The 115,343-nt window shown below is 62.7% G+C and carries 103 protein-coding genes and 1 tRNA gene (1 of these 104 only partly in view); 40 read left to right on the top strand and 64 right to left on the bottom strand.

Annotated features, from left to right (window positions below):
• The 14 genes from nuoG to P3T25_RS18075 all read right to left on the bottom strand — a co-directional run.
• On the bottom strand, nt 1-1,197 hold the 5' portion of the coding sequence (gene nuoG, locus P3T25_RS18140; RefSeq protein WP_429358551.1) for an NADH-quinone oxidoreductase subunit NuoG. Its footprint begins 1,137 nt before the window's first position; 1,197 of the gene's 2,334 nt are visible here — the first part of the coding sequence; it begins with the start codon at nt 1,195-1,197; the stop codon falls past the left edge of the window.
• Between the two features lie 110 nt (nt 1,198-1,307).
• Entirely contained in the window at nt 1,308-2,636 is a 1,329-nt protein-coding gene (gene nuoF / locus P3T25_RS18135; RefSeq protein WP_154567201.1) for an NADH-quinone oxidoreductase subunit NuoF, read from the bottom strand.
• A complete protein-coding gene (gene nuoE, locus P3T25_RS18130; RefSeq protein ID WP_054034960.1) occupies nt 2,633-3,118 on the bottom strand; it encodes an NADH-quinone oxidoreductase subunit NuoE in 486 nt (161 codons plus the stop codon). Before nuoE ends, nuoF begins: the two co-directional genes overlap by 4 nt.
• A gap of 131 nt (nt 3,119-3,249) precedes the next feature.
• A complete protein-coding gene (locus tag P3T25_RS18125; protein ID WP_093639630.1) occupies nt 3,250-4,503 on the bottom strand; it encodes an NADH-quinone oxidoreductase subunit D in 1,254 nt (417 codons plus the stop codon).
• Between the two features lie 9 nt (nt 4,504-4,512).
• On the bottom strand, nt 4,513-5,115 hold the full coding sequence (locus tag P3T25_RS18120; protein WP_154567534.1) for an NADH-quinone oxidoreductase subunit C: 603 nt from the start codon (nt 5,113-5,115) through the stop codon (nt 4,513-4,515).
• Between the two features lie 21 nt (nt 5,116-5,136).
• A complete protein-coding gene (locus P3T25_RS18115; RefSeq protein WP_006052903.1) occupies nt 5,137-5,616 on the bottom strand; it encodes a NuoB/complex I 20 kDa subunit family protein in 480 nt (159 codons plus the stop codon).
• 63 nt (nt 5,617-5,679) lie between these two features.
• Nucleotides 5,680-6,039: an NADH-quinone oxidoreductase subunit A gene (locus tag P3T25_RS18110; protein ID WP_007175615.1), complete on the bottom strand. Its 360-nt coding sequence runs from the start codon at nt 6,037-6,039 to the stop codon at nt 5,680-5,682.
• Between the two features lie 161 nt (nt 6,040-6,200).
• Nucleotides 6,201-6,285: transfer RNA gene (locus P3T25_RS18105), tRNA-Leu, on the bottom strand.
• A 113-nt stretch (nt 6,286-6,398) separates the two neighbouring features.
• The gene (gene secG / locus P3T25_RS18100; RefSeq protein ID WP_054034962.1) at nt 6,399-6,776 is read right to left on the bottom strand and encodes a preprotein translocase subunit SecG; all 378 of its coding nucleotides are present in this window, start codon (nt 6,774-6,776) and stop codon (nt 6,399-6,401) included.
• An 82-nt stretch (nt 6,777-6,858) separates the two neighbouring features.
• Nucleotides 6,859-7,638 carry a triose-phosphate isomerase gene (gene tpiA / locus P3T25_RS18095; RefSeq protein WP_154567533.1) on the bottom strand — a complete coding sequence of 260 codons (780 nt, stop codon included), beginning with the start codon at nt 7,636-7,638 and terminating at the stop codon, nt 6,859-6,861.
• A gap of 126 nt (nt 7,639-7,764) precedes the next feature.
• Nucleotides 7,765-8,781, bottom strand: a complete 1,017-nt coding sequence (locus P3T25_RS18090; protein WP_429358550.1) for an NAD(P)H-quinone oxidoreductase — start codon at nt 8,779-8,781, stop codon at nt 7,765-7,767.
• Between the two features lie 240 nt (nt 8,782-9,021).
• Entirely contained in the window at nt 9,022-11,169 is a 2,148-nt protein-coding gene (gene pnp, locus P3T25_RS18085; protein ID WP_171925034.1) for a polyribonucleotide nucleotidyltransferase, read from the bottom strand.
• 338 nt (nt 11,170-11,507) lie between these two features.
• Nucleotides 11,508-11,780, bottom strand: coding sequence for a 30S ribosomal protein S15 (rpsO, locus tag P3T25_RS18080; protein WP_011487489.1), 273 nt, complete (start codon nt 11,778-11,780; stop codon nt 11,508-11,510).
• A gap of 183 nt (nt 11,781-11,963) precedes the next feature.
• On the bottom strand, nt 11,964-13,283 hold the full coding sequence (locus tag P3T25_RS18075) for a branched-chain amino acid ABC transporter substrate-binding protein (protein WP_429358561.1): 1,320 nt from the start codon (nt 13,281-13,283) through the stop codon (nt 11,964-11,966).
• Between the two features lie 187 nt (nt 13,284-13,470).
• On the opposite strand from P3T25_RS18075, the gene P3T25_RS18070 reads away from it, so the two are divergent.
• The 3 genes from P3T25_RS18070 to P3T25_RS18060 all read left to right on the top strand — a co-directional run bounded on the left by P3T25_RS18070 (nt 13,471) and on the right by P3T25_RS18060 (nt 16,569).
• Nucleotides 13,471-14,034 carry a hypothetical protein gene (locus P3T25_RS18070; RefSeq protein ID WP_266257538.1) on the top strand — a complete coding sequence of 188 codons (564 nt, stop codon included), beginning with the start codon at nt 13,471-13,473 and terminating at the stop codon, nt 14,032-14,034.
• A gap of 230 nt (nt 14,035-14,264) precedes the next feature.
• Nucleotides 14,265-14,900, top strand: coding sequence for a carbonic anhydrase (locus P3T25_RS18065; RefSeq protein ID WP_266257537.1), 636 nt, complete (start codon nt 14,265-14,267; stop codon nt 14,898-14,900).
• A gap of 88 nt (nt 14,901-14,988) precedes the next feature.
• Nucleotides 14,989-16,569 (top strand): SulP family inorganic anion transporter, encoded by a 1,581-nt coding sequence (locus P3T25_RS18060; RefSeq protein WP_266257535.1) that lies wholly within the window; start codon nt 14,989-14,991, stop codon nt 16,567-16,569.
• Between the two features lie 135 nt (nt 16,570-16,704).
• Here the strand turns inward: P3T25_RS18060 and P3T25_RS18055 are convergent, their stop codons facing one another.
• The 7 genes from P3T25_RS18055 to P3T25_RS18025 all read right to left on the bottom strand — a co-directional run bounded on the left by P3T25_RS18055 (nt 16,705) and on the right by P3T25_RS18025 (nt 26,689).
• Nucleotides 16,705-18,252 (bottom strand): 2-isopropylmalate synthase, encoded by a 1,548-nt coding sequence (locus P3T25_RS18055; RefSeq protein ID WP_429358549.1) that lies wholly within the window; start codon nt 18,250-18,252, stop codon nt 16,705-16,707.
• A gap of 367 nt (nt 18,253-18,619) precedes the next feature.
• The gene (gene pssA, locus P3T25_RS18050) at nt 18,620-19,489 is read right to left on the bottom strand and encodes a CDP-diacylglycerol--serine O-phosphatidyltransferase (RefSeq protein ID WP_154567705.1); all 870 of its coding nucleotides are present in this window, start codon (nt 19,487-19,489) and stop codon (nt 18,620-18,622) included.
• Between the two features lie 24 nt (nt 19,490-19,513).
• Nucleotides 19,514-20,152: a phosphatidylserine decarboxylase gene (locus tag P3T25_RS18045; protein ID WP_054034968.1), complete on the bottom strand. Its 639-nt coding sequence runs from the start codon at nt 20,150-20,152 to the stop codon at nt 19,514-19,516.
• 117 nt (nt 20,153-20,269) lie between these two features.
• Nucleotides 20,270-21,970, bottom strand: a complete 1,701-nt coding sequence (gene ltrA / locus P3T25_RS18040; protein ID WP_171925029.1) for a group II intron reverse transcriptase/maturase — start codon at nt 21,968-21,970, stop codon at nt 20,270-20,272.
• 1,171 nt (nt 21,971-23,141) lie between these two features.
• The gene (ilvC, locus tag P3T25_RS18035; RefSeq protein WP_063495284.1) at nt 23,142-24,158 is read right to left on the bottom strand and encodes a ketol-acid reductoisomerase; all 1,017 of its coding nucleotides are present in this window, start codon (nt 24,156-24,158) and stop codon (nt 23,142-23,144) included.
• A gap of 163 nt (nt 24,159-24,321) precedes the next feature.
• Nucleotides 24,322-24,813: an acetolactate synthase small subunit gene (ilvN, locus tag P3T25_RS18030; protein ID WP_011487482.1), complete on the bottom strand. Its 492-nt coding sequence runs from the start codon at nt 24,811-24,813 to the stop codon at nt 24,322-24,324.
• A 112-nt stretch (nt 24,814-24,925) separates the two neighbouring features.
• Nucleotides 24,926-26,689 (bottom strand): acetolactate synthase 3 catalytic subunit, encoded by a 1,764-nt coding sequence (locus P3T25_RS18025; RefSeq protein WP_154562275.1) that lies wholly within the window; start codon nt 26,687-26,689, stop codon nt 24,926-24,928.
• A 364-nt stretch (nt 26,690-27,053) separates the two neighbouring features.
• Between P3T25_RS18025 and P3T25_RS18020 the strand changes: the two genes are divergently transcribed.
• From P3T25_RS18020 to P3T25_RS17970, 11 genes are all read left to right on the top strand, one after another.
• The gene (locus tag P3T25_RS18020; RefSeq protein WP_054034971.1) at nt 27,054-27,617 is read left to right on the top strand and encodes an RNA polymerase sigma factor; all 564 of its coding nucleotides are present in this window, start codon (nt 27,054-27,056) and stop codon (nt 27,615-27,617) included.
• Nucleotides 27,614-28,042 (top strand): DUF3619 family protein, encoded by a 429-nt coding sequence (locus P3T25_RS18015; protein WP_171925028.1) that lies wholly within the window; start codon nt 27,614-27,616, stop codon nt 28,040-28,042. Before P3T25_RS18020 ends, P3T25_RS18015 begins: the two co-directional genes overlap by 4 nt.
• Before the next feature lie 16 nt (nt 28,043-28,058).
• The gene (locus P3T25_RS18010; RefSeq protein WP_168435777.1) at nt 28,059-28,817 is read left to right on the top strand and encodes a DUF3106 domain-containing protein; all 759 of its coding nucleotides are present in this window, start codon (nt 28,059-28,061) and stop codon (nt 28,815-28,817) included.
• Between the two features lie 13 nt (nt 28,818-28,830).
• Entirely contained in the window at nt 28,831-29,352 is a 522-nt protein-coding gene (locus P3T25_RS18005; RefSeq protein WP_168435776.1) for an RDD family protein, read from the top strand.
• A 190-nt stretch (nt 29,353-29,542) separates the two neighbouring features.
• On the top strand, nt 29,543-30,484 hold the full coding sequence (locus P3T25_RS18000; protein ID WP_154562269.1) for a UDP-2,3-diacylglucosamine diphosphatase: 942 nt from the start codon (nt 29,543-29,545) through the stop codon (nt 30,482-30,484).
• 30 nt (nt 30,485-30,514) lie between these two features.
• Nucleotides 30,515-31,546 (top strand): glycosyltransferase family 4 protein, encoded by a 1,032-nt coding sequence (locus P3T25_RS17995; protein WP_154562267.1) that lies wholly within the window; start codon nt 30,515-30,517, stop codon nt 31,544-31,546.
• Between the two features lie 20 nt (nt 31,547-31,566).
• Nucleotides 31,567-32,202 (top strand): diacylglycerol kinase, encoded by a 636-nt coding sequence (locus P3T25_RS17990; RefSeq protein ID WP_429358548.1) that lies wholly within the window; start codon nt 31,567-31,569, stop codon nt 32,200-32,202.
• A 231-nt stretch (nt 32,203-32,433) separates the two neighbouring features.
• Nucleotides 32,434-33,159 carry a TetR/AcrR family transcriptional regulator gene (locus P3T25_RS17985; protein WP_054034977.1) on the top strand — a complete coding sequence of 242 codons (726 nt, stop codon included), beginning with the start codon at nt 32,434-32,436 and terminating at the stop codon, nt 33,157-33,159.
• Nucleotides 33,160-33,161: 2 nt separating this feature from the next.
• Nucleotides 33,162-33,746: a TIGR00730 family Rossman fold protein gene (locus P3T25_RS17980; protein ID WP_154562263.1), complete on the top strand. Its 585-nt coding sequence runs from the start codon at nt 33,162-33,164 to the stop codon at nt 33,744-33,746.
• A gap of 95 nt (nt 33,747-33,841) precedes the next feature.
• A complete protein-coding gene (locus P3T25_RS17975; protein ID WP_154562261.1) occupies nt 33,842-34,588 on the top strand; it encodes an SDR family oxidoreductase in 747 nt (248 codons plus the stop codon).
• 252 nt (nt 34,589-34,840) lie between these two features.
• Nucleotides 34,841-36,838, top strand: a complete 1,998-nt coding sequence (locus tag P3T25_RS17970; RefSeq protein WP_429358547.1) for an ArnT family glycosyltransferase — start codon at nt 34,841-34,843, stop codon at nt 36,836-36,838.
• A 50-nt stretch (nt 36,839-36,888) separates the two neighbouring features.
• Here P3T25_RS17970 and P3T25_RS17965 read toward each other — a convergent pair whose 3' ends face one another.
• From P3T25_RS17965 to P3T25_RS17895, 15 genes are all read right to left on the bottom strand, one after another.
• Complete coding sequence (locus P3T25_RS17965; protein WP_429358546.1) at nt 36,889-37,494, bottom strand: DUF924 family protein; 606 nt, start codon at nt 37,492-37,494, stop codon at nt 36,889-36,891.
• On the bottom strand, nt 37,487-37,900 hold the full coding sequence (locus P3T25_RS17960) for a group II truncated hemoglobin (RefSeq protein ID WP_171925024.1): 414 nt from the start codon (nt 37,898-37,900) through the stop codon (nt 37,487-37,489). Before P3T25_RS17960 ends, P3T25_RS17965 begins: the two co-directional genes overlap by 8 nt.
• A gap of 28 nt (nt 37,901-37,928) precedes the next feature.
• Nucleotides 37,929-40,445, bottom strand: a complete 2,517-nt coding sequence (locus P3T25_RS17955; protein ID WP_429358560.1) for an ABC transporter permease — start codon at nt 40,443-40,445, stop codon at nt 37,929-37,931.
• Nucleotides 40,446-40,501: 56 nt separating this feature from the next.
• Entirely contained in the window at nt 40,502-41,113 is a 612-nt protein-coding gene (locus P3T25_RS17950; RefSeq protein ID WP_054034982.1) for a DUF4126 domain-containing protein, read from the bottom strand.
• A 259-nt stretch (nt 41,114-41,372) separates the two neighbouring features.
• Nucleotides 41,373-41,693 carry a quaternary ammonium compound efflux SMR transporter SugE gene (gene sugE / locus P3T25_RS17945; protein ID WP_171925022.1) on the bottom strand — a complete coding sequence of 107 codons (321 nt, stop codon included), beginning with the start codon at nt 41,691-41,693 and terminating at the stop codon, nt 41,373-41,375.
• Nucleotides 41,694-41,846: 153 nt separating this feature from the next.
• Nucleotides 41,847-42,545, bottom strand: a complete 699-nt coding sequence (gene kdpE / locus P3T25_RS17940; protein WP_063495267.1) for a two-component system response regulator KdpE — start codon at nt 42,543-42,545, stop codon at nt 41,847-41,849.
• The gene (locus tag P3T25_RS17935; RefSeq protein WP_429358545.1) at nt 42,538-45,372 is read right to left on the bottom strand and encodes a DUF4118 domain-containing protein; all 2,835 of its coding nucleotides are present in this window, start codon (nt 45,370-45,372) and stop codon (nt 42,538-42,540) included. The genes kdpE and P3T25_RS17935 overlap by 8 nt, the downstream gene beginning before the upstream one ends.
• A 137-nt stretch (nt 45,373-45,509) precedes the next feature.
• Nucleotides 45,510-46,088, bottom strand: coding sequence for a potassium-transporting ATPase subunit KdpC (kdpC, locus tag P3T25_RS17930; RefSeq protein ID WP_154562249.1), 579 nt, complete (start codon nt 46,086-46,088; stop codon nt 45,510-45,512).
• 30 nt (nt 46,089-46,118) lie between these two features.
• The gene (gene kdpB / locus P3T25_RS17925; RefSeq protein ID WP_054034985.1) at nt 46,119-48,203 is read right to left on the bottom strand and encodes a potassium-transporting ATPase subunit KdpB; all 2,085 of its coding nucleotides are present in this window, start codon (nt 48,201-48,203) and stop codon (nt 46,119-46,121) included.
• A 68-nt stretch (nt 48,204-48,271) separates the two neighbouring features.
• Nucleotides 48,272-50,077 (bottom strand): potassium-transporting ATPase subunit KdpA, encoded by a 1,806-nt coding sequence (gene kdpA, locus P3T25_RS17920; protein WP_429358544.1) that lies wholly within the window; start codon nt 50,075-50,077, stop codon nt 48,272-48,274.
• Nucleotides 50,074-50,166 carry a K(+)-transporting ATPase subunit F gene (kdpF, locus tag P3T25_RS17915; protein ID WP_154562243.1) on the bottom strand — a complete coding sequence of 31 codons (93 nt, stop codon included), beginning with the start codon at nt 50,164-50,166 and terminating at the stop codon, nt 50,074-50,076. The genes kdpA and kdpF overlap by 4 nt, the downstream gene beginning before the upstream one ends.
• Nucleotides 50,163-50,276 carry a hypothetical protein gene (locus P3T25_RS17910; RefSeq protein ID WP_054035137.1) on the bottom strand — a complete coding sequence of 38 codons (114 nt, stop codon included), beginning with the start codon at nt 50,274-50,276 and terminating at the stop codon, nt 50,163-50,165. Before P3T25_RS17910 ends, kdpF begins: the two co-directional genes overlap by 4 nt.
• A 171-nt stretch (nt 50,277-50,447) precedes the next feature.
• On the bottom strand, nt 50,448-51,422 hold the full coding sequence (locus tag P3T25_RS17905; protein WP_154562281.1) for a quinone oxidoreductase family protein: 975 nt from the start codon (nt 51,420-51,422) through the stop codon (nt 50,448-50,450).
• A 53-nt stretch (nt 51,423-51,475) separates the two neighbouring features.
• Nucleotides 51,476-51,865, bottom strand: coding sequence for a methylglyoxal synthase (locus P3T25_RS17900; protein WP_154562241.1), 390 nt, complete (start codon nt 51,863-51,865; stop codon nt 51,476-51,478).
• A 76-nt stretch (nt 51,866-51,941) separates the two neighbouring features.
• Complete coding sequence (locus P3T25_RS17895; protein ID WP_429358543.1) at nt 51,942-52,724, bottom strand: SDR family oxidoreductase; 783 nt, start codon at nt 52,722-52,724, stop codon at nt 51,942-51,944.
• 236 nt (nt 52,725-52,960) lie between these two features.
• Between P3T25_RS17895 and upp the strand changes: the two genes are divergently transcribed.
• Nucleotides 52,961-53,611 (top strand): uracil phosphoribosyltransferase, encoded by a 651-nt coding sequence (gene upp, locus P3T25_RS17890; protein WP_011487457.1) that lies wholly within the window; start codon nt 52,961-52,963, stop codon nt 53,609-53,611.
• Nucleotides 53,612-53,674: 63 nt separating this feature from the next.
• On the opposite strand, the gene P3T25_RS17885 is transcribed toward upp, so the two are convergent.
• On the bottom strand, nt 53,675-54,097 hold the full coding sequence (locus tag P3T25_RS17885; RefSeq protein ID WP_154562237.1) for a type II toxin-antitoxin system HicB family antitoxin: 423 nt from the start codon (nt 54,095-54,097) through the stop codon (nt 53,675-53,677).
• 69 nt (nt 54,098-54,166) lie between these two features.
• Nucleotides 54,167-54,343 carry a type II toxin-antitoxin system HicA family toxin gene (locus tag P3T25_RS17880; protein ID WP_168435775.1) on the bottom strand — a complete coding sequence of 59 codons (177 nt, stop codon included), beginning with the start codon at nt 54,341-54,343 and terminating at the stop codon, nt 54,167-54,169.
• Nucleotides 54,344-54,845: 502 nt separating this feature from the next.
• Here P3T25_RS17880 and P3T25_RS17875 point away from each other — a divergent pair.
• The 8 genes from P3T25_RS17875 (at nt 54,846) to rng (ending at nt 62,385) form a co-directional block, all read left to right on the top strand.
• Entirely contained in the window at nt 54,846-55,574 is a 729-nt protein-coding gene (locus P3T25_RS17875) for a YebC/PmpR family DNA-binding transcriptional regulator (protein WP_054035139.1), read from the top strand.
• 239 nt (nt 55,575-55,813) lie between these two features.
• Nucleotides 55,814-57,112, top strand: a complete 1,299-nt coding sequence (gene purD / locus P3T25_RS17870) for a phosphoribosylamine--glycine ligase (protein WP_429358542.1) — start codon at nt 55,814-55,816, stop codon at nt 57,110-57,112.
• A 229-nt stretch (nt 57,113-57,341) separates the two neighbouring features.
• Nucleotides 57,342-58,265 (top strand): oxygen-dependent coproporphyrinogen oxidase, encoded by a 924-nt coding sequence (hemF, locus tag P3T25_RS17865; protein ID WP_154562231.1) that lies wholly within the window; start codon nt 57,342-57,344, stop codon nt 58,263-58,265.
• 26 nt (nt 58,266-58,291) lie between these two features.
• Nucleotides 58,292-59,044, top strand: coding sequence for a nicotinate-nucleotide adenylyltransferase (locus tag P3T25_RS17860; protein ID WP_168435774.1), 753 nt, complete (start codon nt 58,292-58,294; stop codon nt 59,042-59,044).
• Nucleotides 59,045-59,048: 4 nt separating this feature from the next.
• Nucleotides 59,049-59,504: a ribosome silencing factor gene (rsfS, locus tag P3T25_RS17855; RefSeq protein ID WP_154562229.1), complete on the top strand. Its 456-nt coding sequence runs from the start codon at nt 59,049-59,051 to the stop codon at nt 59,502-59,504.
• 90 nt (nt 59,505-59,594) lie between these two features.
• Complete coding sequence (gene rlmH, locus P3T25_RS17850) at nt 59,595-60,065, top strand: 23S rRNA (pseudouridine(1915)-N(3))-methyltransferase RlmH (RefSeq protein ID WP_093639533.1); 471 nt, start codon at nt 59,595-59,597, stop codon at nt 60,063-60,065.
• Nucleotides 60,066-60,276: 211 nt separating this feature from the next.
• Nucleotides 60,277-60,906, top strand: coding sequence for a Maf family protein (locus tag P3T25_RS17845; protein WP_154562227.1), 630 nt, complete (start codon nt 60,277-60,279; stop codon nt 60,904-60,906).
• 9 nt (nt 60,907-60,915) lie between these two features.
• Nucleotides 60,916-62,385 carry a ribonuclease G gene (gene rng, locus P3T25_RS17840; RefSeq protein ID WP_154562225.1) on the top strand — a complete coding sequence of 490 codons (1,470 nt, stop codon included), beginning with the start codon at nt 60,916-60,918 and terminating at the stop codon, nt 62,383-62,385.
• A 613-nt stretch (nt 62,386-62,998) separates the two neighbouring features.
• Here the strand turns inward: rng and P3T25_RS17835 are convergent.
• Nucleotides 62,999-63,145, bottom strand: a complete 147-nt coding sequence (locus tag P3T25_RS17835) for a hypothetical protein (RefSeq protein WP_154562223.1) — start codon at nt 63,143-63,145, stop codon at nt 62,999-63,001.
• Nucleotides 63,146-63,534: 389 nt separating this feature from the next.
• Between P3T25_RS17835 and P3T25_RS17830 the strand changes: the two genes are divergently transcribed.
• From P3T25_RS17830 to P3T25_RS17820, 3 genes are all read left to right on the top strand, one after another.
• Nucleotides 63,535-63,960, top strand: coding sequence for a CopG family transcriptional regulator (locus P3T25_RS17830; protein WP_171925013.1), 426 nt, complete (start codon nt 63,535-63,537; stop codon nt 63,958-63,960).
• Between the two features lie 106 nt (nt 63,961-64,066).
• Entirely contained in the window at nt 64,067-65,191 is a 1,125-nt protein-coding gene (locus tag P3T25_RS17825; RefSeq protein ID WP_154562219.1) for an extracellular catalytic domain type 1 short-chain-length polyhydroxyalkanoate depolymerase, read from the top strand.
• A 164-nt stretch (nt 65,192-65,355) separates the two neighbouring features.
• Nucleotides 65,356-65,865, top strand: coding sequence for a phasin family protein (locus P3T25_RS17820; RefSeq protein ID WP_154562217.1), 510 nt, complete (start codon nt 65,356-65,358; stop codon nt 65,863-65,865).
• A gap of 151 nt (nt 65,866-66,016) precedes the next feature.
• Here P3T25_RS17820 and P3T25_RS17815 read toward each other — a convergent pair whose 3' ends face one another.
• Entirely contained in the window at nt 66,017-67,726 is a 1,710-nt protein-coding gene (locus P3T25_RS17815) for a putative bifunctional diguanylate cyclase/phosphodiesterase (RefSeq protein WP_154562215.1), read from the bottom strand.
• A 432-nt stretch (nt 67,727-68,158) separates the two neighbouring features.
• Here P3T25_RS17815 and P3T25_RS17810 point away from each other — a divergent pair, with 432 nt between their 5' ends.
• Nucleotides 68,159-69,079, top strand: a complete 921-nt coding sequence (locus P3T25_RS17810; RefSeq protein ID WP_429358541.1) for a LysR family transcriptional regulator — start codon at nt 68,159-68,161, stop codon at nt 69,077-69,079.
• Nucleotides 69,080-69,239: 160 nt separating this feature from the next.
• Here the strand turns inward: P3T25_RS17810 and P3T25_RS17805 are convergent, their stop codons facing one another.
• The 5 genes from P3T25_RS17805 to P3T25_RS17785 all read right to left on the bottom strand — a co-directional run bounded on the left by P3T25_RS17805 (nt 69,240) and on the right by P3T25_RS17785 (nt 72,993).
• Nucleotides 69,240-70,430, bottom strand: a complete 1,191-nt coding sequence (locus P3T25_RS17805; protein WP_266239405.1) for an NAD(P)/FAD-dependent oxidoreductase — start codon at nt 70,428-70,430, stop codon at nt 69,240-69,242.
• Entirely contained in the window at nt 70,427-70,594 is a 168-nt protein-coding gene (locus tag P3T25_RS17800; protein ID WP_093639504.1) for a rubredoxin, read from the bottom strand. The genes P3T25_RS17805 and P3T25_RS17800 overlap by 4 nt, the downstream gene beginning before the upstream one ends.
• A 49-nt stretch (nt 70,595-70,643) precedes the next feature.
• The gene (locus P3T25_RS17795; protein ID WP_266239404.1) at nt 70,644-71,720 is read right to left on the bottom strand and encodes an aromatic ring-hydroxylating oxygenase subunit alpha; all 1,077 of its coding nucleotides are present in this window, start codon (nt 71,718-71,720) and stop codon (nt 70,644-70,646) included.
• A gap of 172 nt (nt 71,721-71,892) precedes the next feature.
• The gene (locus P3T25_RS17790) at nt 71,893-72,393 is read right to left on the bottom strand and encodes a GAF domain-containing protein (protein WP_266239403.1); all 501 of its coding nucleotides are present in this window, start codon (nt 72,391-72,393) and stop codon (nt 71,893-71,895) included.
• 177 nt (nt 72,394-72,570) lie between these two features.
• Nucleotides 72,571-72,993, bottom strand: coding sequence for a TOBE domain-containing protein (locus P3T25_RS17785; RefSeq protein WP_154562205.1), 423 nt, complete (start codon nt 72,991-72,993; stop codon nt 72,571-72,573).
• Between the two features lie 249 nt (nt 72,994-73,242).
• Between P3T25_RS17785 and P3T25_RS17780 the strand changes: the two genes are divergently transcribed.
• The 3 genes from P3T25_RS17780 to P3T25_RS17770 all read left to right on the top strand — a co-directional run bounded on the left by P3T25_RS17780 (nt 73,243) and on the right by P3T25_RS17770 (nt 76,791).
• Nucleotides 73,243-74,895, top strand: coding sequence for an SH3 domain-containing protein (locus tag P3T25_RS17780; protein ID WP_429358540.1), 1,653 nt, complete (start codon nt 73,243-73,245; stop codon nt 74,893-74,895).
• Between the two features lie 149 nt (nt 74,896-75,044).
• Nucleotides 75,045-75,521 (top strand): VOC family protein, encoded by a 477-nt coding sequence (locus P3T25_RS17775; RefSeq protein WP_429358539.1) that lies wholly within the window; start codon nt 75,045-75,047, stop codon nt 75,519-75,521.
• A 61-nt stretch (nt 75,522-75,582) separates the two neighbouring features.
• A complete protein-coding gene (locus tag P3T25_RS17770) occupies nt 75,583-76,791 on the top strand; it encodes an MFS transporter (protein WP_168435773.1) in 1,209 nt (402 codons plus the stop codon).
• Nucleotides 76,792-76,877: 86 nt separating this feature from the next.
• On the opposite strand, the gene P3T25_RS17765 is transcribed toward P3T25_RS17770, so the two are convergent.
• From P3T25_RS17765 to P3T25_RS17745, 5 genes are all read right to left on the bottom strand, one after another.
• On the bottom strand, nt 76,878-77,681 hold the full coding sequence (locus tag P3T25_RS17765) for a transglutaminase-like domain-containing protein (RefSeq protein WP_154562199.1): 804 nt from the start codon (nt 77,679-77,681) through the stop codon (nt 76,878-76,880).
• Nucleotides 77,682-77,795: 114 nt separating this feature from the next.
• Entirely contained in the window at nt 77,796-78,713 is a 918-nt protein-coding gene (locus tag P3T25_RS17760; protein ID WP_154562197.1) for a transglutaminase family protein, read from the bottom strand.
• Between the two features lie 369 nt (nt 78,714-79,082).
• Nucleotides 79,083-80,504, bottom strand: a complete 1,422-nt coding sequence (locus tag P3T25_RS17755; protein WP_429358538.1) for an HdeD family acid-resistance protein — start codon at nt 80,502-80,504, stop codon at nt 79,083-79,085.
• Nucleotides 80,505-80,673: 169 nt separating this feature from the next.
• Nucleotides 80,674-81,027 (bottom strand): hypothetical protein, encoded by a 354-nt coding sequence (locus P3T25_RS17750; protein ID WP_154562193.1) that lies wholly within the window; start codon nt 81,025-81,027, stop codon nt 80,674-80,676.
• 238 nt (nt 81,028-81,265) lie between these two features.
• On the bottom strand, nt 81,266-82,189 hold the full coding sequence (locus tag P3T25_RS17745; protein WP_154562191.1) for a recombination-associated protein RdgC: 924 nt from the start codon (nt 82,187-82,189) through the stop codon (nt 81,266-81,268).
• 216 nt (nt 82,190-82,405) lie between these two features.
• Between P3T25_RS17745 and P3T25_RS17740 the strand changes: the two genes are divergently transcribed.
• Together P3T25_RS17740 and P3T25_RS17735 are read left to right on the top strand one after the other, a co-directional pair.
• Nucleotides 82,406-82,954: an ester cyclase gene (locus P3T25_RS17740; protein WP_429358537.1), complete on the top strand. Its 549-nt coding sequence runs from the start codon at nt 82,406-82,408 to the stop codon at nt 82,952-82,954.
• Nucleotides 82,955-83,041: 87 nt separating this feature from the next.
• Nucleotides 83,042-83,362 carry a hypothetical protein gene (locus P3T25_RS17735; RefSeq protein WP_154562187.1) on the top strand — a complete coding sequence of 107 codons (321 nt, stop codon included), beginning with the start codon at nt 83,042-83,044 and terminating at the stop codon, nt 83,360-83,362.
• Nucleotides 83,363-83,376: 14 nt separating this feature from the next.
• On the opposite strand, the gene P3T25_RS17730 is transcribed toward P3T25_RS17735, so the two are convergent.
• The 5 genes from P3T25_RS17730 to msbA all read right to left on the bottom strand — a co-directional run bounded on the left by P3T25_RS17730 (nt 83,377) and on the right by msbA (nt 90,444).
• On the bottom strand, nt 83,377-84,627 hold the full coding sequence (locus P3T25_RS17730; protein ID WP_429358536.1) for a glycosyltransferase: 1,251 nt from the start codon (nt 84,625-84,627) through the stop codon (nt 83,377-83,379).
• A 5-nt stretch (nt 84,628-84,632) separates the two neighbouring features.
• On the bottom strand, nt 84,633-85,979 hold the full coding sequence (locus P3T25_RS17725) for an O-antigen ligase family protein (protein ID WP_429358535.1): 1,347 nt from the start codon (nt 85,977-85,979) through the stop codon (nt 84,633-84,635).
• On the bottom strand, nt 85,979-87,106 hold the full coding sequence (locus tag P3T25_RS17720; protein WP_154562181.1) for a glycosyltransferase family 9 protein: 1,128 nt from the start codon (nt 87,104-87,106) through the stop codon (nt 85,979-85,981). The genes P3T25_RS17725 and P3T25_RS17720 overlap by 1 nt, the downstream gene beginning before the upstream one ends.
• Nucleotides 87,107-87,455: 349 nt before the next feature.
• Nucleotides 87,456-88,532, bottom strand: coding sequence for a glycosyltransferase family 4 protein (locus P3T25_RS17715; protein ID WP_154562179.1), 1,077 nt, complete (start codon nt 88,530-88,532; stop codon nt 87,456-87,458).
• A gap of 118 nt (nt 88,533-88,650) precedes the next feature.
• Entirely contained in the window at nt 88,651-90,444 is a 1,794-nt protein-coding gene (msbA, locus tag P3T25_RS17710) for a lipid A export permease/ATP-binding protein MsbA (protein WP_154562177.1), read from the bottom strand.
• Nucleotides 90,445-90,684: 240 nt separating this feature from the next.
• On the opposite strand from msbA, the gene P3T25_RS17705 reads away from it, so the two are divergent.
• Complete coding sequence (locus P3T25_RS17705; RefSeq protein ID WP_154562175.1) at nt 90,685-91,446, top strand: glycosyltransferase family 2 protein; 762 nt, start codon at nt 90,685-90,687, stop codon at nt 91,444-91,446.
• A 59-nt stretch (nt 91,447-91,505) separates the two neighbouring features.
• Here the strand turns inward: P3T25_RS17705 and dnaE are convergent, their stop codons facing one another.
• On the bottom strand, nt 91,506-95,087 hold the full coding sequence (dnaE, locus tag P3T25_RS17700) for a DNA polymerase III subunit alpha (protein ID WP_154562173.1): 3,582 nt from the start codon (nt 95,085-95,087) through the stop codon (nt 91,506-91,508).
• 272 nt (nt 95,088-95,359) lie between these two features.
• Between dnaE and P3T25_RS17695 the strand changes: the two genes are divergently transcribed.
• Nucleotides 95,360-96,223, top strand: a complete 864-nt coding sequence (locus P3T25_RS17695) for a sulfurtransferase (protein ID WP_154562171.1) — start codon at nt 95,360-95,362, stop codon at nt 96,221-96,223.
• Between the two features lie 127 nt (nt 96,224-96,350).
• Nucleotides 96,351-97,235, top strand: a complete 885-nt coding sequence (gene gluQRS, locus P3T25_RS17690; protein WP_154562169.1) for a tRNA glutamyl-Q(34) synthetase GluQRS — start codon at nt 96,351-96,353, stop codon at nt 97,233-97,235.
• 116 nt (nt 97,236-97,351) lie between these two features.
• Here the strand turns inward: gluQRS and P3T25_RS17685 are convergent, their stop codons facing one another.
• The 6 genes from P3T25_RS17685 to purT form a co-directional block, all read right to left on the bottom strand.
• Nucleotides 97,352-98,839: a DEAD/DEAH box helicase gene (locus P3T25_RS17685; RefSeq protein ID WP_097393560.1), complete on the bottom strand. Its 1,488-nt coding sequence runs from the start codon at nt 98,837-98,839 to the stop codon at nt 97,352-97,354.
• 490 nt (nt 98,840-99,329) lie between these two features.
• Entirely contained in the window at nt 99,330-100,766 is a 1,437-nt protein-coding gene (locus P3T25_RS17680; RefSeq protein WP_154562167.1) for an aldehyde dehydrogenase family protein, read from the bottom strand.
• Between the two features lie 84 nt (nt 100,767-100,850).
• Nucleotides 100,851-102,503: an acetolactate synthase large subunit gene (locus P3T25_RS17675; RefSeq protein ID WP_154562165.1), complete on the bottom strand. Its 1,653-nt coding sequence runs from the start codon at nt 102,501-102,503 to the stop codon at nt 100,851-100,853.
• Between the two features lie 283 nt (nt 102,504-102,786).
• Nucleotides 102,787-103,155, bottom strand: a complete 369-nt coding sequence (locus P3T25_RS17670) for an MliC family protein (RefSeq protein WP_154562163.1) — start codon at nt 103,153-103,155, stop codon at nt 102,787-102,789.
• A gap of 111 nt (nt 103,156-103,266) precedes the next feature.
• A complete protein-coding gene (locus tag P3T25_RS17665; protein ID WP_154562161.1) occupies nt 103,267-103,479 on the bottom strand; it encodes a DUF6726 family protein in 213 nt (70 codons plus the stop codon).
• A 131-nt stretch (nt 103,480-103,610) separates the two neighbouring features.
• Nucleotides 103,611-104,825 (bottom strand): formate-dependent phosphoribosylglycinamide formyltransferase, encoded by a 1,215-nt coding sequence (purT, locus tag P3T25_RS17660; RefSeq protein ID WP_154562159.1) that lies wholly within the window; start codon nt 104,823-104,825, stop codon nt 103,611-103,613.
• A 171-nt stretch (nt 104,826-104,996) separates the two neighbouring features.
• Between purT and P3T25_RS17655 the strand changes: the two genes are divergently transcribed.
• Both P3T25_RS17655 and P3T25_RS17650 read left to right on the top strand, forming a co-directional pair.
• Nucleotides 104,997-105,536 (top strand): META domain-containing protein, encoded by a 540-nt coding sequence (locus P3T25_RS17655; RefSeq protein ID WP_429358534.1) that lies wholly within the window; start codon nt 104,997-104,999, stop codon nt 105,534-105,536.
• Between the two features lie 122 nt (nt 105,537-105,658).
• Nucleotides 105,659-109,384: a DNA translocase FtsK gene (locus tag P3T25_RS17650; RefSeq protein ID WP_429358533.1), complete on the top strand. Its 3,726-nt coding sequence runs from the start codon at nt 105,659-105,661 to the stop codon at nt 109,382-109,384.
• A gap of 106 nt (nt 109,385-109,490) precedes the next feature.
• Here P3T25_RS17650 and P3T25_RS17645 read toward each other — a convergent pair whose 3' ends face one another.
• The gene (locus P3T25_RS17645; RefSeq protein ID WP_429358532.1) at nt 109,491-110,786 is read right to left on the bottom strand and encodes a lactonase family protein; all 1,296 of its coding nucleotides are present in this window, start codon (nt 110,784-110,786) and stop codon (nt 109,491-109,493) included.
• Nucleotides 110,787-111,029: 243 nt separating this feature from the next.
• Here P3T25_RS17645 and P3T25_RS17640 point away from each other — a divergent pair, with 243 nt between their 5' ends.
• Nucleotides 111,030-111,182 carry a DUF3096 domain-containing protein gene (locus P3T25_RS17640; protein ID WP_154559008.1) on the top strand — a complete coding sequence of 51 codons (153 nt, stop codon included), beginning with the start codon at nt 111,030-111,032 and terminating at the stop codon, nt 111,180-111,182.
• A gap of 265 nt (nt 111,183-111,447) precedes the next feature.
• Here the strand turns inward: P3T25_RS17640 and P3T25_RS17635 are convergent, their stop codons facing one another.
• The gene (locus tag P3T25_RS17635) at nt 111,448-111,693 is read right to left on the bottom strand and encodes a hypothetical protein (protein ID WP_054035019.1); all 246 of its coding nucleotides are present in this window, start codon (nt 111,691-111,693) and stop codon (nt 111,448-111,450) included.
• Nucleotides 111,694-111,922: 229 nt separating this feature from the next.
• Here P3T25_RS17635 and P3T25_RS17630 point away from each other — a divergent pair, with 229 nt between their 5' ends.
• Complete coding sequence (locus P3T25_RS17630; RefSeq protein WP_429358531.1) at nt 111,923-113,794, top strand: glycoside hydrolase family 15 protein; 1,872 nt, start codon at nt 111,923-111,925, stop codon at nt 113,792-113,794.
• Nucleotides 113,795-113,982: 188 nt separating this feature from the next.
• Entirely contained in the window at nt 113,983-115,260 is a 1,278-nt protein-coding gene (locus P3T25_RS17625; protein ID WP_154559006.1) for a polyhydroxyalkanoate depolymerase, read from the top strand.
• Nucleotides 115,261-115,343: the final 83 nt, after the last annotated feature.

The raw sequence follows: 115,343 nt of genomic DNA, 5'->3' as shown, positions 1-115,343 counted from the left end.
CGTGCCGCTCTTGGCAGCTTGACGCAGACGCGCGGCAAACAGCGGATGATCGCGGCGCAGATCCGAACCGATCACCAATGCGGCGTCGAGGTTCGAAAGGTCGGCGATTGCCGTACCGAGCCACGGCGCACCGTTGGCAGGCGCGGAGAAATCCGACTGACGCAGACGGAAATCGACGTTAGGCGTGCCGACCGCCTGGGCCAGTTGCTTCAACAGGAACAGTTCTTCAACGGTGCTGTGGGCGCTGCCGAGCGCGGCCAGCGCGTTCGCGCCGTGGTCGCCCTTGATGCCCTTCAGACCCTTGACCACGTATTCAAGCGCGGATTGCCAGTCGGTCTCGACCCACTTGCCGCCTTGCTTGAGCATCGGCTGCGTGAGACGTTCCGGGCTGTTCAGACCTTCGTACGCGAAGCGGTCCTTGTCCGAAATCCAGCATTCGTTGATGGATTCGTTTTCGAACGGCAGAACACGCATCACGCGATTGTTCTTCACTTGCACCACGAGGTTTGCGCCGACGGAATCGTGCGGGCTCACCGACTTGCGGCGCGACAGTTCCCACGTGCGGGCGCTGTAGCGGAACGGCTTGCTGGTCAGCGCGCCCACCGGGCACAGATCGATCATGTTGCCCGACAGTTCGGAGTCGACCGTCTTGCCGACGAACGACGTGATTTCCGAATGCTCGCCGCGGCCCAGCATGCCGAGTTCCATCACGCCGGCGACTTCCTGGCCAAAGCGGACGCAACGCGTGCAGTGAATGCAACGCGACATTTCTTCCATCGAGATCAGCGGGCCGACGTTCTTGTGGAACACAACGCGCTTTTCTTCGCTATAGCGCGACGACGACTTGCCGTAGCCCACCGCCAGATCCTGCAACTGACACTCGCCACCCTGATCGCAGATCGGGCAATCCAGCGGGTGGTTGATCAGCAGGAATTCCATCACGGCTTGCTGGCCCTTCACGGCCTTGTCCGACTTGGTGCGCACGATCATGCCTGCCGACACCGGCGTGGCGCATGCGGGCACAGCCTTCGGCATCTTTTCGACATCGACCAGACACATCCGGCAGTTGGCCGCAATCGACAGCTTCTTGTGATAGCAGAAGTGAGGAATGTACGTGTCGACCTTATGCGCAGCCTGGATCACCATGCTGCCTTCAGGTACCTCTACTTTCTTGCCGTCTATTTCAAGTTCAACCATGATGGTCAATCTTCCTTAACCTGTTACCGCTCAATCGTTCGCCCTGTTCATCGCCCGTTTCAGGCGCTGAATCCCGCGGATGACGTGTTCTGGTGCGCTACTTGGCCTACTTAGGCAGCCACTGTTTCTGACGCCGCTGCCGCACCGGCGTGACCGCCGACGAGGCAATGCTTGTGGGCGACGTGGTATTCGAATTCGTCCCAGTAGTGCTTGAGCATGCCGCGAACCGGCATGGCCGCTGCATCGCCGAGCGCGCAAATCGTGCGGCCCATGATGTTCTCAGCGACCGAGTTCAGCAGATCCAGATCTTCCGGACGGCCGAGCCCGTGTTCGATACGATGCACGACGCGATACAGCCAGCCGGTGCCTTCGCGGCACGGCGTGCACTGACCGCACGACTCTTCGTAATAGAAGTACGACAGACGCAGCAGCGAACGGACCATGCAACGCGTCTCGTCCATCACGATGACCGCACCGGAGCCGAGCATCGAGCCAGCTTTGGCGATCGAGTCGTAGTCCATGTCGGTATGCATCATCATTTCGCCCGGGATCACCGGTGCCGACGAGCCGCCAGGAATCACAGCCTTGATCTTCTTGCCGCCGCGCATGCCGCCGGCCAGTTCCATCAGCGTGGCGAACGGCGTGCCGAGCGGAATTTCATAGTTACCCGGACGCTCGACGTCGCCGGCAACCGAGAAGATCTTGGTGCCGCCGTTGTTCGGCTTGCCGATTTCGAGGTAATTCTGCGGACCGATCGCGAGCAGGAACGGCACCGCAGCGAACGTCTCAGTGTTGTTGATCGTGGTCGGCTTGCCGTACACGCCGAAGCTCGCCGGGAAAGGCGGCTTGAAGCGCGGCTGCCCTTTCTTGCCTTCGAGCGATTCGAGCAGCGCGGTCTCTTCGCCGCAAATGTAGGCGCCGTAACCGTGGTGCGCATGCAGTTCGAACGAGAAGCCCGAACCCATGATGTTGTCGCCAAGGAATCCAGCGCGGCGGGCTTCTTCCAACGCTTCTTCGAAGCGCTTGTAGACTTCCCAGATTTCGCCGTGGATATAGTTGTAGCCGACCGTGATGCCCATCGCGTACGCGCCGATGGCCATGCCTTCAATCAGCGAGTGCGGATTGAAACGCAGGATGTCGCGGTCTTTGAATGTACCCGGTTCGCCTTCGTCCGAATTGCAGACGAGGTACTTCTGCCCCGGGAACTGACGCGGCATGAAGCTCCACTTCAGACCGGTCGGGAAGCCCGCACCGCCACGGCCGCGCAGACCCGACGCCTTGACGTCGGCGATCACCTGCTCGGGCGGAATCTTTTCTTCCAGAATGCGGCGCAACTGGGCGTAACCGCCGCGCGCCACATAGTCTTCGAGATGCCAGTTGTCGCCGTTCAGGCCGGCGAGAATCAGCGGTTTGATGTGACGATCGTGTAAAGACGTCATTTCGAAAGTTCCTCGAGCAGCTGGTCGATCTTCGCGCGGCTCATGAAGCTGCACATGCGATGGTTGTTCACCAGCATCACCGGCGCATCGCCGCACGAGCCCATGCACTCACCTTCTTTCAAGGTGAACTTGCCGTCAGCCGTGGTTTCGCCAAAGTCGATGCCGAGCTTCTGCTTCAGATATTCAGCGGCACTGTCTGAGCCGCCGTCCGGGCCGAGCTGGCACGGCAGGTTCGTGCAGAGCGTGATCTTGTATTTGCCGACCGGCGAGGTCTCATACATCGTGTAGAAGGTAGCCACCTCCTGCACGGCGACCGCCGGCATGCCGAGATAGTCCGCGACGAACTGCATGAGTTCGGGCGACAGCCAGCCATGCTCTTCCTGAGCAGTAGCCAGCGCCGACATCACGGCGGACTGTTTCTGATCGGCGGGATACTTCGCGATCGCACGATCGATTTCTTTCAGGCCTTCAGCTGAGATCATTTTCAGACACGACTCTTTCAATTCCTACCGAACGAAAACCCGTCGCGCATTGCATGTTGCGACAGACCCGGCGTTCCTTTGCTTGACACGCGCTTCGGTGCAATCTGAAGACGCGCGCTGATGAATACGTCCTAGCGATCTACTTCGCCGAACACGATGTCCTGCGTACCGATGATCGTCACAGCGTCGGCAATCATGTGACCGCGCGCCATTTCATCGAGCGTGGACAGGTGCGCATAGCCCGGCGCCCGAATCTTCAGGCGATACGGCTTGTTCGCGCCGTCCGAGATCAGGTAGATACCGAACTCGCCCTTCGGATGTTCGACCGCGGCATATGCTTCGCCTTCCGGCACATGGAAGCCTTCCGTGAAGAGCTTGAAGTGGTGAATCAGATCTTCCATGTTCGACTTCATGCCAACCCGCGACGGCGGCGCAACCTTGTGATTGTCGACCATCACCGGACCCGGATTCTTGCGCAACCACTCAATGCACTGTTTCACAATCCGCGTGGATTGGCGCATTTCTTCGACGCGAACCAGATATCGGTCATAGCAGTCGCCATTCACGCCAACCGGAATGTCGAAATCGAGCTTGTCGTAGACTTCGTACGGCTGCTTCTTGCGCAGATCCCACTCGATACCCGAGCCGCGCAACATCGCGCCGGTCATACCGAGGTTCAGTGCGCGTTCCGGGCTGACCACGCCGATACCGACCAGACGTTGCTTCCAGATCCGGTTGTCGGTAAGCAGCGTTTCGTATTCGTCGACGCACTTCGGGAAACGCGTAAAGAAATCGTCGATGAAGTCGAGCAGCGAACCTTGACGGTTCTCGTTCATCCTCGACAATGCCTTCGCATTGCGGATCTTCGACGCTTTGTATTGCGGCATTGCGTCAGGCAGATCGCGGTACACGCCACCCGGACGGTAATAAGCCGCGTGCATCCGTGCACCGGACACCGCTTCGTACACGTCCATCAGGTCTTCGCGTTCGCGGAACGCGTACAGAAATACCGCCATCGCGCCGACGTCGAGCGCGTGTGCGCCAATCCACATCAGGTGGTTCAGCACTCGCGTGACTTCGTCGAACATCACGCGGATGTACTGCGCGCGAATCGGCACTTCGATGCCGAGCAGCTTTTCGATCGCCATCACGTAGCCGTGCTCGTTGACCATCATCGACACGTAGTCGAGGCGATCCATGTACGGCACGGACTGGATGAAGGTTTTAGTTTCCGCGAGCTTTTCAGTCGCGCGATGCAGGAGGCCGATGTGCGGATCGGCGCGCTGGATGACTTCGCCGTCGAGTTCGAGCACGAGGCGCAGCACACCGTGCGCGGCCGGGTGCTGAGGACCGAAGTTGAGCGTGTAGTTCTTGATCTCTGCCATGGCGTTCTCTTAGTGTTTCAGACCGCCATAGCGATCCTCGCGGATCACGCGCGGCGTGATTTCCCGCGGCTCGATCGTCACAGGCTGATAGACGACGCGCTTCTCTTCCGGGTCGTAACGCATTTCGACGTAGCCGGAGACAGGGAAATCTTTACGGAACGGGTGACCAATGAAACCGTAGTCGGTCAGGATGCGGCGCAGGTCCGGGTGACCCTCGAAGACGATGCCGTACAGATCGAATGCTTCGCGTTCGTACCAGTTGGCCGAACTCCAGATATCGACGACTGACGCGACGATCGGCACTTCGTCGTCTGGTGCGAATACACGCAGACGCAGGCGCCAGTTGTTCTGCACCGACAACAAATGCAGAACGGCCGCGAAACGCGGACCGTCGTATGCGCCATCGGCGTAGGTCTGATAGTCGACGCCGCATAGATCCATCAATTGCTCGAAGCCGAGCGAGCGGTCGTCGCGCAGACGCGTTGCAACGTGGATGTAGTCGCTCGCCTTCACGACGATCGTCAACTCACCGACTGCCTCGGTGGTGCTCAACAGGAGGCCGCCGAAGGCCGCCTCGAGGTTCGCTTTCAGGGTCTCGAGTTTGCTTGCCATATTATGGGGGAGGCGTTGGCCTTATTGACGGGCGATTGTGTTGGTGCGACGGATCTTGGCCTGCAGCTGGATCACGCCGTACACCAGCGCTTCCGCCGTAGGCGGACAACCGGGCACGTAGACGTCGACCGGCACGATCCGATCGCAGCCGCGCACCACCGAATAGGAATAGTGGTAGTAGCCGCCGCCGTTCGCGCACGAGCCCATCGAAATCACCCAGCGCGGCTCGGCCATCTGATCGTAGACCTTGCGCAGAGCCGGCGCCATCTTGTTGCACAGCGTGCCGGCGACGATCATCACGTCCGACTGACGCGGACTCGGACGAAACACCACGCCGAAACGATCAAGGTCATAACGGGCGGCGCCCGCATGCATCATCTCGACCGCGCAGCACGCGAGACCGAACGTCATCGGCCACAGCGAGCCGGTGCGCGTCCAGTTGATCAGTTTGTCTGCCGTCGTGGTGACAAACCCTTCCTTCAAGACCCCTTCGATACTCATTTGCTTTCCACTCCAGACGGGGCGGCAAGCCTTGGCCACCCACGCAAACCGGCGATTAATCCATCATTCCCAGTCGAGGCCGCCCTTCTTCCAGATATAGGCAAAGCCCAACAGGAATTCGAGCAGGAAAATCATCATCGCCATGAAGCCAGGCCAGCCGATGTCGCGCAGGGCTACACCCCACGGGAACAGGAACGCGGTTTCAAGGTCGAAAATGATGAAGAGAATGGCGACGAGGTAGTAGCGCACATCGAACTTCATGCGCGCATCTTCGAATGCTTCGAAGCCGCACTCGTATGGTGCGTTTTTCTCGGTATCGGGCTTGTTGGGACCGAGGATCTTGCCAATGCTGACCAGTGCTACGCCTAAACCGGTGCCCACAATGAGGAACAACAAGACGGGGAAATAGGCTGCGAGGTTCAAGACTATCCTCTATCGGTTGGTTCTGAATGCCGCCAAGAGCATAGCACTCCTGACGCGAAATCACTTCGGCAACGCACATGCCGCAAGCCCAACGCAAGCCGCGCGTCAGAAGTGAAAATGCCAGCCGAAGCGAAGCAAGCGGCTGGCATTTAGATAACATTTGGTGCCGACGGCGAGACTCGAACTCGCACAGCTTTCGCCACTACCCCCTCAAGATAGCGTGTCTACCAATTTCACCACGTCGGCACTAACTGCAATCCGGGAAAACAACTTATAAAACCCGCGAATCGCTTCAAGACTTAGATTGTAACTGGTCTAAACAGTTTGTTCAACGCACAAAAGCACTTTGAACGAAAAATTTATTTCGGCACATCCGTGGCCGGGACGGACGCGGCCGACGCCGGCAATACTGCCGAGCCGCCAGCCGGCGCGGCTGCAGCGGAAGCCGCGACCGGTGCGGTCACAGCCGCGCCCAGCAAGCCTGCGGACGGTTTCGCACGATACGCGCCGAGGTACGTAAGCGTCAATGTCGTGACAAAAAACACGGCTGCGAGGACGGCCGTGGTACGCGACAAAAAGTTTGCCGAACCGGTCGCGCCGAACAGGCTGCCCGATGCGCCGCTACCAAAAGCAGCGCCCATATCGGCGCCTTTGCCGTGTTGCAGCAAGACAAGGCCAATGACCCCGAGTGCCGACAACAGCTGAACGACGATAATCAATGTTTTCAAATACAGCATCACACTCACCTGAGTCTTTATTTAACCGCACCACACAAAGTGTGCCGCGCGGGATTGGGTCATCCTCGCCAAGGCGCCCTGCTTAACCGGCGACGCTCGTCGCCGCCGCCGCTTTGCAGATCGCCAGGAAATCCTGGTCTTTCAACGACGCACCGCCGATCAGGCCACCGTCGATATCCGGCTCGCGGAACAATTCTTCCGCGTTCTCCGGCTTCACACTGCCGCCGTACAACACCGGCACATCCGCCACCGCCGCGCCCTTTGCCGCCAGACGCGAACGCAGGAAAGCATGCACTGCCTGCGCCTGATCCGACGTAGCGCTCTTGCCGGTGCCGATCGCCCAGACCGGCTCGTACGCGACGACGATGCGTGCCGCATCCTCCACCGACAGCTTCGCCAGCACTTCGTCCAGTTGCGCGCCGACCACCTGCTCCGTGGAACCAGCCTCACGCTCTTCAAGCGTTTCGCCGACACACACGATCGGGGTCAAACCCGCTTCCAGTGCACGCTGCGTCTTCACCGCAACCAACTCTGCGCTTTCGCGATGGTAAGCACGGCGCTCCGAGTGCCCGACGATCGCAAGCGTGGCGCCGAAATCCACCGCCATCTGCGCCGCCACTTCGCCGGTATAGGCGCCATGCGTGAACGCGGAGACGTCCTGCACGCCCCACTCGACCTTGCTGCCTTCCAGCAACGATTGAGTCTGCGCGAGATAAGGGCACGGCACACAGACACCGACGCGCACATCAGCCGGCAATTCTCCCGCGCCTTGCGCCACGGCCTGTAACAGCGTTGCGTTCTCGGCGAGGCGCCCGTGCATCTTCCAGTTACCGACTACCAGCTTGGCTCGTTGTTTCGACATCGTCTCGTCGTCTCGTGTATTGGCGGCGGACTCGGTTTGCGCTTACAGCCCGCCTTTCGGATTCATGCGGCGTGCGCAAAACGCGCAATTTTACTGCGTGGGGTGGATCGGGTCAAACCGGCCGTGTCAAGCGTCCTGACCCCAAGTCAGCACGATCTTGCCGACGTGCGTGCTGCTTTCCATCAGCGCGTGCGCTTCGGCGGCTTGCGCCGGCGGAAACACACGGTGCACCACCGGCTTGATGCGACCATCTTCGAGGTGCGGCCACACGCGCTCTTTCAACTGCGCGGCGATCTTCGCCTTGAACTCGATTGGCCGCGGGCGCAACGTCGAACCCGTCACCGTCAGACGGCGGCGCAGCACTTCGTTCAGATTCAGCTCGGCCTTCGCGCCGCCCAGCAAGGCGATCAGCACGATGCGGCCGCCGTCGGCCAGCGCGGTGAGCTCGCGCGGCACATAACTGCCCGCCACCATGTCGAGGACGACGTCGACACCACGATCGTTCGTCAGCGACTTGATGACTTCAACGAAATCCTCAGTCTTGTAGTTGATCGCCCGTTCGGCGCCGAGCGCTTCGCAGGCGCGGCACTTTTCGTCCGACCCGGCCGTGGCGAACACGCGAAAACCCAGCGCATGCGCAATCTGGATCGCCGTCACGCCAATGCCGCTCGAGCCGCCCTGCACCAGCAGCGTCTCGTTCGGCGCGCCCTCGCCTTTGCCGAGCTGCGCACGATCGAACACATTGCTCCACACCGTGAAGAACGTTTCCGGCAGCGAAGCCGCCTCGACATCCGACAAGCCAGCGGGCACCGGCAAGCACTGCAACAGCGGTGCGGTCGCATATTCCGCATAGCCACCGCCCGCAAGCAATGCGCACACGCGATCGCCGATTTTCAGACCGAACGGATTATTCTTTTCGTCGATGGTGCCGCCGACGATCTCACCCGCCACTTCCAGCCCCGGCAGGTCCGACGCACCCGGCGGCGGCGCATAGCCACCCTTGCGCTGGAACACGTCCGGACGGTTGATGCCTGATGCCGCCACCTTGATCAGCACCTCGCCCGCTTTCGGCTGCGGCGTGGGCCGCTCCGCCAGCTTGAGGACTTCCGGCGCGCCAAATTCGGTGATTTCGATCGCTTTCATCTGCGTCAACTCCAAGATTGGATTGCGTTGCCTACTGACACGAACTGGCGAAAATCGCCTGAACCGCGACGAAGCGCTTCATGCAAACAGAGTACCCGCTTATGTCGGTTTGCACCTGCCGGCATCTGCGTGTGCCTGCTTGAGCCTGCCTGTGCCTGCTTGCAACGCAATCCACCCTGCACCCTTCATGAAAAACGGCCGGCGCGCATTCGCGCTGCCGGCCGTCGCCCTGCTACCGCATTACTGCGGCGTCGGTTCGCCTTGCGGCGCGCCGTTTGCGGCGTCGTTCAGCAACGCCTTGGCCGACAAACGCACGCGGCCCTTTTCGTCCGTCTGGATGACCTTGACCTTCACTTGCTGGCCATCCTTCAGGTAGTCGTTGATGTCCTTGATACGCTCGTTGGCGATTTCGGAGATGTGCAGCAGACCGTCCTTGCCCGGCAGGATGTTCACGATCGCGCCGAAGTCCAACAGCTTGAGCACAGTGCCTTCGTAGACCTGACCCACTTCGACTTCCAGCGTGATGTTCTCGATACGCTTCTTCGCCTCGGCCATCCCTTCGCTGCTGGTGCTGGCGATGGTGACGACGCCGTCGTCCGAAATATCGATCGTCGTGCCGGTTTCTTCGGTCAGCGCGCGGATCACCGAACCACCCTTGCCGATCACGTCGCGGATCTTTTCCGGATTGATCTTGATGGTGATCATGCGCGGTGCGTAGTCCGACAGCACCGTGTTCGCGCCCGACACAGCCGAAGTCATCTTGCCGAGGATGTGCATACGGCCTTCCTTCGCTTGCGCGAGGGCGACCTGCATGATCTCCTTGGTGATGCCCTGGATCTTGATGTCCATCTGCAGTGCTGTCACACCTTGCTCGGTACCTGCCACCTTGAAGTCCATGTCGCCGAGGTGATCTTCGTCGCCGAGGATGTCGGTCAGCACGGCAAACTTGTTGCCTTCCAGGATCAGGCCCATCGCGATGCCGGCGACGTGCGCCTTCATCGGCACGCCGGCGTCCATCAGTGCGAGGCAGCCGCCGCACACCGAAGCCATCGACGACGAACCGTTCGATTCGGTGATTTCCGACACGACGCGAATCGAGTAGCCGAATTCGTCGGCGCTCGGCAAGCACGCAGCCAGCGCGCGCTTGGCCAGACGGCCGTGACCGATTTCACGGCGCTTCGGCGAACCGACGCGACCCGTTTCGCCGGTCGCGAACGGAGGCATGTTGTAGTGGAGCATGAAGCGTTCGCGGTACTCGCCTTCGAGCGCGTCGATGTTCTGCTCGTCGCCCTTGGTGCCCAGCGTTGCGACCACCATGGCCTGCGTTTCGCCACGCGTGAACAAGGCTGAGCCGTGCGTACGCGGCAGCACGCCGGTGCGGATTTCGATCGGGCGCACAGTGCGCGTGTCGCGGCCGTCGATACGCGGCTCGCCGTTCAGGATCTGCGTACGGACGATCTTCGCTTCGATGTCGAACAGCACGTTGCCGACGCTAGCCTTGTCTGCTGCAACCGTGCCGGCTGCCGCTGCTTCTTCTTCCAGCTTGGCCGACGTCGCTGCGTAGACTTCCTTCAGCTTGGTCGAACGGGCTTGCTTGTCGCGGATCTGATAAGCGGCGAGCAGATCGGCTTGCGCCAGTTCCGACACGCGTGCGATCAGCGGCTCATTCTTGGCAGCCGGCTTCCAATCCCATTCCGGCTTGCCACCTTCGCGAACCAGCTCGTGGATCACGTCGATCGCGACCTGCATTTGTTCGTGGCCGAACACCACTGCGCCGAGCATCACTTCTTCGGTCAGTTGTTGTGCTTCCGATTCCACCATCAGCACCGCGCGTTCCGTACCGGCGACGATCAGGTCGAGTGCCGATTCCTTCATCTGCGGACGCGTCGGGTTCAACACGTATTCGTTGTTGATGTAGGCCACGCGTGCTGCGCCGACCGGGCCGTTGAACGGCAGACCGGAAATGGCGAGCGCCGCCGACGCGCCGATCAGCGCGGGGATGTCAGCGGGGATTTCGGGGTTCAGCGACAGGACGTGGATCACGACCTGGACTTCGTTGTAGAAGCCTTCCGGGAACAGCGGACGCAGCGGACGGTCGATCAGGCGCGAGATCAGCGTTTCGCCTTCCGACGGGCGGCCTTCACGGCGGAAGAAACCGCCGGGGATCTTGCCTGCGGCGTAGGTCTTTTCGAGGTAATCGACGGTCAGCGGGAAGAAGTCCTGGCCCGGCTTGGCGGTCTTGGCGCCGACCACAGTAGCCAGCACAACGGTGTCTTCGACGTCGACGATCACCGCACCGCTCGCCTGACGAGCGATTTCGCCCGTTTCGAGGCGAACCTTATGTTGGCCCCACTGAAATTCTTTGACGATCTTATTGAACATAGTCATTGCTTTTCCTCTTCGTTATGCCGCGCGGACCAGAAGCGGCGCGGCAACGCCAGGACCGGCGCCACAGGGGAAGAGTAGTGTTATGCCATTCCAGAGAACCACGCCCTACGCTATGTACGTGCGCGAACCGCTGGAATGACACAAAGCTCTGCCCTGAAGCCCGGCCGTATTTCTGCTTTTTTGCTGCTTTTTTACTGCCGTTTTCCTGCTAGCCGCCGCATGAATCGTCACGCCACCGCGACCGGCAGGCAGTGCGCATCACATGAAGCGCACCGTGCAAAAACAAAATGCCTGTATCAGTGGAACTGACACAGGCATCTTGCTGAACGACTGGCCGATTACTTACGCAGACCCAGCTTCTCGATCAGTGCGCGGTAACGATCCGCGTCCTTACCCTTCAGGTAGTCGAGCAGCTTACGACGGCGGCTCACCATGCGCAGCAGACCGCGGCGGCTGTGGTGATCCTTCGTGTGTGCCTTGAAGTGAACGGTCAGTTCGTTGATGCGGGTCGTGAGCAGCGCGACCTGAACTTCGGGGGAGCCGGTGTCGTTAGCTGCGCGTGCGAATTGCGCAACGACTTCGGACTTCTTGCTTGTTTCAACTGCGGACATGTCGATTTCCTTGAGAACTAGACAGGCGGTCACGGAAGAAAGGCCGTGCCGTGGTTACCCGTGTACGCATACTTTTAGCCATGCCTCACAACGGGACGCGTATTGTAGCACAGCCCAATCCGGCCGCGAACCCTGCTGTGTCGGGTGAGATCGTGGCCGGTCCGGGTTTGCTCAGGGGCCGTTCTACGGCCGTTTCATCCTGCACACGGTCGGCGGCACCGTGCGCTCGGGCGGCAAAGCCAGCACCGTGCGGAAACCATAGCCTGAACCTTCGTTGTCGAACTTGACGCCCGGCGTGCCGGCCTTGTCCATTTCCATCACATAAAGGGGCTGGATCAACTGATGGTCGTCGGCGCGCATCCACGATGCGTGGAAGCCGTTGTCGGACTTGATGCCCTCCAACGCCCGGGCGACGGCCGTCGGGTCGGCACTGCCGGCGCGGTTCATCGCCACGGCGAGGGTTTCGATCATCAGCGGCATGCGCAGCACCGGGTAGTCATCCTGGGCAGCCGGGAAACGGGCGCGAAACGCCGCGTACCACGTGTCGGAGGCCGCGCCGCCGGCGTTCGGGTGCCAATCGGCCACCGCGATCACGTGTTTGACGCCGGCGTCGCCCAACGCGGCAGGCGCCCCGAGGCTGTTGCCGTAGAAGGTGTAAAACCGGGTGTCCAGTCCCTGCTCCCGCGCCGCCTTGACCAGAAGCGTCAGGTCGTTGCCCCAGTTGCCGGTGATCACCGCATCCGCGCCGCTCGCGCGAATCTTTGCGATGTAAGGCGCGAAGTCTTTCACGCGGCCGATCGGATGAAATTCGTCGCCGACAACCGCAATATCCGGGCGCTTGGTCGCCAGGGTCGAACGCGCGAGGCTGCTGACGTCGTGGCCGAAACTGTAGTCCTGGTTCAGCAGATAGACCTTCTTCACCGCTTTGTCTCGCTGGATCACGTCAGCCAGCGCATCCATGCGCATGCCCGCGTGCGCATCGAAGCGGAAGTGCCAGAAACTGCAACTGGCGTTGGTCAGGGCGGGATCGTCGGCGGAATAATTGAGGAACAGTTCGCGGTTGCCCGGCTCGCGGCTGTTCTGTTTGTCGATCGCGCCGATCAGCGCCGCCGCGACTGCCGAGCTGTTGCCCTGCATGATGTAGCCGATGTGACGGTCGGCGGCCGCGCGCAGTTGCACGAGCGCCTCCTCTGCGCTGCCCTTGCTGTCGAGGACGACCAGTTCGAGCGGATGCGCACCGTCGGCGAGCTGCACGCCGCCTTGCGCATTCACCTGTTCGACGCCGAAGCGCAGATTGCGCTCCACCGCCGCACCCGCATTGGCGAATGGGCCGGACATGCCTTCGATCAGCGCCAACTGGATCGGCGTTCCCGTCGGCTTATTGACCGGCTTGCTTGCCGGACCCGACACCGTTTCTCCCGCGGCGAGCGCCGCCGCGGCCATCGAAATCGCTGCCAGCCCCACGACTGCCGCTGCTGCCGCCCGTTGCCAATTCGCCATCATCATTGCCCCGCTGGATTCGTCGAAGCGCGGATCATAGGGCGTTCCAGACGGAATAAGCAAGCCGGCGCAGCCGTTATCGTAATTACAGCGAGAGCTTGTATGGAGCGCAAATCTTTTGCCGCCGCCCGTGTCAAAATAATGTGTCTCGATGATAAAAACCGCTACACAAATGCCATCGGAGGAATTCATGTTCAACCGCCACCCATCCACGGCGGCCTCGATCGAAGCGTCGCCCGCAGCACGCCTGCGCCGCGCCGCGCTCGTCTGCCTGAGCGCGCTCGCGCTCACGGCTACGCTCGCCGGCTGCGTGCAGCCATGGCAGCAATACAGCCAAGGTGCGGACGAATCGACTATCGTCGCCCGCCTCGGCGCGCCGCGTGAAAGCTACGATCTGCCCAACGGCGGCAAGCGGCTGATGTGGCCGACCCAACCGATGGGCGAAACCACCACCGCCGCCGACATCGACGCATCCGGCAAGATCGTCACCGTGCGTCAGGTGCTTCAGCCCAACGAGTTCTACCGGGCGGAAATCGGCAAGTGGACGAAGAGCGACGTACTGGTGAACTTCGGACGCCCAGTCGAAACGTCGTACTTCCCGTTGATGAAGCGCGAGGTCTGGACGTATCGCTATCTGGAAGACAACGTCTGGTACATGATGTACAGCTTCTATTTCGACGACCAGGGCATCGTGCGGCTCACGCAAAAAACACCTGATCCCTTGCACGACCCGGATCGCCGCAGCCTGTTCTGAGCGTTCGCTCGAACCCATTACGCATGGATCTGCCAAGCCGCCTCTTCAGGCGGCTTTTTTTTATTTATTGCGCATGCCCACGAATTTTATTTCGCGCACAGCAGATTTATTTTTTGATAGAAAGGTTTTCGTAAGCATTGATTCGATGCCGATTACACCCGCTGTGCCGTCCGGGCACAGCCGTGATGTCGGCGAGGAGTCTGTGCGCCCTACTTACGGAGCCACTATCGATGAACCGTCCGAAACGCCTGCTGGTCGCCAACGTCGCATGGGCGCATGAAACCGCCGCGCGCAACCCCGCATTTTTCCGTGATCTGGTACGAGGCCAGAATCCGCACGTGCTGTGGGTCGGCTGCTCGGACAGCCGCGTGCCCGCGGAAACCATCACGCATTGCGAGCCGGGCGATCTGTTCGTTCACCGCAACATTGCCAACCTTTTTCATCCGGACGACGACAACTCCGCGAGTGTCCTCGAATACGCGGTGCGCGTGCTGAAGGTAGGGCACGTGATCGTCTGCGGCCACTATGGCTGCGGCGGTGTGCGTGCCGCCCTGCTGCCGCCGGAACCGACGTTGCCGCATGTGAACCGACGGATCGCGCCTCTATGTGCATTGGCAAAGGCGCATGGCGACGAGCTGCAGGGCCACGCAAGCGAGCGTGAGCGAATCGACCGGCTCGCGGAGTTGAACGTGCTCGAACAGGTGCGCCAGTTACGAGCGAGTCCGATCGTGCGGGACGCCGACCCGGCACCGCTCGTTCACGGCTGGATCTTTGCGCTCGAGGACGGGCGCATCAAGGTTCTCACGTCCGGCTACGAAGCCGATGACGCGATGACCTGCACAACAGCCGCCCATAGCGCCGCCTAGTGCGCAGCTTCTATCAAACCGGCCTCGGCATGGCCTTCGCCTTTGCCTTCGCTGCACACAAGGCTCCACCCACTACTGCACCGACCCCATGAACCTACGAGCTTTCTTTTCCACGTTTCAACGCGATCTGCTGGCAGGCACGGTCGTTTTTCTGGTGGCGCTGCCGCTATGTCTGGGCATCGCCAACGCATCGGGCGTCGAGCCATTTGCCGGGCTTGTATCGGGCATCGTCGGCGGGCTGGTGGTGGCCGTGCTGAGCGGTTCGCGGCTGAGCGTCAGCGGGCCGGCGGCGGGCCTCGTCGTGATCGTCGTCGACGGAATCGCGCAACTCGGCAGTTTCTCCGCGTTCCTGCTGGCCGTGTTGCTGTCGGGCGCGATTCAATTCGGCTTCGGCATGCTGAAGGCCGGCAGATTTGCGGCCTATGTGCCATCGCCTGTGATCAAGGGCATGCTTGCGGCGATCGGTGTGCTGCTGATCGTCAAGCAGTTTCCGCTTGCGCTTGGGCTATTCGGCGCGAATGCGTCGGCCGGTTCGCACGCTGCCGCCCGGATTGCCGGCAGCGTAACAACGCCGTTCGGCTCGATATCGCTCGCGGCCTGCGTACTCACCTTGCTCTCGCTGGCGATTCTGGTGGGATGGGAAACGCGCGCGTTACGCCGCTTTGTGCTGGTGCGCCTCATCCCCGCGCCGCTCGCGGTGGTGCTGTTGGGCATCGGCGCGACGCTGCTGCTCAGTCTGTTCGCTCCGTCGTTCGCGCCGCCCGCTGAGCATCGCGTCGCGCTGCCGTCGCTCGAATCGTTCGCCGCGTTGCAAGTCGCTCTCCAATGGGTCGACTTCGGGCCGCACTTCGCGCAACTGGTCAATCCTGATGTCTGGCGCGTCGCCATCACCCTGGCGATCGTCGCGAGTCTCGAAACGCTGCTGAGCCTCGAAGCGGTCGAGCAGATCGATCCCGCCCGACGTGCCGCGCCGCCGGATCGCGAATTGAAGGCACAGGGCGTGGGTAATCTGATCGCCGGTGCGATCGGCGGCCTGCCGATCACTTCGGTCATTGTGCGCAGCTCCGCCAATGTGCATGCGGGCGCACAAAGCCGGCTGTCCGCAATTATTCATGGCGTGTTGCTGCTGGTAAGCGTGTTCGCGCTCACCAGCGTCATCAACCTGATTCCGCTTGCGTGCCTTGCGGCGATTCTTATCTTCACTGGCGTGAAGCTCGCCAAGCCGTCGTTGTTCGTCGCCGTCGCCAAGCAGGGTTTCGCACCGTTTGCGCCGTTCATCGTCACGCTGGTCGGCGTGCTCGCCACCGATCTGCTGATCGGCATCGTGCTCGGCATTCTGTGCAGCGTGCTGCTCGCGCTGTATGCGAACCTGCGCAGCCCGATCGTGCTCGCGCAGCACGGCGATCACTATCTGCTGTCCTTTCGCAAGGACGTGTCGTTTCTCGGCAAGGTGCCGCTCAAGCACTATCTGCAGCAGATTCCCGACGGCGCGACCTTGATCGTCGACGCAACGCGTGCCGATTTCGTCGATCACGATGTGCGCGAACTGCTGGACGCGTTCGTCGCCGATGCGCCGCGTCGCGAGATCGCAGTCGAAGTGCGGCATCAGGTCCAGGCGCAGGCACGCGCTGCGCGCGGATGGTCGATGCGGCGCGCGGCTGCGGAGTAGTTTCAGCGCGCGGGACTTCAGCGCGGTATTCACGAGGAGGAGACACCACAAAAGCAAGAAGCCCCGTGCTTTTCAGGGCACAGGGCTTCTTGACAATCCGGTTCAGCGGGCACGCAATCAGCGCGCCTGCCTCTATCACTCCGAACGTTGCGGATTCAACTTATCGAAGTTCGAATACAGCTTGTTGAGCGCCGAGATATACGCCTTCGCGGAGGCCGCGACGATATCCGGATCGGTGCCCACGCCGTTGACGATGCGTCCGCTCTTCGACAACCGCACGGTCACTTCTCCCTGCGCCTGCGTGCCGGTGGTGATGGCGTTCACCGAGTACAGCAGCAATTCCGAACCGCTACCCACTTCCGTTTCGATCGCATTGAGCGTGGCATCCACCGGACCGTTGCCGCGTGCTTCACCGGTCACTTCCTTGCCTTCGACCGAGAACACGATCTTCGCGTGCGGCTGCTCGCCGGTTTCCGAATGCTGCGACAGCGACAGGAACTTGTAGTGCTCCCTCTCCTGCGCTTCCGCCGATTCCTCGGTGACGATCGCGATGATGTCTTCGTCGAAGATTTCCGACTTGCGGTCGGCCAATTCCTTGAAGCGTGCGAACGCGGTGTTCAGTTCGCCCTCGCTATCGAGCGCGATACCCAATTCCTGCAGACGCTGCTTGAATGCATTGCGGCCCGACAACTTGCCAAGCACGATCTTGTTCGCGCTCCAGCCCACATCTTCGGCACGCATGATTTCGTACGTGTCGCGCGCTTTCAGCACGCCGTCCTGGTGAATGCCGGATGCGTGCGCAAATGCGTTCGCACCGACCACCGCCTTGTTCGGCTGCACGACGAAACCGGTGATCTGCGACACCAGCTTCGAAGCCGGCACGATCTGGGTCGTATCTAGACCGACTTCAAGGCCGAAGTAATCCTTGCGGGTCTTCACCGCCATCACGATTTCTTCGAGCGACGTATTACCCGCGCGCTCGCCGAGACCGTTGATCGTGCACTCGACCTGACGCGCGCCGCCGATCTGCACACCGGCCAGCGAGTTCGCCACCGCCATGCCGAGGTCGTTATGGCAATGCACCGAGAACACCGCCTTATGCGAGTTCGGAATACGCTCGCGCAGCGTCTTCACGAGCTGACCGTACAACTCCGGCACGCCATAGCCGACCGTATCCGCGATGTTGATCGTGGTCGCGCCTTCGGCGATGACCGCTTCCAGCACGCGGCACAGGAAATCCATGTCCGAACGGCTGCCGTCTTCAGGCGAGAACTCGACGTCGTCCGTGAACTTGCGGGCGAAACGCACCGCCAGCTTTGCCTGCTCGAACACCTGATCCGGCGTCATGCGCAGCTTCTTTTCCATATGCAGCGGCGACGTTGCGATGAACGTGTGGATGCGGAAATGATCGGCCGGCTTGAGTGCGTCAGCAGCGCGTTGAATGTCTTTGTCGTTCGCACGGGCCAGCGAGCAGATCGTGCTGTCCTTGATCAGGCCCGCGATCGTGTGGATCGAATCGAAGTCGCCATTCGAACTGGCCGCGAAGCCCGCTTCGATCACGTCCACCTTCATCCGTTCGAGCTGCTTCGCGATACGGATTTTTTCTTCCTTCGTCATCGACGCGCCGGGCGATTGCTCGCCGTCACGCAACGTGGTGTCGAATATGATCAGTTTGTCGGCCATGTCGGGTCTCCTGAGGAGTCGTTCAATTGTGGGGATCGGATATTGGAATTCGGGCGTTTTGCGCCACCGTTGGCGACGCTATAAACCGCAGACGAGGCAGACGGAGGGCAGAAAACGATAAGCGATCAGCGCGCTAGACGCGCCAGCACTAGCGCACCTGCGGCGCACCAGCTTGTTGAGGCTCGTGCTGCAGCTCAAATTGGAACCTGAACGCATTTATCCAACGACTATAGCGGCATTCCCGTCGCCGTGCAATTGGCGTCGGACCTGCCTGCCGCGCGCCGCCGGACGGGCGCGGCAACGAAAAACGGCAGCCTGCGAAGGCTGCCGTTTTCTCATGTCACGTTCGTGCAACGAAGGTGCGCCGTTACCTGTCCCCCGCTATGGACCGTGCCGGATTCGCCCTGCCCCGCATCGCCTGGTAGCCCCAGAACACATAACCCGACAGGCCGTACAGCACGAACAGGCCGAACAGCATCAGCGGCGGATCGGACGACACCAGCACGAACGCCACCACCACCAGCAGAATCACGCCGAACGGCACGCGGTGCCGCACGTCGAGCGCCTTGCCGCTGTAGAACGGCGCGTTCGACACCATCGTCACACCGGCGTAGATAGTCAGCACGAAAGCGACCCACGGCAGCCATACCAGCTTGAGCGGCACGCGGTTATCGGTGGCGAGCCACACGAAACCGGCGATCAGCGCGGCAGCAGCCGGACTGGGCATACCCTGGAAGAAGCGCTTGTCGACCACGCCGATGTTCGTGTTGAAGCGCGCGAGACGCAACGCCGCACCCGAACAGTAGACGAACGCCGCGAGCCAGCCCCAGCGGCCGAGATCCTTCAGAATCCACTCGTACATCACGAGCGCCGGCGCCACACCGAACGAAACCATGTCCGAGAGGCTGTCGAACTGTTCGCCGAACGCGCTTTGCGTATGCGTCATGCGGGCGACCCGGCCGTCCATGCCGTCCAGCACCATCGCCACGAAGATCGCGATTGCCGCGATTTCGAAGCGCACGTTCATCGCCTGCACCACGGCGAAGAAGCCGCAAAAGAGCGCGGCGGTGGTGAACGCGTTCGGCAGCAGGTAAATGCCGCGCTTCCTCAGGAACTGCTGACGCTGAGCGCGCCGGCTCTCGACTGCTCCGGTCTCCGCCACGATCGGCTTGTTACGGCGGAACGGACGCGGGAGCTGCCCGCTGTTGCGGGGTCGACGCGGTTTGAATGCGGCCATTCGGAAAACCTCCTTGGTGCCGCTTTATAGTTCAGCGAGGATCGTGGACGACGCGGAAACCTTCTCACCGATCGACACACGCGGACGGCTGCCAACTGGCAGGTACACGTCGACACGCGAGCCAAAACGGATAAATCCATAACGCTGGCCACGCGTGAGCGGCTCACCTGAACGTACGTAGCAAAGAATGCGCCGCGCAATCAGACCGGCGATCTGCACCGACGTCACCGTCTGGCCGCCGGCCATTTCGATCACCACTGCATTGCGCTCGTTTTCGAGCGAAGCCTTATCCACAGCGGCATTCAGATACGCGCCCGGGAAATATTCGACCTTGGAGATCGCACCGTCCACCGGTGAGCGCTGCGAATGGACATTGAAAACGTTCATGAACACGCTGATCTTCAGCGCTTCACGGTTCGCATACGGATCATGCGCTGTCTCGACGGCGACGATACGACCGTCGGCCGGGCACAGCACGGCATTCGCCTGAGTCGGAATCGGGCGTGCCGGATCGCGGAAAAACTGCACGACGAAGATCAGGATCAGCCAGAACAGCCATGCAAAGCCGAATCCCGCGAAGGCATGAACCAGTAATGCAACGACGGCCGCGATGGCGATGAACGGCCAGCCTTCTCGCGCGATGATCGGATGAGGGTAATTCATGGATGGCTTCTGTATTTTTGGAGGGTAGCCCCCCTTCCTCGCGGAAGAAGGGCCCCCTAAGAACCGTACGTGCGAGTTTCCCCGCATACGGCTCAAATCTACAAACAAAGCCCGGTCTTAGGACCGGGCCGGCTTAGTTACCGCAATTTTACCTGCGTGCACCTGCTGATGGCAGTGCGGGTGAAGCAGAACCCTGTTCGAGAGAGCGTCCGTGCCACCATGCATCCGATACTCTAGATGATGGTCATGCCAGCCGGTCTCCTTTGTCAGGGCACAGCCACAATGCGAGCAAAGCCCGTCTTGCGACATATACAGCGAAACCCATTGCTTCCGATAACGCATTGAGTGTTCCATGCGCGCCTGTCGCAACTGTTCGCCGTACTGCTCCCACTCAGGATCAAAGGGATTGAATGCTCCTTTGACCTTTCTGTGTCGCTTAATTTCCGTACCGCTGATCTGGTACAGGCTAAGCAACCCCTTACCACCGTCGTCACGAGCTACAGGAACAGCGAACACCCAGTGTCGATTGCCCTCCGAGTGAAAGTATTTCTTCTTCACCCATTCGGCGCTCTTGTTCAGGTGCCGCCTCTTCGACCACCGCCAAAGCCTTCGGAAAATCAAAGACTCCATGCGGCTGTATGCCTCTTTGGCGACCACAGGACTGTGATACTGCGCCCAGCCCCGTAGCATCGGGTTCAGCAGTCGAATCAGATTCTCCTGCTTTACCGTCTTATGACCGCTGATCGTATCCGCCACCTTGCGATAGAACGTTTTCACGTTCTTCTTGCTCGGCTTGATGAGTAGCGTCCCCGAGTACTTACGGAAATTCCACCCCAGGAAATCGAAGCCTTGGTCAATGTGCGTGATCCGCGTTTTCTCCTCGGACAGTTGCAGACCTCGAACGGCAAGGAATGTTTCCACCCAAGGTCGAACTTCCTGCTCCAGCAACTCTTGCGAGTCACCGGTGATCACGAAGTCGTCCGCGTACCGCACCACATTGACTTTAAGCTTGTTGGCTTTTGCGATCCCAAACTTCGCACTAAGGTGCGCTAGCAGTTCTCGCTCCAGCCCGTTCAGCGTCACATTCGCCAGCGTCGGAGAGATGATCCCTCCTTGCGGCGTACCGGCCTCTGTCGCCTGAAGCTGCCCCTTGTAAATCAGGCCAGCTTTCAGCCATTTCCGGAGGATTTCCTTGTCCATCAGGACATGGGTCTCCAACCAGTTATGGCTAATATGGTCGAAGCATCCCTTGATATCCGCCTCCAGCACCCAACGGGCTGAGCCCTTCTGGGACATGGCGACGAATATCTGTGACATGGCGTCAGCCGTCGAGCGGTTTAACCTGAACCCATAAGAGTTCGGGTCGCTCGTCGATTCCGACACCGGCTCCAAGGCCAGCAGATACAAGGCTTGCATCGCCCTGTCCCGCATGGTCGGAATGCCCAGAGGGCGCTCCTTTCCATTGGCCTTGGGGATAAAGACTCTCCGTAAAGGCAGAGGCTTATATCCACGCCGCTTCAACCTGCCGACAGCAAGCCATCGGCTCTCAGGCGAGTCCCAAAGTTCGCGATCGACTCCAGCCGTTCGCGCACCCTGATTCTGCGTAACACGTCGTACCGCATACAGCTTTGCGGACAACGTGCGGGTCAACATCCGTTGCAGGGCTCTCCCCCTGCGCCAGTTGCCTTCCCGCGTCGCCTTCGCAATTCGAATCTGCATCCCTCTCACGTTCCGTTCAACCCGCCGCCAATCTACGGCGTACCAGTTGTCCGGCGCGTGGGAAAGCGCAGATCCGTCCTTTCGGACAGATACTCTCATGCTGCTCTCCTACTCGAAGAAGTGAATCCCGAGCGAAGAACAGATCGCCCCTTGCGGGAGCGATCTGCTCCCGCAAGGGGGTTAAAAACATATGCTGACGGTCCAGAAGCCCGACAGCAATCATCTTCCAGCTAAGGGTTAGTCAGCCATCTTGCGACGGTAGACCAGACGGAAGTCTGCCCGCTTTCGCGTGGGGTAATGTTCCAACCCCTATCCGACCCATTACAGACCGGCTTTCGCTTTCTCCGTCATCCCATACCTGCACAATCAACAGCGTCCCTCGCGGTTCGCCTGCCAGTCAAACTACGACCGGCAACCATACAGGCTTACCACGTTCCCGGCGTGTCACACGACTGACTTAGGTTCTGCCTATTCCCCGGCGGTCCGATGACGACGTAACCCGAATTTACAGCGGGTTATCCGACCGCACACCTGTTTGGTTGATGCCTGTCAGCAGCTTTGGCACCGTCCTACTTACGAGGTTTATCAGCAGTTCACTTGCATTAACCATATCAGCCAGCCTAGCCCCTCAACCCCGTTGCTGCTGGGAGTCTCCGGATGGTCATCTCGCAACCACCATCCGCCCGAACTTCCGGGGGGTACATTGTTAGAAGAGCTTCACACCCCACCATTGCCAGTGACGCATGTCTTCCTAGGCTACTGCTGGTCGTACAGCAGGTTCACTACCCTCGCCAATGCAGCCAGCGAGGCCGAACAATGACACACCGAGCTTTTCGCTCGTATCGTTTAGCGACTCCGTTGCCCTGAGGCGCAGGAATTGCAAACATCACCCCGCCCTGTCGGCGGAGATGAAGCCGCTGACTGGGCGGGACCTGACGGTAATCAGGTCAATGCAATACGGTTGACGGCGGAATGCACCGTGTCCCGTGTTCACTACTAAGGTGTGCCCCTAAGGACACATCTACTGCTTAAAGTGCGGCTCACAAGGGAGCCGCCTGCGGAGGGCATGGTGAGTCCAGTCGAGACCTTCCTCAATAACCCTCTAGTCGATGCCCCGTAACGTGGGGCTGACGGACACGAGCGTGCGTGTCGCACGTAAAACCGTAGGATAGCAAAAGCCGCCCAGGGTTCAGCACCCTTGGACGGCTTTTTGCATTACCGGCTGCTGCGACGAGGCGCCGCGCCGGTCAGATGCGATAAAACTGGCTTCTTAGTTCTTCGACTGGTCGACCAGCTTGTTCGCGGCGATCCACGGCATCATCGAACGCAGCTTGGCACCAACCGTTTCGATCTGGTGCTCGGCCGTCAGACGGCGGCGCGATTGCAGCGTCGGTGCGCCGGCCTTGTTTTCGATGATGAAGCTCTTTGCGTACTCGCCGGTCTGAATGTCCGTCAGCACTGCCTTCATCGCTTTCTTCGTTTCAGCGGTCACGATACGTGGACCCGTCACGTACTCGCCGTATTCGGCGTTGTTCGAGATCGAGTAGTTCATGTTCGCGATGCCGCCTTCGTAGATCAGGTCGACGATCAGCTTCAGTTCGTGCAGGCACTCGAAGTACGCCATTTCCGGCGCGTAGCCCGCTTCCACCAACGTTTCGAAGCCGGCCTTGATCAGGTCGACCGTACCGCCGCACAGCACGGCTTGTTCGCCGAACAGGTCGGTTTCCGTTTCTTCACGGAAGTTCGTTTCGATGATACCGGCACGGCCGCCGCCGTTCGCTGCTGCGTACGACAGGGCGATGTCACGCGCTGCGCCCGACTTGTCTTGCGCAACGGCGATCAGGTGGGGCACGCCGCCACCTTGCGAGTACGTACCGCGAACCGTGTGGCCCGGCGCCTTCGGCGCGATCATGATCACGTCGAGGTCCGCGCGCGGGATCACTTGACCGTAGTGCACGTTGAAACCGTGTGCGAAGGCGAGCGCTGCGCCTTGCTTGATATTGGCGTGCACTTCCTTTGCGTAGACTTCGGCGATCTGCTCGTCCGGCAGCAGCATCATGACGACGTCCGCGCCCTTGACGGCTTCCGCCACTTCCTTGACTTGCAGGCCGGCGTTCTCAGCCTTGCTCCACGATGCGCCGCCCTTGCGCAGACCGACCGTAACCTTCACGCCGCTTTCGCTCAGGTTCAGTGCGTGAGCATGCCCTTGCGAGCCATAGCCAATGATGGTGACTTGCTTGCCCTTGATGAGGGAGAGGTCGGCGTCCTTGTCGTAGAAAACTTTCATGTCGGTTCCTTGGCTAAATTCGGTGAAATCAGTGAAATACAAATACTGCGAATGGTGTGTTTTGTGTTGCTGGCCGGACAGGTGCAGATTCAGACACTAGCACTGCCCGGCTTCGATCGAGACGGTTGATAACGCAACTTCGAACCGTAACTCAGCGCGCGCGTCAAACCTTCAGAATGCGCTCGCCGCGGCCGATACCCGAACTGCCCGTACGGACGGTTTCGAGAATCGCAGTCGCGTCGATCCCTTCGATGAAGGCATCGAGCTTGTCGCTCGCGCCCGTCAGTTCGATCGTGTAGGTCTTTTCTGTGACGTCGATGATCCGGCCGCGGAAAATATCCGACATCCGTTTCATCTCCTCACGTTCCTTGCCGACCGCCCTCACCTTGATCAACATCAGCTCACGCTCGATGTGGGCGCCCTCGGTAAGGTCGACCACTTTCACCACCTCGATCAGGCGGTTCAGATGCTTCGTGATCTGTTCGATCACGTCGTCCGAGCCAATGGAGACGATGGTCATGCGCGACAGCGAACGGTCTTCGGTCGGAGCCACCGTCAAGGTTTCAATGTTGTAGCCGCGTGCCGAGAACAGCCCCACCACGCGTGATAACGCGCCCGGTTCGTTTTCCAGCAGGACAGAAATAATGTGTCTCATGTTTCGCTTCTTCCAGATGTTTTGTCGATGTATGCGAGCGGTTTCGCGCCGCTTCGTCCGCCTTCGCCCTTTGTGGAGGCGCGCATGACGAAGCCGACGCTAAAAACCGTCGTTATAGATCTTCCGAACCCATGAGCATCTCAGTGATGCCCTTGCCGGCCTGGACCATCGGCCAGACGTTTTCGGTCGGATCGGTCTGGAAATCGAGAAACACCGTGCGATCTTTCAGACGCAGCGCTTCCTTCAGCGCCGGTTCGACATCGGCCGTGCGTTCGATACGCATGCCGACGTGGCCGTACGCTTCGGCGAGCTTCACGAAATCCGGCAGCGCATCCATGTACGAATGCGAATAGCGCTTGCTGTATTCGATCTGCTGCCACTGGCGCACCATGCCCAGATAGCGGTTGTTCAGCGAAATGATCTTGATGGGCGTCTCGTACTGCTTGCAGGTCGAGAGTTCCTGGATACACATCTGGATCGAGCCTTCGCCCGTGATACAGAGCACGTCGTCGTCCGGGTGCGCCATCTTCACGCCCATCGCCGCCGGCAGGCCGAAGCCCATCGTGCCGAGGCCACCGGAATTGATCCAGCGGCGCGGCTTGTTGAAGCGATAGAACTGCGCGGCCCACATCTGGTGCTGGCCGACGTCGGAACACACGAAGGCATTGCCGTCGGTCAGTTCCCACGCCTTTTCCACCACGTACTGCGGCTTGATGATGTCGCTCTTGCGGTCGAACTTCAGGCAGTCTTTGGCGCGCCAGGCTTCGATGTCCTTCCACCAGTCGGCGAGCGCCGCGGTGTCCGGGCCATGCTCGGCCGTTTGCAACTGCTCGATCAGCTCCTTCAGCACTTCCTTCACGTCGCCGACGATCGGAATGTCGACCTTGACGCGCTTGGAGATGGAAGAAGGATCGATGTCGATATGGATGATCTTGCGCGGGCGCGATGCGAAGTGCGCCGGATCGCCGATCACACGGTCGTCGAAGCGTGCGCCGATCGCGATCAGCACGTCGCAGTGCTGCATCGCCATGTTGGCTTCGTACGTGCCGTGCATGCCGAGCATGCCGAGGAATTTCTTGTCGCTCGCGCGGTAGCCGCCCAGACCCATCAACGTATTGGTTACGGGATAGCCGAGCAGATCGGCGAACTGGTTCAGCTCACGCGATGCATCCGCGAGGATGATGCCGCCGCCGGTGTAGATATACGGACGCCTGGCCGACAGCAACAAGGCCACAGCCTTGCGAATCTGGCCGGAGTGACCTTTCGTGACCGGGTTGTACGAGCGCAGCGAAACGGTCTTGAGCGGTTCGTACTGGCACGGCATCTTCGACACGTCTTTCGGAATGTCGATCAGCACCGGGCCGGGACGGCCGGTACGGGCGATATAGAAAGCTTTCTTGACGGTAGCGGCGAGGTCGCGCACGTCCTTCACAAGGAAGTTGTGCTTCACGCAGGGACGCGTGATGCCGACCGTATCGCACTCCTGGAACGCATCCTGACCGATCGCAGCAGTCGGCACCTGGCCGCTGATGATCACCATCGGGATCGAATCCATGTAGGCCGTGGCGATGCCGGTCACCGCATTGGTGACGCCGGGGCCGGAGGTCACGAGGCACACACCCACTTTGCCGGTGGAACGCGCATAGGCGTCGGCGGCGTGGACTGCGGCTTGTTCGTGGCGCACGAGGATGTGCTGGAATTTGTCCTGCTTGTACAGCTCGTCGTAAATGTAGAGTACCGAGCCGCCGGGATAGCCCCACACAAACTCGACGTCTTCGTCGGCCAAAGCGCGCATGAGCACGGTGGCGCCGATAGAGTCAGCTTCAGGATGGGGGGTCGTATCCGACGTGGAGAATTCCGCGCTGGGCATATTCATTTATTCACCTTTCGAATTTTCGGCAAAAAATTGATCGGGTGCTCTCTGCCGGGCTTGTGGCTCGGGTTCAAGCGGCGCGTCCAGTTGACAGGTGAGCTTCTTGGGCCACACCTCAATTGAGACAAGTCACTTATGTTGCGAACCAGCGAAGATATCTGCAGATGTTCGCGCGGTCAAGCAAATATTGCCCTGGCGGCCTGCCCCTGAATCTTAATAATGGTCAAAAACGACCGAAAAGCCCGCTATTGAGGTACAAGGTAGGACGGGTTTCGCCCCAGCGGGGCGAAAGTTTGTTAGCATCCGCGAGTTTTACGACATTTTTCGACCGATTACGCGCACGCACGCTGCGCCGACCCCCAAACGGATGGCATCAGACAAGGAACTCGCCGATTTTCTGGCGGGCGTCGAAAGGCGCGCATTCAAGCAGACGGTCTACGCCGTGCGGGACGACGACGCCTCGCTCGATATCGTGCAGGACGCGATGATCAAGCTCGCCGAAAAATACGGCGACCGTCCGGCCGCCGAACTTCCGCTCCTGTTTCAGCGTATTCTCCAGAATGCGATGCACGACTATTTCCGTCGTGCCAAAGTGCGCAATACTTGGGTTAGTCTGTTCTCCTCGCTCGGCAACGCCGACGACGACGAATTCGACCCACTCGAAACATTCGAGGCGCAGCAAGGTTCAGCGGGCTCAGAAAGCAACGAACAGAAACTCGAACGCGAACAGGTCTTACAGTTAATCGACGACGAGATCCAAAAGTTACCGGCACGTCAACGGGAGGCGTTTCTCATGCGTTATTGGGAAGATATGGATGTCGCCGAGACTGCCGCCGCGATGGGCTGCTCCGAAGGCAGTGTGAAAACACACTGCTCGCGGGCCACCCACACGCTGGCGCAAGCGCTCAAGGCTAAAGGAATCACGCTATGAGCTCCCTAGAAACCAAAGAACTCGAGTTCGCCCGCCAGGTGCGCCGCGCGCTCGACGAAACCGCCGCCAGTATCCCGTCCGCCACCGTCGACCGGCTCGCCGTGGCGCGCCGTGCCGCGCTCGCTCGCAAGAAGCCCGAGACCGTGAGCGCGCCGGTGTTCGTACCCGCCTTCGCCGGCGCCGGCATGCCCTCAGGTATGCCGCAGGTCGAGATGCCACAGCGCCGCCGCTCGCCGCTGCGCCGCTTTGCGCTCGCCTGGCCGCTCGTCGCGCTGGTCGTCAGCCTCGTGGGCATCGCCTACTGGGAAGACCAGCAACGCACCGCCGAACTCGCCGATATCGATGCAGCCATGCTTAGCGACGACTTGCCGCTCAATGCCTATCTCGATCACGGTTTCAACGCGTACCTATCACGCGCCCACTGAGCGGGAGATTCTTCGGGTGAGTTACAAGCGCGGCTTGGCCGTTGTTTTCGGATGCGCGATCGCGGCCCTGGTGTCGTTTGCCGCGACGTATCCGCGCTTTTATCCGAGCCCGTCGACCGCCAATGCGCCTGCCGCAGGCGGCAACGCAACCGCCAAGACACCCGCGCCTACGCTCGCCGTCGAACTGCCCGGCCTGTCCGGCAACAATAGCCCGATGGCGTGGTCGCGCCTGAACTCGGCCGAACACCTTGCGCTCGCGCCGTTCGCCGGCGTCTGGGATTCCTTCAGTGACGAACGCAAGCGAAAATGGATCAAGATCGCGGCGCGTTATCCGAAGTTATCGCCTGATGCACAAAAACGCCTGCATGACCGAATGACTGAATGGGTGCGCATGACACCCGATCAGCGGCGCGTTGCACGCGAGAACTACCAGGTGTCGAAGGAGTTGCCGCGCGAAACCCGCCAGAACGCATGGAAGACTTATCAGCAATTGCCGGAAGAGCAGAAGGAGCGACTCGCCGCGAGCGAGCGTAAGCGGCGACCGAGCGTCGTAAGCGCGCCGCCGTCCGGCAAGTCCGAGATCAAGGGCCTGGACCGTCTGGTCAATGCCCGCGAGCATGGCGCGAGCGGCGCCGCAGCGGCGAGTGCCGCGGCTGCCGCTGCATTGCCGAGCCCGGCCGTTACGCCGGCGATTCCGGCTGCGGGCAGCTTCGTGCCCGCCACGCCGGTGCCGGTTTCGCCGGCCGAGGCGCCGTCGATCTTCAACGGCTCCTGATCCGCGCCCCACTGTGTCCCAACCGCTCGCCACCTCGACACTGCCCGCCAAATCATCCGGCACCGCGCCTACCGTTCGCCGGCGCCTCGCCGCGCTGCTCTACGAAGCCGTGATCCTGTTCGGCGTCGTGTTCATCGCCGGCTATCTGTTCAGCACGTTGACTCAGCAGCGCAACGGTCTCACCCATCACAACCTGCTCGCAGTGTGGATCGGCCTCGTGGTTGGTCTGTATTTCGTCTGGTTCTGGACCCATAGCGGCCAGACGCTGCCGATGAAAACCTGGCGCCTGCGCGTCGTCGCCGCTAACGGCGCGCCGCTGTCCACGGGCCGGGCGATCGTTCGTTACGTACTGGCGTGGCTGTGGTTTTTGCCGCCGCTCGCGCTGCATCCGTTGCTGGGCCTCGCCGTGCCGCAGACGCTGGTGATCGCCGCGATCTGGTTCGTACTGTGGGCCGCCATCGGCCGCTTCGATTCGCAGCGTCAATTCCTGCACGACCGCCTCGCCGGCACCCGCGTCATTAGCGTCGCACACTGAGCAAACTGGCCGCCTCACACTTCACACCGCCGCGCCCGCGGTTCGCGTTCGCTTGACTGCGGTTGCCGCTCGCCGCAGCCCTGGTCTGCCCCCCCTTCTCCCGACACAGTAATAAGAACTTCTCGTGACTGTCACGGCACGGTCACGCGCGACTGGCGCAATACGGGCACCGCAACTCGACGCGTGAGCCATGGACCCCAAAACGTCCGCGACTTCCCTGTTCCGCCAGACCGGCCCGAGCGTCGACCCTGTCGCGTTCCGCCCGGAACCCAACCCTAGCCACGGCTTGCCGTTGCCTGTGCCGTCGCTGCCGCTCGACGCACAAGCCGGCCATCACGACGACGACCACGCTGAACCACACCGCTATCGCACCATCTGGCTGTCCGACATCCACCTCGGCTCAAGCGGTTGTCAGGCGCCGTATCTCCTCGACTTCCTGCGTCACAACGAGTCGGAATACCTGTACCTCGTGGGCGACATCATCGACGGCTGGCAGTTGAAAAAAGGCTGGTACTGGCCGCAGGCGCACAACGACGTCGTGCAGAAGGTGCTGCGCAAAGCACGCAAAGGCACCCAGGTCATCTACGTGCCGGGCAATCATGACGAAGCCGCGCGACAGTTCTGCGACCTCGCTTTCGGCGACATCCACGTGCGCGGCGAAGCCTTCCACACGACGCTCGCCGGCAAGCGCCTGTGGATCGTGCACGGCGATCTGTTCGACGGCGTGATCCAGCACGCGAAGTGGCTCGCCTATCTCGGCGACACGCTCTACACGATGATCCTGATCCTGAACCGCTGGTTCAACCGGATCCGCAGCCGACTCGGCTTTCCGTACTGGTCGCTGTCGCAATACCTGAAGCATCAGGTGAAGAACGCAGTGAATTTCATTTCGTCCTTCGAGCGCGTGATGACCGACGAAGCACGCCGCCGCGGTTGCGACGGCGTGGTCTGCGGGCACATCCACAAAGCCGAAATCCGCGACATCGACGGCGTGCTGTATTGCAACGACGGCGATTGGGTCGAAAGCCTGTCGGCACTCGTCGAGACGTATGAAGGCGAACTCAAGGTGATCTACTGGACCGTGATGCGCGCACCGGAAGTCGGCGTGCAAAAGGCCCGGGCGACCGCGTAGTCCCTCTCCACTTCTATTGGGCCGAAACCGATGAAGATCATGATCGTCACCGATGCATGGGAACCGCAGGTCAATGGCGTCGTGCGCACGCTGAAGAACACCACGCGCGAACTCACCACGCTCGGCCACCAGGTCGATCTGCTGACGCCGCTCGAATTCAAGACGATTCCGTGCCCGACCTATCCGGAGATTCGCCTGTCGCTGCTGCCGCGTCGCAAGCTCCATCAACGCATTGACGAATTCGCGCCCGACGCGCTGCACATCGCCACCGAAGGCCCACTCGGCATGGCCGCACGCTCCTATGCGATCAAGCACAAGCTGCCGTTCACGACCGCTTATCACACGCGCTTTCCCGAATACGTGCAGGCGCGTTTCGGCATTCCGATCGCGGCCACCTACAAGTTTCTGCACTGGTTCCACAAGCCGTCTCTGGCGGTGATGGCGCCCACGCCCGTGGTCAAGGCTGACCTCGAAAAATTCGGCTTCACCAACGTGGTGTTGTGGACTCGCGGCGTCGACCTCGACATCTTTCACCAGATGGACTCGAAGGTTCTCAACACCGCGCGGCCGATCTTTCTGTACGTGGGACGTGTAGCCGTCGAGAAGAACGTCGAGGCGTTTCTCAAGCTCGATCTGCCCGGCTCGAAGTGGGTGGCCGGCGAAGGCCCGGCGCTCGCCGAACTGAAATCGCGCTATCCGCAAGCGAATTACCTGGGCGTGCTGACGCAAGCCGAACTGGCCAAGGTCTACGCGGCCGCCGACGTATTCGTGTTCCCGAGCCGCACCGATACCTTCGGACTCGTGCTGCTCGAAGCGCTGGCCTGCGGCACGCCGGTCGCGGCGTATCCGGTGACCGGCCCGATCGACGTGCTCGGCGACGGCGGCGCGGGCGCCATGCATGAGGACTTGCGCGAGGCTTGCCTCGAAGCGCTGAAGATCGAGCGCAGCCATGCGCGCGCGTGGGCCGAACGCTTCTCGTGGGCAGCCGCGTCCGAGCAGTTCGCGGCGCACCTGAAGCCGCTGCCGCGCACGTCGTATAGCGAGGAAAGCGCCGCCGCGTGAAGCGACGCGCCGAGCCGTTTATGCGAACCCGAAACTCCACCGCCGCACGCGCGTCGAAAGGCGCGCTGCGCGCTGTCGACACCGAAGCCGCCGGCATCGAACCGTTCGACGATGTGAGCGAGCACGGCATGCCGAATCATGTCGATCACGCGAATGGTTTTCACGGCATGAACGGTGCAAGCCTTGGGGGTCTCTCGAACCCCGAGAGCGAGCCGCACGACGAACCGCTCAGCCCCGACGATCCATTCGCGCCGCTCCCCTTCAATCCATACAAGGGCAATCGCGGCGTGACCCGCGCGTGGCACGCGATGAAAAATTCGCTGGCCGGGTTTCGCGTGGCGATCCGCGAGGAAAGCGCGTTTCGCCAGGAGCTCACGCTCGCCGCGATTCTGATTCCGTGCGGCGTGCTGGTGCCCGTCGATCCCGTGTCGCGCGTGTTGCTGCTCGGCTCGGTACTGCTGGTGCTGATCGTCGAATTGCTGAATTCGAGCGTCGAGGCGGCCATCGACCGGATTTCGCTTGAGCGCCACGAGTTGTCGCGCCGTGCCAAGGACCTCGGCAGCGCTGCGGTCATGGTCGCGCTCGGCATGTGCGTGATGACGTGGGGACTGATCGTCGGGCCGCTCGTCGTGCATTGGGTCAAAGCGTGGTTCTGAGCGCGGCTATGGAATTCACCCCGAAGCACCGCCTGACGCCCTTTCCCGGCGTCCCAAAGAATGAAAACCCTGAGTATCCGTTTGGTATAAGAACGGTCGGTTTATAATCGTCCGACAGTCTCACGGGAAACCGCTGAGGCGCTCAATCAAAATACCAACCGCGTCCGGGTGGATCACGCTAGAGCGGCAAGCCGCCACGCGCCCAGCCCGGCGTAACCAGGGCCGGACGACATGGAAGCCAAACCTCCCCGCCGCACCCGCGAACGGATACTCGAACTATCGTTGAAGCTGTTCAACGAGATCGGCGAGCCGAACGTCACGACGACGACGATCGCCGAAGAAATGGAAATCAGTCCAGGCAACCTGTACTACCACTTCCGCAACAAAGACGACATCATCAACAGCATCTTCAGCCAGTTCGAGCAGGAGATCGAAAAGCGTCTGCGCTTTCCCGACGACCACCGCGCGACGATCGACGAGATGTGGTCGTACCTGCAGTACATGGTCGATTTCACCTGGCGCTATCGTTTCCTGTATCGCGACCTGAACGATCTGCTGGCGCGCAACCGCACGCTCGAGACGCACTTCAAGCAGATCATCAGCCACAAGGTGCGCTTTGCAAGCCAGTTCTGCGAACAACTCGTGGCCGACGGCGAAATGGTCGCCACGCCCGAAGAACTGCACGTGATCGCCACCAACGTCGGCGTAATCGGCACGTACTGGCTGTCGTATCAGTTCGTGATGAACCCGCGCAAGTACAACGAGCAGGAAACGATTCGCGCGGAACTGCATCAGGTGAGCGTGCAGATCGTCTCGCTCATGGCGCCTTATCTGCGCGGCCGCTCGCGGCAGATTTTCGACGACCTCGTCTCGGGCAAGCTGCCCAAGCGCGAGTTCTATGACTACCTGCCGCCGAAAGAAGGCGCCGCGCCCCGCAACGAACCGAAGGACGTTTGAGTATGAAGTCGGTGTGTGTGTATTGCGGCTCCTCCGACGGAGCCAGACCGTTGTACGCCAAAGCCGCGCGTGCTTTCGGCCGCGCACTGGTGCAGGCCGATCTCGCGCTGGTCTATGGCGGCGGCAAGGTCGGCCTGATGGGCGTGATCGCCGATACCGTGATGGCCGAAGGCGGCCGCGCAATCGGCGTGATTCCGGAGTTGCTGGTCAACAAGGAAGTCGGCCATAACGGGCTGACCGAGCTGCATGTGGTGCCTGACATGCATCATCGCAAGAAGATGATGGCCGACCTGTCCGACGCATTCGTCGCGATGCCTGGCGGCGCGGGCACGCTCGAAGAGCTGTTCGAGGTCTATACGTGGGCGCAGCTCGGCTATCACCAAAAGCCGGTGGCACTGCTGAATATCGACGGTTTCTACGATCCGCTGATCGCACTCCTCAAGCACACGGTAGACGAAGGTTTCATGCGGCAGACCTATTTCGACATCCTGCAAAGGGATGCCGATCCGGTCGCGCTGATCGACAAGCTGCAACGCTATAAACCGCCTGCCAGCGACAAATGGGCCGTCAAACGCGACGCCGTTTGATCACCGATTGATCGCCGCCAGGCGCGCTTCTTCAACTGCCTGAACGAACACCCGCCGCACGCTCCCGCGGCCCCCGCCCGAACGATGAGGTTGCAATGACGAAAGCCGTTCTGATCACCGGTGGCAGCCGCGGCATTGGCCGTGCGACCGCGCGTTTGCTGGGCGCGCGCGGCTGGTCGGTCGGCGTGAATTACGCGCGGAATCTCGCGGCCGCGCAGGACACCGCTGCTGAAGTGGAACGCGCCGGCGGCCAGGCGTTGCCGATTGCCGGCGACGTCGCCAGTGAAGCCGATGTGATCGCGATGTTCGACGCGCTCCTGCAAAAGTTCGGCCGGCTCGATGCGCTCGTCAACAATGCCGGGATCGTTGCGCCTTCGAGCCAGCTCGCGGATATGGACCTCGCGCGCCTGAAACGCATGTTCGACGTCAATGTGCTCGGCGCGTATCTGTGCGCACGCGAAGCCGCGCGCCGGATGTCGACAACTCGTGGCGGCGCGGGTGGTGTGATCGTGAACATCTCGTCGGCGGCTTCGCGTTTGGGTTCGCCGAACGAATACGTCGACTATGCCGGCTCGAAAGGTGCCGTCGACACCATGACGATCGGTCTCGCCAAAGAACTCGGCCCGCAGGGCGTGCGGGTGAACGCGGTGCGCCCTGGCCTGATCGATACCGAAATCCACGCCAGCGGCGGCAAGCCCGAACGCGCCGCCCAGCTCGGCGCGACCACGCCGTTGGGCCGCCCCGGCAGCGCTGACGAAGTCGCCGAGTCGATCGTCTGGTTGCTGAGCGATGCCGCCTCGTACGTGACGGGCGCGCTGCTCGACGTCGCCGGCGGACGCTGAATACCGCTCTTCTGTTCCCGCGGCCGGCAGCTTCGCACGGCCGCCTTCTCCTTTCCCGACCCCGATTCCCGTCAATTTGACGAGGAATCGGCGCAATCTGTTCGGCTGACCGCGATATTCCGTGCTTTTTCTGTAATCGGCCGTAATAAACTCGGACTACAATCGCAGCGTTCGCATGCGACCGCATGCGAACGCATAGCCAAAGCATAAGTCCGCGGCCCACGTCGCCGCGTACGGCGATCAGAGATTCCAATGTACGAAAAGCCATCCGCGCCCTGGCGCGCGGGGAAGGTCGCGATTGCGACGCCAGCGCCGGCCGGCCCCGCCGACGGCGCACCGGACACGCATCCCGGCTCGGCACACGTTGCCGAATCCGGCGCCGCCTGGCCATCCGACCATACTGCGGCGGCCGAGGCCGCAGCGCCCGCAAGGCCCGCAGCCCCTGCCGGCCCCACGGAGCCCATCGCTCCGGGTCCCGCTTCGCGCGGCGCCCGGCACTTGCGCGCGCTCACGGCGGCCCGTCCGTTGATGTGGCTGGCCGCGCTGGCGATCCTGTGCGCGTGGCTCCTGCCTGGCACCTTGGGCCATGAGCCATGGAAGCAGGACGAGACCTACACGTTCGGGATCATCCAGCACATGCTCGACACCGGCGATCTGGTCGTGCCGACCAACGCCGGCCAGCCCTTCGTCGAAAAGCCGCCGATCTACGACTGGGTCGCCGCCGGCCTCGCGTGGATGTTCGGCCGCTACCTGCCTTTGCATGACGCCGCACGCCTCGCGAGCGCGCTCTTCGCCGGACTGACCGTCTACTACACGGCACGTGTCGCCCGCCGCGCGGTGGCCGCCTCGAGCTGGTTCGATATCCGCGTGATCGGCACACTGGCGTTGTTCGCGAGCACGCTCGTCATCATCAAGCATGTGCACGACATGATGACCGACGTCGCGCTGATGGCCGGCGCCGCGATCGGCTTTTGCGGACTATTCGAACTCGTCCTCGTGCACCTGCGCGACGAAGCGCGCCTGCTACGGAGCGATACACGCCGCCGGCGTCACGCGATCCTGAGCGGCGCGGCGATGTTCGGTGCGGGCGTGGGCGTGTCGTTGCTGGCCAAGGGCCTGTTCGTGCCGCTCGTGTTCGGCGCCACCACCGTCGCAGTGCTGGTGCTGTATCCCGCCTGCCGCACCCGCAGCTTTGCAAGAGCGCTCGGTATCGCCGCGCTGATCTGCGCGCCCTTCGCGCTGATCTGGCCGATCTGTTTCTATCTGCGCTCCGAAGCGCTCTTCAAGGTCTGGCTGTGGGACAACAACATCGGCCGCTTCTTCGGCTTTTCGGTGGCGGAACTCGGCTCTGAAAACGAAAGCCGTTGGTTCGTACTGCGCACCGTGCTGAGCGTCGGCTTTCCGGTCGTACCGCTTGCATTGGCCGCGCTCGCCTGCGGCGGATGGCGCCGCTGGCGCGATCCGCGTGTCGCTCTGCCGGTGATTTTCGCGGGCACCGGTTTCGCCGTACTGCAAAGCTCGGCAACGGTGCGCGAACTGTACATCCTGCCGTTCATCGCACCGCTCGCCCTGGTGGCGATGCAAGGCATCGAAAAGCTGCCGCGGCGTCTTCACGCAGGCTGGGACATGGCAAGCCGCGTGCTGTTCGGCAGCACGGCCGCGCTCGCGTGGATCATCTGGTCGATCATGAGCGATCCGGCCAACACGCATGCGTCGCTGCACCGGCTCGGCCGCTGGTTGCCGCTCGACTGGGTGCTGCCGGTCAAGCCAGGGCAGATCGCGGCCGCGCTGCTGATGACACTCGGCTGGCTGTGGCTCCTGCCAGTCTTCAAATACACCGGCAAATGGCGCGGTGTGCTGAGCTGGTGCGCGGGCGCGATTCTCGCGTGGGGATTGGTGAGCACGCTGCTGCTGCCGTGGCTCGACTACGCGAAGAGCTACCGCTCCGTGTTCGAAAACCTCGGCGCCAGGATGAATATCGAATGGAACGATGGGGATTGCATGGCCAGCAAGGGGCTCGGCGAATCCGAAGCGCCGATGTTGTACTACTACACCGGCATCGAGCATCAGCCGACCGCGAACACCGCGACGACCGAGTGCACGTGGCTAATCGAACAGAGCCGCCGTGACAATGCGCGCGCTCCGGCAGGCGATTGGCGGCTGTTCTGGTCGGGTGCGCGCCCAGGCGACACCGACGAGCTGTTGCGGGTATTCGTGCGGACGCCGGCAACGCCCGCGCGCGGCGAGTAGCACGTGGCGTGCAGATTGCACCTGCCTGCGCCTGCACGTTGCCGTTACGCCTAGAACGACGAGCCGGGTTCTTTCAGGAAAGCCGTTTCTTCATCCTTCGACTGGCGCCCAAGCAGCGCATTGCGATGGGGAAAGTGTCCGAAACGCTCGATGATTCTGGCGTGCCTGACCGCGGAGGAATAGTAGGACGCACCACCCGGTTCCGCCTTCAACTGTTTGAACAGGCGCAACGATTCGTGCTGGCTGGCAAGCGTTTCGTCGTGTTCGAACGGTAGATACGCGAACGCGCGGTGATGTGCGGTCGGCAATAAAAGATCGGCGCCGCTGGCGATCATCTGTTGCGCGACGCGCAGCGCTTGATGATCGCCAGCGAAAGCGCGGGGTGTATTGCGGTGGCAGTTGCGGGAAAACTGATCCAGCACGATGACGAGCGCTAATGCACCGAGCGGAGTCTCCGTCCAACCGTCGAGAGACCCTGCGCGCGCAGCGTCGATAAGTGCCCCGAAACGTTCCAGCAGCATCGCATCGAAGGCTGCGTCGCGGGAGAACCAGAGCTTGCGCGCCTCACCGAAGGTGGGCGAATGCGGGGCGCCGAACCAGCAATCCAGGACCGCGCGCGCCTCTGCTGCTTCCGGCTCCGCTACCCGCTCAACCATTGCGATTGCGCATCCAGTCCGCAGTCTCGAAGAACGACGCCAGCAAGCGCTCCCTCAACGACTCGGAAAGCCCAACGTCTTCCATCGCCCACGCCATGCAGCGAAGCCACTGATCCCGCTCGCTGGACGCGATCGGAAACGGCATATGTCTGGCGCGCAACCGCGGATGGCCGAACCGGCTGATGTAATGATCGGGGCCGCCCATCCATCCGCACAGGAACCAGAAGAACTTGTCGCGCGAGCCATCGAGCGACTCGGGATGCAAGGCGCGAATCCCGGCGAATTCCGCTTCGAGATCCATCAAGTCATAAAACCGGTCGACCAGTTCGCGCACGCGCGCTTCACCGCCCACCAGTTCGAAGGCCGTCGGCTGTGCCGCGGACACTTCGTCGTTAAGATCGCTCATACCCAATCACAAAAACAGGAAAGAAAAATTACGCATCTCGCAGCGATTGCAAGGCCGGCCGCGCCAGCACATGCCGCAAGCTGAGCCAGCCACCCACGCCCGCGCAAGCGATTCCGGCCGCGATACCCGCCGGCAACAACCACGGATCGAACGCCAGATAAAACTCGAACACACGCGTCGCCAGTTGCCAGCCGATCACCTGCGCACCGAGCGCCGCCATCAACCCCGCCAGCGCGCCAACCGCCACGAACTCGGCGACCTGCACCGCACGCACCTGGCGATGCGAGGCCCCCAACGCCCGCAGCAGCGCGGATTCTCGCATACGCTCATCGCGGGTGCCGGCAAGCGCCGCATAGAGCACCAGCACGCCGGCCGCAAGCGTGAACGCGAACAGGAACTGCACCGCGCCGATCACCTGCTGCAGGACACGCTGCACCTGCGCCAGAATCGGACCTGTGTCGATTGCCGTGAGGTTCGGATAGGCGGCAATCAACCCGTCGATGGTCGATTGCTTATCGGGCGGCAAATGGAAACTCGTGATGAACGTCGCCGGAAAATCCTGCAAAGAGGCCGGCGGCATCAGCACGAAAAAGTTGACCTTGAACGAGCCCCAGTCGAGCTTGCGCACACTCGTCACCGGCGCATCGATCTGCAGACCCGTCACGTCGAAGCGCAGGGTATCGCCGGGCTTCACGTTGATCAGCTTCGCGAGCCCCTGCTCGATCGAAATCTGCGGCGTCTTCGTGTCGCCATACCACGTGCCGGCTGAGAGGCGGTTGTCGTCGGGCAGCTCGGTCGTGTACGACAGATTGAATTCGCGGTCGACGAGACGCTTTGCGTCGTCGCCCTTGAATGAATCCGGATTGACAGGCTTGCCGTTGATCGCAAGCAGCCGGCCGCGCACCATCGGCGCGAGCACCGTGCCGGGCACGCCGTGCGTGCCCAGATATTGCGTGACGGCTTCGCGCTGGTCGGGCTGGATGTCGATGACGAATTCGTTCGGCGCATCAGGCGGCGTCGATTTGCGCCAGCCGGCCACAAGGTCGTTGTGCGTCATCGCGATCAGCAACAGGCACATCAGACCGATGCCGAGCGCGGTGATCTGCAACGCGCTGGCGCCGCTGCGCCGCTCCAGCGACGCCAGCGCGTAACGCCAGCCGATTCCCGCATTCACGCGCTCGCTGCGCACGACACGCGACGCACCCCACAACGCCAGCCGAGCGATGCACGCGAACACCAGCAGTCCGCCAGCGAAGCCGCCCGCTACGATGCCGCCGAGCTTCAACTCGCCCGCCGCGACGATCAGGAGCGCGGCGAACAGCACAATGCCAAGCGCGTAAGCGGCCCAGGCAGTGCGCCCCGCTTCGCCCCATTCGCGGCGCAGCACGCGCACCGGCGGCACGCGCGTCAACGGCAACAGCGGCGGCAACGCGAACCCGAGCAACAACACGAGACCGGCTGCGATACCTTCGAGCGCGGGCCATACGGTTGGATACGGCAGCACGACGTCGATCAGACTGCCGAGCCACGTCAGCAACGCCATATGCCCCAGGTAACCGAGCGCCACGCCGAGCGCGCCACCGATCAAACCCAGCCCCACGAATTCAAGCGTGAACAGCGTGCGCAGTGTGGCCTGACTGACACCCAGACAGCGCATCGCCGCGCAGCCGTCCAGATGCCGGCGCATATACCGGTGCGCGGCCATGGCGATCGCCACCGCCGCGAGCAACGCGGTAAGCAGCGAGACCAGTGTGAGGAAGTGGCTCGCGCGGTCGAGCGTCTGACGCACCTGCGGCTGACCGTCCTGCAACGACTCAAGCACAACGCCGCGCATCTTGCCGCCGTCCACCTTGTCGTGTGCGAATTGCGCGAAGCGCGCCACCGACGCATCCGAACCCGCCACCAGCAAGCGGTAAGTCACGCGGCTGCCGAAGGTGATGAGGCCGGTCGACTGGACATCGTCGGCACGCAGCATCAAACGCGGCGAAAAATTGACGAACGAGAAGCCACGATCGAGTTCGCGGGTAATCATCGCGCCGATCGTGAAGCTGCGGGACCCGACCTTCACCGCATCGCCGACATGCAGCTTCAGCGCGTCGAGCAATGCCTGATCGACCCATACCGTGCCAGGTGCCGGAATCGATTGGGTGGGATGGTCCGCCGCGCCCGGCGCTGGAGCAATCCGCAACGCGCCGCGCAACGGATAACCGGGCGACACCGCCTTGATAGCGGCCAGCCGCGAGACCGGCTGCGCGCCGGTCGAGTTGATCATGCTGGGAAAGATCGCCGTGCTCGCGGTGTTCAGACCGAGCGCGCCGGCTTGCTGCGCGAACTGCGGATCGACCGGATGATCGGCGCGGACGATGAAATCAGCGGCGATCATGCGCCGTGCATCGCGCTCGAGCCCCTGATGCAAACGGTCAGCCAGAAAGCCGACACTCGACAACGCCGCGACGGCAAGCACCAACGCCAGCAGCAGCATTGTCAGTTCGCCGGCGCGCCAGTCGCGCGCCGTCATGCGGATAGCCTGGCGCAACAGATCCATACTGCCCAACCGGCGCGCTGCCTTGGCGCGCGCCGTTACCCCGAGTCCCGTATCGCTCAATCGTGCCGACTCCTGGCAAAGCGCGACACCATGTGCGTCGCCATCCCGCGAAAACCGCCCTGCACCCCGCGCCACAGACGCGGCAACGCCCAGGCGGCCAGCATCAGGAAGCCCACCATCAAGACCAGGAACAGAAGCGGCACGAACAACGCGAGCAGCATGCCGCCGAACACGAGACCGTCTTCAGCGGTCGAGGTCACGACATTCGACACCGGTTCCGGCGACAGATTGATCAGCGCGCGCGTGCCCGCTTTGGCCAGATGCGCGGTGCCCGCCAGCGTGCCGCCCGCGAGCGCGGCGACCGTCAGCAGCGCAGGATCGGCATGGCCGAGCGCGCCAGCCGCCAGCACGGCGCCGGCGGGAATGCGGATAAAGGTATGGATCGCGTCCCATAAGGAATCGAACGCGGGGATTTTGTCGGCGAGAAATTCGGTGACCGTCAGTACACCGGCGACACCGATTACCCACGGCGAAGACAGCGCGGACAGCGTATCGGGAAGATGGATGAAGCCGAGACGTGCGAACACGCCGGCCAGCAGGACTGTCAGATAGAGGCGCAGACCGCTGCCCCATGAGAGGCCCGCAGCGAGCGAAAGTGATTCAAGCATGGCCGCCTCCAGGCGCGCTGTGCGTGCCGGGCGCTTCGACGGGCATTGGAAAGGGAGCCGCCGCACCGAAGTCGTCAGACCCGCGCCAAGCCGGCCGCGCCAAATAGGCCGCGGGCAAATTCAGGTTGGATTCGATCTCATTATAGCCACGTTAATTCGCAGAACGCAGAGCGACTAACAAATGGCGGACTCTAATGACGGGGGGTTGGCGCACTGTTTGAGCGCATGCGGACACGATATTCGGGTCCGCCAACAGGGCTCAATGCCCGGACGACAGCTTCAATCCGATCAATCCGATCACGATCAGCGCCGCGCTCGCCACCCGCGCGACCGTCAGGGCCTCGCCCATCATGATGATGCCGAAGATGAATGCGCCGACCGCGCCGATCCCCGTCCACACGGCGTAGGCCGTGCCGAGCGGCAACTGGCGCATCGCCATGGCGAGCAGAACGAAGCTGCCGAGCGCGGTCACGATCGTGAACACGGACGGCCAGAGCCGGGTGAAACCTTCGGAGGTTTTGAGACCGGCCGCCCACGCGACTTCAAGCAAACCGGCAATCAACAGAAGAATCCAGGACATGAGACAGCTCCATGGTCAGATGGGGCCGTCCCCGTTTGTAGCAGTGCGCAAGGTCGTCCTTACGAACTGTAATTATATCAAAATAGCGTGCCACCTTGCTGCGGCGACAAGCCGCAAAGGCGCGCAACGGCGCGGCGGACGCCTCGGGCAGGCTCAAACCGCGCCCACCAGCCGGTATCCCACGCCGGTTTCCGTGACGATATGCTCCGGCTGCGCCGGGTCGCGTTCGAGTTTCCCGCGCAAGTGCGCCATATAGATACGCAGATAGTGATGGCTCTCCACATGCGACGGCCCCCACACGTCGCGCAGCAATTGCCGGTGCGTCAGCACGCGGCCGGCGTGGCGCACCAGTGTCGCGAGCAGGCGGTATTCGATCGGCGTGAGATGGACGGCCACGCCGTCGCGGCTCACCTGACGCAAGGCCAGATCGACCGTCACTGCGCCAAAGCGCACCAGCGGCGATTCATTCGCGCCGCCCTGATTGCGGCGCCGCATATGCGCGCGGATCCGCGCCAGCAGTTCGGAAACGCCGAACGGCTTGGTGAGGTAATCGTCCGCACCGGCGTCGAGCGCGGCGACTTTCTCAGTTTCCTGGGTACGCGCCGACAGCACGATGACCGGCAGCTCGCTCCAGCCACGCAGTTCGCGAATCACGTCGAGACCGTCGGTGTCGGGCAGGCCGAGATCGACGATGACGAGATCAGGCTTGCGCGTTGCGGCTTCGACGAGACCTTGTTTGCCGGTCTCGGCGTCGTGCACAACGATGCCCTCGCCTTCCAGCGCGGTTCGCACGAAGCGGCGAATCTGCTTTTCGTCTTCAATCAGGACGACTGTGATGCTCGGGTCACTCATGGCTAGGCTTGGAACGCGGGTTAAGAGTTGAGTCGAGGTCCGGCAAGGCATCGGCGCCTTCGTCTTCCAGCGCATCCGGTGCTTCGGGCGGCGTTTCCACCGGCAGCGTGAACCAGAAGCGCGCGCCTTCGACGCGGCCGTCCGCGGACATCCGATTGAGCGCGCCGATTGTACCGCCGTGCGCTTCCACGATTGCGCGGCAGATCGCGAGGCCGAGGCCGATGCCCGGCTTGGCCGACTCTTTCTCGCCGCGCGTAAATTTCTCGAACACACGCGCTTCCATGCCGGCCGGCAGACCCGGTCCGTTATCGTCGACGGCGACGCGTACGAACGACTTGCCGTCCGCGTCGAGACGTTGCGCGCCGATCGTCAGGGGCGTGTCCGGTGGTGTGTACTTGGCAGCGTTCTCGAACAGGTTCGAGAAGAGCCGCTCCATCAGCACCGCATCAAGGTGCAGCAGCGGCAAATCCGCGGGCAGCTTCACCTGTACGGGATGATTGGCCAGCACGCGCTTGCAGGTCCGCAACGCGGCGCCCACCGTTTCTTCGAGGAGCGTCCACTGCTGATTCAATTGCAGGCTGCCGGCCTGCAAGCGCGCCATGTCGAGCAGATTGGTGACGATGCCGGTCATGCGTAGCGCTTCTTCGTGAATGGCTTCGACGAGATCGTCGCTGGGCTGCGTACCGGGATGCGCCTCGCGCGATTGCGCCAGCATCGACGAGAAGCCGACGATCGTCGTCAACGGCGTACGCAGGTCGTGCGAAATCGCCGAGAGGAGCGAATTGCGCAAGCGCTCCGATTCCATATTGACGAGTGCATCGCGTGCGATGTCGACGTAGTGCACACGCTCGAGAGCCAGCGCGATTTGCGCGGCGAACGCGTCGAGCATGCGTTGCTGCTCGGGCACGTCCAGCTCGCGCTCGTCGCGCATCACGACCGCAAGCACGCCCCGTGTGCGCATCGGCGCCTTCAGCGGCAGATACAGCGCGGCGGCGGCCGGCAGCGTATCGGTGCCTTGCCCGGCAGGCTTCTGCTGGTCGTAGACCCATTGCCCGACATCGATATCGAGCATCTCGCCTTCGAGCGTAATCGTCGCATCGGGGTCCTCGATCTTCTGCTTCACCTGATCGGCGCTGTCCGGCAACAGAATCGCGACGCGCGCGCCAAACACTTCGCTCACATGCCGGCTGCCGATGCCCACGATCTGCTCCATGGTGAGCGCCGCCGCCAGCTCACGCGCCATCGCATACATTGCGCCGGTGCGTTGCTCCCGACGCCGCGCAACACTCGCCTCGCGGCGCAAGCTCGACGTGAGATGGCTGATGACGAGCGACGTCAGCAGCATGCCGAAGAAGGTCAGCAGGTACTGCGTATCGGACACCGACAGCGACATGCGCGGCGGCACGAAGAAGAAATCGAATGCCGCCACGCTCATGAACGACAGCACGACGCCCGGCCCGCGTCCCAGCTTCACGGCGGTGAAGATCACGCCGAGCAGGTACAGCATGACGAGGTTGGTCAGATCGATATGATCGATCAACTGGCTCGACAGCAGCGTAATGGCCGCGCAAATCGCCAGCGCGAAACCATAAGCGCGCGGCGGCGAACGGCGTTCGCGCGCCGTGCTCAGCGCCTCGCGCCACGCGTTGGCGGTGGTGTTCAGTAAGTGGCGATGTTCAGCGGCATCACGTTCCGACGACGCGCGAATCAGCGTGAGATCGAGATCGCCCGCGCGTTCGGCGATGCGCTCACCGAGCGGCCGGCGCAGCCAGCGCTTGAGACCGGTGCGCGCCGACGCGCCGGCCACCAGCTTCGAGACGTTGCGAGCCTGCGCGTAACCGATCAGCGCGGCGACCGCATCGGTACCGGCCAGCGTCGCAGTTTCGGCGCCGAGTTCGGCGGCGAGCTTCAAGGCATTCAGCGTGCGTTCGCGGCGCGCGTCAGGCAAGCGCTGCAGCGCGGGCGTTTCCACATAAACGGCGATCCAGTCGGCTTTCAGGCTGGCGGCGAGGCGCGCCGCCGCGCGCACCAGCATCGGTGCTTCCGGGCCGGGGCCGACGCACACCAGCAAGCGCTCGCGCGCCTGCCAGATCCGCTGGATCGAACGATCGGCGCGATATTCCCGCATCTGCGCATCGACGCGATCGGCGGTACGGCGCAATGCCAGCTCGCGCAACGCGATCAGGTTGCCCTTGCGAAAGAAGTTGCGCACCGCGCGCTCGGCCTGCTGCGGCAAATACACCTTGCCGTCGCGCATCCGGTCGAGCAGTTCCTCGGCGGGCAGGTCGACCAGCGTGACTTCGTCAGCGCGATCGAACACACGGTCGGGCACCGTCTCCCAGACGCGGATGCCGGTGATCTGGCCGACCACGTCGTTCAGGCTTTCGAGGTGCTGGACGTTGACCGTGGTGTAGACGTCGATGCCTGCGTCGAGCAGTTCGTAGACGTCCTGCCAGCGCTTCAGATGCCGCGCGCCCTGCACATTCGAATGCGCGAGTTCGTCGACGAGAATCAGTTGCGGCTTGCGGGCGAGCGCGGCGTCGAGATCGAACTCGCCGAGCTTGCGGCCGCGATACTCGATATGCGCGAGCGGCAGCACGTCGAGGCCTTCGAGCAGCGCAGCGGTTTCGCTACGGCCATGCGTTTCGGCGATGCCGACCACCACGTCCGCGCCTTCATCGGCACGGCGCCGCGCGGCCTGCAACATCGCATAGGTTTTGCCGACGCCTGCCGACGCGCCGAAGAAAATCTTCAGTCTGCCCCGCTGACGCTTTTCTTCGTCGCGTTGCAGTTTGTCGAGCAGTTCGTCAGGATCGGGGCGGTTCATGCTCAATGGTTTTCATAGTAAGGCGAGCGATAGTGCATGCATGGTGGCACGGCAGCGGCCGCGCCGCAAATGGCGAAGGCGGCCCCGCATGGACGCCGCCTCCTCGAATCATAGCCATCAACAGCGCTTGCTAGCGCTCAACCTTGTTTCATCTCATCGAGCGCCAGATTCAGTTGCAGCACGTTCACGCGCGGTTCACCGAAAATGCCGAACTGGCGGCCGCTCGTATAACGATCGACCAGTGCCTGCACATCGTTGGCGGCGAGCTTACGCGCTTTGGCGACGCGTTCGATCTGATACGCGGCGGCCGCCGGGCTGATCTCAGGATCGAGACCACTGCCCGAGGACGTCACCAGGTCGACCGGCACCGGCTGCGACATATCCGTGCCGGCAGCCTTCAACGCGTCGATGCGGCCTTTGACTTCATCGAGCAACGCCGGGTTGGTCGGGCCGAGGTTCGAACCGCCCGAGCCTTGCGGGTTGTACGGCATCGGGCTGGTGGCCGACAGACGGCCCCAGAAGTATTGCGGCGCATCGAATTGCTGGCCGATCAACTTCGAGCCGACCACCTTGCCGTTCTGCTCGAGCATGCTGCCGTTGGCCTGATTGTTGAAGGCCGCCTGACCGACCGCGGTCATCACGGCGGGATAAGCGAGGCCGGTGACGGCGGTCAGCACCGCGAAGATCACGATTAACGGACGGAACAGATTTTTCATGATGAGTAATTCCTCTTAAACAGCCGCTGCTCAGACCCAGCCGAACGCGGCCAGCACCATATCGATCAGCTTGATGCCGATGAACGGCACGATGATCCCGCCCAAACCATAGATCAGCAGATTGCGGCGCAACAGGATCGCCGCGCCCAGCGCGCGATAACGCACGCCCTTGAGCGCCAGCGGAATCAGCAGCACGATGATCAGCGCGTTGAAAATCACCGCGGACATGATCGCCGAAGCCGGCGTGGCCAGATGCATCACGTTCAGCGCGTTCAGTGCCGGATAAGTGGTCGCGAACGCAGCCGGGATGATCGCGAAGTACTTCGCCACGTCGTTCGCAATCGAGAACGTGGTGAGCGAGCCGCGCGTCATCAGCATCTGCTTGCCGATCTCGACGATCTCGATCAGCTTGGTCGGATTCGAATCGAGGTCGACCATGTTGCCGGCTTCCTTCGCTGCCTGCGTGCCGGTGTTCATCGCCACCGCGACGTCAGCCTGTGCGAGTGCCGGGGCGTCGTTGGTACCGTCGCCGGTCATCGCCACCAGACGGCCTTCGGCCTGGTGCGAGCGGATCGTGGCGAGCTTGGCTTCCGGCGTGGCTTCGGCGAGGAAATCGTCGACGCCTGCTTCTGCAGCGATCGCTGCTGCCGTCAGCCGGTTGTCGCCCGTCACCATGATGGTCTTGATACCCATCTTGCGCAGTTCGGCGAAGCGCTCCTTGATGCCGCCCTTCACCACGTCCTTCAACTCGATCACGCCGAGCACGCGTGCGCCCTGCTCGCCTTTCTCGGCGACCACCAGCGGCGTGCTGCCGCGACGTGCGACTTCGGCGACTGCCGTGCTGACTTCGTTCGGGAAACGGCCGCCATTTGCTTCGACGTAGTTCTTCACTGCGTCGGCCGCGCCCTTGCGGATTTCACGGCCCGGCAGATCGACACCGCTCATCCGCGTTTGCGCCGTGAAGGCGAGGAATTCCGCCTTCAGCGAAGCCATATCGCGTTGACGGATATTGAAGCGCTGCTTCGCCAACACGACGATGCTGCGGCCTTCCGGCGTTTCGTCAGCGAGCGACGAAAGCTGGGCAGCATCTGCCAGCGCTTCTTCGGTCAAGCCCGGCGCCGGCACGAACTGCGATGCCTGGCGGTTACCGAGCGTGATCGTGCCGGTCTTGTCGAGCAGCAACACGTCGACGTCACCTGCGGCTTCAACAGCACGGCCCGAGGTGGCGATCACGTTGGCCTGCATCATGCGGCTCATACCGGCCACACCGATCGCCGACAACAGTCCGCCGATGGTGGTCGGAATCAGACACACCAGCAGCGCGACCAGCGCGGTAATCGTGACCACGTGACCGGCTTTTGCAGCTTCGACGGAGAACATCGAGAACGGCAGCAGCGTGGCGGTCGCCAGCAACATCACGATGGTCAGCGCGACCAACAGAATCGTCAGCGCGATTTCGTTCGGCGTTTTCTGACGCTTGGCGCCTTCGACCATCGCGATCATGCGGTCAAGGAAGGCCTCGCCCGGATTCGCCGTGACACGCACGACGATCCAGTCCGACAGCACGCGCGTGCCGCCCGTCACCGACGAAAAGTCGCCGCCCGACTCGCGGATCACCGGAGCGGATTCACCCGTGATCGCCGATTCGTCAACCGACGCAACACCGTCGATCACTTCGCCGTCAGCCGGAATCACGTCGCCGGTTTCGACCAGCACGACGTCGCCTTTACGCAGATCGGACGCCGTCAGAATGCGGATCGGCGACTTCGGATGCGGCTCGTTGAGCTTCTTGGCCATCACGTCTTTCTTCGCGCTGCGCAGCGACGCTGCCTGGGCCTTGGAACGGCCTTCGGCGAGCGCTTCCGCGAAGTTCGCGAACAGCACCGTGAACCACAGCCACAAGGTGACCGCGAGAATGAAGCCCGCGGGCGCCTCGGCCTGACCGCCGAGCGCGGCGATCCACAAAATGGTCGTCAGAATACTGCCGACGTACACGCAGAACATCACCGGGTTACGGAACTGCGTGCGCGGCGTGAGCTTCTTGAAGGAGTCCACGATCGCCGGGCGCAGCAGCGCCGGGTCGAACATGGACCTGGTTGCATTATGTTCAGTCATTGAATCCTCGAATTTCCCGTTTGCGCCTGTTCACTCGTTGGTCGCTGGTGTCATGTCAACGGGCCGCCTCAATGGGCGCCCATCATCATCAGATGTTCGACACCAGGTCCGAGCGCAAGCGCAGGCACATAAGTCAGCGCACCGACCAGCAGCACCGTGCCCAGCAGCAGCACGACGAACAGCGGGCCATGAGTCGGCAGCGTGCCGCCGGTCACACCGATGCGCTTCTTCGAAGCCAGCGAACCGGCAATCGCCAGCACCGGAATGATCGTGCCGAAGCGGCCGAACCACATCGCGATGGCCGTGAGCCAGTTGTAGAACGGCGTGCTCACCGTCAGGCCTGCGAAGGCGCTACCGTTGTTATTCGCAGCCGAGCTGAACGCGTAGAGGATTTCGGAAAAGCCGTGCGCACCGGGGTTAGCGATGCCCGCTTTACCCGCATCAGTCAGTACCGCGATCGACGTGCCCACCAGCACCAGCAGCGGCGTGAGCAGCACCACGATCGACACCATCTTCATCTCGTACGCTTCGATCTTCTTGCCGACGTATTCAGGCGTACGACCGATCATCAGGCCTGCCACGAACACGGCCAGCAGTGCGAACACGAGCATGCCGTACATACCGGAACCCACGCCGCCGAAGATCACTTCGCCGAGTTGCATCAGCAGCATCGGGTAGAGGCCGCCGATCGGCGTCAGCGAGTCGTGCGTATTTGCTACCGCGCCGCACGAAGCCGCCGTTGTGGCGACCGTGAAGATGCCCGACTGCGCGATACCGAAGCGCGTTTCCTTGCCTTCCGCATTACCGCCCGACTGCATCGCATTCGCCGATTGATCGACGTGCAACGCAGTCAACGCCGGATTACCCGATTGCTCGGCGCCGATTTCACCGAACACGCATACGCCGAAAGCGATCGTCATCGCCGCGAGCACGGCCACGCCCTGCTTGCGGTCCATGATCATCCGGCCAAATACGAGTGCCAATGCCGAAGGAATGATCAGGATCGCGAAGATCTGCAGGAAGTTCGAGAACGGCGTCGGGTTTTCGTACGGATGCGCCGAGTTGCCGTTAAAGAAGCCGCCACCGTTGGTGCCGAGCATCTTGATCGCTTCCTGTGATGCGACCGGGCCCATCGCGATGGTTTGCGTCTTCACCGGCGTGTCGACCGTCACCGGATTGCCCTTGGCATCCTTCACCGGATTGCCTTGTGCATCGAGCTTCGGGGCGGCGTACGTCGTGGTTTGCAACGTCGGTACGTCCTGATACGACTTGAAGTTCTGGATCACGCCCTGGCTCATCAGCAACGCAGCGATGATCGCCGACATCGGCAGCAACACATAGAGCGTCACACGCGTCAGGTCGACCCAGAAGTTGCCGATGGTTTTCGCGGTGTGACGCGCGAAGCCGCGAATCAGCGCGATCACCACCACAATGCCGGTGGCGGCCGAGAAGAAGTTCTGGACGGTGAAGCCGAGCATCTGCGCGAGATAGCCAACGGTCTGCTCAGGCGTGTAATCCTGCCAGTTCGTGTTGGTCACGAAGCTGACCGCTGTATTGAACGCGCCGTCGACCGTCATCGGGCCGAACTGCTGCGGGTTGCCCGGCAACCAGCCTTGTACGCGCAGCAACACGTAAAGAAACAGCGTGCCGAGCGCGTTGAACGCGATCGTGGCGATGGCGTAATGCTTCCAGCCCATTTCCGCCGACGGATCGACGCCCGCGATGCGATACAGCAGGCGTTCGATAGGACCGCCGAAACGGACCACGCGCGAGCTGCCGTCCATCACATTGCTCAGATAACGGGACATCGGCACTGCGGCAGCCAGCAGCACGACGATGAAGAAGCCCGCTTGCAGGACATTGTTCGAGTTCATTCAATGTCCTCCGCGCGCAACAGCGCATAGACCAGGTACATAAACAGCAGCGCCGTAGCCGCACCGGACAACCAGAGAATCCAGGTCATGAGCGAGCTCCCTGGCCACGCCGGAACTGCATCAACTTCTCGCAGCCGGCAATCAACGCAAAGGTCAGCGCGAAAAACAGCACCATCCCCCCGACATACAGCACATCCATTTTTATTCCCCATTCACGGACTTTGGATAGGTGCAACGTTATGCCGATCCGCGTAAAGGGCTGGTCAAAGATCTGAGATGGGATGTAAAAATCGCGTAAACGGAAAAGGCCGTTCCATCGTGGGATGGAACGGCCTTGTGGCGCTGGGTGTGGGTTTGCGGTCTTTCGCGTTTACGGCAACAGAATCGTCGAACCCGTGGTGCGGCGCCCTTCAAGATCCGCGTGCGCCTTCCCGACCTCAGCCAGCGCGTAGCGCTGATTGATGCTCGCCTTCACCTTGCCCGACACCAGCACGTCGAACAGCTCCGAGGACATCGCCTCGTAGTCGCTGCGTTTGGCGATATAGGTGAAGAGTGTGGGGCGCGTAAAGAACAGCGAACCGCGTCCTGCAAATTCCGACGAATCGATCGGCGGCAACGGTCCCGAGGCATTGCCGAAGCTCACGAACAATCCAAGAGGCGCAAGGCAATCGAGCGAGCCCGTAAACGTGTCTTTACCGATCGAGTCGTACACCACCGGCACACCCGCGCCGTTGGTGATCTCGCGCACACGCTTGGTGAAGTTTTCGCGCGTGTAGACGATGGGGTGGTCGCAGCCGTGTGCTTTGGCGATCTCGGCTTTCTCGTCGGAGCCGACCGTGCCGATCACCGTTGCGCCGAGCGCCTTCGCCCACTGGCAAACCAGCAGACCGACGCCGCCGGCCGCGGCCTGAATCAGGATTGTGTCACCGGCCTTCACCGGATACGTGCGGCGCAGCAGATATTGCGCGGTCAGCCCTTGCAGCATGACGGAGGCCGCCTGCTCGTCGCTCAATGCGTCCGGCACCTTGACGACTTGCGCCGCCGGCAGCACGCGCGCCTGGGCATAGGCGCCAGGCGGACGCGCCACGTACGCCACGCGATCGCCCGCTTTGAGACCGGTCACGCCTGCGCCGACCGCCGTCACTTCACCGGCCGCTTCCATGCCGAGGCCACCGGGCAACGGCAGCGGATACAAACCCGTGCGGAAATACACATCGATATAGTTCAGGCCGACCGCAGTCTGCTTGATGCGAATCTCGCCCGCACCCGGCTCGCCCACTTCGACGTCGACCCATTTCATTACCTCGGGGCCGCCGGTTTTGTCGAAACGGATTGCTTTGACCATCATGTCTCCCTGGTTTGTGGTTTCGATTGATCTTGAAACACCACCGCGTTCGCCTAGACCCGCTGCGTGAAGCGCAAGGTCAGTACGTCGAGAATCATTCGCGCGGTCGAAATATTGGTGGCGCATGGAATGTTGTGAACGTCGCAGGCACGCACCAGCGCGTTGATATCCGGTTCGTGCGGCTGCGGCGTCATCGGGTCGCGCAGGAAGATCACCATGTCCACCCGCCCTTCCGCAAGCTGCGCGCCGATCTGCAGGTCGCCGCCGTGCGGGCCGGACAACATGCGCTCGACCGTGAGGCCATGCGCGTCGCCAATGCGCGTGCCGGTCGTGCCGGTCGCGACGATCTCGCAGCGCCTGAGCGTATCGACGTATTCGCCGGCCAGTTTGACGATGTCGTCTTTCTTGTGATCGTGCGCGATCAGCGCAATGCGGGTGCTCATGACGTAAGACTCCTGAAACCGTTGTGATTGTCGTTGTTGTAGTGAAGGTGCTGCTGGTGCGTCAGAACGTACGCGCTCAGAACGTACCGGGGTAGGCGCCGCCGTCCATCAGCCAGTTCTGCCCAGTGATGTAGCCGGCATGCACGCTGCACAGGAACGCACAGGCGCGGCCAAATTCCTCACGCGTGCCGAAACGGCCGGCGGGGATCGTCTTCATGCGCTGCTTGCGCGCGTCGTCGACGGAAATGTGTTGCGCGTTGGCTTGCGCGGTGAAGGTGGTGGCGATGCGGTCGGTGTCGAACAGGCCCGGCAGCAGGCTGTTGATCGTCACGCCCGAGGCGGCTACCTTGCTGCGCGCCAGTCCCGCAATGAAACCGGTCAGCCCGGAGCGAGCGCCGTTGGACAGGCCGAGCACGTCGATCGGCGCCTTGACCGCCGAACTCGTGATGTTGACGATGCGCCCAAAGCCGCGCTCGCTCATCCCGTCGATGGTCGCTCGGATCAGCTCGATCGGCGTCAGCATGTTGCTCTCCAGCGCGCGAATCCAGTCTTCGTGCGTGAAGTTGCGGAAGTCGCCCGGCGGCGGGCCGCCCGCGTTGTTGACCAGAATGTCCGGCTGCGGACAGGCGGCGAGCGCCGCGGCGCGCCCTTCGGGCGTGGTGATGTCGCACGCCACCGTTTTCACGTCCACGCCGCTCTGCTTGCGAATCTCGGCGGCGGTCGCCTCCAGCGTCTCAGCCGTGCGCGCGACGATCGTCAGGTTGACGCCTTCGGCTGCCAGCGCTTCCGCGCAGCCGCGCCCCAGACCCTTGCTGGCCGCGCAAACCAGCGCGGTGCGTCCTGCGATTCCCATGTCCATGTGCCTATCCTCATGACGTAGTCGTGGTGCGGGGATGGTCCCGCGGTTGCCCGATCGTGGCAAAGTTTCCCCCGATTCTAGAAGAATCGGTGCCGGACTGCGCCGGGCCACTGCAATCTCCGGTATCTTCCGGCGCCACTCTTTCGGTAAACTTGCGCCGTGGCGCGCCCGCCTGCCGGTTTCAGGCCGTGCGGAGCGCCAAACCGATCCCTCTAGCCGCCGCTTGCGCCCCCGCCATGACCCAGGACAGCCGTTTTCCCAATCTTTTCATCCTCGATCACCCGCTGATCCAGCACAAGCTGTCGCATATGCGCGACCGGGACACCTCGACTCGCACGTTCCGCGAACTGCTGCGCGAGATCACGCTGCTGATGGGCTACGAGATCACCCGCAATCTGCCGATGACGACGCGCCGCCTCACCACGCCGCTGGTCGAGATCGACGCACCGGTGATCGCCGGCAAGAAACTGGCGATCGTGCCGGTGCTGCGTGCCGGCATCGGCATGTCGGACGGCCTGCTGGAACTGGTGCCGTCGGCGCGCGTGGGCCACATCGGGGTGTATCGCGCCGAAGACCATCGCCCGGTCGAGTATCTGGTGCGCCTGCCGGATCTGGAAGACCGCGTGTTCATTCTGTGCGATCCGATGGTCGCGACCGGTTACTCGGCCGTGCACGCGGTGGACGTGCTCAAGCGCCGCAACGTGGCCGGCGAGAACATCCTGTTCCTCGCGCTGGTGGCCGCGCCGGAAGGCGTGCAGGTGTTCCAGGACGCGCATCCGGACGTCAAGCTGTACGTGGCGTCGCTCGATTCGCACCTGAACGAACACGCGTACATCGTGCCGGGTCTCGGCGACGCAGGCGACCGCCTGTTCGGCACGAAAAACTGACAGCGGGCTGAAGAAAGCAGCGGGGCGGCGCGCGCAACGCGCCGCCACCACTCGATTTGCACGCTACGCCGGCACAATCGACAGTTCGAGACGCTTGCCAAGCGCGGCCAGCGCCGACGCGATGGTGTCGATCTTCGTGACGTGCCCAAGGTCAATGACGCGCTGGATATCCTGTGCACGCGTATGAAGACGCCTCGCCAATTCGGAAGGCGACACCTTTTGCGCGAGCATTTCGTTGAGCAGCAGCACTTTCGCGGCCAGGCTCGCTGGCAGCTCGACCAGTTCTTCGCCCCGTCGCGCTTTTGACGGCAACGGAACTTGCCGCTTGTCTTCGAAGTAAAAGTCCATCGCCGTCGCCAGCGCGTCGGCCGCCATTTCGCGTGCCTCTTCGAGCGTTGCGCCCGAGGTCAACGCCTCCGGAATATCGCGGAAGGAAACGGTAAAGCCAGCTTCGTCTGCTTCGATGCGGGCGGGATAGCGAAACATAGGTAACTCTCCGTGGTCCCTTGACGGGAAAAGCCTGGGCGGTGATGAAGCCCCTTGCGGGGCTTGCCTCTATTTGCATTTCAGTTGCTTAAGAATTGCTTTGCGAAGCGGCTCCGAAATCTCGTGAGCGGGATGCCTCGGCAGTGTGGTCTGCCGACCGTTCAGATACACCTTCAAATGTTTGCTGCCCTGTTCGAAAGTCGCCCCTTGGTCAGCGAGCCAACGTCTGAACTCGCTTTGCTTCACCGGCCCTCCTGTGTTCGTGAACACAGGGCAAAATATAAACAAAAATGTTTATATTCGCAACCACAACGACGACTGCAAAAGATGCGCGACCTACCTGGCGCGACTGAAAGAGGCGCCTGACGCCTACTTTCGCCTCGCCCCCTCTCTGCCGCACCCCTGCGCCGTGATAAAATTCGAATCCGCTCAAAGAGCGGCTCGACTTGCACTGCCACGCGGTGCATCACGCCTTAACGCCGGGTCTGCCGGGACCGGCGCACCTGTGGCGCCGCTGAGCCGCCCGCTGACCGTCCTGCCCCGCCCCAACCGCGCTGCCGACCTTCGGTCCCGCTCGCCGGGTCCGGCCGGGCGCGATCAAGCTGAGGAAAGCCTGACACCGGGCGGTCCGGCGCCGAGCGGTTTGACATCGAGGCGCATGGCCGCAATCAGCAGCGCCGCGCGCCCGACATCGCAACGACAATTGCACTATGCGTGCGCCCCACTGGCGCGCGCGACGGAGAAAAGTATGGCGGGTCATTCGAAATGGGCCAACATCAAGCATAAAAAAGCAGCGGCAGACGCCAAGCGCGGCAAGGTCTGGACGCGGCTCATCAAGGAAATTCAGGTGGCGGCCCGCATGGGTGGCGGCGACATCGACTCGAATCCGCGTCTGCGACTCGCCGTCGAAAAGGCGTACGACGCCAACATGCCGAAAGATAACGTCAACCGTGCGATCCAACGCGGTGTGGGCGGTGTCGATGGCGCAAACTACGAAGAAATCCGCTACGAAGGCTACGGCATCGGCGGCGCGGCGGTGATCGTGGACACCATGACCGACAACCGCACCCGTACGGTAGCGGACGTGCGTCACGCGTTCTCGAAGAACGGCGGCAACATGGGCACGGACGGCTCGGTGTCGTTCATGTTCGATCACGTCGGCCAGTTCCTGTTCGCACCCGGCACGCCGGAAGACAAGCTGATGGAAGCCGCGCTCGAAGCCGGCGCTGAAGACGTCGTCACGAACGAAGACGGCAGTATCGAAGTGCTGTGCCCGCCGAACGATTTCCCGAAGGTGAAGACCGCGCTTGAAGCCGCGGGCTTCAAGGCCGAATTGGCCGAGGTGACGATGAAACCTCAGACGGAAGTCGAATTCACGGGCGACGACGCGGTGAAAATGCAGAAGCTGCTCGACGCGCTGGAGAGTCTGGACGACGTGCAGGAAGTCTATACAAACGCCGCGATCGCCGACGAATGAGCGTGCCCCGGCGGCACACCGCGCGTGGATCTGCACCGAACCACACGCCCGCGTCGCCGGCTAGCACTCGCGTTGCTGCAGAGCGGGCGTTGGTTGGGGCCTTCCGCACCGCCACCACCCGGGTTCGCTATGTGCCCTGCGCCGCCACTTGGCTGCGGGCCCATTGCAAACCTCGCTGTTATTCCACGGCTGAGCGTGATGCTTCAGCCGTTTATGGTTTTTAAGTCTCGGGGATTCACATGAAGTTACTCGTCGTCGGTTCCGGCGGTCGCGAACATGCGCTGGCGTGGAAGCTCGCGCAATCGCCGCGGGTTCAGCTCGTCTACGTTGCGCCCGGCAATGGCGGCACCGCCCAGGACGAGCGTCTGCGCAACATCGACATCACCGATCCGGCCGAACTCGCCGATTTCGTCGAGAAAGAACAGATCGCGTTCACGCTGGTCGGACCGGAAGGGCCGCTCGCCGCGGGCATCGTCAATCTGTTCCGCTCGCGCGGTCTGAAGATTTTCGGGCCGAGCAAGGAAGCCGCGCAGCTCGAAAGCTCGAAAGATTTTGCCAAGGCGTTCATGAAGCGTCACGCGATCCCAACCGCCGAGTACGAAACCTTCGCCGACGTCGCGGCCGCCCACGCGTATCTGGACGCCAAGGGCGCGCCGATCGTGATCAAGGCCGACGGCCTCGCCGCCGGCAAGGGCGTCGTGGTTGCGCAAACGCTGGAAGAAGCACACGCCGCCGTCGACATGATGCTGTCGGACAACAAGCTGGGCGATGCCGGCGCACGCGTCGTGATCGAGGAATTCCTCGCCGGCGAAGAAGCCAGCTTCATCGTGATGGTGGACGGCAAGCATGTGCTGGCGCTCGCTTCGAGCCAGGATCACAAGCGTCTGCTCGACGCCGACCAGGGTCCGAACACCGGCGGCATGGGCGCCTATTCGCCCGCCCCGATCGTCACGCCGCAACTGCATGCGCGCGTGATGCGCGAAATCATCCAGCCGACCGTGCGCGGCATGGAGAAAGAAGGCATCCGTTTCACGGGCTTCCTGTACGCCGGCCTGATGATCGACGCGCAAGGCAACCCGAAGACGCTCGAATTCAACTGCCGGATGGGCGACCCGGAAACGCAGCCGATCATGGCGCGTTTGAAAGGCGACTTTTCGAAGGTGGTCGAGCAGGCCATCGCCGGCACGCTCGATACGATCGAACTCGAATGGGACCGCCGTACCGCGCTCGGCGTGGTGCTCGCCGCGTACAACTATCCGGACACGCCGCGCAAGGGTGACCGGATCAGCGATATCCCGGCGGAAACCGGCGATTCGGTCACTTTCCACGCCGGCACCACGCTGGTGGACGGCAAGCTGACCACCTCGGGCGGCCGTGTGCTGTGTGTGGTCGGTCTGGCGGATTCGGTGCGCAGCGCGCAGTCGGTCGCGTACGAGACGATCAACCAGATTTCGTTCGACGGCATGCAATATCGCCGCGACATCGGCTATCGCGCATTGAACCGCAAGCACGACGCCAAGACCGAAGGCAAGCACTAAGCCCGCCCCACTCGCCCGCGTGCGGCGCCAACGGCGCTACACTGCGGGTTTTCGCGGCCATCGCGGCGCCCACCGCTCCATGTGGGCTCACCCCGGTTGATCGGCATTTCACCCGGCGCGAACGACCGTAGCACCGCGCCTTCGCGGGAATGTCCTGACGAAGGCCGGCGCCCGCCCTTCACGAAGAACCCGCGGCACGACGAGCGTGCCGCCCTCAGCATCTGCATTCATGACCGATTCGAGCTATGACGCACAGGCCGTGCGCAGCTGGCTGCAAGGCCTGCAAACGCACATCGCGGACACGCTCGGCGCGTTCGACGGTAAGCCGTTCGCGACCGACGCATGGCAGCGCGCCCCCGGCGAAAAGCTGCGCGGCGGCGGCTACACACGGATTCTGGAAGGCGGCAACTTCTTCGAGCGGGCCGGCATCGGCTTTTCGGACGTAGCAGGCGACGCGTTGCCGGGTTCGGCGAGCGCCGCGCGTCCGCAACTGGCCGGCCGTGGTTTCGAAGCCATGGGCGTTTCGCTCGTGCTGCACCCGCACAATCCGCACTGCCCGACCGTGCATATGAACGTGCGTCTGCTGATCGCGACCAAGGCCGGCGAAGAGCCGGTGTTCTGGTTCGGCGGCGGCATGGATCTGACGCCGTACTACGGCTACGAGGAAGACGCGCAGCATTTCCACCGGGTGTGCCGCGACGCGCTGCAGCCTTATGGCGCGGACCTCTACCCGAGTTTCAAGCGTTGGTGCGACGAGTACTTCTTCCTCAAGCACCGCAATGAACCGCGTGGCATCGGCGGGATTTTCTTCGACGATTTCTCGGCGCCGGGCTTCGATCAATCGTTCGCGATGCTGAAAAGCGTCGGCGAAGGATTCCTCAAAGCGTACATGCCGATCATCGAAAAGCGCCGCAACATTCCGTACGGCGAAGCCGAGCGGGACTTCCAGGCATACCGGCGCGGCCGCTACGTCGAGTTCAATCTGGTCTTCGACCGTGGCACACTGTTTGGGCTGCAGAGCGGCGGACGCACCGAATCGATACTGATGTCGATGCCGCCTGTGGCGAACTGGCGCTACAACTGGCAGCCCGAACCGGGCACGCCGGAAGCGCGCCTTTACAGCGATTTTCTCGTGCCGCGCGAGTGGGTGTGAGGCTTTAAGCCCGCACCGCACACCACGTGACCACGACAAAGGATCTTCACCTGAAGCCGAACGCTCATCCTGTCGCCCTGCCTCGCCGGATTGGACTGCTCGGCGGCACTTTCGATCCGATCCACGACGGCCACCTCGCGCTCGCGCGGCGTTTCGCCGACGTCCTGAAGCTGACCGAGCTGGTGTTGCTGCCGGCCGGCCAGCCGTGGCAGAAAACGGACGTGTCAGCGGCTGTTCACAGACTGGCCATGACCCGTGCCGCCGCCACTGCGTTGGTGCTGCCGGGCGTGACCGTGCGGGTGGCGACCGACGAGATCGAACACGACGGTCCAACCTACACGATCAACACGCTGCAGTTATGGCGTGAACGCGAAGGTCCGAATGCGTCGATTGCGCTTCTGATCGGCGCGGATCAACTGGTGCATCTCGACACATGGCGCGACTGGCGGCGCCTGTTCGAGTTTGCTCACATCTGCGCGGCCACGCGCCCCGGTTTCGACCTCGCATCGATTCCGCCCGTGGTCGCTAAAGAAATCGACGCGCGCCGTGCCCGCGCCGACGTTCTGCAAGCCACCCCCTGCGGCCACTTGCTGATCGATACGACGCTTGCGTTCAACGTCTCGGCCACCGACATTCGCGCGCATCTGCGCGAGCAGGTGACCCAGCGGCTTGCCCTCGCGGGCGGCGAACCGCAAGACAGGAGCCAGGCCCGGGCCGCAAGCCATGTCCCCACTGCGGTGTGGGACTATATTCTTCAACATCATCTGTACCACCGGTAACCCCATGGATATTCGCAAACTGCAACGCGTGATCGTCGACGCTCTCGAAGACGTCAAAGCGCAAGACATCAAGGTGTTCAACACCAGCCACCTGACCGCGCTGTTCGATCGCGTGATCGTCGCCTCCGGCACCTCGAACCGCCAGACCAAGGCGCTCGCTTCGAGCGTGCGCGAGAGCGTCAAGGAAAACGGCGGCGACGTCATCAGCACCGAAGGTGACGACGTCGGCGAATGGGTGCTGGTCGATTGCGGCGACGCGATCGTGCACATCCTGCAACCGGCGCTGCGCCAGTACTACAACCTCGAAGAAATTTGGGGCGACAAGCCGGTGCGCATCAAGCTGTCCACGCCGGATCCGTTCGGCGGCGCGCGCTCGAGCGAACCCGACGACGAGGACGAAGAAGACGAAGCGCCGGCTGTCAAAAAGCCTGCACGCAAGGCGGCGGTACGCCGCAAGTAAGTACGTGGCTGGCAAACCGCTGAAGTCCGCGACGCAAAGTCAGAGCATGCGTGCGCGATTGCAGCGATTGCGTCCTCGATTCCACCCGTCATGAAACTGCACATTCTCGCCGTCGGCCACAAGATGCCCGACTGGATCGCCACCGGCTTCGACGAATACGCGAAGCGCATGCCGCCCGAGCTGCGCATCGAGCTGCGCGAAATCAAGCCCGAGCAGCGTTCGTCAGGGCGTCCGGCCGAAAGCGTGATGGCGGCCGAGCGGCAGAAAATCGAAGCCGCGTTGCCGAAGAACGCGCGCATCGTCGCGCTCGATGAACGCGGCAAGGATTGGACCACGATGCAACTCGCCGGCGCCCTGCCCGGCTGGCAGCAGGACGGCCGCGACGTGGCGTTTCTGATCGGCGGCGCCGATGGGCTCGATCCCGATCTGAAAGCACGCGCCGATATGCTGCTGCGTGTCTCCAGCCTGACGCTGCCGCACGCCATGGTCCGCGTGCTGCTCGCCGAACAGCTTTACCGCGCGTGGACCATCACGCAAAATCACCCCTATCACCGCGTGTGAGCGAACGAGGCGGCTGACGGATCGCGCGTTTGCTGGTCCTGTTGGCTGCGCTGATTGACGCGCCTTGTGGACGCATTTTCAGGCGCGTTTATCGATACGTTGATCGACGTGCTTTTCATCGTGTCCTTAGGCTCGTTCTTCGTCGATTGACTGACACGCTCATCGCGCGCGCCTTGCGCATTGACGCAACCCGCCTCATCGAGACCTGTTCATGCCAACGTCCGCCGATTCGCTGCATCCGTTCGTTTACCTCGCTTCTCAGAGTCCGCGCCGTCAGGAGTTGTTGCAACAACTCGGCGTGCGTTTCGAATTGCTCCTGCCGCGTCCCGATGAAGATGCCGAAGCGCTCGAAGTCGAGCTACCCGGCGAGCGGGCGCGCGACTACGTGCAGCGCGTGTGCATCGCGAAAGCGCACGCAGCGCGCGCGCGTCTCGTGGCAGGCGGCCATGCGGCACGGCCGATCCTGGTTGCCGACACAACCGTCACGATCGACGACGCGATCCTCGGCAAGCCCGTCGACACCGACGATGCCGTCGCAATGCTCACGCGCCTCGCGGGCCGCGATCACGAAGTGCTGACGGCCATCGCGGTGGTCGACGCGGAAGGCACGTTGCTGCCGGCCGCACTATCGGTATCGAAGGTGCGTTTTGCTGCACTGCAAGCGGACGCCGTGCGCCGCTACGCTGCAAGCGGCGAGCCGCTCGGCAAGGCAGGCGCGTATGGCGTACAGGGACGCGCCGCGGAGTTTATCGAGCATATCGACGGGTCCTATTCAGGTATCATGGGTTTGCCGCTTTTTGAAACCGCTGCCCTCCTGCGTGCAGCGCGCATCGACTTCTAAAATAACACCATGAATGAAGAAATCCTGATCAATGTCACGCCGCAGGAAACGCGCGTCGCGCTCGTCCAGCAAGGCGCCGTCCAGGAACTTCACGTCGAACGAACGCTGTCGCGAGGACGCGTCGGCAATGTCTATCTCGGCAAAGTCGTCCGCGTGTTGCCGGGCATGCAATCCGCCTTCATCGACATCGGCCTGGAACGCGCCGCGTTCCTCCACGTAGCGGATATCTGGCATCCGCGCATTGCGGGCGAACCGCAGCATCAAACGCCGCATCAGCCCATCGAGAAAATCGTCTTCGAAGGCCAGACGCTGATGGTGCAGGTCGTGAAAGATCCGATCGGCACAAAGGGCGCAAGGCTGTCCACGCAAGTGAGTATCGCCGGGCGCACGCTCGTGTATCTGCCGCAGGAGCCGCACATCGGCATCTCGCAGAAGATCGAGAGCGAAGCCGAACGCGAGGCCGTGCGCGCGCGTCTGACCGCCGTGCTGCCTGCCGATGAAAAAGGCGGCTACATCGTCCGCACCATCGCCGAAGATGCAACCAGCGAAGAGTTGGCCGGCGACGTCGCGTATCTGCGCAAGACGTGGGCGACCATCATCTCGCAAGGTCAGCGCATGCCGCCGACCAGCCTGCTGTATCAGGATCTGAATCTCGCACAACGTGTGCTGCGCGATTTCGTCAACGACGAGACCTCGCGCATTCAGGTCGACTCGCGCGAGACCTATCAGATGCTCGCCGACTTCGCGGCGGAGTTCACGCCGGCGGTGTCGTCGAAGCTGCATCACTACACCGGCGAGCGGCCGCTCTTCGATCTGTACAACATCGAGGCGGAAATCCAGCGCGCATTGTCACGCCGGGTCGATCTGAAATCGGGCGGCTATCTGGTGATCGACCAGACCGAAGCGATGACCACCATCGACGTGAACACCGGCGGCTACGTCGGCGCGCGCAACTTCGACGATACGATCTTCAAGACCAACCTCGAAGCCGCACACACCATCGCGCGGCAATTGCGGCTGCGTAATCTGGGCGGCGTGATCATCATCGACTTCATCGATATGGAGAACGTCGAGCATCGCGATCAGGTGCTTGGTGAGTTGAAGAAGGCGTTGTCGCGCGATCGCACGCGCGTGACCGTGAATGGTTTCTCGCAGCTTGGACTCGTGGAGATGACGCGCAAACGTACGCGTGAATCGTTGGCGCATGTGCTGTGCGAGCCCTGCCCGGTTTGTCAGGGCAAGGGACAGGTCAAGACGTCACGCACGGTGTGCTACGACGTGCTGCGCGAGATTCTGCGCGAGTCGCGGCAGTTCAATCCGCGCGAGTTTCGCGTGGTGGCGTCGCAGCAGGTGATCGATCTTTTCCTCGAGGAAGAATCGCAGCATCTGGCGATGCTGATCGATTTCATCGGCAAGCCGGTGTCGTTGCAGGTGGAGTCGAATTTGAGCCAGGAGCAGTACGATATAGTCTTGATGTAAATCATCAAATTCTCTGCATCAATGACCGGTTGACCGAGTTCGAAACCCTGAAATTTGCGATATAGCGGCGCAAGCGCGTGGCCGGCGCAAGAGGCGCGGCACGCCAAGGCACACGCTTGACGGCGCCGTGCGCCAAATCGATCGCTTTGAGATTTGAGCCCCGCTCCGGCGGGGTTTTGCCGTTCTGCCGTCGCTGCATCAATGCTTATGGTGAATCAAGTCACTAAGATGATGCTCTTTGAACCAATGGGTTAGCCGCTCCTGGTTGCTGGATGCGGCCCATATCCCCGCGCCACATATAGCAGCGATAATCCCAATCAAAATAGCCAACGTTAAATCAGACATGGCGGCCTCCCTATCAGGTTGCGACCATGCTTATATGTTAGGCGATGATCCCTCAATTCTCCTACATTGCAGGAACAGCCAACAGCGGGGACGGTCCGATTGTCACGAACAGCCGCGGCGGCCAGACATGACTCCGAGACTTCTGCCGTGACTTCTACCAACTATTGAATTCCCCGGTATCAATGCCGGTCGCTCGCGTAAATGGCGAGTGCAACGTCAAGGCAAACGTTGCTGCAATGGCGGTGTCGAGCCATTCGACGAATCCGGTTCACCCCTGTCCGTCACCGTCCTTGAACGCGAATGACGCAGCAATCAGAATGAGCCCACTCCAAAGAAACACCTGGCCGAATATTCCGCTTGTTCCAAAACCGCCGCCGACCATCGCGGCGCTCACGTAGTAAAAGAGCGTGCTCATCTTGATTCCCTGGGGGAACCCCCGACACGTTTCGTTTCACCCACTATACCGCGCGGCGGCCAGATCAATGCCTCCAATCCGCCTCCAGGCGCTAGGCTCGTCGTCGTATAGCCCATCATGGGCGTCCATGACCGGCCTCGCGCCTCAGTGTCGAACCGGCTCAAGGCGCAGCTTCTCAGGCCAACGCAATCGATAGAACGCAGTTGCGCAAACGGTAATCGTCGCCGGGAGAGCCATAGGCATTGTCGTCAGCAATGTCATCGCTCCGCGAGCGTCTCCCGGCCCTCAATTTCCTCATTGACGCCGTTCGGACCAGGCGCGTATAACCATCCCATTGGATGTTATTTGGATGGCATATGGATGCCGAGCGAACGCCGAACGGAATAGAAATGGCTAACCTCAAACTCATCGACACCTCCCGCCCCAAAGGCGGCGAGACCGAAAAGATCACCATCAATCTCGGCCCAATCGACCTGGGCCAGATCGACCTGCTCGTCGAAGAAGGCTTTTACTCGAACCGCACCGACCTGATCCGTACGGCGATTCGCAACCAGCTAGCCGTACACGCGCAGGTCGTCACGGAAACGGTGACCCGGCGCGCGCTGGTGCTCGGCCTGCAACACTTCTCGAAGCAGGACCTCGAAGCCGCTCAAGCCGCAAACGAGCGACTGGACATTCACGTGCTAGGCCTCGCCAGCATCGCAGCCGATGTGCCGCCGGAACTTGCGGCGGCCACGATCGCATCGGTGGTGGTGCTCGGCGCATTTCACGCGTCGCCAGCGGTCAAGGCGGCGCTCGCCGGACGCATCAGGTAGGCGCGCCCGGCATGGCTGATTTTTGTTTGAAGCCATGCTGAAGGCCGTGAAACTCATCGCCTGACCCCGTCACGCGCAATGCAAGTCAACGCAGTAACTCACACTCATGAAAATGAATGAAGATTTCCTGAAGTCGATGAAAGAAGCCTTCGACCTGCTACGCACCAAGGGGCCGAAGGAAGCGACCGCTGCAGTCCAGCGCGCACTCGCAGGCAGCAAGGCCAAAGCAGGCAATGCGCAAACGCCGCCCATGCCGCAGAGTGCCAACGAATGGGCACAAGCGTGGACACAGGCGCAATCTCACGCCAACACCACGCCGCACGCCCCTGCCGAGCGCACTTTCGACGCTGACACCCCCGGCACCTTCAGCACCCACACCTTCAGCAATAGCGCGGGCCAACGCCAATACAAGCTCTACGTACCAGCCGTCTACAAGAGCAAACCGTTGCCGCTAATCGTGATGCTGCACGGCTGCACGCAAAACGCCGACGACTTCGCGGCCGGCACGCGCATGAACGAAATGGCCGAGCGTAATGGCTTCATCGTCGTGTATCCGAATCAATCGCAAGCAGCCAATCCTTCGACTTGCTGGAACTGGTTCAAGCCTGCCGACCAGCAGCGCGATCAGGGCGAACCATCGTTGATCGCCGGCATCACGCGTGAGGTGATGGCGCGTTATCGCGTCGATCCGGCGCGGGTGTATGTGGCGGGTCTGTCGGCAGGTGGCGCCATGGCGGACGTCATGCTGAAAACCTCGCCCGACCTGTACGCCGCGGCCTGCGTGCATTCCGGCCTCGCCTACGGAAGCGCGAAAGGTCTGCCTTCGGCGCTCGCCGCGATGAAAGGCGGCAAAGCGCATCGCAGCCACTCGCACGTCGAACCGCAACGCCCGCTCATCGTGTTTCATGGCGATGCGGACACGACGGTGCATCCTTCGAACGCTACTGCGCTCGTAGCGGGCTTCGACGCCGGCGTCACGACACTCAGCCCGCTGTCGCACACCGCAGGCACAGCGAGCGGTCAGCGAGGCTGCACGGTGCAACGACTCGTCGCGGCAAATGGTGTCGAAGCGGAGTACTGGTCGATCCGAGGCGCGGGCCACGCATGGGCAGGCGGCAGTCAGCGCGGCACGTACACGGACCCATCCGGCCCCGATGCGACGGCCGAAATGCTGCGCTTCTTCCTCGCCCATCCGCGCGCGTCAGGCGCACATAAAGCTCCATTCAACTGACGAATCATTTTGACGAAAACGCTGTACATCCTGCCGCAAAGGTATAAAGTGGCTCATGTTGCAGCGCAGCAAAACCACTGTGCCGCGTCGACCTGCCGTCTCGCGTGAGACCTGGCCTCCGAAATCCTTTGGGCGCCTGCCCCGGGTCACTTTGGAGATCACTTATGCACAGCCCCGCGATCGAACATAGCGCCGCCTTCGGCCAACGCACTTTCAACATCTTCACCGACCTGCAGCTCGATGGGCTGGCGTGTCTGCAAAAGCTCGGCGAGCTCAATCTCGCGGCACTGAAGGCAACCGTCACCGAAAGCAAGAGCGCATTGTCGGCCGGCCAGTTCAACACCGCGCCGTTCGCCGGCGTGTCCGATTTGCAGCAGCAACTGGTTCAACGCACCTTGTCGTACGCGCAGCACGTCAAGGAAATTGACGCGCAATTCACCGCAGCGTTGACCAAGGCAGGTGAATCACTGCGCGAAGAGTTCGGCGCTAATGTGGCGCAACTCGGTTCGGGCTTCGGCCAAACCACGCCGTTCAGCTCGGATAGCGCATTCGGGGCAATGCAATCCGTGATGGCTTCGATGATTCATTCGAGCAATGTGGTGCAGGACAGCATCAAGCGTGCGTCCGGTATGGCCGGCACAGCGATCACCACCGCAGACGACGCAGCAAAATAAGTCTCACGTCGTAACGCGAGCAGACGAAAAGGGGCCAATCGGCCCCTTTCTCTTGTCCGGGTAGCTTTGGCGACACGCGTCTTGCGCGAAGTACGACGCGCTGCGGCGCCTGCGGGATGGCGACTTCAAGTTGGCAGCGGAATTGCCGACGTCAACCGGTGCCCAACGGCTTCAGCAAATTGCCCAACGCCGCGACGGTGATGGGTCGCGAGAACCAGAATCCTTGTGCCTCGTCACAGCCGAGCGCTTCCAGTTGCGCGGCCTGTTCGGCCGTCTCCACACCTTCGGCCGTCACCCGCAGCTTCAACGCATGGGCCATGGCGATAATGGCGCCGACGAGCGCCGCGCACTGCGGATCGGTACTCATGCGCATCACAAACGAGCGATCGATTTTCAGGCGATTCAGCGGAAAGCGCGTGAGATAAGCGAGACTCGAATAGCCGGTGCCAAAGTCATCCACCGCGACTTCAACGCCCAATTCGCGCAACGCATGCAGCGTCTGCAATGCCTGTTCGGTGTCGCCCAGCAGCACGCCCTCGGTGATTTCCAATTCAAGGTACGAAGGGTCGAGCGCGGCATCTTCGAGCGCCTCGCGGATCGTCTCGAACAGATTGTGCCGCTGGAACTGCTGCGGGGACACGTTCACCGCAACCCGTGGCAAGGTGCCGGTGAGCCGCAGCAATTTGCCGGCGTCGCGGCACGCGGTACGGATCACCCACTCGCCGATCTGCTCGATCAGGCCCGACTCTTCAGCGATCGGCACGAACTCGACCGGACTGATCAACCCACGCTGCGGATGATTCCAGCGCAGCAGCGTCTCCACTTGCGCGATGCGGCCATTGGAAAGCGTCACCTGCGGCTGATACACGAGATGCAGTTGCTGACGCTCGAGCGCTTCGCGCAGCATCGTCTCCAGTTCGAAGCGGCGCGCCGCCTGACCTTCGAGCGCGGTGGAAAAACGCCGCACCGCATTGCCGTTGACAGCCGATGCCGCCGACAACGCCACGCCCGCGCGACGCATCAGTGTCGGTGCATCGGCGCCGTCCGCAGGATAGGCGACGACGCCGATACTCGCCGTGATGTTCAGCGCGGTGCCCGCGTAGTCGATCGATTCGGCGATGCGGCCCAGTGCCTCAGCCGCAAAAGCATCGGCCGCCGCGCCGGTTTCATTGATCAGCAGCGCGAATTGCGTGCCACCGATCGAGGCGATCGTACCGTCGTGGGGGAACAGACCGCGCAGCCGTTCGCCGACGATCTGCAACACCAGTTCGGCCGCATGCAAACCGAGCGCATCGCGCAGCTTGCGCAAATGATCGAGTTCGGCGATCAACACGGTAAAACCACTGCCGCTGCGCTGACAGCGCGCAATCGTCAACTCGAGGCGTTCGGTGAAAAGTGTCTGATTGGGCAGACGGGTCACGCCGTCGTGATGCGAGACGTACCACAGGCGTGCCTCGGACTGCGCGTAGCGCGTCATGTCGATGGCAATGCCGACATAGCGGGCGGGCCCCGTGGTTACACCGCCAGGATGTGCCGGCTCGGCGGCGAGCGGCGCCAGCGCGAACACCACGCGAATTGGGGTGCCGTTGCGCCGCATGTAGGTCCATTCACCTTCATAGCGCGAGCCTAGCGCCGACAGCGGCGGCAATTCGGCGCGCCGCCTCGCGAGTTCGGCCGGGTCGTGCAAGGACTCAAAGGTGCGCCGGCCGATCAATTCTTCGGCGGTAAAGCCGGTCAGCTTCTCGAGAGCTGCGTTGACGGAGTCGAACGTGCCGTCGGCCGTGCAGATGAACATGCCGTAGGGCGCCGCCGCAAGCGCGGCGTCGCGTGTGCGCGCTTCGGCGTAGGGGTGAGCTTGCATCGCGCCGGCCTTTGATTTTCCTGGGTGTTAAAAGCGAATGAGGAAAGCGGGTGAGCTTTCTTCCTGACGCGCACGGCGCAACCGGCAAACCCGGCGGTTTCGGTCCGATCCGCCGGGTAACGTTCGTATGATAGCGGCTTTCCTGGCCGGGTCCACCGCACCGGCCGCACGTTCCTCGCCGCAATCGTTTCCCTCGGTGTATTCCCCGATTCCGGCAGCCGCATGCCCGTCATCGAGCACATCATAAAGCGCTCGCTATTACCGGGATACCCCGCGTCCCATGACTCAACGTACACCGGCCTTCGACGCCTTCGCACAGGGCTTCGCCGGATTGACGACCGCTATATCCATCGATATATTTCGCTCGCGATCCTTAGATAAAAAACCGCTGCCCCACTGCATGGATCCGCACGAAACAGGGTCCCGCTTTTCATGTCCAAGGAAGTCATCGATTCGCACCTTCTCAAGGTGCTGCACACGCTTCTGACCGAATCGAGCGTGTCGCGCACCGCAACGTTGCTCGGACAATCGCAGCCGACCGTCAGCGTGGCGCTGCGCAAACTGCGCGACATGACCGGCGATCCGCTGCTGGTGCGCAGCGGCAGCCGGATGGTTCTCACCGCGCACGCGCTCACGCTGATCGAACCCACGGCGCAGGCGCTGAACAATATCGCGGCCATTCTGCATCCCACCACGTCGTTCAATCCGGCCACCACCAGCCAGACCTTTCGGATCGGCTCGCCGGATTATCTCGATGCGTTCTTCGTCCCCGCCGTGGTCGATGCGTTTCATCGCGAAGCGCCCGGTGCGAAGCTCGAGTTCAGGCATCTGATGATGGTGGACGGCGGCTACGAACACGGCCTGGAAAGCGGCTTTCTCGATCTGGTGATCGGCAACTGGCGCACGCCACCGGAGCATCTACATTTGCAGCCGCTGTGCAAGGACGAACTGGTGTGTCTGATGCGCAACGGTCACCCCGTCAAGCCGGGGCGGCTTAGCAAGCCCGTCTACGAAGAGGCGGAACATCTGGCGGTGATGACGTACAACACGACGTCGTGGGGCACGGTCGATGTCGAACTCGCGCGCAATGGCCTGTCGCGCACCGTCACTACGACGCTGCCCTACTTCGGCATGGCGCCCTACGTTTTAGCGCGTTCCAATCTGCTGTTCACCACCACGCGTGCGCTCGCCACGCACTACACCAAGATGCTGCCGCTGCGTATCGAGCCGATTCCCGGCGAGCCGCAGGCGCTCACCTACTATCAACTCTGGCACGACCGCACGCATCGCAGCGTCGCCGCGATCTGGCTGCGCAGGCTGATCGCCAACGTCGCGAAAGATCTGGTTTCCTAAGCGTTCGCCGTCGGCACGCACTTCTTTCAAGCAGATAAAAAAAACGCCGCAGGCAGAGCTTGCGGCGCGAATGCGATCATCGGATGTGTTGCAGGTGACAGGCCCTTAAAACACCGAGCGATCACAAAGTGAGGTCGGTCAGACGGAAGATTGTTATGGGTTAGCTAGTCGCTAATGGCCCCTCTGTCATGGCCTTGATCAAGGCGGCCTTGCCCTCGATCGCCGCGCCGAGCAAGGCGAAGCCCAACGGACGCTCGCTGGTGGCATGCCGGCACACGGCGCGCGCCGCGTGTTTCGCAGCGTCGCCGGCGGTTTCGATCGACCATGCGCCCTCGCCCTCGGGCGCCACGACGACGGCGGGACTCGCGGGCGTCTTCACGGTAATCGGCATCACCGGGAAGGCGACGCGGGTCGGCTGCCCGGCCAGGGTGCGAGCGAGCGCTCGTGCGGCGTGCATGATCGGCAGGACATACGGCTGCACTTTGCCGTCGATCGCGGCACAGTCGCCGAGTGCGTAGATATCCGGTGCACTGGTGCGGCACCACGCATCGGTTCGAATGCCCTGATCGATCTCAAGACCCGCAGCAGCGGCCAACGCCGTACGCGGCACGAGGCCGACCGCCGACACGACCAGATCCGCGACGATCGGCTCGCCTTCGGCGAACGTCAGCCGGTAACCGTCCGACAGGCGGTCGATCCGATCCACACTGCGGCCAGGATGAAAACGGATGCCGCCATCGTCAAGCGCGCGGGCGAAAATCTCGCCCACGTCTTGCGGGAGCAAGCGCGCCAGCGGCGTCGAAGCCGGATCGATCAGACTGACCGCATAACCGGCGGCTGCCAGATCGTTGGCAAACTCGCAGCCGATCAGACCCGCGCCCAGAATCGCCACCGAGCGGCAACGCGTGAGCGCCAACCTGAAGCGCGCGTAATCGCCGAGGTCGTTGATCGACATCACGTCGGCCGCACCATCACCCGCCACTTTCAGGCGCCGTGGGTCCGCGCCCGTGGCCAGCACCAGCTTGCTGTAGCCGAGCAACGCATTGTCGACCACCAGCGTGTGCTCGGCCGGCAAAATGCGCTCCACACGCTGATTGACACGAATCCACGCGCCCAACTGCGCCGCCATCGCCATGGCGTCGAAACTCGCCAACGCCTGCGGCTCTTTCTTCATCGCCAGCGCATTCGACAACATCGGCTTCGAATAAAAGCTGCCGTCGTCGCGGCTGATCATCACGATCGGCACCGTGCTATCGAGCTTGCGCAATTCACGCGCAACCGTATAGCCCGCCATGCCCGTGCCGACGATCACCACCGGCTGTCCTTTGTCCCCATGCTGAGCGGCCGTCATGCGATCACCTGCATTTCAAAGTCGTGCTTGCCGGTCGCGCAGTCCGGGCACAACCAGTCGTCCGGTACATCTTCCCAACGCGTGCCCGGCGCAATGCCCGCTTCCGGCAGACCCAGTGCTTCGTCATAGCGAAAGCCGCAGATCACGCATTCCCATACTTTCATGACTTCTCTCCCGAATCACCAATCACCCATCACGAACGCGCACCGCGAACTAGCGCACATAGGCCTGGCCGAGGCCGATCTCGGCCAACGCCCGACGGTAGGCACCCGACGAACGGTCGGCGAGAATCGGCGCTTCCGCCGCGCGGTCGATCGGCAGATCTTCCGGGCGCTGCTGTTCGACGATCGCACGGTCTTCTTCGAACACCTGACGGTTGAACGCGTAGATGTCCTCGAGCGGCAAATCCTTATCGAAGTTACGCACGATCGGCACGAACAGACGCGTCTTGCGCGCGGACACCGGGCTCGCGGCATTCAGGATCGACAGGCGGCCGTTTTCGGGAAAGTGCACGGTCAAGCGCGCAAAGAACGGCACGTCCACGTCGAAGAAGCGGTGCCACAGATACCCCTCAGGCGCGCGATGCTGCATCGACTTCGGGAAGTTGCTGACCGTGCTTACGTACTCCGCGTGCATGCCGCGCTCACGCCGTTCGACCGAATACTGCGGCACCACCGGGTTATGCCGGTCGGCAAAACTGTCATGGTGAATCCATGCGAAATGCGCGACGTCGATGAAGCCTTCGGTCTGACGTCCCGCCGAAGCGTTGATGTCGATCGAGGGCGGCAGGATCTGCTGGAAGTCGGGATCGTCCCAGTTGGGAAACGCGGGCAACGCTTCGGTGCCGCCACCCAGCGAGACCCACACGAGGCCGTAAGCTTCCTGCGTCGCATACGTGACGAGATGCAAGCGCTCGGGAATCGGGCCATCCGTTTGCGACGGAATGTGCTTGCACTTGCCGTCGTTGCCGTACGCGAGGCCGTGATACGGGCACACGATATTGCCGTTATCAACCCACCCCTGGCTGAGCGGCGCGCCGCGATGTGGACAGATATCGCGCGCGCTCACCAGTTGGCCGTTCGAGCGGAATACGACCAGAGGCTCGTCGAGCAGCGTCACGCTGATGGGTTTGTCGGTCACGTCGGCGGCGAACGCCACCGGATGCCAGTAGCGGCTGAGAATCTCCCAGTCGTGGCTATCGAAGGTGCAATGGCGGGGTAAAGCGGGGGAACGTTGGAATGTCAGCGGCCTGGTGGTGGCGGCGGTGGCAGTAGCGGTGGCGGAACTCATGCATGTCTCCAAAACCTGGTGGGGGTTCGTCGCGCTCATGTGTTTTCTTGAGCGCGTGGAGAGAACGATAGCGGGACGAGGTCCGCCGACCCATCCCCTGAAATGCATCTAGTCTATGTATGAAAAAGCATAGGGTGCCACCGCACCGCTGGATCAGCGCTGCCTGAAACGCCTAGGCTGCGCGCGGAAGCGCGGCTTCGATAAACACCGCGCACAGTGCTTCCATGCCCTTCGCGTCTTCTTCATCGAAGCGCGCGACGACCGGGCTGTCGACATCCCACACGCCGATCAGCGTGCCGTCCGGTGCCACCAGCGGCACGACGATTTCCGATTGCGACGCCGAATCGCAGGCGATATGACCGGGGAATTCATGCACGTCGCGCACCACTTGCGTCTGACGGGTTTGGGCTGCCGTACCGCACACGCCCTTGCCGAGCGCAATGCGCACGCAGGCGGGCTTGCCCTGGAAGGGCCCGACCACCAGTTCGCGGCCGTCGTGAAAGTAGAAACCGGCCCAGTTCAGATCGCTCAGGGAATGGAACACGAACGCGGAGAAATTCGCCGCGTTGGCGATCCAGTCGGTTTCGTCGGCGAGCAGCGCGCGCGCCTGGGCGACCAGTTCTTCGTATTGCGCGGCCTTGGGGAGATGCGAGGCGGAGGAGACTTCGAACATGACGGCGTCCGTAATGAAAGCGGAAAGAGGAACAGCGAGGCGTGCAGTTTAAATCAAGCCGCCGTTTCCTTCACGGCACGCCGCGCTGCGCATGCTGCCCTCTTTCCGTTCGATCTACGTGCGACCTGACAGCGTTGTCCAGACGCCAAGCCTGCGAACAACGCCATGCATCGATCGTTATTCGACGCCGATGATCACGCTCGATGCCTTGAAGATCGCCGTCGCCGCTTTGCCGCTCGCGAGGCCGAGGCGGTCGACGCTTTCATTGGTGATGATCGCAGCGATCTGCGCGCCGCCCGCGCTGATGGTCACTTCCGAATTCACCGCGCCCTTGGTCACCGCCGACACGGTACCGGCGATGCAATTGCGTGCCGACACCTGGCTCTTCGCGACGTCGACCATCACGATCACCGACGACGCCTTGACCAGCGCAAAGGCCTTCTTGCCGGCAGCGAGGCCGAGCGACGTCGCGCTGCCGTGCGTGATGATCGCGACGATCTCAAGACCGTCCTGGGTGCGCAACGTGACTTCGTCGTTCACGGCACCGTGTTTGACTTCGGCGACTTCGCCGGCGAATTGATTGCGTGCGCTGGTTTGCATGTTGTTCTCCTGGTTGTGGAGCCTCGTGAAAGACGCTTCGAGGCGATGTGTCGAGTATAAAGAAACGCCCGGCCTGGACGGCCGCTTGCGCGTGAAGTGCGGTATGGCACAGGCGCTATTGACGATTCGAACCTCAATGAAACCACATAAACGTTGGGTAAATACACTCATGGCGCCGCAAACGCACAATGCCCCGCCCGTCGCGCGACACCGTATCATCGTGCCCTTGGACCATCACCGTCGAACTCCATGCCTGTCGCCGTCCTGCCCCGCTTTGCCGCACGCTTGGTCACTCGCGTGGCCGCCCGATTGCCGCACGCCCGCCGTGCCGCCACGCTATGCGCCGCCCTCGCAGCCGCCGCTACCTTCGCCGCCTGCAGCAATCCGTCGCCGACCCGCGACGCTCACGCGAGCGTCGACACGGTCGCACTGTTCCCGATCGCCAATTACGACCAGAACGTCGATCACTGGCTAGAACCGGACAGCCCCGGCTACGACCGGCCGTTCCTGAGTCCCGCAGATCAGCAGGCGCACTTCAGCGCCTTTTACGCACGCTATTTCGGCACCGGCACAACCGCGCAGTCGCCATGGAATTCCGCTTACGTGGCGATGCGCGTCTATCGCCAGCAAGGCGCGGACATTGTCGCGCTGCAGCAGCGCCGCATCGACAAGTTTGACAACACCGGCAAGAGCGGCGCGGCGCTCGGCTACGGCGAGAATTTCCGGCCGCACGACAAGGCGTGGATCGAAGCGATCGCTCAAAACATGGACGTTGGCCAGTTCACGCAGGAGGCGGTCTACAAACCCGAACGCCGCGCGATCGCAACCAGCAACCTGATGGTGCGCGAACTGCCGACCATGGACCCGTCGTTCTACGATCACCGCCTTGCCGGCGAAGGCTATCCGTTCGACAACCTGCAGATCTCCGCAGTACGTCCAGGCACGCCGCTGTATGTGCTGGGCAGCAGCATCGACGGCGCGTGGCGCTATGTGCAGACGCCCGACGTGCAAGGCTGGGTGCGCAGCGAAGGCGTCGGCCTGACTGACGACACCTTCGTCGACACGTGGCGCGCCGCCACCGCGAAGTCGCTGGGCGCCGTAATAGTCGCTTCGGCGCCGGTGCGCGACAGCCGCGGCGTGTTCCGCTTCGACGCGCCCGCCGGCACGCTGCTGCCGCTCGCCCCGGACCACGCGACGCGGCCCGCACCACATGCAAATCAACCCGCGAGCGAAGCCACCGACGCCCCCGCCTCCCGCAAACTCTTCGTCCCGGCCCGCGATGTGGACGGCCACGCGGTCATCCGCACCGCCCAACTGAGCGATGCCCAGATTGCCCCGATGCCGCTCGCCGCCACCCCGCGGCATCTGGCGATGTTGATGAAAACGCTGATCGGTCGGCCGTACGGCTGGGGCAATAGCGGCCTCTACAACGACTGTTCGTCGGAGCTGCAAAGCATCTTCGCGGCGTTCGGCGTGTGGCTGCCGCGCCATTCGTCGACGCAGATGCGCGCCGGACGCATGATCGATCTGTCCGCGTCGACGCCGGCACAACGGCTCGACTACCTCGCTCAGCACGGTGAACCGTTGCGCACGCTGATCTACATTGGCGGCCATGTGATGCTGTACATCGGCAACACGACCCGCAACGGCAGCGCGGTGCCGGTGGTCTACCAGGATGTGTGGGGCTTGCGTCCGGCCGACAATAGCCGGCGCGCGGTGATCGGCGGCTCGGTGATCCTGCCGCTGTTCGAGCACATCCCGGAAGATGCGACCTTGCAATCGCTTGCGGCGACCCCGACGTTCCAGATCAGCATCCTCGGCGCGCCGGGCGGTGGCGCGGCGACGCCGGCGACCCCTTCCACACCCGCCGCGCCACCGGACGACGACAATCCAGCCGGCTGAGGCACCGTATCGCACCGCACGGGCGTGCTTAAAAAATATTTTTCCCGGAGTGTCGATTCAACGGTGCTGCGCTCGTCGTAACGTTGAAGGCCTGGCTCACGCAGCCGGTCTTTCAACTCACGAACGTGTTACTTCAAGGAGTCGCCGTCATGTCCAGCCCCGCTGTCAAACCGATCCCGGACGGGATGCACTCGCTTACCCCGTATCTGATTTGCGCCAACGCCGCGGAAGCCATCGCGTTCTACACCAAGGCTTTCAACGCCGTCGAGGAATACCGCCTGCCCGGGCCGGGCGGCAAAGTGATGCACGCCAGCCTGAAGATCGGCGACTCCACGCTGATGCTGACCGACGAATGGCCCGACCACAACGCACTGGGCCCGAACGCGCTGAAAGGCACGCCGGTCACGATTCATTACTACGTGGAAGACGTCGACGCCAGTTTCAAGCAGGCCGTCGAGGCCGGCGCGACCGTCGCCATGCCGCTTGCCGACATGTTCTGGGGCGACCGCTACGGCCAGTTGAAGGACCCGTTCGGCCACAGTTGGTCGCTCGCCACGCACAAGCGCGACCTGACCCCGGAACAGATTCAGGAAGGCATGCAAGGCGCGGGGTGCGGCGCGCAATAAGCCGCGGCCCTTCGATCTTTGATAGGATCGGTCTCGACCCATAAACGGCGGGACATGAACGGTGCGCGTCAACCATCAGGCTTTCTTCTGCTCGCTGTTTGTCGCGCGTCTCGCCGATCAGGTCCTGCTGTTCCTCGTTCCACTCGTCGTGTTTCAGACGACGCACCAGGTCTCGTGGTCAGGTCTCGCGTTTTTTATCGAAACCCTGCCGCGTTACCTGGTCTTTCCCTTCTTCGGCGCCTTGTGCGACCGGATCTCGCCGCTCAAGCTGATGCGCGTGAGCCAGACCGTGCGAGCACTGGTGTGTTTCGGCGGCGTGCTGGCGTATGTGCTGTTTGGCGGCATCGGCTGGTTGATCGCGCTGTCGGCATTGTGCGGTGTACTCACAAGCCAGGGGCTGGTCGCTCGCGAAGTGATGCTGCCGCAAATCTTCAGCACTCAGCAATTCCAGCGTGTCCTCGCCTACTCGCAGTTGGCCGACCAGTTGGGTTTCGTACTCGGCCCGATGCTGGCCGCACTGCTGCTCGGCTTGTGGCGCTGGGAGTGGGTGGTCGGCGCAACGGGCGTGCTGTTTCTGCTTGCCGATGCGGCGCTGATGCTGTGGCAACACACCAGCGGTTTCCGCGCCGGTGATCCACCTCCCACTGCGCCGGGTCACTGGACGATGCCCCTGCGCATCGCGCTGCGCCATGTGCTGGTACTGCCCGGCCTGAAAAAAGTCGTGCTGCTCGCCGCAGCCGAAAATCTGGTGATCGGCGTGACGCTCGCGACATCCGCTGCGATGGTGACCGGCTTTCACGCGCAATCGAACCGCTACTATGCCGGCCTGCAAACCGCAGGCGCCGTGGCGACGGTGCTGATTCTCCTGACGATCGCGCGTAACACCTGGCCTGCGCAGACACTCGGCCGGGTCGCGTTCATTTCAATCTGTGCCGGCGGCGTGATCGCCGGCGCGAGTGCGGCGCCCTGGGGCTATGCACTCGGCTTCCTGCTGATTGTCGGCTTCGACAAGATGTTCAATGTCTACATCCGCAGCGCAAGGCAGAAAATCATTCCGCCCGAGGACTACGGCAAGACAACCGGCGCGGTGATCCTGTTGAACAACATGACGCAACCACTCGCCGGTTTGCTAGTCGGGGTGTTTTCGGCGCGCGCACAGACCGGCTTGCTGATCGTGGCGCTTTCGGTGGCGATGGGCTGCATCGGCGTGGCGGTGTCGCTCGGCTCGGCGCTGTTGCGACGCAAGCGCGCGCTCGCGCTTGGTGAATGAAGCCGCGCACGCCTGGTCGGCCGAAATTGCCCGTGCTTTGCGCACGGCGCCATCGGCACAAAACCGCCACGGGAGGCGAATGAATCCTATATTGCCTCACAGACAACATCGAACTTCATTAACTGCGTCGCCCCAAACGCATTGCTGATCGCGACGTCGGCGGCATCTCTCCCGCGCGCCATCAAAACCCGCCCCGTACGCGGCACATTGTTCCGCGGATCGAAGGTCTGCCAGCAGCCTCCCACATACGCTTCGAACCACGCGGCGAAATCCATCGTCGCATACGGCGGCGGCGTGCCGACATCGCTGATATAGCCCGTGCAATACCGTGCGGGGATATTCATCGCCCGACATAGCGTCACGGCCAGATGCGCGAAATCCCGGCACACGCCCTTCCTCTCCTGCCACGCCTGCCACGCGGTCTTGGTCGGCCGCGCGAAATCGTAGCCAAACACAATGTGCTCGTGCACGTAGTTGCAGATCGCATCCACGCGCCCGCGCCCGAGCGGCATCTTGCCGAACGTCTGCCACGCAAATTCGGATAGCAAATCAGTTTCGCAATACCGGCTGCCCAGCAGAAACACCAGCGTATCGTCAGGCAACGCCTCTACCGGATGCTGCTCGGTCAGCGGCGGCCGCCGCTCAGGCTCGGACGACACCTCGAGCACCGCGCTTGTCGAAAACGCAATCAGTCCCTGTGGCGCCACGATCCGGCTGCACAGATTGCCGAAGCCGTCGCGATACTGGCTGATCGGCACCGGCGGATTGACCGCCAGCAAATCCGGACTCAGCACGTCCTTCGCGTGCGAATAGTGCGTGTTCAACATCAGCATCATCGGCGTCGGTTGCACGCACTCATAGACCAGCTCGTAGCCAACGCGCAATTTCATCGCGACGCCCTCTTCCAGTTGAAACATTCAGTTGACGCGCCCGGTGAGCAACCTGAGTTGACACTCCCAGCTAACACGTTCGATTTGTGCAAGCCCAGTCATCCGGCTCGCCCCTCACTTTCCTTCGGTCACGCTCACATCGACCTGCAAACCGCGAAACGAATGCGGCGCGCCATGCCATGTGCCCCACAACGGCAACGCCTGGTAGTAGTTCCACGCCACCGCCACCCGAATCAGATGGCGATTGCCGACGATGCTATTGGTCGGATCGAAATCGACCCAGCCGGCGCCCGGCAGATAGATTTGCAGCCACGCATGCGTCGCACCGCCGCCTTGCACCGCGTCGTGCTCGGGCACGTCGGGCACGAACAGATAGCCACTCACAAAGCGCGCCGCGAGGCCGAGCGAGCGCACCGCATCCATCATCAGCACGGCGAAATCGCGGCAACTGCCGCTGCGGTTGCGCAAGGTGTCGCCAGGACGGTGCACGCCCTTCTCCGTGCGGCGCACATAGAAAAACGTGCTTTTTATGTCGAGTGTCATCGCGCGCAGCAACGCCATCGTGCCGCCGGTGCCGCTCTTGCCGCTCGCGCCGCTCACCCCGCCGCTGCCCGGCACGGGAACGAAGCGCCGTGCCCATTCGTCGACGTCGCGGTCGGGATACTGGCGGCTGCGTGCGTTCACGAGATCGGACGCTTCCTCGTTGGTGTACGCGAACGGCCAGTTCACCGCGTACGGCTCGAGCGCGTAGTCAGGCATGGGCGTTTCGAAGTGTTCGAGCGTCGCTTCGCTGTCGAAGCGCAATTCGCTCGCCTTGCCCGTGAAACTCGCGACCGCCACGGAATTGTCGAACACGTCGTGCAGCCAGTGCAGCCGCGACGGCGTCGGCGTAATCACCAAGCGGCTCGTGACGAGGCGCAAGTCGTGGCTGGCGCGCGGGCGGAACATCATCCGGTGTTCGCCGAACCGCACGGGTTCCGAGTAACGGTAGACGCTGACATGACGCACCGTGAAACGCTGTGGCTCAGTCATCTGACAGGCCGATGGATGCAACTGGATTCGTCCTGAGCATCACGTTCACGCTGGTAAAAACTGCTGCCGCAGCAGGCGCTGGGCGCCCGGCACGGTTTGATCCTGAAAGAGCCACGAACAAGGTTCGGCGTGGTGAGGTGCTGTCATCGACAAGCTTTCGCTTTGAGCATACACCCGCCATATTGGTTGAAATCACTCATTTGGCCGGAGGTGGCGCGCTCGCGGAAGTTATCAACAGAATCTGTTCGCAAATCTGTGCATAACTACCCGGCAAAATCGGCAAGCGCTTGATACGCCTACTGTTTCTACAGTGACGTCGAAGTCGGGCAGGCCCCGTGCGGCGCGCCAGCATCGAGCGCATCAAGCGCCTCAATCGCGCACAGTACTGGCGGCGCGGCTGGGCCCGGCTTCCTGCGCGGCCGGCGCGCCACGCTCTTCCTCGCGCCACTCCTGCCGCGAACGCACCATTCTGCGCACGGCGAGGCGCGCCATCTTCACCCAACCCGACGGACGCGGGTCGGCGAGCATGCTGAGCGCGCGGGCATAGTCGAGCGTGAGGCCCGGTGTCCACGCCATCGTCGCGGCGCGTTTGCGCAGTTGCGCAGCCACCCACAACTCCGGCGTCGTCATCACCCGCAGAAACGGCCGCCATCCGCCGAGGTTGCCCCATACCCGCGCCGACGCGCCTTCGATCGCCGCTTCCAGCGCGCGCGATACGCTGCTCGAGCAATTGCGGTGTGTCAGGTTGTAGGTCGTGTCCTGACGATAGGTGTCCCAGAAACGGCGCAGACGCGCGGGATCGTAATTGCGTATGCGCACCTGAACCGTGGACGGACACCACGCTTTCGATTCGGTCGGGTAGTCGGGCTGAAAAACACCGGGCACGTCGTTCTCGCGCGTCGCGCGCAGAAGCCGCGCGAAATCGTCGGGTGAACGATCGATCTCGACGCCCGGATATAAGCTGATGTAGATGCCTTCAGGCGATTCGAGCGCGGCATGCCCGGTCGATATCACGCCGTTACGATCCACCGCCGCAATATAACGATCGACGATCAACTGCCGCCGCGCCTCGCCCTTGGCCGAGCCGACCGGCGTCCACACGTGCACGGTCAACGCATCTTCATCGGCGCTGGGCGGGCCGTCCCATTCCACCGCGCTCAACCGACCGGGCGCGACCGCACCCGCCGCAGAGTTGGCCGCATCCGCGCTTGCATCATCCGACGCCACTGCGGGATTCGAGGCGAGACGCCGCACGCGTGTACTCAGCAGAATCAGGTTCCAGCCGCCGAATATCAGACCGAGGCCGAGACAGTACGGCACGGTGCCCACATAGTGCGTCGGATAAGGCTGATAGAAGAAAACCGCCAGCGCGATTTCAACACCCCCACCTATCATCGCGAGCCGCCAGGTGCGATAACGAACGACCTTCGCGGAAACGATCTGCAGCAGACCGTCGGCGAGAAAGAGCGTGCCGAAGATCATCGACAGAATGAAGTTGCCGTGATGATGGCCGGCGAGAATCAGCGCCGCCGCAAAGCAGAATGCGATGCCCTTCACATAGCGCAGCGTGCGTTGCCCGCCCATGCCAGTCCACGCGACGGTCAGCGTAGCGAGCCCTTCGAGCAACAGCAACAGCGCAAACGGCGTAATCGGGAAATAGAGCGCGCTATCGAGCGCGTCGATGAACACCACCACACCGAGCACGAGGCTCACCCAGCCGATCAACTGCAACGAGCGCCAGCGCGCGCGTAGGTAATCGACACCCAGCAGGATCATAACCAGTCGAACCATTGCAAGCCCTCCGTGATCGATGCGCCTTTCTGAACGCAATCTTAACCATATTCACGGCGCTGGCGCGAACGGGTTCGGTGTAGCGGTGGTCTGCGCGTGATGACGCTTTCACGCAGCGCCGCTTCGCGAATGCATCGTGCATCGACACCGCACGATCGCAGCAAGATCCTCAGACGTACTTGTGGCGCTCATGCCGATGCGCCTTCGACGGACGTGCGCCGCGCTTGCTCGCACTCGCGGCCGCATGCGGTTCATCATCGTGCGGCGAGATGCGCGGGGTGGCATAAGGACCGTTCGGCAACACGGCGGGGCTTTGCGGGGTTGCCGCGCTTTGTGGCGCAGTCGATGAAGTCTGTGCAGCGGGCAACGGCCCCGTTGCGGCGTCGATCACCTTCTGCAATTCGTCCTGCGCGTACGCTGGCAGCGGCGCGGGAGGATACGTCGCGTTGGCAGCCATGGCAGTGGAGGTGGCAGAGACGGCACAGGCAAGGCCGAGGGCGATCATCAAGTGGGCGATTTTCATGTCGAGTCCTGGTCAGGATGACGCGACTCGCATGATGGAAAGCGTGGCGCGCGTCAATGGATCGGAAGGTTCCTGACGGCTTGAACCGTCAGCACAAACAGTGTGACGGCCGGGACATGAAGGGTAAATTTTATTAAGCCGGATTCAGATAACCATAATCTGGCTTAATAAGCGCCGGCGCGAAGCATTCTCGACGCGCCGGCCTGCAACGGACAAACGCAGTTCCGGCGAATGTCACTCAGGCAGCCGCGGCTTGCGGCATTTCCATGCCCTGCTCTCCACCCAATGCGTCGAGCAGATCGCACAGCATGCGATCGAGTTCGGCGGTCATCAGCGTGACGTCGGAATCGAAGCGCTCGTCGTCGTTCTGCGCGGTGGGGTCGCTTGCTTCCTTGAGGACATCGAGCGGCGCGATGCGCTTGATTATCAACGAAGGCGTCAGCACGAACGACACGCGATCGTTCCACGTCATCGCGAGACGCATGCATTGCTTGCCGGCTTCGATATGACGGCGCATATCTTCGGCATCCAAAGTATGTCCGACGTAGCGCACCGTCGCGTTGCCTTCCGTCGGCGAGCGCAATTCGGTGTCCTGGTCGAGCGTGAAGCCCGCGGGACCCTCGCCGGAAAGCAGCCATCCGGTCATCGCCGCCACCGGAGATTGCGTGACGCGCACGGTGCCGAGCGGCAGTTGATCGATCGACTTCACCAGCAGGCCGCGCACTTCGTCGGCGACCGCTTGCGAGCCCGCGTCGATCACGAGCCAGCCGTTCCTGGTATCGATCCACACGCGCGTATCGCGACGAATGCTGAAGGCGCGCGGTAGCAGTTCGTCGGTCACCTGCTCCTTGAGTTCGCGCATCTGCTTGCGGCCAGGTTTGAAGCCCTGCTGCTCTTCGAGTTCGAGCGCACGCGCCTTGGTCACTTGCGTGACGACCGAAGCCGGCAGCAGTTTCTTTTCGGCGCGAAACACCAGCAGCATCTGGCCATTGAGCGAATACACCAGCGAGTCGTTGTCGCGCGGCGACGCCCAGCCGTGGCTTTGCATCTCGACGCTGTTGCCGGGCGCGAACGCGTGCGGCGCGAGCCATTTCTCCATTTGTTCAGGGGTGACGGACCACGGAGCGGGAAGACGGTGCAACTGAAGGTTTTTGAACCACATTGGCGGGGTCTTGTATGGGCAAAGCGCGTCATTCTATATGACTCGGAGAAGATGACGTGGTCGGGCGCGTGCCCGCACGCTCGGTGCCGACGCGACGCCACCGCAACGATGATTTTCAAATCAAACTCGAAAATCCTTTAAGCAACAGACCGATTATCAAACACAGCCGTTAGCCAGAGAATGCGTTTCATCAAATCAACTTCTCCGGAGCGTGTCATGTCCCCAACCTTCATTTACAGATTTGCCAGTCACGCGCTGCTCGCAGCGGGCCTCGCCGGCGCCGTGAGCGCACACGCAGCGAGCGCTGACACCTTGCCAGTGCCCCATCACATTGCCGTCGACTCCGCTTCGGCGAAGAGCGCCGCGATCGTGCGGACCGCGCGTCGCTACGCCGCGTTCTGGAATACTGGCGACGAGGCCTACGCGAAACTCGCACTGTCACCGGCGTTCGTCGACCGCACCTTGCCGGACGGCCGGCAGCAAGGTCCGAGCGGTCCGTTGCAGGCATCGAAGGGGTTTCGCGCGGCGGTGCCTGACCTGCACGCCGAAATCGACGACCTCGTGGTGGCGGGCGATCGCGCATCGGTTCATCTGCATTTCTATGGGCACTTCACCGGGCAGTTCCAGAACCTCGACGGCAATGGCCAGACCGTCGACTTCCAGGCTTTCGATCTTTATCGCGTGGAGGGCGGCCGCATCGTCGAAAACTGGCACCTCGAAGACAATCTGACCCTGCACAAACAGCTCAGGGCGATCAAACCATAGTGGTTTAGCCCCATCAGTCTTGAGGCGCGCTTTACGTTCAAATCAGCTAGACTTTTTGAGAAGCGCACGACAAAGACGGAGGCGGCCATGGCCGATGAAACCGCACCTTGGCAGATGGTGGAGTACGAGGGTTTCGAAATTCACGTGGCGCCCTTCCCGAAAAATCCGCCCGACGAAACGAAGCCGTCGGCCGCGCCTGATAACCGCTACACGTATGTCGGTTACGTGTGCCATCCGGGCGCCGATCCGGCCATCCCGGGGCATGCGGTGCCGTTCCATCCGGATGGCGAAGAGAGCTTCGCCGGCATGGAAGACGCGCTCTACGAGGGTGTGCATGTGGGTCGCAGCATCGTCGACGGCACGCACCCGGATTTAACGGTGCTGCCGCTGGTGACGGGCGGGGTGTGAACCTCGTTTGCGGTTCAGCGAGGCATTTGCACGCTCAGCGCGTCCTGCTTCGTCAAAAGACGTAGCGCGAGGTCCAGCATCCGCTGGTTGGCGCTTGCGGGCGTGAACGTCTCGACTTTTCGCAGTGCCGCCTGCACGAGACTCTGGCGTAGCTCGGTGTCCTTGAGTAGCCGCTCGATTGCGCGCGCCATCGCGTCCACGTCTCCCGGCGGCACTAGCAGGCCGGCCTTGCCGCCCTCCAGCAAATCCCGCGGACCGGTTGGGCAATCCGCCGAAAGCACCGGTGTGCCGAGCGCCATGGCCTCGCCGAGCACCATGCCGAAACCCTCGTAGCGGCTACTCAATACGAGCAACTTCGCCTGACGGATATAGGGCGGCGGATTGGCACAGAAACCCAGAAAATGCACCGAAGCGCCGATGCCCAATTCGTCGGCGAGTTGCTCGAGCTCGCGCCGGTCCCGCCCCTCGCCGATCAGGACGAGCACCGCTTCGCAGCGGCCGCCCTTGCGTACCTGAGCGTAGGCTCGCAACAGCGTCTTGTGGTCCTTCTGACCTTCGTCCAGACGCGCCACCGAAACGATGAACGACTCCGCCGGACGTTCGATCTCCGCGCGCGCCGCGCGCCGCAGTGCGTCGACGTCGATCACATTCGGCAATTCGACAATGTCCGGGCCGGTTGCCGAAAAGAGTTCTTGCGCCTCGTTCAGCATGGCGGGGGTCAGCACGGCGATCGCCGAGTAACGCGAATAATGCCTAACGCGACGGGCGACGTAACGCTTGCTCTTGCTGCCGAGCCGCGCCGCGAGGCTGAAATGGCTCACGCCGAACCAGGGCACGTCGCAACTGCCCGCCAGATGGCGCAGCGAAAAATCGAAATCGCAGATCAGATCGTGCTGCTTTGCGAGACGCCGCATACGAAACGCCGCCAGCGGCCGGATGGCGCAGTAGGTCAACAGCTTGTGCAATAACTTCACGCCGACACCGAGTCTGCGCCGACGAGCCGCCTGATGAAGCGCGTACATCCATTTCGACGAGGCAAGGACGTGCACAGGCACATCGGCGGGTATCGACTGCGCGCGCCAGAACGACAGGTCGTCGGTCGGATAGGCCACCGACAGGCTCGGCGCGAACAGCCGCCGGTCGAGCGTCTTCAGCCAGGACAGCAGCGCGGTCTCGGTGCCGCCTTTTCCGAAATCGTTGATATGAAACAGGATGCGCAGCGGCGGGCGGTCAGCTTCAGTAGCGTGAGGGTTCGCGTTCGTCATCCTGGTTATTCGCCCAACTCTGCCGTCGGCGCTTCGCGCCGCTGTTCGCTGCCTATCACCGTGGATTTCCTCCGTGCGGTTTCGGGCGCCATCCCACCCGAAGCGTCGACTTGCTCCGCGCAACCCAGCAGCAGCCCCGCAAAAGCCCAGAACGCGAGCATAGTGGTCTGCCACATGAAATCATCGGTGGTATTTTTCGCGATCATGCCGGCCACGAGCGCCACGCCCGCAGCACACAACCAGGGTTCAACCCGCCGCAGCCGCCAGAAACGCGCGATGAGGCACAGCAACAGCGCGCTCTGGAGCACGACTCCAATGACTCCCGTCTGCAACCACGTGTTGATGAACAGGTTGTGCGCGTGCGTCAGCGCTTGCGGTTCGACCGTCAGCAAACTGGCTGGCACCTCGCTGCGATAGACGATACCTGGCAGCGGCTTGCCGAAGCCAACCCCGACCCACGCATGACGCTCGGCTTCACCGATATAAAACGCCCACAGCTTCGGGCGCGTGTCGGCCGATACCGTGTCGCCGATTGCGGACAGCGAGCCCGGCACGTAGACCTGATGACCGTCGATCACGACATCGCGCGCCTGCGTGACAGCAGGCACGGCGCCGGCCGTCCGCAGACGGGCGCTGAACTCGAGCGTGCCGACGCTGACCGCGCCCACCACGGCAATGACCAGCACCGACAGCAGCAGACGGCGCCGGTATAGCGGGAACAGCGCGATCAGAAGCGTGACGGCGGCGGCCGGCCAGAAGAACCGGTTGAGCGTCGCCAGTCCGATGAAAAGGCACAGCACAATACCGCTTGCGCCGATCACACGCCAACGCAGCCGCATCATGAAGCCCGCGAAGAGCGGCATGGCAAATACCGCGAGTGTGCTCGTGTGACCGACACGGTTGTAGAAATGCAGCGGGAAGGTGTTGGCGGTGGGCGGTTGCAGATGCCCCCAGTTGAACGCGCTGATGGCGCCGAGCGCCACGCAGGCGACCCAGTTGACGAGCACCACGGGCGCCGGCCGCCTCAGTTGAGTGCCGAACAGCCAGAAGCCCCAGAACGACACCAGCGGATAAAGCACCTCGTCGCACCACGCGTGCAGACTGACCATTGGATACATGGACCACGCGACCGACGCCAGACTCCAGCCGGCCCAACCCGCAATGGGCAGCACCAGCGGCCAGTGCAACACCGACGGCCGGTTCGGCGAGCAGGCCGCCGCCAGGACGCCGAGCGCCATCAGGGCCAGCGCATTGAAGACGATCGCCGTCATGTGGCCGAACATCACCACAAACAGAATGACTGGACACGCAACCCAGAACACGCGCTCCACTCGCGCAGCAGCGTGAGTCATTACACTTTCACCAGAACAGTTTGCAAAGCGTTGTATACCGACTCGACCGACAGCCGGCCCATACAGTCGGCATGGTCGCCGCGCCACGCGACGCAGGTCGTCTCGTTGCGATCACAGCGCCGCACCCATGCTACCTCGCGGCGAAAAATAAAAGGCTGATCGCGGCACGGCATATCGGCGATCGTAATCGGCACGAACGGCACCTCGCACCAAAAGCGGCCCGCACCGTGAATCAACGCGTTGCCCGGCCCAAACAGCGCGAGCGTCGGCACCCCAATCAGACGCCCCAGATGCGCCACGCCGGTATCGGGACAAACCACGGCTTGCGCACCGGCAAACAGATGCCACAACTCGCCGAGACCGAGCCGCGCCGCCAGGTTCGGATGGCTTGGGTCCGGGTCGATCGCGCGAATCAGTTCCGCTTCGCCGGGCCCGCCGGTCCATACCGGCAGATAGCCGAGAGCTTCCACGCGTTGCGCAAGCTCACGCCAGCGCGCGTTGGGCCAGCGTTTGACGCTGCTGCTCGCGCCCGGATGGAGCACGACGTAAGGCTTCGCCAGTTGCGCCGGCTCGGGTAGCGCTACGTGTTGCGGCGCGCTCCAGTCGGTAGGCCGGTAGGCGCGCGGTGGCGGCCCGTCGATCAGTTCTGTGGCGAGGTCGGCCCAGGCCGCCGGCGCGGCGGGATACGGCACGCTCCGGTTGAGCGGCCAGTTCTTCCAGGCTGGATCATCGCCCGCGTGTCCGATGATCCAGCGGCAACCCGCGCCCAACGCGAGCCAGCTATGACGATTGTCGCCGAGCACTATGCCGAGGTCGTAAGGTCCGGAAAGCAAAACGTCCCGCACCGACTTCGAATCACGCGGATCGAACGGCAAGGCTGTGACGCCGAAAGGCCGCCCCGCATACAGCGGCAAGATCGCCTTCGGACAGTTGAGAACGATCTGCGCTTGCGGATATTGCGCCCGCAGCTTGGCGAGCAGCGGAGTGAGCAGCAGCGTGTCGCCTAGCAATAGATGGTGCGCAATCAGGATACGGCGCACGTGCCGCGGCTCGCGGCGCAAAGGCTTGATCAGGAGTCGCGGGATGGCCCGCGCAAAGATACGAAGACGCCCGGCAAGCCGACTCATGGGCTCATCGGCGCGTTGGTTCCCGCCGCGATCTTGCTGTACGCCGATACCCGGCGCGAGGTCGCGTTCGCCATACACAATCTCCAACGGTATTCTTCAAGAAGGCCTCCAGTGCGGCGGCTACGGCCCCGTCACAGCGGGCTGGCGCGGTTCGGGACGGCGCCTCTAGCCCGCCGCCTGTCCAGGCCGGCATGGAAAGCTCGATGAAATATAGGGGTGTTCGGCTCGAATTGAGTTTGAGTTCGAGCCTCGATATCTGAAAATTATAACATGTGCCCCTGCCGCGGAACGATGCGAAGCCGCGCCAGGAGGCCCGCCCGCCTCTTCTGCGGCAACGCCGCGGCGGCCCTTAACACGCGGCGTCGATCTGCCTCGCCAGCGTCAACAGCGCGCCAGCGTGAGCGGCAACGCCCGGGTCGTAAAGCACCGCGTCGCGGGCGAGTTCCGGCGGCGCGCGACGCGTGCCGTCGCGATACTCCCGCACCGCTCGCTCGAGTGTCACGCGCAGGTCGGCGAGGTCGGCCGGTGCGAAAACGAATTTCGCATGCGGGGCGATCGCATCGCAGCAACCGATACTCGACGGGAAAATAACCGGCGTGCCGCACATCACCGATTCGATGCCCACTAAGCCGAACGGCTCATAGGTCGATGCGAGGATCGTGAAGTCCGCGGCTTGATAACACTCCGCGAGCTCTTTCACGTAGCCGATATAGCGTAGCCGTTCGGACGCGCGCGCGGGAGGCCGCCCGGCCACGGCCACCACCACGGGCAGCGCCGTGTCGCGCAGCGCGGCTTCGATGAGCGGCAAACCCTTGCGCTCGTGGCTGCTCGACGGAAACAGCAGGACGATCTCGTCATCGGCGAAACCGTATTTCTGACGCAAGGCGGCGCGCGTCGCGGCATCGGTCGGCGCGAAGCGCGTGCCGTCCACGGGTGGAAACAACACGCGGATCTTCGCCTCGTCGACACCGTACAGTTCGCGCAACTCGTCGTGCATCAGTTTCGAATGCGCCACCACGACCTTCGAGCGCTCGTATTGGCGGCGCTCGAGCGCAATTTGCCAGCGGTCCGAACGCTTCTGCGCGCGTCCCGTCGCCCGCAAGAAACCGAGATGCGTACCGCCGCAGATCGCTACGTCAGACGAGTCGACACGGTTACAGCCGATCAGCACGTCGACGTGCGCCGCGCGGCGCGCGGCGCGCAGCCGCCACGAAAACCAGTGGTCGCGCAGCTTACCCGGCAGGAACGAGACGTTGATGCGGTGGGGCTCGACCAACTTGCATTCCGGCAGCGACGTGTCGAAACGACGCGCGAAAAAGGCCGGTTCGACGCCGAGCGCGGCAAGGCCGCGCACGAGATCCATTGCGTAGCGCTCGAAACCGCCGCTGTGCTGTAAGGCGTTACTGGAGAGTCCAAGTTTCTTCATTCAGACAGCGCGCGCCAGCGCCTCGTCAATTGTTACGGGGGTAAGTCATGCGCGGTCCGGGCTAGCGGACCGCATGAATGGAGATCCGCATGGCCGATGACGTGTCGTGTCGTGCGCTTTACGCTGCGTCCTGCTGGAACTGGATGCGATGCAAATGCGCGTACAGACCATTTTGCGCGAGCAGTTCGCGATGACTGCCGCTCTCGACGATCCGCCCCGTTTCCATCACCAGAATCCGGTTGGCGCGCTCAATGGTCGACAGGCGGTGCGCGATGACCAGCGTGGTTCGGCCCTTCATCAAGGTTTCCAGCGCCGCCTGCACGTGGCGCTCGGATTCCGAATCCAGCGCCGAGGTGGCTTCGTCGAGAATCAGGATCGGCGCGTCCTTGTAGATCGCGCGCGCAATCGCCAGACGCTGGCGTTGACCGCCCGAGAGCATCATGCCGTTGTCGCCGACCAGCGTATCGATGCCATTGGGCATCGCCTCGACGGTGTCCCACAGGTTCGCCGCACGCAGCGCCGCCCTGACCTTGTCCGGATCGGCCGGCTGGCCATAAGCGACATTGTTCGCCACCGTATCGTTGAACAGCACCACGTCCTGGCTCACCATCGCGATCTGGCTGCGCAGCGCGTGCAGCCCGTATTCTGGCAACGCGACGCCGTCGACCAGAATCTCGCCACCGGTCGGATCGAAAAAGCGCGGCAGCAGATTCACCAGCGTGGTCTTGCCGCTGCCCGACGGCCCCGCGAGCGCCACCATTTCGCCCGGCGCCACCTTGAACGACACCTGATCGAGCGTGTGGCGGCCATGCGTGGCGTTGCTGCCGTAGGTGAACGACACGTCGCGGAATTCCACTTCGCCACGGGCCCGCTCGAGCGGCTTGCCGCCGCCTTCCGGTTCGGAGGGTTCGTCGATCAGACCGAAAATCAGCTCGCACGCCGTCATGCCGCGCTGCAGCGGCTGGTTCACGTCCATCAGGTGCTTCAGCGGCGAGATGATCAGCAGCATCGAAGTGACGAACGCCACAAAGCCGCCGACTGTGGTTTGATCCGACGACGACTGCACCACAGCAATCGTAATCACCACGGCGAGCGCAATCGACGCGAGGAACTGCGTCAACGGTTGCGCGAGGCCGCCGGACACGGTCATGCGCATGGCGTAGCCGCGCAGACGCTTGCTCATCGCCGTGAAGCGGTCCGTCTCGTACTGCTCGCCGTTGTGCACCTTGACGACCTTGTAGCCGCCCACCGTCTCTTCGACGATGTACGACAGTTCGTTGGTCAGCAGTTGATGCTCGCGGTTCAGGCGCCGCAAGCGGCGGTTGATCTTGCCCACCAGCCAGCCGATCCCGGGCAGCAGCACCGCGACGATCAGCGTCAGGCGCCAGTTCAGATAAAACAGGTAGCCGAGCAGGAAGAGGACTGTCAGCGAATCGCGCACCAGTGTGACCAACACGCTCAACAGCACGTTGAGAATCTGGTTCACCTCGAAGACGATCGCGTTGATCACGGTGCTCGCGGTTTCGCGCTGGAAGAACGCCACGCTCGTGTGGATCATGCGGTCGAACATCTTCAGGCGCAGATCGAGCAGGATCTTGTTCGATACGTAGGCGAGCAGATAACCCGAAGCGTATTGCGACACGCCGCGAATCAGCGCGAGGCCGATCACGGCGGCCGGTACGAACCACTTGGCGTTGTCGTTGGCATGCGCGCCGAAACCTTTGTCCAGCAGCGGTTTGAGCAAGGCGGGAATCGCCGCGTCGGTGCCGGCGCTCGCCGCCATTGCGACAATCGCGCCGATCACCACCCACAACAGCGGCTTGATATATGGCCACAAGCGCCGGAAGACGACGGCAGGCGACGATGCCTCACCTGAACCGATGGGTTTGCTTAACGTAGGCTTCGCGCTCAAGGAATCCTCTGGGAATGCGGGACAGCATCCGTGCTGCGGGCGGAATGCCCGCAGCACGTAAAATTAAATACGGCATTGTAAACGGTTGCGGATTGCCCGGCCGGTAGTGATGAATTGGCCAGATTCGGCCGGATTCACAGGCCGATAGCGGCCGGCGGACGTGTCCGGCCACGGCCACCGCGCGCTGTGTATACTTGCGCGACTCATTCCGTCACCCTGCGCCCTCCACGCAATTCAGGTATGCAAGAAACCACCCTCGGCGTCGCCATCATCACCAAAAACGCGGCGGCGCGACTGGCCGAATGCCTGCAGGCCGTGGCCTTCGCCGATCAGATCGTCGTGATCGACGGCGGCAGCACCGACGGTACCGCCGACATCGCCCGGGCACATGGAGCGCGCGTGCTCGAGCAAACCGACTGGCCGGGCTTCGGCCCGCAAAAAAACCGCGCCGTGGAGGCGCTGACCACCAGTTGGATTCTCTCGCTCGACGCCGACGAAATCGTCACGCCGGAACTGGCTGCGGCGATCCGTGCGGCGCTGGCCGCACCTACCGCCGATGTCTACGCGGTGGACAGGTTGTCGAGCTTTTGCGGCCACTGGATTCATCACAGTGGCTGGTATCCGGACTGGATTCCGCGCCTGTTCAAACGTGGCGCCGCGCGTTTCTCCGACGACCTCGTGCACGAGCGCCTGGTGTTCGACACGCCGTCGCAGCGACTGACCGGCAAGCTGATGCACTACTCCTATGAGGACTTCGAAGGCGTATTGCGCAAACTCGACGCGTATTCGACGGCGGGTGCGCAGCAACGTCACGCAGCGGGCAAGCGCGGCAGTTTTGGCAAGGCGCTCGGGCGCGGCGCGTGGGCGTTCGTGCGGACCTATGTGCTTCGACGTGGATTTCTCGACGGCCGCGCGGGTTTTATGATCGCGGTGTTCAATGCCGAAACGGTGTACTACCGGTTTCTGAAGCTGGCGCGGATGGGGGAGCAGACGCGGCGCTAGGGGCCACGGCTCGCCAACGGTTGGCCCACACCCACGCAACCGCGCGGGCCAACCAGACATCAATAAACGATTTCGATCGAGCTTCCGGCAAACTCACCGCGCAATGCCGCGAGCAGTTCGTCAGTCGGCTTCACGCGCCACGCATCGCCCAGACGCATTTCGCCTTGCGCGTTTTCGCTGCGATAGACCACCTGCACCGCGAGGCCGTTCGGAATCTGCACAGCCTGGCGCTGGCCACCGCCGCCATAACCGCCGCCGTTGCGGCCACCACCACCCCCGCCTCCATTGCCACCACGCGATGACGCCGCCGGCGCCGGCGTAGCTTGCGGCTCGTCCTTACCCGCGCTATGCGCTTCGAGCACACGCCGCAACGCCAACGCGTCCGCATTGCCGTTCATCTGCACCTTCACGGCTTCCGCATAACGGCAACGCGCGCGGCCGAGATCCATCACCGTGTCGACCGTGAAACGGATGCCGCCGGTGAACGCGTCGTTACGCGCCTGGCCCTGCACCACCAGTAATTCGTCTTCCTTGAATAGCTGTTTGTGCGCTTCAAAGGTCTCGTTGAAGACGGTCACTTCGCATTGACCGGTGCCGTCGTCGAGCAGCGCGATCAGCATCTTGCCGCGCTGGGTCATCTGCGTACGCAGCGACGCGATCACACCCGCGACCAGCTTGTCGCGCCCTTCCTTCAATTCGCCGATCTTCTGGCGCACGAAACGGCGCACTTCATTCTTGTAGGCATCGAACAGATGGCCCGACAGGTAGAAGCCGAGCGCGGCCTTCTCTTCCTGCAGCTTCTTCTTTTCCGGCCATTCCGGCTCGTCGACCAGTTCGTGACCTTGCGAGGGCGCGTCGCCCATATCGAACAGGCCCGCCTGCATCGCATTGGCGCTTGCCTGCTCGGCGGCTTCCATGGCCAGCGAGACGGAGGCGATCAACTGTGCGCGATTCGCATGCAGCGTGTCGAACGCACCGGCGCGGATCAATGCTTCCACCGTCCGGCGATTGACGATCCGGCGGTCGACCCGGTTGCAGAAGTCGAAGATGTCGATGAACGGACCTTCTTCGCGTGCACGCAGGATTTCTTCGATCGCGTTCTGGCCGCTGCCCTTGATCGCGCCGAGACCGTAGCGGATCGTTTTCGAGCGCTTGCCGTCCGCTTCCGCGACCGGCTCGAACCGGTACGCCGACAGATTGACGTCCGGCGGCAGCACGGCCATCTTGTTCGTGAGGCAGTCCTCGAACAGGATCTTGACCTTGTCCGTGTCGTCCATGGCGAGCGACATATTCGCCGCCATGAATTCGGCCGGATGGTGTGCCTTCAGCCATGCGGTGTAGTACGCAAGCAGCGCATACGCCGCCGCGTGCGACTTGTTGAAGCCGTAGCCCGCGAACTTCTCCATCAAGTCGAAAATTTCGTCGGCCTTCTCGCCGGCCAGCCCGTTCTTCGCGGCGCCCTGGCGGAACAGCTCGCGATGCTCGGCCATTTCCTCGGCCTTCTTCTTACCCATCGCGCGACGCAGCAAGTCGGCGCCGCCCAGCGAGTAGCCGCCGATGATCTGCGCCATCTGCATCACCTGCTCCTGGTAGACCATGATGCCGTAGGTCTCTTTCAGAACAGATTCAACACGCGGATCCGGATACTCCACCACTTCGCGGCCGTGCTTACGCGCACAGAAGCTCGGAATCAGGTCCATTGGGCCCGGACGGTACAACGCCACCAGCGCGATGATGTCCTCGAAGCGGTCAGGCTGCGCGTCTTTCAGCATGCCTTGCATGCCGCGGCTTTCCAGCTGGAACACGGCAACCGTGTTCGCTTTCTTTAGGATCGAGAACGACGCCGCATCGTCGAGCGGCACCTGCGCGAGCGACCAGTCTTTCTTCGACGGATCGAGACGGCGGATATAGCGCTCGGCCCAATCCAGAATGGTCAGCGTGGTGAGGCCCAAAAAGTCGAACTTCACGAGGCCGACGGCTTCGACGTCGTCCTTGTCGTACTGGCTCACGACGCCGCTTTCGTCGCCCTGCGTATAGAGCGGGCAGAAATCGGTCAGCTTGCCGGGCGCGATCAGCACGCCGCCGGCGTGCATACCGACGTTACGCGTGAGGCCTTCCACGCGCTGCGCGAGTTCAAGCAGCTGATGCACTTCGTCTTCGTTATCGAAGCGCTCCTGCAGGAGCGGCTCTTCCTTCATCGCGTCGGCGATGGTGACGTGCTTGCCCGGCTTGAACGGAATCAGCTTGGCGATGCCGTCCGTAAACATATAGCCGAGATCGAGCACGCGGCCGATGTCGCGCACCGCCGCTTTCGCCGCCATCGTGCCGAAGGTGGCGATCTGCGACACGGCGTCCGCGCCGTACTTGTCCTTCACGTACTGAATCACACGGTCGCGGCCGTGCTGGCAGAAGTCGATGTCGAAGTCGGGCATCGAGACCCGTTCCGGATTCAGGAAACGCTCGAACAGCAGGTTGTAGCGCAGCGGATCGAGATCGGTCACGCCGAGCGCATACGCGACCAGCGAACCTGCGCCCGAACCCCGGCCCGGACCGACCGGCACGCCGTTGTTCTTGGCCCAGTTGATAAAGTCCGCAACGATCAGGAAGTAGCCCGGAAAGCCCATCTTGATGATCGTGCCGCACTCGAATTCGAGGCGCTGGTAATACGTCCCGCGCTGCGCCTCGCGCTCGGCCGCATCCGGGTACAACTGTTCGAGACGCTTTTCGAGGCCCTCTTTTGACAATTGCACGAGGTAGTCGTCGAGCGACATGCCGTCGGGTGTCGGAAAGAGCGGCAGCTTGGGCTTGCCGAGTTCGAGCGTCAGGTTGCAGCGCTTGGCGATTTCGACACTATTGGCAAGCGCCGACGGAAGGTCCGCGAACAGCCCCGCCATTTCTTCCTGCGTACGGAAATACTGCTCGGACGTAAAGCGTTTCGAGCGGCGCGGATTCGCCAGGATGTCGCCTTCGGAAATACACACGCGCGCTTCGTGCGCGGTGAAATCGTCCGGCGTCATGAACTGCATGGGGTGAGTGGCCACCACCGGCAATTTCAGCGACGCCGCGAGCGCGACCGCCTGCTGCACGTACTGCTCGCCGCCCGGCTGACCACACCGTTGCAGTTCGATATAGAAGCCGCCAGGAAACACCTTCGCCCAATGCAATGCATTGCGTTTGGCCGCTTCTTCGTTACCGGCGGCGAGCGCGAGGGCAATGTCGCCCTGTTGCGCGCCCGACAACGCGAGCAGGCCTTCACCCAGACCGGATTCGAGCCATCCGGCTTCGATTTCCGCACGGCCGCGATACTGGTTGGTGAGCGATGCCTTGCTGAGCAACTCGCACAGATTCAAATAGCCGCGCCGGTTCTTGACCAGCAGCAGCAAGCGGGAAGGCTTCTCGCGGTCGTCGGGATTGGTAATCCAGACGTCGCAGCCGGCAATGGGTTTGACCCCTTTGCCGCGGGCTTCCTTGTAGAAGCGGACGAGGCCGAACGCGTTGCCGAGGTCGGTGAGGGCGAGCGCACCCTGACCGTCTTTGGCAGCGGCCTTGACGATGTCGTCAAGACGCACGATGCCATCGGCAATCGAGAATTCGGAGTGGACGCGAAGATGAACGAAGCGGGGATCTGACATGGGCGACATTGTAACTCCACCCTTCCGGAGTTTTCAGGGCAAAACCGCGCGTTAGCCGTTCGGCTTAGGACAGAAACGCGAGCGCGCCGCACACCGGTGTTGTGCAGGCGATTTGCGCTGCCGCAAAGGGTTGGCCATTCGGCCGAGTCGGCCAAAGCGCCGGCTTGAGGGATAATACGGGTTTCGCCCTTTTCGACGTGGCCGCGCCGCATGGAGTTTGAATGCGGGCGTTTTCAATGCGCCCCGTTTTCCGCGCGGCCACTTCTTACCGCTGGACACACATGAGTATCGTCAATCTCGCCGCGTATCATTTCGCGACCATCGAAGACACCGCCGCATGGCGCCCGTTCGTTACGGAGCGCTGTAATGCGCTCGGCTTGCGCGGCACCATCCTGCTGGCGCCGGAAGGCATCAACCTGTTCGTCGCCGGCACGCGCGAAGCCACAAACGCGTTCATCGACTACATCCGTCACGACGCGCTGTTCGAAGGCAAGTTCGTCAATCTGCAGTTCAAGGAAAGCCTGTCGGACAAACAGCCGTTCACCCGCATGCTGGTCAAGCTCAAGCGCGAGATCATCACGATGAAAAAGCCGGCGATCCGGCCGGAGCTTGGCCGCGCGCCGTTCGTCGACGCCCCCACGCTGAAAACCTGGCTCGACCGCGGCCATGACGACGAAGGTCGCCCCGTCGTCATGCTGGACACACGCAATGCGTTCGAAGTGGACGTCGGCACGTTCGATGACGCGCTCGACTACCGCATTACGAAATTCAGCGAATTTCCCGAAGTCATCGAACAAAACCGCGCCGATCTCGAAGGCAAGACGGTGGTGTCGTTCTGCACAGGCGGGATTCGTTGCGAGAAGGCGGCGATCCACATGAAGGAAGTCGGCATCGAGAACGTGTACCAGCTCGAAGGCGGCATCCTGAAGTATTTCGAGGAAGTCGGCGGCGCGCACTATCACGGCGACTGCTTCGTATTCGACTACCGCACCGCGCTGAATCCGCAACTGGAGCCGACCGCGACCGTGCAATGCTTCGGCTGCCGCGCGGTGGTGCCGCCGGAAGCGCAGCAATCGCCAATGTACGTGGCGGGCAAGACGTGTCCGGAATGCCATCCGGACAGCAAGGCGGCGCACGCCGCCTGATGCGGGCGGTTGCAGCGGGCGGGCACCTTCACGTTGCGGCCCGCCGCCCCCATACGGATTCTTGGCTGAGCGGCATGGGTCCCTCAGTTGTTCATCGTATTTGCGCATCAACACACCGATCGAACCCATGACCTATCGTGGACGCTTCGCGCCGTCGCCTACCGGGCCCTTGCATTTCGGCTCACTGGTGAGCGCGCTCGCAAGCTGGCTGGACGCGCGCGCGCATCGCGGCGCGTGGCTGGTGCGCGTCGAAGACATCGACGGGCCTCGCACCGTCCCAGGCGCGGCCGAGGAGATTCTGTCCACTCTCGAACGCTTCGGCATGCACGCTGACGAGCCGCCCGTCTGGCAAAGCCATCGTATTGCGCGCTATCAGGAAGCATTCGAGCAATTGAAAGTTGGCGGCCTGGTCTATCCATGCGGCTGCACGCGCAAGGAGATTGCCGACTCGCTGCTGCATGCGCACGCGCGCAACACCACGCTCGCCTACCCTGGCACCTGCCGCAGCGGCCTGCATGGCAAACCGGCGCGCGCATGGCGCCTGCGCGTACCCGACGGCGATGCCGCGGTGATCACATTCGAGGACCGCTGGCAGGGCAAACAGACGCAGAACCTGGCCACCGAGGTCGGCGACTTCGTCCTGAGACGCGCTGACGATCAGTGGGCATACCAACTGGCGGTGGTGGTCGACGATGCGGACGCGGGGATTACGCATATCGTGCGCGGCGCGGACTTGATGGATTCAACAGCGCGGCAGATCTACCTGCAGCGTTGCCTGGGCGTGCCGACGCCGGAGTATTTGCACGTACCGGTGGTCACGAACGATGAGGGCGAAAAGCTCAGCAAGCAAAACGGCGCAACTGCGCTGGACAATGACAAACCGTTTGAAGCGCTGAGCGCAGCCGCTCGTCATCTGGGGCTTGGATTAGACGGGACTGCGCATACTACGCTAGAGGGTTTTTATGCAGCCGCGACGGCAGCATGGGCGCAGCGCACGGGCGTGCGAGTGTGATGGCAGCGAGGCGTAGCGGCCGCCCCGAACAGAGGCAGCGCCAGTGAACCGCGCAGAAAGGAAGCGCTCAGAAAAGAAACACTAAAAACAACAAGACCAAGGCAAAAAGCCGGGCATCAGGTAGACGACGGCGACTTCCTCGGCATCCCAAACCCACCGAGCAACGCAGCCAACGGCTGCTTGGAAGTCGACTTCTGCGGAGCAGCAGCAGACGAGGCAGCCGCCTCTTCAACCTTCCTCACAGACGCTGCCGAAGGCTCATAAGGCTTGAGGAAGAAATCATCCACAGGCTGCGCACGATGATGATGCGGCCGATCGAACGAACCCGAGGACGAAGCCCCCGAACGCCGGCGACCGCCCCGCTCGTCGCGGCCCTCTGCACGGCCATCCACGCGCTCGCGCCGCGGCGGACGCTCTTCATGGTGATGCCGCACCGGCGTATCGACAGTCAGGTGTTGCACTTCCAAAGGCCGCTTGATCAGCTTCTCGATGTCGGCAAGCTGCTTGCGCTCATTCGGGCTGCACAGCGACAACGCATCGCCGGAAGCCCCAGCACGCCCGGTACGGCCAATCCGGTGCACATAATCTTCCGCATTGAACGGCAGATCGAAATTGATCACGGCGGGCAGCTCGGCAATGTCCAAACCGCGCGCAGCGACGTCGGTCGCCACCAAAGCCTCGATCTCGCCACGCTTGAACGCATCCAGAGCCTGCATCCGTTCATTCTGGGTCCGGTCACCGTGAATCGCCGTAGCGATCACACCGTCGCGCTCCAGGCTGCGCGCCAGCCGGCTCGCGCCGATCTTGCTGTTACAGAATACGATTACCTGCTTGAGGCCGCGGTCGCGAATCAGCTTAACGACAGCGCCGGTCTTGTCGCCCTCGGCCACTTCATAAACGATCTGCGTCACATTGGTCGCAGTCGAATTGCTGCGCGCGACTTCGATGGTCTGCGGGTCGCGCAGATACGTGGCGGCCAGTTTCTTGATTTCGCCCGAGAACGTAGCCGAAAACAGCAGCGTCTGACGTTCCTTCGGCAGCAGGTTCAGGATGCGCTGCAAATCCGGCAGGAAGCCCATGTCGAGCATCCGGTCGGCTTCGTCGAGCACGAGGATCTGCACCTGGCCGAGATTGGCGGTTTTCTGTTGCACGTGATCGAGCAGACGGCCTGGCGTCGCGATCAGAATTTCGACGCCGCGGCGCAGTTGCTCGGACTGCGGATTCATATCGACACCGCCGAACACCACGGCGCTGCGCAGCGCCGTGTGCTTCGCGTACGACTGCACGTTCGCCGCCACCTGGTCGGCCAGTTCGCGGGTCGGCGTGAGGATCAGCGCGCGCACCGGATGGCGGGCGGGCGATGCGCTCGTGCTGGCCTGCGGCAGCAAGCGCTGGATGATCGGCAGCGAGAAGCTCGCGGTCTTGCCGGTGCCGGTTTGCGCGGCACCCATCATGTCCCGGCCGGCCAGCACGACGGGAATCGCCTGCTCCTGGATCGGCGTAGGGATGGTGTAGCCCGATTCTTTGACGGCTTTCAGGATGTCGGGCGCGAGACCGAATTGATCAAAAGTCGCAGTACTGGGCGTGACGGCTGTGTCGGACATGGTGGCTTTCGCTAAAAATGCGCTTGGCGCGGTGCGCGCGGCAGCGGTCGGAACCGCAGAGGGCATCAGGATGAAGGCGGAGCCACGGCGTTCCGCACGGGACCCGTCAGTATTACGGGAAAAATGCGGCCGGCTCCGGCCGGCGGAAACACCCGCCGGAAAGGCCGGTATTGTAGCACTTCAGCAAAAACACTCATGGCGCATCTGCCGGCTTTCTGCTTACGTCGACGAAAGCCGGACGGCGAGCCGCTCACCAGACCGTCGGTGCCGGCTCCGAAAGGCGGCCTGCGAGGGTCGGACCGCCTCGCTGGCAGCGTAGTGCGCGCGTGCGACAGATGCATGACAGTCCGGCTCAACCCGACCCTGCCACAGGATGCCCGAACGAGGGGGCACGGACCACCGCACACCACGACGGGGCCCGAATCCCTGTAGATGAAGCACAGCCCCGGCAGGCGCCCGCATCATCGTCGTGCGCCGCCGCACCGCCCCGTCACCACGTCTCGCGCATCACCATCAAACGCATCTCGGTCATATCCTCGATCGCGTAGCGCACGCCTTCGCGCCCGAGCCCGGAATCTTTCACGCCGCCATACGGCATGTTGTCGACCCGGAACGACGGCACGTCGTTGATCACCACGCCGCCCACGTCGAGCAGATCCCACGCGCGGTGCGCATGGGCGAGCGAATCGGTGAACACGCCGGCTTGCAGGCCGAAGTCGCTGTCGTTGACAGTAGCGAGCGCCGCGTCGAAATCATCGAAACGCTCCAGAATCGCGACCGGGCCGAAGGCTTCCTTGCGGTAGAGGTCAGTGTCGCGCTTCACGCCTTCGAGCAGCGTGGCCTCGAACATCGCGCCCTCCACCCTGCCACCGGCGACGATCTTCGCGCCCGCCTGCACCGCGCTTTCCATCCAGCCGGCGAGACGATTGGACTCCGATTCGGAGATCATCGGCCCGACAAAGGTCTTCTCGTCCTTCGGATCGCCCATGATCAGCGACTTCGTCTTCGCGATCAGCTTCTCGCGCAGGGCATCGTAAATCTTCGCGTGCACCAGAATCCGCTGCACGCCGATGCAACTCTGCCCCGACTGATAGAACGCGCCGAACGCCAGCCGATCGACCACATAGTCGAGCTTGCCGCCCTGATCGCCGTCGACGATCGCCGCCGCGTTGCCGCCCAGTTCCAGAATCACTTTCTTCTTGCCGGCCTTTTTCTTCAGTTCCCAGCCCACCGCGGGCGAGCCGGTAAAGGACAGCAGCTTGAAACGTTCATCGGTGGTGAACAGATCGGCACCGTCGCGATGCGCGGGAAGAATCGAGAATGCGCCTTTCGGCAGGTCGGTTTCCGCCAGAATCTCGCCCATGATGAGCGCGCCGACCGGGGTGCGGCTCGCCGGTTTCAACACGAACGGCACGCCTGCCGCGATCGCCGGCGCGACCTTGTGCGCGGTCAGATTCAGCGGAAAATTGAACGGCGAGATAAACGAACACGGACCGATCGGCACACGCTTCACGTAGCCGTGGTAGCCCTTCGCCCGCGGCGAAATCTCCAGATTGATGATCTCGCCGTCGATGCGCACCGACTCTTCAGCCGCCACCTTGAACGTGTCGATCAGACGCGTGACCTCGCCCTTCGAGTCGTTGATCGGCTTGCCCGCTTCGATACATAGCGCGAGCGCCAATTCGTCGTAACGCTCGCGAAACCGCTTCACGCAATGTTCGAGCACGGCCTGACGCTTGAACGGTGGAAACGCGCGCATTGCCGGCATCGCTTCGACGGCATAGCCGATCGCTTTGTCGATCGCCGCCGCGTCCGCCATCGCCACGCGGGTCGCCACTTCGCCGCTGAATTTATCCGTGACTTCGAGATCCGTGTTGGCCGCCACCGCAATGTTGGCGAGGTAGTACGGGTAAGTCTTGTTCAACATGACGCGTTCTCCTTGATCCAATGCCTGACATCAGCCATGCAGCCGGCAAGTGCTATGTCTCGTTGCCGCACATGGCCGCACCATTCATAGTTGGGCGCTCAGCCGCTTGATCTCGCGATTCAGCACACGCTCGTTGTCCGAGTAGTCGATCGGCAGATCGATCACATGCACACCGGGCGTCGCGAAACATTCGCGCAGCAGCGGCGCGAATTCCGCGGCCGATTCAATGCGATGCCCCTTCGCGCCGTAACTCTGCGCATACGCGACGAAATCCGGGTTGCGCAGCGTCATGCCGTAGTCCGGAAAGTTCATGTTTTCCTGCTTCCAGCGGATCATGCCGAACGCGTCGTCGCGCAAAATCAGGACCACCAGATCGAGCTTCAGACGCACTGCCGTTTCCAGCTCCTGCGAATTCATCATGAAGCCGCCGTCACCGCACACCGCCATGACCTTGCGGTCGGGGTGCACGATCTTGGTCGCGATCGCCGACGGCAAGCCGGCGCCCATCGACGCCAACGCGTTATCGAGCAGCAGCGAATTCGGTTCATGCGCGCGGTAGTAGCGCGCGAACCAGATCTTGTACATGCCATTGTCCAGACACACGATGCCGTCCACCGGCGTGGTCTCGTAGACGTCGTTGACGATCCGCACCGGGTACATCGGGAAACGGTCGTCGTGCTGGCCTTTGACCAGATGCTCCTCGAAGTGCTGCTTGATCTCCTTGAAACGCGTGAAATCCCAGTGTTCCTGACGCTCCTTGAGGCTTTCCTTGAGCTGCCACACCGCGTTGGCGATATCGCCGACCACCTCGATCTGCGGGAAATACACCGTATCGACTTCCGCGCCGAGAAAGTTGACGTGAATCACCGTCTTCTCGCCGGCGTCGCCACTGCGCATGAAAAACGGCGGCTTCTCGATCACGTCGTGGCCGACATTGATGATGCAATCCGCGTGGTCGATTGCGCGGTGCACGAAGTCACCGTCGGACAAGGTGGCGTTGCCGAGCCACATGGGATGCGATTCGTCGATCACGCCCTTGCCCATCTGCGTCGTAAAAAACGGAATGCCGATCTGGTCGACGAATTCGCGCAACATCTTGGTGGTGGTCTTGCGGTTGCCGCCCGCGCCGATCATCAGCAAGGGATGCTTCGCTTTCGTGATCGCCTCGACCGCGCGCGCCACGGCCTTTTCCTCGGCAACGGGGCGGCGGCTGAAGCTCTTCGGAATCGGATGGCCGTCGCCCTCTTCGTGCGCAACGTCTTCAGGCAATTCGAGGTGCGTGGCGCCCGGCCGTTCTTCCTCCGCCTGACGGACCGCTTCGCGCACCGCGGCCGGAATGTTGGCGATCGACACGATCTGCCGCGTGTACTTGGTGAGCGGCTCCATCATCCGCACCACGTCGACGATCTGAAAATGCCCCTGCTTGCTCGATTTGATCGGTTTTTGCCCGGTCACCATCAGCATCGGCATGCCGCCCAACTGCGCGTACGCGGCAGCGGTCACGAAGTTGGTCGCGCCCGGTCCGAGGGTGGCCAGACACACGCCGGTGCGACCGGTGAGGCGTCCATACGTGGCGGCCATGAACCCGGCCGCCTGCTCGTGACGCGTGAGAATCAGACGAATTTTCGAGCGGCGCAGCGATTCGAGGAGATCGAGATTTTCTTCACCCGGGATGCCGAACACGTACTCGACACCTTCGGCTTCCAGCGATTTGACGAACAGGTCCGATGCTTTCATGGAGGGTCTCGCTTGATGAAACGGACGCGGGCCATGAGCCCGCCCGTTGAAGTCCAATATCGGACGATCGAAGACGACGACAACCGCGCGAGCCTTGCGCGGCCTGACATAACGGCGACAGCGACGACACTGGCGACAGCAATGGCAGCGGACACAGCGGATGCCATGCCGGACAGCTTACTACTCGAACGGAAAGGATGCGCGCAGGCGGGCAGCGCCACAAGGCAGAGACAAACGTAAGGCGAGGCAGGCGGCGTGTCTGAAGAAAGCCGCCGCATCATGCTCAGCGATTGATGGTGACGCAGTCGGACAGCATCGGCGGGGCGTTTTCGCCGTCCGTCGCGTCGTAGAGATCGGCGCGCGGACCCTTGGTCCACCAGGTGTAGCTGCCGGCCTGATACTTCGCGCCGGAAGCCGAGATCGTGTTGACGAACAGCAGTTGCTGGCCCTTGACAGGCACGAGCGCGAAGCTCTGGCCGTTCGCCGTGTTCCAGTAGGTCACTTGCAGAATCTTGCCGGTCGCGCAGGTGTATTTATGCGTCTGGCGATTCTTCGCCTGAATATCGGCGAGGTTCGATGGCGCGGCCCATGCATTGCCGTACAGCGCCGCAAGACCCGCTGCCGCGGTGACTGCAACAAGCCATTTCTTCATTCGATGCCTCGATTGTTGTTGCACATCAAGCGTGGGCGGCGCGCCTTGCGTTGCGGCTGTGTTGCACGCCCGGACCGCTCATGACCCCATCGCGAACCGGTCGTGGATTGCTTATGGATCGATCACCTCGGCGCAAGCGTCGGTCGGCGCGGCAGCGACGTGCCCGACCAGCGGCACGATCTTCAGTCCAGCCGACGCCACCCGGCACGGCGCAGCGGCGAGGCCGCACCCTGTCATCCCCGCACACAGCGCAAGTATCACACCCAGTGCGCCGAGACGGCCGAAGCTTCCAGACCGCATGTTCTTGCGGGATTCCAGGGGCATACGTACCTCTACTTCAACAAACTTCAATGAGTCGGGTTTCGCGCGCGGCGGGTTTGCGCGGCGCGCGGGTACTTCACACTTCACGGCACATCGACACGCTGCAGCGCCGCAAGGCAGCGCTTTGACGCGCCTTACTTCGTGGAAACCGGCCGCACCGCCGCCGCGGCCTGCTTCGCGCGCGAGCGTGCTTCTTCGGTCGTCTCGCCAGTGGCCAGCGCCACGCCCATGCGGCGCTTGACGAAGCTCTCCGGCTTGCCGAAAAGCCGCAGATCCGCATTCGGCACGGCCAACGCCGCCGCGACACCTTCGAAAGCGATCGCCGTTTCGTCCAGTCCGCCGTAAATCACCGCCGACGCGCCCGGCGCCCGCAGCGACGTATCCACCGGCAAACCGAGAATCGCGCGCGCATGCAGTTCGAACTCCGAGAAGCGTTGCGAGCACAGCGTGACCAGACCGGTATCGTGCGGACGCGGACTCACTTCCGAGAACCATACGTCATCGCCACGCACGAAAAGTTCCACACCGAACAGGCCCCTGCCGCCCAATGCCGCTGTGACCTTGTGCGCCACTTCGCGCGAACGTTCCAGCGCGAGCGGGCTCATCGGCTGCGGCTGCCACGATTCGACGTAGTCGCCCGCCACCTGCACGTGCCCGATCGGGTCGCAGAAATACGTGCTGACTTCGCCGCTCGCCGGATCGATCGCGCGCACGGTGAGTTGCGTGATTTCGTATTCGAAGTCGATAAAACCTTCGACGATCACCCGGCCGTGATTCACGCGGCCACCCGCCATCGCATATTGCCAGGCGGGTTCGACGTCCGCGTCGCTCTTCAGCACCGACTGCCCCTTGCCCGACGATGACATCACCGGCTTCACGACGCACGGATAGCCGACTTTGGCGATGCCCGCGCGCAGTTCCTCGAGCGAATCGGCGAACGCGTATGGCGAGGTCGGCAGGCCGAGTTCTTCAGCGGCCAGACGGCGGATGCCTTCGCGGTTCATCGTGAGTTGCGTGGCGCGCGCGGTGGGGATCACTTCGGCGAGGCCGTCGGTTTCGATGGCGGCGAGTGCATCGGTCGCGATGGCTTCGATCTCGGGGACGATCAGGTGCGGACGTTCCTGTTCGACGAGCGCGCGCAAGGCGGCGCGGTCGGTCATGTCGATCACGTGCGAGCGATGTGCGACCTGATGACCCGGCGCGTTCGGATAACGGTCGACGGCGATCACTTCGACGCCCAGCCGTTGCAGCGCGATGATCACTTCCTTGCCGAGCTCGCCGGCGCCGAGCAGCATGACGCGCGTGGCGGATTCAGAAAGGGGCGTGCCGATCCGTTGGCCGATCTGCATGGGGTCTCCAGATAAAAGTCGGATGAGGGTGGGATTAGGTGGAACACGATGTTAACATGCGCACCCCGATGCGCACCCCGCACCGCACCCGATACGTCGACGTCGCGCTCGCGTGCGGCGTGCCGAGTGCGTTACCCTTACGCCTTCGCCAGTTTGAAGAGGACCGACGCCATGCTCCAAAGCTCCTCCGCGCGAGGTGTTGCGCGCTTCATCCCGTATGCGCGCACGGCCATCGCCGCGTTGAGCGTCGCCGCGCTATGCAGCGCGTGCGCCATCCCGAAGCACCCCGACTCGGAAGCCGCACCGCCCGATCCGTTCAACCCGGCCGCCACCCAGTTGCTCGACGACACCAGTTGGGTACTCACCGGCTGGAAACAGGCCGACGGCACGGCCCGCGCGATTCCGTCCGCGGATCAGGGCGCGCCGATCACGCTCCTGCTCTCCACCGACAAAGGCCAGCGCCACGCCAGCGGCTTTTCCGGCTGCAATCGCTACATGGGCTCGTATGCGCTGAAAGACGGCAAGCTAAGCTTCGGCACCCTGGGCGGCACGCGCATGGCGTGCGCGACGCCGGGCGGCCAGATCGAAGGCTCGTATCTCGACGCGCTGAACCACATCGACCGCACTGGCGTGCAGATGCGCGCGCCGCAGCAGATGCAACTGGTGCTCGACAACGGCGACACGCTCACATTCGACCGCAGCGCCAAGTGATCGGTACGCGGTTCGTTCCATTTGGCGCAGGCATACTTGCGTCTGCCTTCGAAGCATCGGGCTTCGCCGGTTAAACTCGACGGATTGCGTTCTTGCGCGTCCGTCATACGTTGATGTCTAGTATGCACACGGTAGTTTTCGGCTGGTTCGGCGGGTCGGCCGTCTGGTTCATTCCTCTTTTCTGGCGCCTCGTGAAGTCGGTGCTGCCGGGCGGCGCAGGTTTGCGCGGCCCCGGCACGATCCGCCTTTGGCTCGGCTTCGTCTGCGTCCTGGTGGCAAGCTGCGCGCTGGAGGCGTCGTTGATCGGCGTGGCCGGCGTGAATGGCTTCGGCCATGCGCTGGCGGCGGGCTTCGGTCATCTGCTCGGACACATCGGCACGCCGCTCGCGGCGCTTGCCCTGCTCCTGATCAGCCTGCCCTGGCTGATCGACTTCCGCTGGCGCGACGTCGCCGTGTGGGCCGACGGTGCATTCGGCCTCGGCTTGTCCCGCGGCCTCGCGAAACGCGACGAGGAAGCGCGCCGCCATCGCAGTGTCGATGACGGTTTGCCGTCGCACGTATCGCCGTCCACCAATACGATGGCGCCCAAAAGCAATGGGCGTTATGCGCGCCCGACCGTCTGGCGGCCGCCGGCGAGTGGCCGCGGCGCGGCTGCGGCGGGTGCGGCGGGTGCGGCGGCGGCCAAGGACGCAGCGGCGCGTGGCGCCGGGGCGAGCTGGCGCGCCGGCGCAGTGAAGACGCGCAACCAAGCCACGCAGGCGGAGCCGGTGCTGCGTACGTCCGCCGCAACGCCGCCGCGCCAGGCGCCACGGCAAGTGCCGACGCAGACGACGACGCCGACACACTTGCAGAACGCGGACAGGACCGCATGGATGCCGGCCGAACCAGTCGCGCCGGCCGGATGGTTGCGTGATTCGGCAACGGCGCCGCGTGCGCCCGCATCTGCAGCCGGTTCGCCAGCGGGATCAGGAACGACAGCGACTCCGGCTCGCGATGGCGCATCGCAGGTTGGTCGGCGCTCTGCTGGCGAGCAACGTCCGGTGGGATCGTCGGGCTCGGGCGTGGCGGGTGTGGCGGGTTTCGGGGGCGCAGTCGCTGCGCCGGCTGCTGCGGCGCAAGCGGCGCACGCCTTGGCGGCAACGCGGATGGTGTCAGGCTCGGTAGCCGGTTCGGCGGCGAACGCCTCGGCTGACGCAGGCCGTCCGTCGACGGCGCCGGGTTCAGCCGCCAGTGCAGGATCTTCGGGAAGTCGCTCGACGGCTGCCCAGCAGCCGTTCTCGCCCGCTCCGCGCGCGGACACTAACACCGCGCCGGCGCAGACAACGCGGCGTCCGGCTCCGTTCAGCACGCCGGCTCCGAGTTATACCCGGCCGATGGCGACCGAGCAAAAGGTCACGCCGCCCGCCAGCGTCCAGGAGACGCTTCGCAGCATCGCGGAAAACGCCGCGCGCTGGACCGACATTGCCGGCGTCAGCCTCGCGCGCAGCAGCGGCGCGGAAAACGCGATCGTCACGACGACTCTGGACGCTCTGACGGGTACCGAGCCACCGGTCGAGGCTGGGCAATCGGACGTAGCTTCGTCTTCACATGCGAACGAAGCCGAAATGGCCGCGGTGCCGGATGTAAGCGCGCCTTTGCAGGACGTAGTCGAGGCTGCGCCGGACCACCATGCAGCGACGCAATCGCCCGTCGAAACGCCGCGAATCGAAGGCGCCTCTGAAGCGCCGGTCGAGGACGATACCGAGCCTGTCGTGCAATGGCCGATTGAACCGCCGGTTATCCAGGCGCCGTTGGTTGCGACACACACGCCAGCCACGCAGTATGCAGCGCCGGTGCCAACGCCAACGCCATTTCAAATCTTCGCAGCCCAACTGGAAGCCAGTGACGCGCAAACGGACGTGCCGCCGTTCGTCGAAGACGAACCGACGCAAGCGCACAGCGCGACGTCCGTGCCGGTTGCTGAAGTCGTCATCGAAAAACCGCTCGCGCCCTGGGAAACCAGCATCGATGCTGTCGCGCCAGTCGACGCGGCAATGACGAACGCCCCTGCCCTATCGGATGTATCGGACGCATTGGAAACAGTGGACGTAGCCGACGATTTGAACCCGTCGGCCGCCTCGGACGCTTCGGCCATCGTTGCCGCAGTAGAACCGCAAAGCGCCGTATCGCACGCGTCGAACGTGGTTCGTTTCCCTGGCTTCGCAGTTCAGGCAGCACCAGCGACCTCGGCCACCATCGTCGACGAACCCTCGACCGAGCGCACCGACCCTGCAGACCCCGCTGAACCCGCCGAACCCGCAATCCAGCGCACACCGCTGCGCGGCCACATCCCCGCCAACGGCTTCGAATTCCGCGCGCCCGCGGCATCGATGGTCGAGCTGCCGACGCTTGATCTGCTCGCGCGCGCCGACACCGACGTCGAACCCGTTTCGGAAGAAAAGCTCATCGAAACCGGCCTGCTGATCGAGCAGCGTCTGCAGGAATTCAAGGTGCCGGTCACCGTGGTCGGCCATTCGGCCGGCCCGGTCATCACGCGCTTCGAAGTCGAGCCGGCGCTCGGCGTGCGCGGCAGTCAGATCGTCGGCCTGATGAAGGACTTGTCGCGCGGCCTCGGTCTCACGTCGATTCGCGTGGTCGAAACGATTCCCGGCAAGACCTGCATGGGCCTCGAGTTGCCGAATGCCAAGCGGCAGACGATCCGCCTGTCCGAAATCCTCGAAGCCAGCGTCTACCAGAACTCGCATTCGCAATTGACGCTGGCGATGGGCAAGGACATCACCGGCCATCCGGTGGTCGCCGATCTGGCGAAGGCGCCGCACATGCTGGTTGCGGGCACAACGGGTTCGGGCAAATCGGTGGCGATCAACGCGATGATCTGCTCGCTGCTTTACAAGGCGACGCCCGAAGAAGTGCGGCTCATCATGATCGATCCGAAGATGCTGGAACTGTCGGTGTACGAAGGCATTCCGCATCTGCTCGCGCCGGTCGTCACCGACATGAAGCTGGCCGCCAACGCGCTGAACTGGTGTGTCGGCGAAATGGAAAAGCGCTACCGTCTGATGTCCGCGGTCGGCGTGCGCAACCTGCCCGGCTTCAATCAGAAGATCCGCGATACGGAAGCCAAGGGCAAGAAGCTCGGCAACCCGTTCTCGCTGACCCCGGATGCACCCGAGCCGCTGGCGCCGCTGCCGCTGATTGTGGTGGTGATCGACGAGTTGGCCGACCTGATGATGGTCGCCGGCAAGAAGATCGAAGAACTGATCGCGCGTCTCGCGCAGAAAGCGCGCGCCGCCGGCATTCACCTGATTCTGGCGACGCAGCGTCCGTCGGTGGACGTGATCACCGGCCTCATCAAGGCGAACATTCCGACGCGCGTGGCGTTCCAGGTGTCGTCGAAGATCGACTCGCGCACGATTCTCGATCAGATGGGCGCCGAATCGCTGCTCGGCCAGGGCGACATGCTGTTCCTGCCGCCGGGCACGGGCTACCCGCAGCGCGTGCACGGCGCGTTCGTCGCCGACGAGGAAGTGCACCGGATCGTTGAGTATCTGAAGCAGTTCGGCGAACCGCAATACGAGGAAGGCATTCTCGACGGCCCGGCCACTGAAGGTGCGTCGCCCGATCTGTTCGGCGACACGCCGGATGCCGAAGCCGATCCGCTTTACGACGAAGCCGTCGCCTTCGTGGTGCGCACGCGGCGCGCGTCGATCTCGTCGGTGCAGCGGCAATTGCGCATCGGTTATAACCGCGCGGCGCGTCTTGTCGAGCAGATGGAGACGGCGGGCCTGGTGTCTGCGATGGGCATCAACGGCAGCCGTGAAGTGCTTGCACCGGGACCGGCGGAATAAACGGGACCGGCCGGTAGCCACCAACCAAAGCCAGACAAAAGAACGGGTCGCTCGAAGCGACCCGTTTTTTATTCAACGCGCGGATTCAGATCGTCAGCAACCCACCTCACGACGGCGACACCAGCTTGAAGTCCACCGGCGAATCGATCTCGATACGTTTCGGATTCGCTACGAGCAACCCACTCTGTTGATCGCGCTTGAACACATACACGGTGCCGCTGTTCTGATTGCCGACGATCAGCCAGTTGCCGGTCGGGTCGATCGCGAATTCGCGCGGCGACTTGCCGAGGCTCGACTGGTGCCCGATCTTCTTCAGATGGCCGTTGGCCGGATCCACCGAGAAGATCACGATCTCGTTCGCATCGCCGCGATTGGTGGCGTAAAGGAAGCGTCCGTCCGGCGACAGATGAATGGCCGCGGCGCCTACTGCGCCCTTGAAGCCGGGCTCGATCAGCGAACTCGTTTGCACCTGAGTGAGCTTGCCGTCGGCGTAATTGAAGGTGCTGACCGTAGCAGCCAGTTCGCTAGTCAGATACGCATGCTTGCCGTCCGCGCCGAACACCAGGTGACGCGGGCCCGTGCCTGCTTCTTCCTGGGTGTAGCGCCAATCGGTCGGGCCGAGCAGGCCGCGGCTGCCGTCCGGCGTGTAGCGGTACGAATACAGCTTGTCGGCGCCAAGGTCCTGCGCGAACAGGTAGTGACCGTCCGGCGAGAACACGGTTGAGTGAACGTGCGAGTTGTCTTGACGTCCCTTCACAGGACCGCCGCCTTCATGATGCACCGTGAGCACCGACGCGCCCACCTGGCCGTCCGCCTGCAATGGGAACACCGCGAAGCTGCCGCCCGGGTCGGCCGCCACCGAGTAGTTCGCGGTCAGCAGATATTTGCCGTCCGGCGACAGGCTCAGATAGCACGGGTCATTGCCGTCCGACGAGACCTTGTTGAGAAAGCTCAGTTGGCCGCTCGCGGCATCGAAGCGAAACGCGCTGATGCCACCGCGCTGCGTGGCCGGGCCGTTATCGCCCGGCAATTCGTTGACCGTATAGACGAAGCGCCGGTCACGGCTCACCACCAGATACGACGGATTGACCGTCTGCGCGGCCGACACGCGGGTCGCTTCGCCTGTCTTCGTGTCGAAGCGATAGACGTACAGCCCTTCGCTCTTGCCAGCCGTGTAAGTGCCGACCAGCATGTCATAGACGCCATCGGCGGGAGCCGGGCCGGAATCTTGCGCAAACGCATGCGAAGCAACAATCGAGACCATGAGCACGAAACCTTTTATTATCGAGCGGGCGGAGCGCAGAGGAGCTGGCTGGCCGCCGCGCCATGAGGTGGATTGAGCAGCAGAAGGCAAAGGAGAGCTTGAGACAGCACGCATTGCAGCACGGTGACTACGAAGCATATGACCTCCTCTTCATCGGTTATTCGGTTGTAATGGTGTCTCTGGTCTGCCGCGCAATCGGTCGAATTGTTTTGTCGAGGCAAGTATAAAAGCGTTGCGTCGGATCATGCAGCGAATCCGGAGGGCCGCGTAGGCCGGGCCGCGTTCGGCTGGCCGGCCTGCCGGTTCATGCTTAGCAATTGTCCCGCCTGACGGGGCGTTTTTTTCAACCGCGTCTCACCCATCTCACACTACGGAGTTTTCATGAACGTCACACTCAGCCTGGGCCCGCTGGTTTCGTTGATCGCCGGCATTCTGATTCTCGTCATGCCGCGCCTGTTGAACTACATCGTCGCGCTCTATCTGATCATCATCGGCATCATTGGGATCTTCGGCATGGGGTCGTCGCACTTCTAGGCGACGGCAGTCAGCCATGGAAGCTGCAAGAAGGGACGCACGACCGGGCGCAGTGCCGGCCCGGAAATGTCTCGCACGAACGGGGGGCCGGTGCGGGATATGGCGCGCGTACTGATAGCGGCTGTGGCAATGCAACACGTGGCACAGCGAAGCGGTACGGGCGCGACAGATTCGCATCGGACGCAATGCGCCAGATGCGAGACAACTGCGGACAGCCGCATTGCGCGAGCCCGCGCAATGGAGAAAGGCAGAAACGGAGAAACGGTCAGCCGTTCGAAAGCTGATCCAGCCGCAAACGGCCCTGCAACGACAATCCGCCGACGGCATAATGGCCGTCACCTTCCTGATGACGGCGGAAGCAGGCCCGTTCGATCAGAAAGGCCGCCGCAGCCAGCATTCCGTTGCGGCTCAGGCCCAGCCGGCCATGTTCGAGCGGCAACATCGAATCGTCAGCCAGTTCGCTGGCGGCGGAGAGAATTGTGATGCAATCGGATTTCGACGGGTTCAGCATTGCTTGGGTCCTCGAAAACGGCTTTTGCATGCGCCATGGGCAAGGCCGACGCATGATCCGGCGAACTCCGAGCATCGGCATGAAAATTGATTGTAGGCAGTGATTTGACAATTACCAACCCGCGTTTTGCCGCATTGCGCGCTGAACCAAAACGCATCGCGCGGGTCCGGTAACACAATGACCCCCAGCGCGGCGGCCTTCGCCTCGCCTAAAACAGACACGCTCCCCCATGCCCGCACTCATCGAAGACTATGCGCTCATCGGCGACGGCCACACTGCCGCGCTCGTCTCCCGCGAGGGTTCGGTCGACTGGCTCTGCTGGCCACGCTTCGACTCCGGCGCGTGCTTCGCCGCCCTGCTCGGCACGCCCGACAACGGCCGCTGGCTGATTTCGCCAGTCTCCGATACGCCACCCACGATCACGCGCCGTTATCGCGGCGAGACGCTGGTTCTGGAAACCGATTTCGAAACGCCCGAAGGCGCAGTCACGCTGATCGACTTCATGCCGCCGGGCAACGGCTGGTCGGAGATGGTGCGGATCGTGGTCGGCAAACGCGGCACGGTGCGCATGCAGATGGAACTGGTGCTGCGCTTCGACTACGGTTTTTCGATTCCATGGGTGGATCGCCTGAAGCACGATAGCGGCATCAAGGCAATCGTCGGCCCGGACACCGCGGTGCTGCGCACGCCGGTCGAGCTGCGCGGCGAAAACATGAAGACCGTCGCGGAGTTCACGGTAAGCGAAGGCGAGCGCGTGCCGTTTTCGCTGGCCTATGCGGCTTCGCATCTGCGCATTCCGCCGGGACGCGATCCGCACACGTCGCTTGCCCGCACCGAGAACCATTGGCTCGAATGGTCGGCGCGCAGCACGGTCGAAGGCAAATGGGCCGCGCAGATCCGCCGCTCGCTGATTACGCTGAAGGCGCTGGCGTACGAGCCGACCGGCGGCATCGTCGCCGCGCCCACCACGTCGCTGCCGGAACAGTTGGGCGGCACGCGCAACTGGGACTACCGCTATTGCTGGCTGCGCGACGCCACCATCACGCTGCTCGCGATGATGCGCGGCGGCTACTACGACGAAGCCCGCGCATGGCGTAGCTGGCTGGGCCGCGTGATGGCCGGCGCGCCGGATCAATTGCAGATCATGTACGGGATCGCCGGCGAGCGGCGCCTGCCCGAATTCGAAATCGACTGGCTGCCGGGTTATCAGGACGCCAAACCCGTGCGGATCGGCAACAACGCGGTCGGGCAGCGCCAGCTCGACGTCTACGGCGAAGTGATGAACGCGCTGCATCTCGCGCGCGTCGGCGGCCTGCAGGCGGACGACACCGCATGGAACGTGCAGCGCGCGTTGCTCAGCCATCTCGACACGATCTGGCAAGAGCCGGACGAAGGCATCTGGGAAACCCGTGGCGGCCGCCAGCACTTCACCTTCTCCAAGGTGATGGCGTGGGTCGCCTACGACCGCGCCATCCGCTCCGCCGAAATGTTCAAGCTGGAAGGCCCACTCGATGAATGGCGCGCAACCCGCGCGACAATCCACGCGGAAGTCTGCGCGAAGGCGTGGAATCCGGCGCTTAATGCGTTCTCCCAGTCCTACGGCAGCGATCAGCTCGATGCGAGCGTACTGCTGATGCCGTTGGTCGGCTTCCTCCCGCCGACGGATCCGCGCGTCAAGGGCACGGTGGCGGCGATCGAAAAGGACTTGATGCACGACGGCTTCGTGATGCGCTACCGCACCACTGAATACGACGACGGTCTGCCGCCTGGCGAAGGCACCTTCCTCGCGTGCTCGTTCTGGATGGTGGACAACCTGGCGCTGCAAGGCCGCATCGATGAAGCCGTCGCAATGTACGAACGGCTGCTCGGCCTCTGCAACGACGTCGGTCTGCTGGCGGAAGAGTACGATCCGACCGCGAAACGCCTGGTCGGTAATTTCCCGCAAGCGTTTTCGCATGTGGCGCTGGTGCACACCGGCCTGAACCTGATGAAGCACGAACAGGCGATGGCCCAGGCGACCGGGCAGCCACCGCATAACGGCACCATGACAGAGGAACTTGAGGCTGCGGCAACCCCGGATAGCGGCGCGGCGGCATCGTAAGTACCATGATTTAATGACAGTTTGCGCGCAGCCCGCACGCAAATTGCTGCATTGCACAAGTACGCTTTGTTCAGTATGATCGAGCAGACTGTTGGCCGAAAATCAATGTGCCTACAACCAATACGGCCTGCCGCAACGCCACACGCGTGTTTGCCAAGCCCCATGCGAACCGCTTAAACGGAGCACCCATGCTCTACCAACTGCACGAATTCCAACGGGCGATGTTGAGCCCCCTTACCGCCTGGGCCCAGGCTGCGTCGAAATCGTTCGCGAATCCCGCCAGCCCGTTAGCCTATGTGCCCGGTGCCACACGCCTCTCAGCCGGTTACGAACTGCTCTACCGGCTTGGCAAAGATTACGAAAAGCCTGAGTTCAACCTTCATCAAATTGTCAAAGACGGTCACAACATTCCGATCATCGAACAAACGATCATCGAAAAACCGTTTTGCCGCCTGATGCGCTTCAAGCGTTTCGCGGACGACAGTGACGCTGTTACCCAATTGAAAGATGAGCCGGTCGTGCTGGTGTGCGCACCGTTGTCAGGGCACCACGCCACGCTCCTGCGCGATACCGTGCGCACGTTGCTGCAAGACCACAAGGTCTACCTGACCGACTGGATCGATGCACGCATGGTGCCGCTCGAAGAAGGCGAGTTTCACCTCGACGATTACATCGCTTACATCCAGGAATTCATCCGCCACATCGGCGCGAAGAATCTGCATGTGATCTCGGTATGCCAGCCCACCGTCCCGGTGCTCGCCGCCATTTCGCTGATGGCGAGCCGCGGCGAAGACACGCCGCGCACCATGACCATGATGGGCGGCCCGATCGACGCGCGTAAGAGCCCGACCTCGGTCAACTCGCTCGCCACGCAGCACTCGTACGAATGGTTCGAAAACAACGTGATCTTCACGGTGCCGCCGAGCTACCCGGGCGTGGGTCGCAAGGTTTACCCGGGCTTCCTGCAGCACACCGGCTTCGTCGCGATGAATCCTGAGCGCCACGCAGCTTCGCACTGGGACTTCTACCAGAGCCTGCTGCGCGGCGACGAAGACGACGCGGAAGCGCATCGCCGCTTCTACGACGAGTACAACGCCGTACTCGACATGGACGCGGACTATTACCTCGACACGATCCGCGTGGTGTTCCAGGACTTCAGCCTGGCCGAAGGCACGTGGGACGTCGCCGGCGAGCGTGTACGCCCGCAGGACATCACGAAGACCGCGCTCTTCACGATCGAAGGCGAGCTGGACGATATCTCCGGGGACGGTCAGACGTTCGCTGCGCAAGAGTTGTGCAGCGGCATTCCGGAGAAGAACAAGCGTCACTTCACCGCGGAAAAATGCGGCCACTACGGCATTTTCTCGGGCCGCCGCTGGCGCACCATCATCTATCCGCAGTTGCGCGACTTCATCCTCGAGCACAACAAGGCGCCGAAGGTAGCGAAGGAAAAAGTCGAAGCCTGAGCACCCCGCGCGCAGAGATAAACAACGGCCTCTTCTTCAGAGGCCGTTGTCGTTTCTGACGCCTGTTTTGCCGCTTTTTCGTC

It is taken from the genome of Paraburkholderia sp. GAS32, from assembly GCF_050434225.1.
Lineage (GTDB): Bacteria > Pseudomonadota > Gammaproteobacteria > Burkholderiales > Burkholderiaceae > Paraburkholderia > Paraburkholderia madseniana.
Note: the sequence above shows the minus strand (reverse complement) of the source record. Positions and strands in the feature narration are given on the sequence as shown.

Bases quoted from the DNA above. Each gene is read 5' to 3' on its own strand.
- P3T25_RS17800 (WP_093639504.1), bottom strand. From the start codon at position 70,594: ATGAAAGTATGGGAATGCGTGATCTGCGGCTTTCGCTATGACGAAGCA.
- P3T25_RS17985 (WP_054034977.1), top strand. From the start codon at position 32,434: ATGGAAGCCAAACCTCCCCGCCGCACCCGCGAACGGATACTCGAACTA.
- P3T25_RS17740 (WP_429358537.1), top strand. From the start codon at position 82,406: ATGTCCCCAACCTTCATTTACAGATTTGCCAGTCACGCGCTGCTCGCA.
- P3T25_RS17975 (WP_154562261.1), top strand. From the start codon at position 33,842: ATGACGAAAGCCGTTCTGATCACCGGTGGCAGCCGCGGCATTGGCCGT.
- P3T25_RS17775 (WP_429358539.1), top strand. From the start codon at position 75,045: ATGTCCAGCCCCGCTGTCAAACCGATCCCGGACGGGATGCACTCGCTT.
- P3T25_RS17625 (WP_154559006.1), top strand. From the start codon at position 113,983: ATGCTCTACCAACTGCACGAATTCCAACGGGCGATGTTGAGCCCCCTT.
- P3T25_RS17980 (WP_154562263.1), top strand. From the start codon at position 33,162: ATGAAGTCGGTGTGTGTGTATTGCGGCTCCTCCGACGGAGCCAGACCG.
- P3T25_RS17810 (WP_429358541.1), top strand. From the start codon at position 68,159: ATGTCCAAGGAAGTCATCGATTCGCACCTTCTCAAGGTGCTGCACACG.
- rng (WP_154562225.1), top strand. From the start codon at position 60,916: ATGAATGAAGAAATCCTGATCAATGTCACGCCGCAGGAAACGCGCGTC.
- rlmH (WP_093639533.1), top strand. From the start codon at position 59,595: ATGAAACTGCACATTCTCGCCGTCGGCCACAAGATGCCCGACTGGATC.
- nuoE (WP_054034960.1), bottom strand. From the start codon at position 3,118: ATGATCTCAGCTGAAGGCCTGAAAGAAATCGATCGTGCGATCGCGAAG.
- P3T25_RS17750 (WP_154562193.1), bottom strand. From the start codon at position 81,027: ATGAAAATCGCCCACTTGATGATCGCCCTCGGCCTTGCCTGTGCCGTC.
- P3T25_RS18015 (WP_171925028.1), top strand. From the start codon at position 27,614: ATGAGCTCCCTAGAAACCAAAGAACTCGAGTTCGCCCGCCAGGTGCGC.
- P3T25_RS18060 (WP_266257535.1), top strand. From the start codon at position 14,989: ATGAACCTACGAGCTTTCTTTTCCACGTTTCAACGCGATCTGCTGGCA.
- P3T25_RS17730 (WP_429358536.1), bottom strand. From the start codon at position 84,627: ATGACGAACGCGAACCCTCACGCTACTGAAGCTGACCGCCCGCCGCTG.
- P3T25_RS17670 (WP_154562163.1), bottom strand. From the start codon at position 103,155: ATGAAGAAATGGCTTGTTGCAGTCACCGCGGCAGCGGGTCTTGCGGCG.
- P3T25_RS17895 (WP_429358543.1), bottom strand. From the start codon at position 52,724: ATGGACATGGGAATCGCAGGACGCACCGCGCTGGTTTGCGCGGCCAGC.
- P3T25_RS17935 (WP_429358545.1), bottom strand. From the start codon at position 45,372: ATGAACCGCCCCGATCCTGACGAACTGCTCGACAAACTGCAACGCGAC.
- P3T25_RS17685 (WP_097393560.1), bottom strand. From the start codon at position 98,839: ATGTCCGACACAGCCGTCACGCCCAGTACTGCGACTTTTGATCAATTC.
- P3T25_RS17795 (WP_266239404.1), bottom strand. From the start codon at position 71,720: ATGAGTTCCGCCACCGCTACTGCCACCGCCGCCACCACCAGGCCGCTG.
- P3T25_RS17755 (WP_429358538.1), bottom strand. From the start codon at position 80,504: ATGGTTCGACTGGTTATGATCCTGCTGGGTGTCGATTACCTACGCGCG.
- P3T25_RS17765 (WP_154562199.1), bottom strand. From the start codon at position 77,681: ATGAAATTGCGCGTTGGCTACGAGCTGGTCTATGAGTGCGTGCAACCG.
- P3T25_RS17705 (WP_154562175.1), top strand. From the start codon at position 90,685: ATGCAAGAAACCACCCTCGGCGTCGCCATCATCACCAAAAACGCGGCG.
- P3T25_RS17735 (WP_154562187.1), top strand. From the start codon at position 83,042: ATGGCCGATGAAACCGCACCTTGGCAGATGGTGGAGTACGAGGGTTTC.
- P3T25_RS17745 (WP_154562191.1), bottom strand. From the start codon at position 82,189: ATGTGGTTCAAAAACCTTCAGTTGCACCGTCTTCCCGCTCCGTGGTCC.
- kdpA (WP_429358544.1), bottom strand. From the start codon at position 50,077: ATGAACTCGAACAATGTCCTGCAAGCGGGCTTCTTCATCGTCGTGCTG.
- upp (WP_011487457.1), top strand. From the start codon at position 52,961: ATGACCCAGGACAGCCGTTTTCCCAATCTTTTCATCCTCGATCACCCG.
- P3T25_RS18075 (WP_429358561.1), bottom strand. From the start codon at position 13,283: ATGATGGCGAATTGGCAACGGGCGGCAGCAGCGGCAGTCGTGGGGCTG.
- P3T25_RS17665 (WP_154562161.1), bottom strand. From the start codon at position 103,479: ATGCCCCTGGAATCCCGCAAGAACATGCGGTCTGGAAGCTTCGGCCGT.
- pssA (WP_154567705.1), bottom strand. From the start codon at position 19,489: ATGGCCGCATTCAAACCGCGTCGACCCCGCAACAGCGGGCAGCTCCCG.
- P3T25_RS18125 (WP_093639630.1), bottom strand. From the start codon at position 4,503: ATGGCAGAGATCAAGAACTACACGCTCAACTTCGGTCCTCAGCACCCG.
- P3T25_RS17650 (WP_429358533.1), top strand. From the start codon at position 105,659: ATGCACACGGTAGTTTTCGGCTGGTTCGGCGGGTCGGCCGTCTGGTTC.
- P3T25_RS17805 (WP_266239405.1), bottom strand. From the start codon at position 70,430: ATGACGGCCGCTCAGCATGGGGACAAAGGACAGCCGGTGGTGATCGTC.
- kdpC (WP_154562249.1), bottom strand. From the start codon at position 46,088: ATGAAAAATCTGTTCCGTCCGTTAATCGTGATCTTCGCGGTGCTGACC.
- P3T25_RS17990 (WP_429358548.1), top strand. From the start codon at position 31,567: ATGCGAACCCGAAACTCCACCGCCGCACGCGCGTCGAAAGGCGCGCTG.
- P3T25_RS18070 (WP_266257538.1), top strand. From the start codon at position 13,471: ATGTTCAACCGCCACCCATCCACGGCGGCCTCGATCGAAGCGTCGCCC.
- P3T25_RS17830 (WP_171925013.1), top strand. From the start codon at position 63,535: ATGGCTAACCTCAAACTCATCGACACCTCCCGCCCCAAAGGCGGCGAG.
- P3T25_RS17630 (WP_429358531.1), top strand. From the start codon at position 111,923: ATGCCCGCACTCATCGAAGACTATGCGCTCATCGGCGACGGCCACACT.
- P3T25_RS17655 (WP_429358534.1), top strand. From the start codon at position 104,997: ATGCTCCAAAGCTCCTCCGCGCGAGGTGTTGCGCGCTTCATCCCGTAT.
- P3T25_RS17780 (WP_429358540.1), top strand. From the start codon at position 73,243: ATGCCTGTCGCCGTCCTGCCCCGCTTTGCCGCACGCTTGGTCACTCGC.
- sugE (WP_171925022.1), bottom strand. From the start codon at position 41,693: ATGTCCTGGATTCTTCTGTTGATTGCCGGTTTGCTTGAAGTCGCGTGG.
- P3T25_RS17675 (WP_154562165.1), bottom strand. From the start codon at position 102,503: ATGAAAGCATCGGACCTGTTCGTCAAATCGCTGGAAGCCGAAGGTGTC.
- P3T25_RS17825 (WP_154562219.1), top strand. From the start codon at position 64,067: ATGAAAATGAATGAAGATTTCCTGAAGTCGATGAAAGAAGCCTTCGAC.
- P3T25_RS17960 (WP_171925024.1), bottom strand. From the start codon at position 37,900: ATGAGCGATCTTAACGACGAAGTGTCCGCGGCACAGCCGACGGCCTTC.
- P3T25_RS17900 (WP_154562241.1), bottom strand. From the start codon at position 51,865: ATGAGCACCCGCATTGCGCTGATCGCGCACGATCACAAGAAAGACGAC.
- purD (WP_429358542.1), top strand. From the start codon at position 55,814: ATGAAGTTACTCGTCGTCGGTTCCGGCGGTCGCGAACATGCGCTGGCG.
- P3T25_RS17885 (WP_154562237.1), bottom strand. From the start codon at position 54,097: ATGTTTCGCTATCCCGCCCGCATCGAAGCAGACGAAGCTGGCTTTACC.
- P3T25_RS17995 (WP_154562267.1), top strand. From the start codon at position 30,515: ATGAAGATCATGATCGTCACCGATGCATGGGAACCGCAGGTCAATGGC.
- P3T25_RS17680 (WP_154562167.1), bottom strand. From the start codon at position 100,766: ATGTTGAACAAGACTTACCCGTACTACCTCGCCAACATTGCGGTGGCG.
- P3T25_RS17645 (WP_429358532.1), bottom strand. From the start codon at position 110,786: ATGCTTCGTAGTCACCGTGCTGCAATGCGTGCTGTCTCAAGCTCTCCT.
- P3T25_RS18090 (WP_429358550.1), bottom strand. From the start codon at position 8,781: ATGAAAGCGATCGAAATCACCGAATTTGGCGCGCCGGAAGTCCTCAAG.
- P3T25_RS18045 (WP_054034968.1), bottom strand. From the start codon at position 20,152: ATGAATTACCCTCATCCGATCATCGCGCGAGAAGGCTGGCCGTTCATC.
- P3T25_RS17635 (WP_054035019.1), bottom strand. From the start codon at position 111,693: ATGCTGAACCCGTCGAAATCCGATTGCATCACAATTCTCTCCGCCGCC.
- tpiA (WP_154567533.1), bottom strand. From the start codon at position 7,638: ATGTCGAAACAACGAGCCAAGCTGGTAGTCGGTAACTGGAAGATGCAC.
- P3T25_RS17970 (WP_429358547.1), top strand. From the start codon at position 34,841: ATGTACGAAAAGCCATCCGCGCCCTGGCGCGCGGGGAAGGTCGCGATT.
- P3T25_RS17875 (WP_054035139.1), top strand. From the start codon at position 54,846: ATGGCGGGTCATTCGAAATGGGCCAACATCAAGCATAAAAAAGCAGCG.
- rsfS (WP_154562229.1), top strand. From the start codon at position 59,049: ATGGATATTCGCAAACTGCAACGCGTGATCGTCGACGCTCTCGAAGAC.
- P3T25_RS18055 (WP_429358549.1), bottom strand. From the start codon at position 18,252: ATGGCCGACAAACTGATCATATTCGACACCACGTTGCGTGACGGCGAG.
- P3T25_RS17965 (WP_429358546.1), bottom strand. From the start codon at position 37,494: ATGGTTGAGCGGGTAGCGGAGCCGGAAGCAGCAGAGGCGCGCGCGGTC.
- kdpF (WP_154562243.1), bottom strand. From the start codon at position 50,166: ATGACCTGGATTCTCTGGTTGTCCGGTGCGGCTACGGCGCTGCTGTTT.
- P3T25_RS17760 (WP_154562197.1), bottom strand. From the start codon at position 78,713: ATGACTGAGCCACAGCGTTTCACGGTGCGTCATGTCAGCGTCTACCGT.
- pnp (WP_171925034.1), bottom strand. From the start codon at position 11,169: ATGACTATGTTCAATAAGATCGTCAAAGAATTTCAGTGGGGCCAACAT.
- P3T25_RS17790 (WP_266239403.1), bottom strand. From the start codon at position 72,393: ATGTTCGAAGTCTCCTCCGCCTCGCATCTCCCCAAGGCCGCGCAATAC.
- secG (WP_054034962.1), bottom strand. From the start codon at position 6,776: ATGCTGTATTTGAAAACATTGATTATCGTCGTTCAGCTGTTGTCGGCA.
- P3T25_RS18020 (WP_054034971.1), top strand. From the start codon at position 27,054: ATGGCATCAGACAAGGAACTCGCCGATTTTCTGGCGGGCGTCGAAAGG.
- P3T25_RS17695 (WP_154562171.1), top strand. From the start codon at position 95,360: ATGAGTATCGTCAATCTCGCCGCGTATCATTTCGCGACCATCGAAGAC.
- P3T25_RS17725 (WP_429358535.1), bottom strand. From the start codon at position 85,979: ATGACTCACGCTGCTGCGCGAGTGGAGCGCGTGTTCTGGGTTGCGTGT.
- P3T25_RS17815 (WP_154562215.1), bottom strand. From the start codon at position 67,726: ATGCAAGCTCACCCCTACGCCGAAGCGCGCACACGCGACGCCGCGCTT.
- P3T25_RS18065 (WP_266257537.1), top strand. From the start codon at position 14,265: ATGAACCGTCCGAAACGCCTGCTGGTCGCCAACGTCGCATGGGCGCAT.
- rpsO (WP_011487489.1), bottom strand. From the start codon at position 11,780: ATGTCCGCAGTTGAAACAAGCAAGAAGTCCGAAGTCGTTGCGCAATTC.
- P3T25_RS18115 (WP_006052903.1), bottom strand. From the start codon at position 5,616: ATGAGTATCGAAGGGGTCTTGAAGGAAGGGTTTGTCACCACGACGGCA.
- kdpE (WP_063495267.1), bottom strand. From the start codon at position 42,545: ATGAGTGACCCGAGCATCACAGTCGTCCTGATTGAAGACGAAAAGCAG.
- P3T25_RS17845 (WP_154562227.1), top strand. From the start codon at position 60,277: ATGCCAACGTCCGCCGATTCGCTGCATCCGTTCGTTTACCTCGCTTCT.
- ilvC (WP_063495284.1), bottom strand. From the start codon at position 24,158: ATGAAAGTTTTCTACGACAAGGACGCCGACCTCTCCCTCATCAAGGGC.
- nuoF (WP_154567201.1), bottom strand. From the start codon at position 2,636: ATGACGTCTTTACACGATCGTCACATCAAACCGCTGATTCTCGCCGGC.
- P3T25_RS17785 (WP_154562205.1), bottom strand. From the start codon at position 72,993: ATGCAAACCAGCGCACGCAATCAATTCGCCGGCGAAGTCGCCGAAGTC.
- P3T25_RS18000 (WP_154562269.1), top strand. From the start codon at position 29,543: ATGGACCCCAAAACGTCCGCGACTTCCCTGTTCCGCCAGACCGGCCCG.
- kdpB (WP_054034985.1), bottom strand. From the start codon at position 48,203: ATGACTGAACATAATGCAACCAGGTCCATGTTCGACCCGGCGCTGCTG.
- P3T25_RS17905 (WP_154562281.1), bottom strand. From the start codon at position 51,422: ATGGTCAAAGCAATCCGTTTCGACAAAACCGGCGGCCCCGAGGTAATG.
- P3T25_RS18025 (WP_154562275.1), bottom strand. From the start codon at position 26,689: ATGAATATGCCCAGCGCGGAATTCTCCACGTCGGATACGACCCCCCAT.
- P3T25_RS17835 (WP_154562223.1), bottom strand. From the start codon at position 63,145: ATGAGCACGCTCTTTTACTACGTGAGCGCCGCGATGGTCGGCGGCGGT.
- ilvN (WP_011487482.1), bottom strand. From the start codon at position 24,813: ATGAGACACATTATTTCTGTCCTGCTGGAAAACGAACCGGGCGCGTTA.
- dnaE (WP_154562173.1), bottom strand. From the start codon at position 95,087: ATGTCGCCCATGTCAGATCCCCGCTTCGTTCATCTTCGCGTCCACTCC.
- P3T25_RS17720 (WP_154562181.1), bottom strand. From the start codon at position 87,106: ATGAGTCGGCTTGCCGGGCGTCTTCGTATCTTTGCGCGGGCCATCCCG.
- P3T25_RS17950 (WP_054034982.1), bottom strand. From the start codon at position 41,113: ATGCTTGAATCACTTTCGCTCGCTGCGGGCCTCTCATGGGGCAGCGGT.
- ltrA (WP_171925029.1), bottom strand. From the start codon at position 21,970: ATGAGAGTATCTGTCCGAAAGGACGGATCTGCGCTTTCCCACGCGCCG.
- P3T25_RS17820 (WP_154562217.1), top strand. From the start codon at position 65,356: ATGCACAGCCCCGCGATCGAACATAGCGCCGCCTTCGGCCAACGCACT.
- P3T25_RS17640 (WP_154559008.1), top strand. From the start codon at position 111,030: ATGAACGTCACACTCAGCCTGGGCCCGCTGGTTTCGTTGATCGCCGGC.
- purT (WP_154562159.1), bottom strand. From the start codon at position 104,825: ATGCAGATCGGCCAACGGATCGGCACGCCCCTTTCTGAATCCGCCACG.
- P3T25_RS17715 (WP_154562179.1), bottom strand. From the start codon at position 88,532: ATGAAGAAACTTGGACTCTCCAGTAACGCCTTACAGCACAGCGGCGGT.
- hemF (WP_154562231.1), top strand. From the start codon at position 57,342: ATGACCGATTCGAGCTATGACGCACAGGCCGTGCGCAGCTGGCTGCAA.
- gluQRS (WP_154562169.1), top strand. From the start codon at position 96,351: ATGACCTATCGTGGACGCTTCGCGCCGTCGCCTACCGGGCCCTTGCAT.
- P3T25_RS17955 (WP_429358560.1), bottom strand. From the start codon at position 40,445: ATGGATCTGTTGCGCCAGGCTATCCGCATGACGGCGCGCGACTGGCGC.
- P3T25_RS18120 (WP_154567534.1), bottom strand. From the start codon at position 5,115: ATGGCAAGCAAACTCGAGACCCTGAAAGCGAACCTCGAGGCGGCCTTC.
- P3T25_RS17910 (WP_054035137.1), bottom strand. From the start codon at position 50,276: ATGGATGTGCTGTATGTCGGGGGGATGGTGCTGTTTTTCGCGCTGACC.